Genomic DNA, 113,792 nt, shown 5'->3' with positions numbered 1-113,792 from the left:
GAACAGCGGGTGGCCGGGCTTGCGTTCGCGCCACCAGTCATAATGATCCTGCGGGTAGAGGTGGATCGCCTTGTCCCAGCCGCCATGATGCACGCGATCGGCCACCGCGTCGCCGGCGAACCCATCCCATCCGATGCGCACGGGCCCCTTGACCGGCTGTTTGGCGATGGCACTGTGATCGTCGCCGCGAAAGGGCATGGGCGTGCCGACGAGCAGCGCGTCGATGGTCATGAATGGCGTGGTCATCCGGCCTGCATGCCATGACGGCACGCAGGAAGCGATGTCCGATGTGGCGCAGCCGGCCCCTAGCCGGCGCTCAGTTCCGAGCCGAGCTTGAGTACTTCGCCGCCATTGTCGACATGGATCAGATAGGCGGGATTGTCCGGACTGCCGTTGCGGCGGATCTTCGACCCGTCAATCGTGCGCTCCACATGCCGTTCGAAACGCTCCGCCACCCGTCCCCGACCGACGCCCTGCCCCCAGTTCCACTTGACCCGTTTTCCCTTGCGGAAGCTCTCGGTCATCTGGGCATCCTCTCCTTGCTTGGGCACATGCTACGCCGGCCGGTTCCTCACCATGCCAAGCCAAAATTCCCAAGGGCTTGTGCGGTTCCCTTGGGTTTTCAATTCTATTGGGCTAAGGGGCGGCGATGGATGCAACCGGCCTTCGCGTCGCGCTCTTCAGCGGCAATTATAATTATGTGCGGGATGGCGCGAACCAGGCGCTGAACCGCTTCGTGGCCTATCTGCTGCGCCAGGGCGCGACGGTGCGCGTCTATTCGCCCACCGTCGACAAGCCCGCCTTCGAGCCCACAGGCGACCTTGTGAGCGCGCCGTCCTTCGCGGTGCCGGGCCGCCGCGAATATCGCGTGCCCTATCGCCTGTCGGGCGAACTGCGCCGCGACCTCAAGAGCTTCCGGCCCAATCTGGTCCATGTGTCGAGCCCCGATCCGCTGGGGCACCGCGCGGTCAGCTGGGCGCGGACCCATGGCCTGCCGACCGTCGCGTCGGTGCACACGCGCTTCGAAACCTATCCGCGCTATTATGGCCTCGCCTTTCTGGAGCCGCTGATCGAATCGATGCTGCGGCGCTTCTACCGCCGCTGCGACGCGATCGTGGCGCCGTCCGAATCCATGGCCCAGTTGCTGCGCGAACAGCGGATGAGCTATGATGTCGGCATCTGGACGCGCGGCATCGATCGCGAGATTTTCTGCCCGGCGCGCCGCGACCTGGCCTGGCGCCGGTCGCTGGGGATCGGCGACGAGGTGCCAGTGATCGGCTTCATCGGCCGGCTGGTGATGGAGAAGGGGCTGGACGTCTTTTCCGACACGATCGACCAGCTCGCCCAGCGCCAGGTGGCGCACAAGGTGCTGGTGGTGGGCGAAGGCCCGGCGCGCGAATGGTTCGAAAATCGCTTGCCCGGCGCAGTCTTCACCGGTTTCCAGAAGGGCGCGGACCTGGGCCGCGCGGTCGCCAGCATGGACATGCTGTTCAATCCGTCGATTACCGAAACCTTCGGCAATGTGACCTTGGAGGCGATGGCGTGCGGCCTGCCCACGGTGGCGGCGCGCGCGACCGGCAGCGAGAGCCTGGTCACCGAAGGCGTCACCGGACGGCTGATCCGCCCGGGCGCGATCGGCGCCTTTACCGACGCCTTGCAATATTATTGCGAAAATCCGGCCGCACGGGCCGCCGCGGGCCGGGCGGCGCAGTTGCGCGCCGAGCGTAATGGATGGGACCAGGTGAACCAGGCGCTGGTCGACACCTATCTGCGCGTCATCCGCCAGCGCGCGCAGGGGCTGGCCCCGCGTTCCAGCCCTGTTCCCTGATCGGCCAAGCCCTCCTATATCGGTGTCGATGGCCGACCTGTTCGCTTCGCAAGATGATCCCGCCGCCGATGAGGCGCGCGACACTGCCCCCCTGGCCGACCGGCTGCGCCCGCGCACATTGGCCGACGTCGTCGGGCAGGAGCATCTGACCGGTGCGGACGGCGCGATCGGCCGGATGGTCGCGGCCGGGCGCCTGTCCTCCATCATCTTCTGGGGACCGCCGGGCACCGGCAAGACGACGATATCGCGGCTGCTCGCCGATGCGGTGGGCATGCGGTTCGAGCCGATCTCGGCGGTGTTTTCGGGTGTCGCCGACCTCAAGAAGGTGTTCGCGGCGGCCAAGGACCATGCGCGCCAGGGCGCGAAGACCCTGCTCTTCGTGGATGAGATCCATCGCTTCAACCGGGCGCAGCAGGACAGTTTTCTGCCCTTTGTCGAGGATGGCACGGTCACGCTGGTCGGCGCGACGACCGAAAATCCCAGCTTCGAACTGAATGCCGCGCTCCTGTCGCGGGCGCAGGTGCTGATCCTGCGGCGGCTGGATGCGGCGGCGCTGGAGCAGTTGCTGGATCGCGCGGAAATGTTGATGGAGCGACCGCTCCCGCTCGATCCGGCGGCGCGCGAGGCGCTGCTGGCGAGCGCGGATGGCGACGGCCGCTTTCTGCTCAACCAGGTCGAGACGCTCTACGCCATCGACATTCCGCAGCCGCTCGACCCCGCCGGCCTGTCGGCGCTGCTGCATCGCCGCTTCGCCGTCTACGACAAGGATCGGGAGGGGCATTATAATCTCATCTCCGCCCTGCATAAGTCGCTGCGCGGATCCGATCCGCAGGCGGCGCTCTATTATCTGGCGCGGATGCTGACCGCGGGCGAAGAGCCGCTCTATGTGCTGCGCCGGCTGGTGCGCTTTGCGACCGAGGACATTGGCCTCGCCGACCCGCAGGCGGTGGTCCAGTGCCTGGCGGCCAAGGATGCCTATGATTTCCTGGGCAGTCCGGAAGGCGAACTGGCGATCGTCCAGGCCTGCCTCTATTGCGCGACCGCGCCCAAATCCAATGCGGCCTACAAGGCGATGAAGGCGTCCTTCCGCTCCGCGCGAGAGACCGGGTCGCTGATGCCGCCGATGAACATCGTCAACGCGCCGACCAAGCTGATGAAGCAGGTCGGCTATGGCCAGAATTACCAATATGACCATGACAGCGCCGAAGGTTTTTCCGGCGCCAACTACTGGCCCGACGAGATGAGCCCGCAGGATTTCTACGCCCCGACCGATCGCGGATTCGAAGCGCGGATCGCCGAGCGCATGGCTTATTGGGAGAGGTTGCGGGCGGAGCGCGGCGAAGAGTGACGCCGCACTTCGAGCGGTTCGCCGCGATCGACTGGTCGGGCGCGAAAGGCGTGCGGCACAAGGGCATTGCGGTTGCGCTGTGCGAAGAAGGGGACGCTGTCCCGCGCCTGATCGCTGCGCCCGACGGCATCTGGTCGCGGCGGCAGGTGGCGGATTGGCTGGTCGCCGCCGCGGCGCAGGCCCCGACCCTGTTCGGGTTCGACTTCAGCTTCGCCCCGCCCTTCGTCACGCGGCGCGCCTATCTGCCCGGCGATCCCGTGCCGGAGGAGGCTCCGGCCTTCTGGGCCTATGTCGACGCGATGTGCGACGATGTCGATCTGGGCGCGGCCAGCCTGCTGGAGAGCGCGCACCGACGTCATTTTTATTTCGGCAAGGCGGATGGCGTCAAAGCCGCCTTCCTGCATCATCGCATATGCGAAGAGCGATACAATGCCGGCGGGGGCGGCAAGCTGTCCACCGTCTATGACGCGATCGGCGCGGCGCAGGTCGCCAAGGCGAGCTTCGCGGGCATGCGGATCCTGCATCATGTTCGGAATCATGTGCCGATCTGGCCATTCGACCCCTGCCCGGCCGCCGGATCGCTGGTGGTGGAGATCTACACCAGCATCGCCGCGCGCGCGGCCGGTCGGCCCAAGGGACGATCGAAAATGCGAGACCCGCAGGCGCTGAACGCCGCGCTGGTCCTGCTCGGTTCAGCGCCGCATGCAGGCGCGATGCCCGACGATCATGGGGCCGACGCCATCGTCACAGCGGCCTGGATGCGCAATGCCGCGCGGGATCCGCACCTGTGGAGCCCCGCAATGCTGACGCCGGAAATAGCGCGCACTGAGGGCTGGACCTTCGGCATCGTCTGATAGTAAGGGCGTCCGACCCAGACGGTGCGCCGGCTTAGCACAGCGGTAGTGCAGCGGTTTTGTAAACCGAAGGTCGGGGGTTCGATCCCCTCAGCCGGCACCATGGGCCGTCCCTCCATTTCATGCGATCCCAAACGCAAAATGGGGGCCGGCATTGCTGCCGGTCCCCACTTCCGTCAGGTCTGCGATCCGCGTCTCGTTGAAGAGATGCGATCATCGGCCTGGCGAACCCGTCCGTCAGCCTTCAGGGCGAAGGCGATGGCCAGGATGTGCGCCGGTCGTTGGCCAAGGGCCGCCTGCCGGTGCTGGTCGCTTGTTCCATTACCCGACGTTCACTTTCGCGCGCACTCGGTAACGGCCTTCAGCGGCCGGTCCGTCGAATGGGGTTGTCCCTCCGGAGAAGGGCATCGTCGTCCGACGAACATCGAACGAACATATGGCTGATTTCTCACCCATTTTCAGGATCCGGATCGCTCCGCTTCCCTCGTCTCGACCAGCAGATGGTCTCACCGCCCCCGAGTCGCGCAAAGCGAAATCGGTCAGTTTGCTGACAGTCCGCCGCTCAAAGCTGTGGATTATTGTGGACAAGTGCGCCGCCTCATGCGCCGGGCGGCGACCAGTCGGGCGGCGCGAGCGTGAAGCCGGAAAATTCGAAGGCGGGCGTAACCGTGCAGCTGAGCAGCGTCCAGCCGCCCAGCGGCTCGGCCGCCTGCCAATGATCCGCCGGCACCAGCGCCTGAGGCAGATGGCCCTTCGCGACGTCGGCGCTCAGCAGCAGGTCATGGGCGGGCCCCTCCCGCGACGCGATCGACAGGCGCAGCGGGGCGCCGGCGTGCCAGAACCACTGTTCATCCGCGTCGACCCGATGCCAGTGCGAGCGCTGCCCCGCCTCCAGCAGGAAGAGGATCGCCGTTCCGGCCGCGCGTTTCCCTTTAGGCGCAGCGGCGCGCCACGTTTCCCGATACCAGCCGCCTTCGGGATGCGGCGCCAGGTCCAGAGCGGCGATCAGCGCCCGTCCATCCCGCTCATCGTCGCTGCGCATCGCTTTGCCTCAAATTTAATGGCTCGGGAAACAGAGACTTGGCCCGTTGCCGCAGGTTAATGCAACTTCGATCAATAGGAAGGGGTTCAAGCGTCAAACTACGCCAACGGAGGAGATATTCATGCGTAAAGCTCTAATGGCCCTGGCCCCCGTGTCGCTGGCCGTTCCCGTGTCGATGGCCGTGCCAACGGATGGCGCGCAGGCCCGCAAACATTATCGCTACAAGGAATGGCGTGGCCGCGACGGCCGCACCTATTGCCGCAAGTCGGATGGCACCACTGGCCTGATCATCGGCGGCGTGGGCGGCGCGCTGGTCGGTCGCGCGATCGACACCCATGGCGACCGGGCGACCGGCACCATTCTGGGCGCGGCCGGCGGTGCGCTGCTGGGCAAGGAAATCGACAGCAAGCGTCGCTGCCGCTGATCGTAGGGCTGCTGCCAGCGTCGCGCTGGCAGCAGACATGAAAAAGGGACGGCATCCTGCGCGGACGCCGTCCCTTTTTGTTTGGGAGCGTGGTCTTAGTTGGAAGCGGCGCCGCGCGCGTCTTCCACCCGGAAGTCGACCTTCTGGCCACCCGACACGCCCGACACCTTGCCATTCTTGACCGCCAGGTTGAAGGCGACCGAGTCGGGGTAGCGGCGGCCGGAAATCAGCTTGCCGGTCTTGGTGTCCTTCACTTCGTAGACATAGGTATAGCCTTCGTGAGTGAAGCGCTGCTTGGCGGTGTCTTCAGCCTGGGCAGCGGTGGCGGCGATGGCGCTCAGGGCGCCGGCAACAATGAACTTGGACAGCATTCGCATGGGTTTTCTCCTTGTGAATGCCGATCAAACACCTCTGCAATATCTTATCGTTCAGTTGCCCGCAGGATATGCTGCAGTGCGGCATGGGCTCAATCGCAAAAGGCGACGACCCGGTTGCACCTGACGCAATCGCCCCGTCGCGGCTACCTCAAGCCTTTGACATCGCCACGATATGGTCGAACTGCGCCTTGGTCAGCGGACAGACCGAGAGGCGCGGCTGGCGTAAAATCGCCATGTCGGCCAGCGCCGGATCAGCCTTCATCGCCTTCAATGTCACGGGCCTGGCGAGCTTTTCCTTCGGCGCGACATGGACGGCGATCCATTTGCCCGAATCGTCGGTGCTGTCGCGCGCGGCCTCCGCGACGATGGTCATGATGCCGACCGCCGCCAGCCCGATATTGCTGTGATAGAAGAAGGCGAGGTCGCCCTTGCGCATGGCCTTCATATGGCCTTGCGCCGCATGGTTGCGCACGCCGTCCCACTCCGCCTGCCCCTTGGCGACGAGATCGTCATAGGAGAAGACATCGGGTTCCGATTTCATGAGCCAATAATGCATTTTGCCTCCTTGCAACAGCGGCCCGGCGCGATCAAGGATGCGGCCATGCAGGGCCGCCCCCATAGGATGGGACGATGCCCACCGGTTATTCTGGAGATTGAGACGTGTCGCAAACGGTGCTGGAGCAAGTGCCTGTCCTGTCCATGGCGGAACTGTCGAAGGCGGACTTCGCCCAGGCGTTCGGCGAATCCTTTCAGCGCTTCGGCTTCGCCATGGTGCGCGACCATGGCATGGACCAGGCGTTGATCGATGAAGGCTGGGCGCTCGCCCGCCGCTTCTTCGACCAGCCCGAGGCCGTGAAGCAGCGCTACGACGCCAAGCCCAATGGCGGCCAGCGCGGCTATACCGCGTTCGGCACCGAAATCGCCAAGGGCGCGAGCGAGAATGACCTCAAGGAATTCTGGCATGTCGGTCGCGATCTGCCCGCGGGCGATCCGCTGGCCCAGACCATGCCGCCCAATGTCTGGCCGGCCGAAATGCCCGAGTTCCAGCCCGTGTTCTCCAGCCTCTATCGCGAGTTCGACCGCGTCGGCGCGGAATTGCTGTCCGCCATCGCCCTGTATCTGGGCCTGCCCGAGCGCTGGTTCGACGGGCCGATCGAGAATGGCAATTCGATCCTGCGCCTGCTCCACTATCCGCCGGTCTCGCCGGAAGCGCCGGGCATCCGCGCGGGCGCGCATGAGGACATCAACCTCATCACCCTGCTGCTGGGCGCGGAGGAAGGCGGGTTGGAGCTCAAGGACCGCAATGGCAACTGGCTGCCCGTCGTGCCGCCGCCGGGCGCGCTGGCGATCAATGTCGGCGACATGCTGCAGCGGCTGACCAACCATGTGCTGCCGTCGACCAGCCATCGCGTGGTCAACCCCCCGCCGCATCGGCGCGGCCATTCGCGCTATTCCATGCCCTTCTTCCTGCATCTGCGCCCGGACTTCATGATCGACGCGCTGCCCCAGTGCGTGACCGAGGACAATCCCCGCCGCGACCCGCCGATCAGCGCGCACGACTATCTGACCGAGCGGCTGATCGAGATCGGGCTGATCAAGAAGGGATGATGACGCGCCCCTGCGCAAGCGGGAGCCCGGAACCGAAGGGCGCAGCGTCGCCCCCTGGGCTCCTGCATTTGCAGGAGCATCGGCTGCGGCGAAATTACTTGCGGCCGCGGCCCAGCGTGATGCCGATTTCCTCGCCCCGTTCGCTCAGCGCCAGCTTGACGATCTTCACCTCGACATGGCTGACCTTGTCGTCCTGCAGGAAGATGGTGTCGATGATATGGTCGGCCACCGCCTCGATCAGCGTGAAATGCACGCCCTCGGGCAAGGCGGTCGAGGCCGCATGTTTGAGGTCCATATAGTTTTTGGACTGGCTGAGCGGCGTAGCGGGCTCGTAATGGTCGGCGATTCGCAGGCGCGCGCGGATCGAAATGCGCAGCGGCTGAGGGAGATGCGTCTCCTCCGAATAGATGCCGGTCAGCACGTCCACGTGCAGGTTGTTGACCTCCAGCGTCAGAAAATCGTCAAATCCAGTGTGCATGGCTCGCCAACTACGGGCCCGGACCTGCAGCCAGGCTGGGGCTATTTTGTCTTTCATTTTGCGGGGCGGACGCTAAAGCCCCCGCTTCCGGCGCTGCCCCATGCGCCATTGATGGCGGATCGGCAAGACGTGTCTCACATTATCCCCCTCGACACCGTGCCGCAGGCGGCGATCGAAGCGCTGCTGGACGCAGCGTTCGGGCCGGATCGCCATGGCCGCACCGCCTATCGCATTCGCGAGGGCATGGCCTGGCTTCCCGACCTTTCTGTCGCCGTGACGGGCGATGACGGCGCGCTGATCGGGTCGCTGCAAAGCTGGCCCGTGGCGCTGACCGGCGTGGGCGGCGGGCAGACCCCGCTCATCATGATCGGGCCGGTCGCGGTGGCGCCGGCGCATCAGAAGGACGGGCATGGCCGGGCGATGATGGACGCGGTCATCGCGACCGCGCGCGCGCGCGCGACCGAGCCGCTGATGATGATCGGCGATCCGGAATATTATGGCCGCTTCTGGGGCTTTTCCGCCCAGGGCACTGATGGGTGGGACGCGCCCGGTCCGTTCGAGAAGCGCCGCCTGCTCGCGCTATCGGTCGACGGCCGTCCCGTGGGCGGCGAAGGCATGCTGACGCCACGGATCGCGGTCGCCGCCTGATTTCCCCCTTTGCGTTCGGCCCGGTGGGCTCCTATCTCGGCGCCATGCCGATGGAGCCGCTCCCCGATCTCGCCACCCTGTCCCTGCCCGACATCGCCCGGCTGCTGGCCGAAAAAAAGCTGCCGCCGGTCGAACAGTGGAACCCCGATCATTGCGGCGACAGCGAGATGCGGATCGCGCGGGACGGCACCTGGTATCATCAGGGTTCGCCGATCGGTCGCGAGGCGATGGTGCGCCTGTTTTCCACCATCCTGCGGCGCGAGCCCGATGGCAGCCATGTGCTGGTGACCCCGGTCGAGAAGCTGGACATCGCGGTCGAGGATGCGCCGTTCGTCGCGGTGGAGCTGAAGAGCGAGGGCGAAGGCCCGGCCCGCGCCCTCGCCTTTCGCCTGAACACCGGCGATCTGATCGCGGCCGGCCCCAACCATGGCCTGACGCTGCGCGAGACGGCGGAGGGCCCCCATCCCTATCTGCATGTGCGCGGCGGCATGGAGGCGCTGATCACGCGCGCCGTCTATTATGAGCTGATGAACCTGGCGCTGGAGGAGGAAGGCGGGGATCGCGTCGGGCTGTGGAGCAACGGCGCGTTCTTCCCGCTGGACGGCGCGCCATGACGCTGGCGCAGCGGCTGCGCGCCGCGCTGGAGGAAGGGCATCGCCGCGCGGACCTCATCCCGCTGTCCGAAGTGCGAGACCCCCGCATCCGGAGCGATATTCCGCTCGCGCCAGCCGCGGTGCTGGTGGCGATCACCGACCGCGCCGAACCCGGCCTCATCCTGACCGAGCGGTCGACGGCGCTGCGCAAACATGCCGGGCAGATCGCCTTTCCCGGCGGTCGGGTCGATCCCACCGACGCAGACGAAATCGCCGGCGCGCTGCGCGAGGCGCAGGAGGAAATTGCGCTGCCGCCCGCGCAGGTCGAACTGGTGGGCATTTCGGATCGCTATCACACCTTCACCGGCTTCGATATCGTGCCGGTGCTGGGCGTCATCCCGCCGGACCTGCCACTGCGCGCGCAGGAAAGCGAGGTCGCATCCTGGTTCGAAGTGCCGCTCGCCTACGCGCTCGACCCGGCGAACCGCGTGCGGCGCGAAGTGGAATTTGCCGGCGCGCTCCATCATTATTACGAGATCTTCTGGGAAGAACGCCGCATATGGGGCATAACCGCCGCCATTCTCGCCAATCTTTCGCGCAGGCTGGGCCATGACCATATCGCTGCCTGACGCTGACTGGCGCGCGCGCCCCGGCCTTGACGGGTTGCTCGCGGCGCTGGGCGCGGCGGATGGACTGGCGCGCTATGTCGGGGGGGCGGTGCGCGACGGGTTGCTGGGCCTGCCGGTCAACGACCTCGACATCGCGACGTCGATCGCGCCGCGCGACGTGGTCGATCGGTTGAAGAAGGCGGGCATCAAGGCGGTGCCGACCGGCATCGACCATGGCACCATCACCGCCGTGCTGCCCGACGGCCCAGTCGAGATCACGACCTTGCGGCGTGACGTCAGCACCGATGGCCGGCGCGCGACCATCGCCTACACCGAAGACTGGCGCGAGGATGCGGCGCGGCGCGACTTCACCATCAACGCCCTTTATGCCGATCCGCTGACCGGCGCGATCAGCGACTATTTCGGCGGCATCGCCGATCTGGAGGCGCGCCGGCTGCGCTTCATCGGCGACGCGGCAGCGCGGATCGCCGAGGATCATTTGCGCATCCTGCGCTATTTCCGCTTCCTCGCCCGCTATGGCGACAACGAACTGGACAGCAGCGCCTATGACGCCTGCGTGACTGCGGCCAACAGCCTGATGGCCCTGTCGCGCGAGCGGATCGCCGACGAGATGCTGAAATTGCTGGGCGTCGCCGCCCCCGTGCCGGCGCTGCGGCTGATGATCGAGGGCGGCATATTGCGCCCGGTCCTGCCCGAAGTGACGATGGCGGGCGTCGATCGGGTGGAAGGGCTGATCGCGCGGGAAGCGCAGGCGGGCGAGCCGGTGTCGGCGCTGCGCCGGCTGGCGGCGCTGCTGCCGCCCGACGCGTCCCTGGCGGACCAGGTCGGCGCACGCCTGAAGCTGTCGAACAAGGCGCGCAAGCGGCTGGTCGTGGCGCTGGAGGCGGACGGGGGGCAGGATCAGCCGCGCGCCCTTGCTTACCGCATCGGTGTGGAAGGGGCGGTCGACCGGCTGCTGCTCGATCCGGAGCAGCCGCTGACGGCGATCGCCACGCTGGACGGATGGAGCCCGCCCACCCTGCCGGTCGGCGGCGGCGCCCTGATCGAGCGCGGCCTGACGCCGGGTCCAGATGTCGCCAAGGCGCTGCAGCAGTTGCAGCGGCAATGGGTGGAGGAGGATTTCCCAGATGCCGAGCGTGTCGGCGAAATCGCCGATCAGATCGTCTCGAAATTCCAGCGCGCGCGCCAATAGTCGAAAGCGTCGGCTTCGTTCATCGGCTTGGCGAAATAATAGCCCTGCCCCTGCCAACAGCCCAGATTCTGGAGTTGCAGCGCCAGCGCCTGATTCTCGATGCCTTCCGCCGTGACCTTGAGGTTGAGCGATTCGGCCAGCGACAGGATCGTGCGGACGATCACCGCCTTGTCGCGATCCTCCAGCATGGAGGACACGAAGCTGCGGTCGATCTTCAATATGTCGATCGGCAGCGTGTGCAGGCTGGCGAGGTTGGAAAAACCAGTCCCGAAATCGTCCATGGCGATGGACATGTCGAGATCCTTGAGCGCGAACAACCATTTGCGCGCCTTGTCGGGATCGGCGACGATGGCGCTTTCGGTCAGTTCCGCGGTCATGCGCTTTCCGGCGATCCCGGCGTAGCGCAGCGCTTCCTCGAACATGGATTCCACGTCATCCCGCGCGATCTGAATGGCGGACAGGTTGACGTTGACGCTGACCGGCAGCGGCTGGCCATATTTCGCGTCCCAACGCGCCATGGCCTGCGCCGCTTCATATGCGGCCCAGCGCCCTAGCGAGGTGATGAGCCCGCTTTCCTCGGCGACGGCGATGAATTCGGTGGGCGGAACATTGCCCAGTTCCGCGTCATTCCAGCGCGCGAGCGCCTCAAACCCCGTAATCTCGCCGGTCTGCAGATGAATGAGCGGCTGATAGGCGAGCGACAGCCCGCCCTGGGACAGCGCGTCGCGCAAGCGGCTTTCGATCGAGAAGCGGCGCTGCGCTTCCTTGAGCACGCCATTGCGGTAGATCTCGACCTTGCCGCTGCGCTTGGCGATCTTCACCGCCGCCTGCGCCTTGCGGACGACATCGTCGGGATCCTCGTCCAGGCTGAGCGAGAGGGCGCAGCCGATCGCGCAGTCGACGCGGATTTGCAGGCCGCTCAGGCGGATCGGCGATCCCAGCGCCTCCTGGATCCTCTGAACGATATGCAGAGCGTCCGACAAGCCGTTGTTCAAGCGCGCGAAAATGGCAAAGTCATTGCCGCCGATCCGCGCCAGCACATCGCCCTGCCGCAGGCTCGATTTCAGTCGCTTGGCCACCGTGATCAGCAATTCATCGCCCGCCATCGGCCCCAGCGATTCGTTCACGCGGCTGAAGCGGCTGAGGTCGATGGCGATGATCCCGAATTGGGCATTGTCGGACCAGGCGCCGTTCTTGAGCCGATCGTCTATTTCCTCCCCGAAACCCGTGCGATTCGGCAGCGCCGTGAGACCGTCGGACAGCAACTCACGACGCAGATTCTTCTCGATCGTACGCTCGTTGGTGCGATCTGTGGCGGTGAAGAGGTAGAGCGGCCGGCCGGTCTCGTCCGGCGGCAAGCGGCCGATGGTGCACATATGATATTCGGGGCCGAGCTTGCCTTCGCGCCGGGTCTCGAAAAAACAGGTATTGGCCCCCGATTCGATATAGGCCCGGATGCGATCTATCCAGAAGGATTCCGCGAGCGCCGCGCCGGGTTTGAGCCGATGCATGCGGATGCCCTCACTGAACCGCGCATTGCTCGCGACGATTGAGATTTCGCCGTCCTTGAACGTCAGGACAGCGGCCGATTGGGGCAGCGCAGCAAGCAGCGCCGCAATCTGATCGCCCGCCGCGGATGGCACGCCGTCGCCCTCACAACTTGTATCGCTGTGAGCCATAGCAGCCGGCAGGGGACGCACGGACGTGGATTCCATAAGTCCCCGCTAGGCCAAAGCGGTAAATTTTCTGGAAACGGGTTCTGATTACTCGGTCAAAAGCGATTATCGCGCGGGAAGCCGTTGGGCGGCATGCGTCCGGCCGCCCCGCGCGCGACTTTCCACGGCGTCATGTCGGCTTCGTTGCGCGTGCGACCCGAATCGCCGCCCATGGTCCAGCTGAGGCCATCGGACAGGCGGAATGCGATAGCGTCGGACAGGCCGCCGTCGCGATAGCGTTGCAGCTGCACGCCCTGCCCGCGCGCCATGCGCGGCATCTCGCTGATCGCGAAAACCAGCAATTTGCGATTTTCGCCAATGACCGCGATGCTGTCAGCATCGGGCGCGACCGGATGCACGACCGCGAGCCGAGCGCCCGCCCGGACATTGACGACCTGCTTGCCCTTGCGGGTTTCGGCCATGATGTCGGCCGTCGCCGCCAGGAACCCGCGCCCATCGGAGGATGCGAGCAGCAATTCCCCCCCAGGCCGCGCCGGCAGCAGCGAAACGATTGCGCCTTCATTGTCCATGTCCACCAGCGATCGCACCGGATCGCCAAAGCCGCGCCCGCCCGGCAGCTTGTCGGACGCGAGGGTGAAGACGCGGCCGGTCGATGTCGCCAGCAGCAGCTTGTCGGTGGTATAGGCGTGGAAGGCGAATTGCGGGCCATCGCCTTCCTTGAACTTGAGCGTGTCGGCGGCCGCCAGATCGCGATGGCCGCTCATCGCGCGGATCCAGCCGCGTTCCGACAGGATCACCGTGATCGGCTCGCGCTCGATCATCGCTTCCAACGGAATTTCGCGCGCGGGCGCTGCTTCCTCCACCAGCGTGCGGCGGCGGCCGAGATCGGTGTCCGGGCCGTAGCGCTTGCGCAGCGCGGCGAGGTCCTTCTTCAGCCGGGCGCGCTGGCGAGCGGGGCTCTCGACCAGCTTTTCCAGCTCGTCGCGTTCCTTCAGCAACGCGTCATGCTCGCGCCGCAGCTCCATTTCCTCCAGCTTGCGCAAGCTGCGCAGGCGCATGTTGAGGATCGCTTCGGCCTGGCGGTCGGTGAGGGCGAACTCGGCCATCATCACCTCCTTGGGCTCGTCCTCTGTGCGGATGATCTCGATCACTCGGTCCAGGTTGAGATAGGCGATGATATAGCCGTCGAGCAGCTCGACCCGCGCCGCGATCTTGTCCAGCCGGTGCCGGGCGCGACGAACCAGCACGTCGATCTGGTGCCTCAACCATTCGATCAGCAGCGGCTTCAGGCCCAGCACACGCGGCGTGTGAGTGGCGTCGAGCACGTTCAGGTTGAGCGGAAAGCGACTTTCCAGATCGGTAAGGCGGAACAGGCTGTCCATCAGCAGCTGCTCGTCGACGGTGCGCGCGCGCGGTTCGATGACGATGCGGATCTCCGCGTCGCTTTCGTCGCGCACATCGGCCAGGATTGGCAGCTTCTTGTCGTTGATCAGGTTCGCGATCTGCTCGATCAGCTTGGATTTCTGGACCTGATAGGGAATTTCGGTGACGACCGCGACCCAGCTGCCCCGCCCGCCATCCTCCTTGTGCCAGCGCGCGCGCGTGCGGAACGCGCCGCGCCCGGTGGCATAGGCTTCGGCGATGATCGATGGGCTGTCGACCAGCACGCCGCCGGTGGGGAAGTCGGGGCCGCGCACGATGTCCATCAGCGCCGCATGGTCGGCATCGGGATCGTCGATCAGCAAATTTGCGGCGTCGATCAGCTCGGCGACATTATGCGGCGGGATGCTGGTCGCCATGCCGACGGCGATGCCGCTCGCGCCATTGGCGAGCAGGTTGGGGAAAAGGCCGGGGAAAACCTCCGGCTCCTCATCCTCGCCATTATAGGTGGGGCGAAATTCGACGGTGCCTTCGTCCAGGCCCGCCATCAGGTCGGCGGCGGCCTGGGTCAGGCGCGCTTCAGTATAGCGCATCGCCGCGGCATTATCGCCGTCGATATTGCCGAAATTGCCCTGCCCGTCGACCAGCGGCGTGCGCAGCGAAAAATCCTGCGCCAGCCGCACCATCGCGTCATAGACCGACGCGTCGCCATGCGGGTGATATTTGCCGATGACGTCGCCGACCACGCGCGCGCATTTCTTGTAGGCGGTGGTGTTGCGCGCCGGATTGGCCGACAGCACGTCCGCGCTCGCCCCGCCCGGCTCCATCCTGAGCAGGCGCATCGCCCAGAGCAGCCGGCGATGCACCGGCTTCAGCCCATCGCGCAGATCCGGCAGCGACCGCGCCGTGATGGTGGACAAGGCATAGACCAGATAGCGCTGCGAGAGCGCTTCGTCGAACGGATGGTCCTTGATGGCGTCGAACGGGTCGCGAAAATCGGTCATTGCCTGTGGGATAGCAAAGCGAGCACGAAACGGAAACGGATTTGCTCGCGCTGCGTGACGCGCCAATCCGCCGATCAGCGCGGAAAAAACCGCTCCTCAGGATCAGCAGCGATCTCGCTGGCGATATCCGCCATGATCCAGTCGCGAAAGGCCTTGATCTTGGCCGTGTTGCGGGCGTGCGGCGGGTAAACAATCCAATAGCTGGCGCAATCGCGAACATAGGATGGCACCGCTTCCACCAACAGGCCTGATTCGACTTCCGCCTTCCAGAAGAAATGGGTGAGGATGGCGACGCCCTGCCCTGCGACGGCCGCACGCCCCTCCATCACCTGGCTGTCGAGCGCGATGGCCGGCGGGCCGGCCGCGCCGCCCGCCTCCACCCCCATCGCCCGCAGCCAGTCGTGCCACCACTGGTCGTCGGGCGAGAGGCGCGGCAGAGCGAGGAGCGCGGCTGCGTCCGCGATCGGGCCATGCCGCGCCAGCCACTCAGGGCCGCACATCGGCACAAGGCGGCTGTGGGTAAGAAGCTTTGCCTCCAGCCCCGGCCACACGCCCCGACCGCCGCGGATCGCCACGTCGACGCCATCGCGAGCAAGATCGACCACGGCATCGTTCGCCTGGATACGCACGGCGAGGTCAGGGTGCCGCATTTGAAAGTCGCCGATGCGCGGCGCAAGCCAGAGATGCGCGAAACTGTTGGTGCAGCTTATGGTCAGCACACTGGCATGATCCTGGCGCAGCGCGGCGAAGCCCTGACGCATCTGGTCGAAGGCGCGGATGATCACCGGCGCGATGTCCCGCCCCTTGTCCGTCAGCGCGACGCGGCGGCCGTTGCGCTGGAACAGGCTGAGGCCGAGCCGCTCCTCCAGCAATTTGACCTGATAGCTGACCGCCGCCTGGGTCATGCCCAGTTCCTGCGCCGCGGCGGTGAAATTTTCCAGCCGGGCGGCCGCTTCGAAGACGCGGACAGCGGACAGGGGCGGCAGGCTCTGCATGTGCGATGGATAAGCTGCCCTTATAGACGATGTCCATGCATTTGTTGGCGGGCGCGCCCGGAATGGGGGTAAAGCAACGACGCGGGCAGGATGCTCGCGACTTGCTGAGCATAAGGACCAAAGTCATGCGCGATCATTATGACGCCCGGCTGTGGAATGACGGCCATGAAGAGTTGCGCACCAGCGTGGATCGACTGTTGCGCCGGATCATGCAGGCCTTCCATGTCCTGCATCGCATCCACTGGGCAGCCCCCTGGACCGACCAACGGGGGCCCTGCGGCGGATAGGCGGGAAAAAGCCGTGCAAGAGGGGTTGCGGTTTCAGGGGAAGACGCCACTTTGCGCCCGTGCCTGATTCTGCCCCCTCCCCCACCGCACCCGATCTTCCCACCCCGCCGCTGAGCCTGCTGGAGGGCGCGGCGCTGTTCCTGGATTTCGACGGAACGCTGGCGCCGATCGCCGATACGCCCTGCGGCGTCGATGTCGACGACGACCTGATCGCCACGCTGCTGCGGCTGCGCGACGCGCTGGCGGGTCGGTTGGCGATCGTCAGCGGTCGGTCGGTGGCGACGCTGCGCGATCTGGGCTTCACCGATTTCCTGATCGCCGGCACGCATGGGCTGGAATTCGCCGCGCCCGGCGCCACGGTCGACGCGCCGGCCCGGTTGCCCGCGATCGACGCGGTCGAGCAGGCATTCAACGCCTTCGTCGCGGACAAGCCGGGCATGCTGGTCGAGCGCAAGTCGATCAGCGTCGGTCTGCATTTCCGCGGCGCGCCGCAATGGGGCGACGACGCGCGCGACCTCGCCACCGCGCTTGCGGCGGAGCATGACCTGGCGGTGCAGCCGGGCAAGATGCTGTTCGAACTGCGGCCGGGCGGCGCCGACAAGGGCAGCGCGGTGCGCCGGTTGATGACGCAGCCGCCCATGGCCGGTGGCGTGCCGGTCTTCATCGGCGACGATGTGACGGACGAGGAAGGCTTCGCCGCCGCCGCTGAGCAGGGTGGCGCTGGCATATTGGTCGGCACGCCGCGAACCACTTTTGCCGCCTTCGGATTGGAACAGGTTGCCGCCGTCAGGCATTATCTGGGCGAAGGGGCTGCCCGGCTCGGCTGAACGGCGGCCCATTGGCTTGGCTGCTAAGGGGGCAGAAACATCAGCAACAGCATTGGCGAAACGCACGCAACCGGCAACGAGCAGACGCTCGACCTCTGGCCCATCGGCAACTGCCAGGCGTCCGCGCTGATCGACCGCGCGGGTCGGATGGTCTGGGCCTGCGTCCCCCGAGTGGATGGCGACCCGGTCTTTTCCGCCCTGCTCGATCATCAAGGCTGGGAGGATCCGGAGGCGCGGGGCTTTTGGGCAATCGAGCTGGAAAATGTCGTCGCAGTCGAACAACATTATATCCGCAACACGCCCATACTGGTGACGCGCCAGCGCGACGCGCAGGGCAATGCGATCGAAACCTATGATTTCTGCCCGCGCCATCGGCACAAGGGGCGGATGTACCGGCCGGTCGCTTTCGTGCGGATCGTGCGTCCGGTGGCGGGCAGCCCGCGCATTCGCGTGCGGCTGCGCCCGACGACCAGCTGGAACGCGGAAAAGGTGCCGGTCAGCTACGGCTCCAACCATATCCGCATGGTCCTGTCCTATATGGCGATGCGCGTGTCGACCAATGCGCCGATCGGCCTGATCAGCCAGGAAAGCTGGTTCCGGCTGGAAGCGGACATGCATTTCTTCATGGGACCGGACGAAGGCTTTTCCGACGCGCTGCGTCCGGCGATCGAGCGGATGCTGGACGATACCATCCTGGAATGGCAGATCTGGGTGCGCGGGCTCGCCATCCCGGCCGAATGGCAGGAAGCGGTCATTCGCTCCGCCATTACTCTGAAGCTTTGCCAGCATGAGGAAACCGGCGCGATCGTCGCGGCGCTTACCACGTCGATTCCCGAACATGCCGACAGCGGCCGCAACTGGGACTATCGCTACTGCTGGATCCGCGACGCTTATTATACGGTCGAGGCGCTGAACCGGCTGGGCGCGCTCGACGTGCTGGAATCCTATCTCGTCTATCTGCGCAATATCGTCGATGGCGCCCGGGGCGGGCATATCCAGCCGCTTTACGATGTGCGCGGCAATGCGACGCTGACCGAATGGGAAGCGGAAAGCCTGCCGGGCTATCGCGGCATGGGACCGGTGCGCGTGGGCAACGCCGCCTATGAACAGATCCAGCATGACGCCTATGGCCAGATCGTGCTGTCGTCGGTGCAGGGCTTCATCGACCAGCGGTTGCTGCGCATGGCCGGCCATGCCGATTTCGAGGCGCTGGAGGCGGTGGGCGAGCGCGCCTGGCAGGTCTATGACCAGCCGGACGCCGGCCTGTGGGAATTGCGCACGCGCGCTCATGTCCACAGCTATAGCGCGGTCATGTGCTGGGCGGCGTGCGATCGCCTGGCCCATGCGGCCAGTGCGCTGGGCCTCGACATGCGGGAGGCCTATTGGCAAAATCGCGCGGAAACGATGAAGGCGCGCATCCTGGAGGCGGCGTGGCGCACCGACAGCCACGCCATTTCCGCCAATTTCGAAGATGATTCGCGCGACGCATCCCTGCTGCAGTTGCTCGACCTGCGCTTCCTGACCGCCGAGGACCCCAAGTTCATCGGCACGCTCGCAGCGCTCGAAGCGGACCTGCGGCGCGGCAACAACATGCTGCGCTATAGCGCGCCGGATGATTTCGGCGAGCCGGTGACGGCGTTCAACGTCTGCACCTTCTGGCTGATCGAGGCGCTGCACCGCACCGGCCGCACCGCCGAAGCGCGCGAACTGTTCGAGGAAATGCTGTCCCGCCGCACCGCCGCGGGCCTCTTGTCGGAAGATATCGACCCCGTCACCGGGGAATTATGGGGCAATTATCCCCAAACCTACTCATTGGTCGGCATCATCAACTGCGCCGTCTTGCTGAGCAAACCGTGGAGCGCGATGCGATGAGCCGCCTGATCATCATTTCCAACCGGGTCAGTCGTCCCAGCAAGACCGGCAATCAGGGCGGGCTGGCTGTCGCCCTGTCCCAGGCGCTGCGCGAAAGCCGCGGCATCTGGGTCGGCTGGTCGGGCGAAGTGACGGACAATTTCACCGGCCATATCGGCTTTGCCGAATATGATGGGGTCAAGACCGCGACGATCGACCTGGAAGAACAGGATGTCGACGAATATTATAATGGCTACGCCAACAAGACGCTGTGGCCGCTCTTCCATTTTCGCATCGACCTGGCAGAATACGCGCGCGATTTCGAAGGCGGCTATAATCGCGTCAACAAGCGGTTCGCGGAGACTGCGAGTCCGCTGATCGAGCCCGACGACATCATCTGGGTCCATGACTATCACATGATCCCGCTTGGGCAGATGCTGCGCGATCGCGGGCTCAAGAACCGGATGGGATTCTTCCTGCACATCCCCTGGCCGCCCACGCGCCTGCTGGTGTCGCTGCCGCACCACACCAAGCTGGTAAGCTCGCTCTTCGCCTATGACGTGGTGGGCTTCCACACTGAGGAGTGGCTCGAATCCTTCCGCCACTATGTGGAAAAGGAAATGGGCGGCAAGGTCGATGGCGACTTCGTTACCGTGGGCGATCGCACGATCCAGGCGATCGCCTGCCCGATCGGCATCAATGCGCAGGAATTCGCCGACGCGGCCGTCAGCGAAGCGGCCAGCGACATGCATGCGCAGGTCCGCGCCTCGCTGCAGGATCGATCGCTGATCGTCGGTGTCGATCGACTGGACTATAGCAAGGGGCTGGAGGAGCGGTTCAACGGCTTCTCGCGATTCCTGAAAGACCATCCCGAACATCATCGCCAGGTCGTGCTGACCCAGATCGCGCCGCCGTCGCGCGGCGAAGTGGAAAGCTACCAGCAGATTCGCGCCACGCTGGATTCGCTCGCCGGGCGGATCAACGGCGAATATAGCGATGTCGACTGGACGCCGATCCGCTACGTCAACCAGGGCTATCCCCGCGACAAGCTGGCCGGCATCTACCGTGCGGCGCGGATCGGGCTGGTGACGCCGCTGCGCGACGGCATGAACCTGGTGGCGAAGGAATATGTCGCGGCGCAGGATCCGGAGGACCCCGGCGTGCTGGTGCTGTCGCGCTTCGCGGGCGCGGCGGTCCAGCTGCGCGACGCGCTCCTTATCAACCCCTATAGCAGCGAGGAAATGTCCGACGCGATCAACCGCGCGCTGGCGATGCCGCTGGATGAGCGCAAGCGGCGCTGGCGAGCGATGATGGATAGCGTCGAGCAGCAGGATGTCAGCTGGTGGCGGCAGACCTTCACCGATCGGCTGACCGCTGCCGAGCGGCCGGAAGAGGTGGCGGACGACGCCACGACCGCAGAGCCGGGCGCCAAAGCCCCCGCGGCCAGTTGAGCCCGCGCTCACTGCCGGCTAGGCGTTGGCGATGCAGCGGCACGATGACGAACGGGCGAGCGGCCTCTGGCCGGCGATACAGGCGCGATTGGGCGTGATCATCGGCACCGTGGGGCTGGTCGCCTGGCTGGCGCTGCTGTGGTTCATGTTCGGCGACGTGCTCTAGCATCTGGCGCGCGCCGCCCCGCCAATTGCACCAGGGCGGACTTTGTTCTAAAGGCCTGCGCGAGCAGCCCCGGCACCCGCTGATCCTTTCCGATTCGCGTTTGCCGGGGCGCATTGTTTTTGAAAAAAGGTCAGGAACGCGCATGGCCCGTCGCCGCCAGATTTACGAAGGCAAGGCTAAGATCCTCTATGAAGGCCCGGAGCCCGGCACGATCATCCAATATTTCAAGGATGACGCCACCGCCTTCAACGCGCAGAAAAAGGGCACAATTTCCGGCAAGGGCGTGCTCAACAACCGGATTTCCGAGCATATCTTCACCCTGCTCGGCCAGATCGGCGTGCCTACCCATTTCATCCGCCGCCTCAACATGCGCGAGCAGCTGATCCGCCAGGTCGAGATCGTGCCGATCGAGGTCGTGGTGCGCAATGTCGCGGCCGGGTCGCTCTCCAAGAAGCTGGGGATCGAGGAAGGCACGCAACTGCCCCGCACGCTGATCGAATATTGCTACAAGGACGACGCGCTGGGCGACCCGCTGGTGTCCGAAGAGCATATCGCCTGCTTCGGCTGGGCGACGCAGGATGAAATGCACGACATCGCCGACATGGCGATCCGCGTGAACGATTTCCTGTGCGGCCTGTTCGCCGGCATCGGCATCCGCCTGATCGACTTCAAGCTGGAATTCGGCCGCCTGTATGACGGCGATTACAGCCGCATCATCCTGGCCGACGAAATCAGCCCCGACGGCTGTCGCCTGTGGGACATGGCGACCAATGAGAAGCTGGACAAGGACCGGTTCCGCCGCGACCTGGGCGGCGAAGTGGAAGCCTATCAGGAAGTGGCGCGGCGGCTGGGCCTGTTGCCCGAGGGGCTGGACACCACCGTCCTCGACCTCGATACCCATCGCAAGAAGCGCGAGAAGGAATAAGCGGCCTTGTTCCTGCGACGGCAGTAGCGCAGCTGAAGGTTGGCCTGGACTTGCGGGGGCGGCACTGCGGTCCGCTCCCGCAGGAGAGGCTCAGCCCATGATGGCGTCCGCCACCAGCTTGAGGCCGAGCAGGATCATCAGCACGTAGATCAGCGTGTAAAAGCGGGCGGCGTCCACGCGCCGCACCAGCGCGACGCCCGCGAAGGTCGAGACGATCGCCACCGGGGCGAGCAGCGCGGTCGCGGTGAGATTGTTGGCCGTGAACTGCCCCAGCGCGGCATAGGCCGGCACCTTCATCCAGTTCATCGCCGCAAAGGCGAAGGCGGTGGTGCCCACCAGCATGTCGCGCGACAGCTTCTTGGGCAGCACCCACATCTGGAAAGGCGGCGACCCGGCATGGGCGATCTGGCTGGTGAAGCCGCTGGCGATGCCGAACAGGAAGCCGACCCAGGCCGGCGAATTGGAGGGCAAGGTCACGGCCTTGCCGCGCTCGACCCAAAGCCGCTGCAATCCGAACAGCACCGAAATTGCGCCCAGCACGCCCAGCACCGCCACTTCCGACACTTGGGCCGCGAACAGCCAGCCCAGCGCGATGCCGACGGCGGCGCCGGGCAGCATCACCTTCAAAATGCCCCCGTCCCAGCTGCGGCGATAGGCCCAGACGCTGACCGCGTCCTGCAGGATCAGGATCGGCAGCAGGATCGCCGCACCGCGTATGGGATCGACACCCAGCGCCATGATCGGCATGGCGAGGGCGCCCACGCCGGCGAACCCGCCCTTCGCCAGACCGGAAATGACGACGGCGATGATCGCGCAGAGGATGTAGAGCGGATCGAGCGTCATGCCGCCTACTCAGCCGCGCAGGAAGCCGGCATTCGCCTGTGCCGTAGCGGCGGCCCGCATCCCCCGAAACCGCGGCTCAGTTCATCGCCAGGATCATGTTCCGCACTTGCGGATAGACCTGCTTTTCCCATTTGCTGCCGGAAAAGACGCCATAATGGCCAACGCCGGGCTGAAGATGATGGCGCTTGAGATGCGGGCGCAGGCCCGTGCACAGCGCGTGCGCGGCGGACGTCTGCCCCACGGCGCAGACATCGTCCCGTTCGCCTTCGACCGTCAGCAGCGCCGTCTTGCGGATCGCGCCCGGATTGATCGGGCGACCGCGCACGGTCAGCTGGCCCTTGGACAGCAAGGTCCGCTGGAACACCATGTCGACGGTTTCCAGGTAAAATTCCTTCGTCATGTCGAGCACGGCGAAATATTCCTGGTAGAAGCTCTTGATCTTGTCCGCGCCGCCTTCATTGCCATCGGCCAGCAGCTGGTAGAGCTCGCGATGCTGGGCCCCATGGCGCTCCATGTTCATCGACATGAAAGCCGACAGCTGAAGGAAGCCCGGATAGACTTCCCGGCCGCGCCCGGCATAGCGGAAGGGCACGACGGAGATCAGATTCTCCTCGAACCATTTGATCGGCTTTTCATTGGCAAGGTCGTTGACCACCGTCGGCGCGGCATTGGGATCGATCGGCCCGCCCATCAGCGTCATCGACCGCGGCGTCGCCTTGTCCTGATCCTCCGACATCAGCGACACCGCCGCCATCGCGGGCACGCAGGGCTGGCACACCGAAACGAGATGCGCGCCCTCCCCCAGTTCCTGCAGGAAGCGGATCACATAGTCGACATAGTCGTCGAAACCGAACCGCCCTGCCGACAGCGGCACGTCCCGCGCATTTTTCCAGTCGGTGATGTAGACATCATGGTCGCGCAGCAATGTTGCGACCGTGCTGCGCAGCAGGGTGGAGAAATGGCCCGACATGGGCGCGACCACCAGCACGCGCGGCTGTTCCACCTCCACTTCGTCCTTGGCGAAATGGAGCAGGTCGCCGAACGGCAGCTCCAGCGCGATTTCCTCGCGCACAGCCACTTCGGCATTGCCGCTCTGCACGGTGCGGATGTCATAGGCAGGGCGCTTGTGGGTCAGCTTCGCGCCCTGGAACACGTCCATCAACGCAAACATGCGGCGCGGCATCGCCCAGTCCGCCATCGGCCCCATCGTATGGCGCAGGCTCAGCGCCCATTCAGCGCCCAGCCGCGCGGGGGCCAGCATGTCGTTCCAGGCCTGATAACCACTGTAGAGCATCCGCATGACGTAAATTATGCCTTATACTGAACCTGAGACCCGAATCGGTTCCTTGATGAAACGCTATACAGGCAATTTCTGTTGCGCTGCATCATCATAAATGTGAGCTAAAGGAACAGAGCGAGAGGGAAGTCATGGCCAACGCGCAACTCACTCTTTCTAGCCGCAATTATTCTTCCTGGTCTTTGCGGGGATGGCTGCTTTGTCGTCTGGCGGGGCTCGCCGTCAGCGAAAAAATGATCGCGCTCGACGATCCGGACAATCGCGCGGAGTTGCTGCTGCTCTCGCCATCGGTGCTGGTGCCGCGCCTGACGCATGAAGGGGCGAGCGTGTGGGACACGCTGGCGATCGCGGAATATCTCCACGAGCTGTATCCGCAGGCCGGCATGTATCCCGCCGATCGCATCGTCCGCGCCCATTGCCGGTCGGTGTCGGGGGAAATCCATTCGGGTTTCGCCAATCTGCGCTCGGCCCTGCCGATGAACCTGAAGGTGCGGCACGACCGCTTCCCGGTCTTCCCCGGCGCACGCCCCGATATCGAGCGGGTCGAGACGATCTGGTCGGAATGTTTGGACAGCTACGGCGGCCCGTGGCTGTTCGGCGCGTCGCCGACCGTCGCCGACGCCATGTTCGCGCCAGTGGTGCAGCGCTTTTTGACCTACGCCGTCGCGGTGAGCCCGACATCGGCCGCCTATTGCGAAACGGTCAACAGCTGGCCGCTGATGCGCGAATGGATCAACGCCGCGCGGCGCGAGCCCGACGAGATGATCGAGCTGGAAACCGAATTCTAGAAACCCTTCCCCCTGCGCGGGCACGGGGTTAAGGCAGGCGACATGACTGTTCGCACCCTGCTCCTGGCCCTGAGCCTCGCCGCCGCCCCGATCCTCCCCGCCGCCCTCCAGGCCCAGACGATCGCGCCCGACCAGCTGGAAAGCTCGGTCCGCACGCTGGCGTCCGACCTGTTTCAGGGACGCGCGCCCGGCACCATCGGCGAGGAACGGACGATCGGCTATCTGGTCGGCCGGTTCCAGGCGCTGGGGCTGGAGCCCGGCGGCCCCGACGGCCAATGGGTGCAGACCGTGCCGCTGCTCCACACGCGGCTGGGCACGCCCACGCAGCTGGCCGTGACGCAAGGCGGCGCAACGACGCCCTGGACCTTCGGCGAGAATGTCTATGTCTCGACATTGCAGCCCAGGGACATAGTCGGCATCGACAAGGCGCCGATGGTGTTCGTCGGCTATGGCGTCTCCGCGCCTGAACGCGGCTGGGACGATTTCAAGGGCGTGGACCTCAAGGGCAAGGTCGCCGTCTTCCTGGTCAACGATCCCGATTTCGAGGCGGCGAAGGGCGAGGACGCGGCCGGCAAGTTCGGCGGCAAGACCATGACCTATTATGGCCGCTGGACGTATAAGTTCGAGGAGGCGGCGCGACGCGGCGCGATCGGCGCGCTGATCGTGCATGACACGCCGGGTGCGGGCTATGGCTGGAACGTGGTGAAAAGCCCGGGCGGCGAGAATTACGACTTGGTGCGACCCGCCGACAGGCTGACCAGCCTGCAATTGCAGGGCTGGATCGCGGGCGACGCGGCCAGGGCATTGTTCGCCGGCGCGGGCCAGGATTTGGCGGCCTTGTGCAAACAGGCGCGGTCAGCGGCGTTCAAGCCGGTCGAGTTGAAGGGCGCGACCTTCTCCGCCAGCTTTCCCGTGACGCAGGAAGTGGTGCAGAGCGCCAATGTCCTGGCCCGCATTCCCGGCGCCAAACGCCCCGACGAAACGATCATGTACGGCGCGCACTGGGACGCCTATGGCAAGGGCGAGCCCGATGCGCAGGGCCGCATCTACCGCGCCGGCGCCAATGACGACGCGCTGGGCATCGCCGCGATGTTCGAGATCGCCAGCGCGTTCAAGGCCGCGCCGGCGCCCGACCGGTCGATCCTGTTCGCCGCCTGGACGGCCGAGGAGCGGGGCTTGCTGGGCTCCGAACATTATGCGCTGAACCCGGTCTACCCGCTCGACAAGACGGTCGCGAACCTCACCATCGACATATTGCAGACCGCCGGCAAGGCCAAGGACGTGATCCTGGTCGGCAAGGGGCAAGGCACGCTGGAGGACGATCTCGCCCGCTTCGCCGCGCGGCAGGGCCGCGTCGTCACGCAGGAAAGCCTGCCCGAACGCGGGCTGTTCTACCGCGCGGACCATTTTTCCATGGCGAAGCGCGGCGTCCCCGTGCTGCTGATGATGGGCATTGCCGGCGCGTCGGACCTGGTGGAGGGCGGCCGGACCGCCGGGCAGGCCTGGGTCGATGCCTATACAGGCAAATGCTATCATCAGGCGTGCGACGCGGTGGACGACAGCTGGGACCTGGAAGGCGCGGCGCAGGACGTCGACCTGATGCTGGACATCGGCCGCGACCTCGCCACGTCCACGCGCTGGCCGGAATGGAAGCCGGGGTCCGAGTTCAAGGCGATCCGCGACAAGAGCGTTGGGGCCAGGCAGTAAGCCGGCCCCCTGCCGGTTCAGCTCAGCCGATAGAGCGCGGCGCCATGCGGCGGCAGGTCGGCGGCGACGCGCTTCGCCTGTGACCCCAGCGCCCTGCCGGCCCACAGGTCGCGCACGGCGACGGGTCGGCTGAGGCCGAGCGCGTCGAGACCGATGCCGACCTCGCGCGCCTTGTCGCCGGTGTTGAACAGCGCCAGATACCGGCCGCCACCGTCCTCCGCCACGGCGGACCAGATGCGCATGCCATCCTCGATGAAATGCGGGCGGTTGTCGCGGCTGGCCTGATTGACCGCGATCACCTCGCGGTTGGTGAGCAGCGCCAGCGTCGCGGCGTCGAGATGGCGCAGGTCTCCACCCATGATGAGCGGCGAGCGCGCGATCGCCCACAGCGTCATCAGCGTGCGCTGCTCATCGGGGGTGAAGCGCGTATCCCGTTCGCCCAGCGCCAGCCGGCCGAGCGGCAGCATGTCGGCGTCTGGCCAGCTTCCGGGTCCCCGCCAGGGCGTCCAGTTTTCCAGGCGCGTGAACTGCGCCTCCAGCATCGGCCATTCGTCCCAGAAATCATCGGAGATGCGCCACATCTGCGCATGGTTGCGGACATGATCGCCCCGGATCACCGGCGTTTCGCCAGGGGAGAGGCTGAGGATGATGGGACGGCCGGTCGCCTGTATCGCCTTGTGCGCCGCCTCGATCTCCGCGGCGTGCGCGTCATAGGGGCGGCTCATATCGTCCATCTTGACGAAATCGACGCCCCAGTCGGCATAGAGGCGGAAGATGCTGTCATAATAGGCCTGCGCGCCGGGCCGGGCCATGTCCACGCCATACATGTCCGAGTTCCATGAACAGATGCTGGTCCGGTCGGCGATGTCGGCGGCGCGAAGACCGGTGCCCAGGATCGGCAGGTTCGCTTCCACCGCCGCGCGCGGGATGCCGCGCATGACGTGGATGCCGAATTTGAGTCCCAGCGCATGCACCGCCTGCGCCAGCGGCGCGAAGCCCTGGCCGCCTGCGCTGGAGGGGAAGCGATTGGGCGCGGGGATCATCCGGCCATGAGCATCCATCGCGGGCCGGGGCTTGGCATTATAGGTATAGCTCGACGCTTCGGGCTCATACCATTGGATGTCGACGGTGAAGATGTCATAGCCGAAGGGCAGCAGCTTGTCCGCCATGATGCGCGCGGTTTCGCGCGCCTGCGCTTCGGTGATGGTGGTGGCGAAGCTGTTCCAGCTGTTCCAGCCCATGGGCGGGCGCGGCGCCAGCACTGCCGCCTCCTCCCGCCCGCTTTGCGGAGCCGCGCGCGCCGCGCCAGCCGCCGCCAATCCCGCCACACCGCCAGCCACGCCGCCCGCCAGCAGCGTACGCCGGCTCGTCTCCAGATGCATCCTCTTCATTTGTCGGAGTAAACCGCAGCCAAGAGGAGAGATCAAGCGCTAAGCGCTTGGCGTGCCCTTACCGGCATGATTTAACCGCAAACCATGTTGATCCGCCTCACCCGCCTGGCCGTCGCGGCCGGACTGCTCGCCAGCACCGCCCTCTCCGCCCAGCAGCCCGCATCCGATCCGGTCGACGCCGTCGATCCCTTCATCGGGACCAGCGGCGAAGGCCATACTTTCCCCGGCGCGGTCGCGCCCTTCGGCATGGTGCAGCTGTCGCCGGACACGCATGTCGGCGCGGCGCGGGAAACCTATGACTGGGCGGCGGGCTATCGCCATGAGGACCCGGTGATATTGGGATTTTCCCACACGCATTTTTCGGGCGCGGGCCATAGCGACCTGGGCGATTTTCTGGTCATGCCGGTCAGCGGGGATGCGGTGCCGCTGCAGGCGGGCGACGCGACAACACCGGGCTTCCGCTCGCACAAGGCCGATGAGACGGCGAGGCCGGGCTATTACGCGGTGACGCTGACCGACCCCGGCGTGCGGGCTGAAATGACCGCGGGAACGCGCGTCGGCGTCCACCGCTACGCCTTCCCGGCCGGCAAGGCGGCGCATCTGCTGATCGACCTGCGCAGCATCATCTATGATTATCCCGGCAAAATTCTGTGGTCGTCAGTGCGGATCCGGCCCGATGGCACGATCACCGGATCGCGCGAGGTGCGCGGCTGGGCGAGCCCACGCCGCATTTTCTTCGCCATGCGCTTTTCCGCGCCGGTGACAGGCCACAAGCTCGTCAGCACGGAAGAGAATATCCTCTACAAGGGGTTCAAGGGGCCGGGCCGCGGCCCCGAAACGCTGGATTCCCTGTCCGGCCGCGCGCTGGTGGCGCAGTTCGATTTCGGCGCGCTGGGGAAACCGCTGGAGGTCAAGGTCGCGCTGTCGGGCGTGGACGAGGATGGCGCGATCGCGAACCTGGGCAGCGAGCCGGGGGATTTCGACGCGATCCGGGCCCGGACCCGCGCCGCCTGGAGCGGGGCGCTGGGCAGAGTGAAGATCGACGCGCCCAAGCCGATGCGGACCAATGTCTACACCGCCCTCTATCACAGCCTGATGGCGCCGAACGTGTGGAGCGATGCAGATGGACGCTGGCGCGGGCCGGACGATCAGGTCCATGCTGATGACAAGACCACCAAATATTCGACCTTCTCGCTATGGGACACGTTCCGCGCCGAACATCCATTGCTGACCCTGATCCAGCCGGAACAGCGCAACGCCGACTTCGTCAACTCGCTGCTACTCGGCCAGGTCATGAGTCCCTTTGGCATCCTTCCCGTCTGGCAGTTCGCCGGCAAGGAAACCTGGACGATGATCGGCTATCATGCCGTGCCGGTCATCGCCGATGCGTGCCTGAAAGGCATCAAGGGCATCGATTGCGCCGCAGCGCTCAGAACCATGGTCGCCAGCGCCGACTACGCCCCCTATGGCGGCCTTGGCGACTATATGAAGCTGGGCTATGTGCCGATCGATCGCGAACCGGAAGCCGCGTCCAAGACGGTCGAATATGCCTATGACGACTGGACCATTGCGCGCCTCGCCAGGCAGCTGGGCGAAGCCGCCATCGCAGCGCGGTTCGAAAAGCGGGCGCAGAACTGGCGCAACAGCTTCGATCCCAAGACCGGATTCCTGCGCGCGCGCAAAGCCGATGGCAGCTTCCGCACGCCCTTCGACCCGACGGCGATCAACTATGGCAGCGACTATACGGAGGGCAATGCCTGGCAATATAGCTGGTTCATGCCGCACGATCAGGGCGGGCTATTCCGCCTGCTGGGCGGCGATGCCAAGGCCGTGGCCAAGCTCGACGCCATGTTCGACTATGACAACAGCAAGATCGACTATAGCCATGCCGAGGATATTGCCGGCCTCATCGGTCAATATATTCACGGCAACGAACCCAGCCACCATGTCGCCTATCTCTACAGCTATGCCGGCCGTCCCTGGCGCACGCAGGAGCGGCTGAAGCAGATCGTGGACAGCCAGTATAAGCCGACGCCCGATGGCCTGGCCGGCAATGACGATCTGGGCCAGATGTCCGCCTGGCTGGTGTTCACGGCGCTGGGCTTCTATCCCGTCGCGCCGGGCAGCAACGAATATGTGATCGGCCGCCCCTTCGTCGACCGGGCGGAGATGACGCTGCCGGGCGGAGCGCGTTTCACTATCGTTGCGGACGCGCTGTCCGACGCGAACCGCTATGTCGGCCGCGTCACACTGAACGGCAGGCCGCTGGAGCGCAGCACGATCACCGACGCGGAAATCCGCGCGGGCGGCGAACTGCGCTTCACCATGCAGGCGACGCCGAACATGTCATGGGCGACCAAGCCGGCCGCGCGGCCCTTCTCCACCACAGCCTATCCGCCTTGAGCGCTCAGCCTGCGGGCGAGCGCTGGGCATAGAGCGATTCGGCCAGATAGCCGCGCAGCATCGTGCGATCGATCGCCAGCTTGCTGTCCTTGCCGCCGGCGAGGCAGGACGACAGCGTCGGCATGGTCTGCTGCAAGGCGGACTTTTCCGCGGCGCTGCCGGGTTCGGCGCGCAGCATCGCGTCCGCCGCCGGCGCGTTGCGCGCAACGATACAATCGGCATAGGCTTGATAGGGCCATTTCTGCGCATCCGCTCGCGCGGTCAGCGGCGCGTTCGGCGTCGCCGCCGCCTCGATCGGCTTGGGATAGGCGCGCAAATAGAGTTGTTCGGCGATCGCCCCGCGCATCCAGTTGCCCTTCATCCGCAGCTTGCCCTGCTGCAGGCAGTTGGCGCGCCGCTTGGCTATGGCATTCAACAGAGCCTGCTCTTCGGAAGAAGCTGGAGCCAGCGCCAGCAGTTGCCTGGCCGTCGTCGGATCGCCCGCAACAACGCATTGTGCAAAGCGCTGCATCATCGCCACCGCCTGCGCGCGATCAGCCGGGGGAAGCATATCCCTGGTGCTGGATTCGGTACCCAGTCTGTCGGCGCTGTTCCGGGCTTGCGACGACGCCCGATAGGGCGCGCCATTTGCGGCTTCGGATTCCTGCTGCGCGCCTGCCGACTGAGCGGCGAGCATCATCATGGCGACCAAGGCTGCGGCTCGAATGATCATCGCGCGACTCCTCCATCCACCCCGCCGCAAGGCTGGCTAAAAATTTTCCTCCACGCAACAGCTTTCCAGCGCCTTGAGGGCGAGAAAAAGGGCCCCTCCCGCCGGGGAGAAGCCCTTTGCCATTCAACCCGTCGCCCGATCAGGCGGCGAGCTTGCGCAGCACATATTGCAGGATGCCGCCGTTCAGGAAATATTCCAGTTCGTTGACGGTATCGATGCGGCAAAGCGCGGTGAAGCTGAAGGTCGAACCGTCGGCGCGGGTCACCTTCACCTCGACATCCTGGCGGGGCTTGAGATCGGCGACACCTTCGATGGTGAAGCTGTCGTCGCCCTTGAGGCCCAGCGTCTCGCGGCTCTCGCCATTCTTGAACTGCAGCGGCAGCACGCCCATGCCGACCAGGTTCGAACGGTGAATGCGCTCGAAGCTTTCGACGATCACGGCGCGCACCCCCAGCAGGTTGGTGCCCTTGGCCGCCCAGTCGCGCGACGATCCGGTGCCATATTCCTTGCCGCCGATGACGACCAGCGGCGTGCCGTCGGCCTTGTGCTTCATCGCCGCGTCATAGATCGGCATGACTTCGCCCTTGTAGCTGGTCATGCCGCCTTCGACGCCGTCCAGCATCTGGTTCTTGATGCGGATATTGGCGAAGGTGCCGCGCATCATGACTTCGTGATGGCCGCGACGCGCGCCATAGCTGTTGAAGTCCGCCTTGCTGACCTGATGCTCCATCAGCCACTTGCCCGCCGGGCTGTCGACCTTGATCGAACCAGCCGGCGAGATGTGGTCAGTGGTGATCGAGTCGCCGAAAATGGCGAGCGGCATGGCGCCGACGATGTCGGTGACCGCTTCGGGGGTCATGGACATGCCCTCGAAATAGGGCGGGTTGGCGACATAGGTCGACCCGGCGCGCCACTGATAGGTGTCGGACCCCGTCACCTCGATCGCCTGCCAATGAGCGTCGCCCTTGTAGACATTGGCGTAGCGGGCCTGGAACATCTGGCGGTCCATGCAGCCGGCCATGACGGTCGCGACTTCGTCATTGCTGGGCCAAATGTCCTTCAGATAGACGGCCGCGCCATCCTTGCTGGTGCCGATCGGCGTGGTGATGAAGTCTTCGACCACCGTGCCCTTGAGCGCATAGGCGACGACCAGCGGCGGCGAAGCGAGGAAGTTGGCGCGCACGTCGGGCGACACGCGGCCTTCGAAATTGCGATTGCCGGAAATGACGGCAGCGGCAACCAGGCCATTGTCGTTGATCGCCTTGCTGATCGGTTCGGCGAGCGGGCCGGAGTTGCCGATGCAGGTGGTGCAGCCATAGCCGACCAGGTTGAAGCCGATCGCGTCGAGATGCGACTGGAGCCCCGCCTTTTCCAGATAGTCGGTGACAACCTGGCTGCCGGGCGCAAGGCTGGTCTTGACCCAAGGCTTGGGCTTCAGGCCCAGCTCGTTCGCCTTCTTGGCGACCAGGCCCGCAGCGACCAGGACGCCAGGGTTCGACGTGTTGGTGCAGCTGGTGATCGCGGCGATGGTGACGTCGCCGTCGCCAATGTCGAAATCCTTGCCTTCCACCGGAACGCGCTGCTGCGCCTTCTTGTAGGTCTTTTCCATGTCGGCGTTGAAGACGTCATCGACCTCGGGGAGCGACACGCGGTCCTGCGGGCGCTTGGGGCCGGCCAGGCTGGGGACGACCGTCGACAGGTCCAGCTCCAGCGTGTCGGTGAAGACCGGCTCGACCGACGGATCGATCCAGAAGCCCTGCTCCTTGGCATAGGCTTCGACCAGCGCAATATTCTCGTCCGTGCGGCCGGTAAGGCGCATATAGTCGAGCGTCTTGTCGTCGATGCCGAAGAAGCCGCAGGTGGCGCCATATTCGGGCGCCATGTTGGCGAGCGTGGCACGATCGGCGAGTGACAGGGTGGCAAGGCCCGGACCGAAATATTCGACGAAACGGCCAACCACGCCGCGCGCGCGCAGCATCTGGGTGCAGGTGAGAACCAGGTCGGTCGCGGTCACGCCTTCCTTCAGTTCACCGGTGAACTTGAAGCCCACGACTTCGGGGATCAGCATGGACACCGGCTGGCCCAGCATCGCGGCCTCCGCCTCGATGCCGCCCACACCCCAGCCCAGCACGCCCAGGCCATTGACCATGGTAGTGTGGCTGTCGGTGCCGACGCAGGTGTCCGGATAGGCGACGGTGACGCCGTCCGGCCCTTCGCTCGACCAGACAGCCTGCGCGATATTTTCCAGGTTCACCTGGTGGCAGATGCCGGTGCCCGGGGGCACGGCGTAGAAATTGGCCAGGCTCTTGCTGCCCCACTTCAGGAAGTCGTAGCGCTCCATGTTGCGCTGATATTCGATCTCGACATTCTGTTCGAACGCCTGGGGGGTGCCGAATTCGTCGACCATGACGCTATGGTCGATGACGAGGTGAACGGGAACCTGGGGGTTGATCTTGGCGGCATCGGCGCCCAGCGCGGTCATCGCGTCGCGCATCGCGGCCAGATCGACCACGCAGGGCACGCCGGTGAAATCCTGCATCAGCACGCGGGCGGGGCGATACTGGATTTCGCGCTGCGCCTGGCCGCGATCCTTCTGCCAGTCGACGATCGCCTGGATGTCATCGGTGGTGACGGTCACGCCATCTTCGAAGCGCAGCAGATTTTCCAGCAGCACCTTCATCGAGAAAGGCAGGCGCGAAACGTCTCCAAGCTTCGCAGCGGCCTTCTTGAAGGAATAATAGGCGATGTCCTTGCCGCCGACATTCATCATGTCGCGGGTGCCCAGCGTGTCCTGTCCGATGGCGGTCATAAGATGTGCGTCTCCTCGCGTGGCGCTCCGCCAGAGGATGACGCGATTCCACCAGAACCTCGCCGGACAGCGAACGGACTGGACGGCAGGGCCAGGGATGCGCCTCAACCGGTGGTCGAAGCAGGTATGTCCCGATGGTGCAGCGCCATACAGAAAGGGGCGGCGGTGTCAAATGGACAAAATAGCGGTTCTGCTGGCGAAAACGCGATTTTCCCTGCTAACGATTCGCAAGAGGAAACAACGGCTTTGGCCTGCGTTTGGCAGGGGATCATGAGGGGGAACACCACCATGCCGACGCTTGTTCCGGGATCCACCAACGACGCCGTCGCCGCGCTGCTCGTCTATCGCCCCGGTCGCGCCACGCCCTGCCCCGCCTGTGGCGAGCGGCAATGGCTGGTCGGGCGCGTGGTCGCGCAATGCGCCTGCTGCGACACGGCGCTGCCCATCGATCTTGCGCATCGCGGCTGGTCGGGCTCTCCCGGCCAGCGGATGGGACTGGAGCGCCTGCCGATCGCTTGACGGCGCCCTACCGGGCCTTTTCCTGTGCGATCCAGGCGTCGATCTGCTGCTCCAGCACCGTCAGCGGCACTGCGCCCTGGGCTAGGACCGCGTCATGGAAGCGGCGCAGGTCGAACCTAGGGCCCAGCGCCGCCTCCGCCTTCGTGCGCAACTCGCGGATCTTGATCTCCCCCAGCTTGTAGCCCAGCGCCTGGCCGGGCCAGCTGATATAGCGGTTCACTTCCGCGTCGATATTGGCGTCGGACAAGGCGCTGTTCGTCTTCATGAAGGCGACCGCTTTGGCCTTGTCCCATCCCTTGGCGTGAATTCCGGTGTCCACCACCAGCCGGCAGGCGCGCCACATTTCGTAGGACAGGCGCCCCATCATCTTTTCGGGCGTGTCATAAAGGCCCATTTCCTCGCCCAGGAACTCGGTGTAGAGCGCCCAGCCTTCGACATAGGCGGTGAAGCCGGCGAGATATTTGCGGAAGGGCGGCAGCGGCAATTCCTGCTGCAGGGCGATCTGGTTATGATGGCCCGGCACCGCTTCATGCGCGGTGAGCGCCGGCAATTCCCAGACGGGCCGCTGGTCCAGCTTCGATGTATTGACCCAATAGGTGCCCGAAATGCCGGACTCCGGCGCGCCGGGGCCGTAATAAGCGGTCGTCGTGCCTTCCGCTTCCGCCGCCGGAATGGGCTTGAGACCATAGGGCAGGCGCGGCAGCGTGCCGAAATAGCGCGGCAGCAGCCCGTCGATCGTCTTGGCCTGCCGCGCCGCGACGCGCAGCAGTTCCTCGGGCGTCTGGGCATAGTAGGAAGGATCGGTCCGCAGATGCTGGATATAGGCGGCGCGGCTGGGATAGCCGGCCTTCGCCGCGATCGCGTCCATGCGCTTGCCGATGCGCGCCACCTCGTCCAGCCCGATCTGGTGGATTTGGTCGGGCGTCAGGTCGGTGGTGGTGTGCGCCTTCACTCGGCTCGCATACCAGGCCGCGCCGCCGGGCAGCGACGATGCGCTGTCGCTCTTGCGGCAATGGGGCAGATAATTGGTCACGAACAGCTCGTGCCATTTGCGATATTCGGGGGTCAGCACGTCGCGGATCAGCGTCACCGCCCGCGCCTGCATCGCCGCCCAGTCGGCATCGCTGATGTCGCGCGGCTTGGCGCGCTTGAAGGGTTCGTAGAAGCGCGTCTCGCGCGGCTCGCCCGCCACGATGCCGCTGATCGTGCCGGCGTAATTCTGCAGCACCGAACAGGGTTGGACATAGCCGCCGGCGATCGCCTGGCGCGTGATCGCGAGCGCATCGCCATTCATCTTCGGATAGAGGGCGAGGCGCTTCAGATAGCTCTCATAATCGGCGCGATTATAGAAGGGCAGGCCATCGGCCATGCCCGAAAAACCCTGATGCCAGCCATAATAGGTGGTGAAGAGCATCAGCCGCTCGGCCGGATGCCGGTCGCCGTCGATATCGTCGCGCAGCATCCACAGCAGCACCTTGCGGTTGACCCGATCCGTGGCATCCAGCCCCTGTTCGGGCACCGCCTCCAGCCGGCGAACGAACTGCTTTTCCGCCGCGATCTGCGCGTCTCGGGCAGCCAGCGACATGTCGGAAATGCGATCATCATAGTCGCGCACGCCGCGCGCGGTCGCTTCGACCGGATGGGTCGACAGATACCAGTCCCAGTGATCCTCTATCACCCGCGCCAGTTGCGCCTGTGGCGTCGCGGCGGCAGGCGCCTGCGCGGCCAAGGGCGCGGCGGCGAGAAACACGGGCGTGAGGCTTAGGGATAGAATCTTGCGCATGGACGCAATGGTTCGCGCGCCCGTGACAATTTGGCAAGCCCACAATCGAGTGGACTTGGCTTTAAGGCGTCAGGCCGCTGCGACGCCGTCAGCTTCGACCACGCCGTCGCCGGCATAGATGCCGCGCACCCGCACCCGCTTTTCGACATGGTCGACAGGCACGCGGAGCAGCACGAGCCGATAGCTGCCGCCGCCATCGCGCTGGAGCAGGAAGCCGGCGGCGTCGCGCACCAGCCTGCCGGTTTCATCCACCCCAGCGCCGACTTCGGTCATCGCCGTCAGTCGATCGCGTCCTTGACGCCCTTGCCCGCCAGGATGCCGAGCACCAGGAAGACGACGAAGACCGCGAGCGCGATGAAGAAGAGGATCTTGGCGATGCCGACGAACGTGCCGGCCGCGCCGCCAAAGCCCAGCAGCGCCAGCACGGCGGCGATGACCAGGGAGATGATGGCCAGCTTGATCATGAGACAAGTCCTTGATGCAGGTGTGAGAATGCCTTCCCAACCCGCCATGCCCCGGCTTGTTCCGCCCGCGTAGCGGATGGCGCGGATGGCTAACGCCGCATTAGGGTTGAAAGTGCTGCATCGGGTTGAACCACAGCGCAGCCAGGACCGTTTCGGACCCGCATCACAAGGAGACGGTCATGAACAATCATGTCATCAGCAAGCTTGACGATCTCATCACCACGCTGATCGACAGCGTCAAGGGCTATGAACATAGCGCGGACAAGGCACAGTCCCCCGCCTTCGACACACTCTTCCGCGATCTGGCCGCCGAACGGCAATCGGCCGTCGCGCTGCTGCAGGAACGCAGCCGGGCGCTGGGCGGCAAGCCCAACGAATTTGGATCGGCCGCGGGCACTGTCCATCGCCGCATCGAGGATATCCATGTCGCGCTGGGTGGCGGCGACAAGGCCATCATCCAGGCGATCGACCGCGGCGAGGATTATCTGAACGAGGAATTCGAGAGCGTGTTGAACGACGAGGCGATCGACCCGGAAACCCAGGCAGTGGTCCGCCGCGCTCATGATTCGGTGCGTCACGGCCTGACCATGGTCGAACAGCTGAAGCAGCAGGTCGCCGCCGCCTGATCGTCAGACCCAGCCTTCCAGCACCTGGTTCGGCGGCCTGTGCCCGTCGACCCAGGTGCGGATATTGGCGATGACGCGCGCGCCGGTCGCGTGCCGCCCCTCGATCGTGGCCGATCCCATATGCGGCAGCAGCACGACGTTGGAGAGCGCCATCAGCCGCGGATCGACCGCCGGCTCGTGGGTGTAGACGTCCAGCCCCGCACCGGCGATGCGGCTTTCCTCCAGCGCGTTGATCAACGCGCCCTCGTCCATGATCTCGGCGCGGGACGTGTTGATGACATAGGCGTCGGGCCGCAGCAGCCCGATCCGCCGCGCGTCGACCAGCCCGCGGCTGTCGGCGTTGAGCGGGCAATGGATCGACAAAATGTCGCTTTCCGCCAGCAGCGCGTCAAGATCGCCCTGCCATTGCGCTTCCAGGTCCTGCTCCACTTCGAACGGCAGGCGATGACGATTGTGATAGGCGATCGACAGGCCAAAGGCGCGCGCGCGCCGCGCGACGGCGCGGCCGATACGGCCCATGCCGATGATGCCCAGCCGCTTGCCGCCGATCCGGTGCCCCAGCATGCCCGACGGGCTCCAGCCGCGCCAGCGCCCGGCGCGCACCAGCTTCTCGCCCTCGGCCAGGCGGCGCGGCACCGACAGGATCAGCGCCATCGTCATGTCGGCCGTATCCTCGGTCAGCACGCCGGGCGTGTTGGTGACGATGATCCCCTTCTGCCGCGCGGCGATCAGATCGATATGATCGACGCCGCTGCCGAAGCTGGCGATCAGCCGCAGCCGATCGGGCGCGCCCGCGATCAGCGCCGCGTCGATCTGGTCGGTGATGGTCGGGACCAGCACGTCGCATTCGGCCATGGCGCGGGCCATTGCCGCGCGATCCATCGGCGCATCGGCGACGTTGAAGCTGGCGTCGAACAATTCGGCCATGCGCGCTTCCACATCGGGCGGCAGGCGGCGCGTGACGATGACGCGCGGCTTGGCGGGACGCGGCGGAATCTTGCGCGGTTCTTGAGCCATGCGACGGGCGCTATTCCCCGGCACGATGCGGGTCAAGCGGATAAGCCGGCAAAGACCATAGGAAAGACTGTCGCAGCGCCGTCCGAGCGGTTATGGATCGGCCATGGGTGACAAGATTTGCGGGTTTCACATGAAGGGATATGCGTTCGGCCTGGCCCTGGTGGGAGCGGCGGTCGCGGCCGGCCCGGCCCGGGGCGCTCCGAGCAAGCCGACGCCTTATTGGGCTTCTATCGCGCATGATGAAGCGCGCATGCGCGTCGGCCCCAGCCTCGATTACCCGTCCAACTGGGTCTATCGCCGTCGCGACCTGCCGGTGAAGGTGGTGCAGGTGCTGGGCCTGTGGCGCAAGGTGCAGGACCCGGACGGCGCGCAGGGCTGGATGCATGTCCGCTTGCTGAGCGACACGCCCACGGCCATCGTCCGCTCGGCCGTCGCCCCGCTGCACGGTTCGCCCAGCGATAGCTCCGCCACGCTCTTCCGCGCAGAACGCGGCGTGGTTGGGCGCTTGGCGGACTGCTCCGGCCAATGGTGCGCCTTCGACGTCAAGGGCCGGCGCGGCTATGTGAAGACCAGCGACATCTGGGGCGCGACCGACTGATAGGGGCCGGCGCCGTCGACGCGCGCCGATAGCGCTGGGGAAAAGGCGGACGCGAAGCACCCCTTCTCCTCGACGATCACCACTCATAGGCCTTGGGCAGGCTGCCTTCGCTGGGGGTCGCATAGCGGTCGCGCAGGCGCGTCTGGCGATCAGTCATGGGCTGTTCGACGCCATCAATCCAGACCGCGACGGGGGCGGACGTCATTTCCAGTGGATCGCCGTCCCAGATCACCACGTCGCCCGCCTTGCCGGGCTGGAGCGAACCCAGCCGATCGCCCAGGCCCATCGCCTCGGCAGGCGCCAGGGTGATGGTGCGCAGCGCCTGCCCCCAGCTCAGCCCGGTCGCGCCCGGCACTTTCGTCAGCGCCACCATATTGCCGGCCTGCTGGGTCGCAACCCGCAATTGCAGCGCGTCGTCACCCGTCAACATGCCCATGGAGACGGACACGCCAGCCTTCACCATGCGCCCGACATTGCTCTGGGTCGCGGCCAGCTTTTCGAAGGCGGACGGCAGATCCTCCAGCCCCGCGGTGATGACCGGCACCTTGGCCGCCGCGATCTGCGGCGCGACCATCCAGCCTTCGGTCGCCCCTGCCAGGATCAGGCGAAGCGCCGGAAATTCCTGACGCAGCGACAGCACGGTCACTATGTCGCGCGCGCTTTCCACATGCACCATCAACGGCATGGCGCCGGTGACGACGGGCACGAGCGCTTCGGCATCGACGCGGTTGAGCAACGCGTCCCTGGAATTGCCATCGAAGCTCGCCGGCGCCCTGGCATAATCCTGCGCCTGGCGCAGCATCATCCGGAACGTCAGGATCATCGCCGCGCGGCTGCCGCCGGCTTCGGCCGCGCCCGCTTCGCCCATCTCGACATATGCGAAGGCGCGCGCCTTGGTGATCGGGCTCATGTCCGCGCCCAGGTCGATCACCGCGCCCTGCCCGCCGAAGATGCCGCTGGCCGCCGCCGGCGCCACGACCGCGCGGGTGACGCCGCCGGTGCGGCTGATGGCGATGGGATTGGCGAGCGGGTTGATCGCCGGCGCGACATCGATCGCCGCCGAAAAGGGCGAATTGGCGCTGATGTCGTTGGTTTCGGTGACTGCCGGCACTTCCGCCAGCCCGACGCGGGAAAAGCCCGAGACGAGGCCCGGCGTCACCCATTTGCCCGCCGCGTCGATGACCTTCGCGCCGGCCGGGACCGCGATGCCTGCGCCCGCCGCCACGACCTTGCCCGCGTCGATCACGACCGTGCCCCCGCGCACTGGCTCCGAACCGTCGCCGATCGCCAGCGTCGCGCCGGTGATGGCGATCGGCTGCGCCAGCGCGGGCATGGATGCGATCATCGCCAGCAACGCCGCGGCCATGCCGCCCGCCGAGCGGGAGAGAGGAAGCTTCGTCGTCATTTCACGTCTCCCGCGCCGATCTGGCCCAGTTCGAAATCGCTCACCGGCCGGCGCTTGGGGTCGAAGGCGTCATAGAGCAGCGCTCCGTCGATCCACACCTTTTCCGGGCGCGTATAGGTGCTGAACGGATTGCCGTTCCACAGCACGACGTCCGCCATCTTGCCAACCTTCAGGCTGCCGGTGCGGTCGGCGATGCCCATGGCCCGCGCTGGATTGATGGCGAGCCAGGTCCAGGCCACTTCATCACTGATGTCGATGCCCATGCGGCGCCCGGCGCCCAGCGCCTTGGCCGCTTCCTGATTGAGGCGCTGGATGCCGTCCTGGTCGTCGCTGTGGATGATGGCGCAGGCGCCCGCTCGGTGGACCAGCGGGATATTTTCCTTGATCCCGTCATAGGCTTCCATCTTGAAGCCGTACCAGTCGCCCCACAGCGCCGAACAGATGCCGTTTTCGCGCAGCAGGTCGGCGATCTTGTAGCTTTCCACCGCATGGTGGAAGGTCGACACCTTGTAGCCGAACTCCTTGCTCATATCGATGACGTTGGCCATCTCGTCGGCGCGGTAGCAATGATTGTGGACCATGATCTTGCCCTCCAGCACATCGGCCAGAGTTTCCATGCCAAGATCGCGGGTCTGCTCCTTCCCCGCGGCGCGCTTCTTCTGATATTCGCGCGCTTTGATCCAGGTCTGGCGGTTGACCGCCATATTGCCCATGCGGGTGCTGGGTTCGCGGCCCTTGCTGCCATAGACGCGCTTGGGATTTTCGCCGCACGCCATTTTGAGGCCCTGCGGCGCGTCGGGGAATTTCATCCCCTGCATCGTGCGCGCGGGCACATTCTTGAGCGTCACGCTGCGCCCGCCGAACAGATTGGCCGAACCGGGCAGGATCTGCAGCGTCGTCACGCCGCCATTGGCGAGCGCGCGGGAAAAGCCCGGGTCCTGCGGCCAGACGCTATGTTCGGCCCAGACATGCGGGGTCACGGGCGATGTCGCTTCATTGCCATCCGACAGCGCCTCCACGCTGGGCGATGGATAGTCGCCCAGGTGGCTGTGGATGTCGATGACGCCGGGCGTCACATATTTGCCCTGTGCGTCGATCACCACGACATCGGCGGGGATCGGCGTGTCGGGCCCGCCGACCGCGCTGACCTTGCCCTCCGACAGGAAGACCACGCCATTGTCGATGCGCCCGCCCTCCCCGTCGAAGATCGTCGCGCCGCGCAGCACCGTCGGCCGGCCGCCATAGGGGCGGTAGGTCGATGGATAGGGATTTTCGGGCTCTGCCGACGATCCCTGCGACGCGGGCGTTTCGTCCTTGTCCTTCCTGGCCGCGACAGGACCTGCGGTCCCCGCCAGCAGCGCTGCGATCAGCAGCAGCCTGCCCCCCTTGTTCATGCTTGGTCTTCCCCGTTCGATGAGATGCTATCGAGATGCATCATGCGCGTGACAAAGGGTGACAGCAGCAGCACCACGCCCCCCACGATCACCGCAAACCAGCCTATTTTCGTATAGACGTCAAGCACTTGCGTAACGTCGCCCGACTCGCCGCTGCCGGTGGCGCGGGCGATCAGGCCGGCGATGAAATTGCCTGCCGCCATCGCCAGAAACCAGGTGCCCATGACCAGCCCCACCATCGACGAAACGGACAGCCGCGTCATTGCCGACAGGCCCACCGGCGAGAAGCAGAGTTCGGCCATGGTATGGAACAGGTAGATCAGGAAGACGAACAGCACGGGCGTGAGATTCTCCCCCGCCATCGCCGCGCCCGCGACCAATATCAGGAAGCCCGCGCCGCACAGGATCAGGCCGATGCCGAACTTGGCGGGCGATGACGGCTCCAGCCGCCTCTGGTCCAGGATCGTCCACAGCCAGGCGAAAAGCGGCGCCAGCAGGATGATGAAGACCGAATTCACCGACTGGAACAGCGATGCCGGCACTTCCCAGCCCAGCATGACGCGATCGACATTGCGGTCGGTGAAGATGTTGAGCGACGATCCGGTCTGCTCGAACAGGCCCCAGAAAAGCGGGTTGAGCGCGATCAGGAACAGGGCGGCGAACATGCGGTCGCGATCGACCCGCCCCAGCGTGCCCAGCGTGTGCCACAGGATGTAGATCACCGTCAGCGCGGAAAAGCCGAGCAGCGCATAGCCCAGCAGTTCGGCATAGCGGATCACCAGCCAGATGGCGACGACGCCCAGCGCCGCGCCGACATAGATGGTCCATTCCTGGGTCAGGCCGGCGGCGGTGCGCTGGCGCAATTGCTGCGGCGCGGGCGGCTCGCCCTTGCCCAGCAGCCAGGGGCGCAGCCACACGAACATGACGAGGCCAAGCAGCATGCCCACGCCCGCCGCGCCGAAGCCCCAGCTCCAGCCCCACAGCTCGCCCAGCAATCCGCACACGATCGGCCCCAGCATCCCGCCCATGTTGATCCCCATGTAGAAGATGGAGAAGGCGGGATCGCGGCGATGATCGTCGCGGGGATACAGTTCGCCCACCAGGACGGAGATATTGGCCTTGAGGAAGCCGGTGCCCACGATAATGCTCGCCAGCGCCAGGTAGAAGCCGTTGAGGTAGAAAGGCTGCTGGCCGCCCGGCCCTTCGGTGATGGCTATAAGAAAATGGCCGATCGCGATAAAAATGCCGCCCGCCATGACCGCCTTGCGCGGGCCCAGGAACCGGTCGGCCAGGTAGCCGCCGATGACGGGCGTGATGTAAACCAGCGACGTATAGGCGCCGTAGAGAAGATAGGCCCTGTCTTCGCCGAAGAGGAAATGTTTGGTCAGGTAGAAAATCAGGATGGCGCGCATCCCGTAATAGGAAAAACGTTCCCACATTTCCGCGAAGAAGAGCAGGAACAGCCCGCGCGGATGGCCAAGCCAGGTCTTGCCCGCTTGCGCCGTCACCATGTCCGAGGTCGCCATCGAGGCCCCTTTTATTGCTTTATCATCATCGGCGCAGAAGCGCGCCGACCCCTATGCCACCCAGCCTAGAGCGGAAGGGATCGCCCTGTCAAAGCGCCCCCGCCCCTTGCGCCCCGCCGCCGCCCGCGCCATCTCTCCTGCCGATGTTCAACGATCGCTCCTCCCCGCTCGCCCTTCTCCAGACCCGCCGTTCCGGCAAGCCGCGCGACCTGATCGCGCCGGGGCCGGACGATGCGGAGTTGCGGACGATATTGGAGGTGGCGCTGCGCACCCCCGATCATGGCAAGCTCGCCCCTTGGCGCTTCGTCATCGTGCCGCAGGACAAGCGCGCCGCGCTTGCGGAGCTGCTGGAGCGCGCCTATCGCGCCGAAAAGCCGGACGCCGGGCGGCTCGAGATCGAATCGATGCACCAGTTCGCGCATCAGGCGCCGACCCTGATCGTCGCCCTCTCCTCCCCCGCGCCCGGCAGCAAGATACCGGTGTGGGAACAGCAATTGTCGGCCGGGGCGGCGATCATGAACCTGCTCCATGCCACCCATGCGCTGGGCTATGCCGGCGGATGGCTGACGGGCTGGCCCAGCTTCAACCGCGATGTCCGGGATGCCTTTGGCAGCGATAGCGAGACGATCGCCGGCTTCGTTTTCATCGGCACGCCGGCCAAGCCGCTGGATGAACGGCCCCGGCCAGAATATGACTCGGTCGTTTCCATCTGGGACAGATAATTGCTGGAAATTACACGTCAGCAAAATCTTCTGACTTGCCCTTGTGGCTGTATTATGGCACTGATGCACTATGGCTGAAGACTCAAAGCCCGTCTATCTCCGCCTGCGAGAGATCATTGCCGCGTCCATATTGGACGGAGACTATGGCGATGGCGACCTGCTCCCATCCGTCCGCGCCTTCGCCGCGGCGCAGGGAGCCAATCCGCTGACGGTGGCTAAGGCCTATCAGAGCTTCCAGGACGACGGGCTGGTGGTGGTGAAGCGCGGCGTCGGCATGTTCGTCGCCGACGGCGCCACGCGCCGCCTGCGCGAGGCCGAGCGCGAACGCTTCCTGGAAACGGTCTGGCCGCCCGTTGCCGCGCAGATGCGCCGGCTGGGCCTGCGGATCGACGATATGGATCTGGCCCAAGCCTGACGCGCGCTACGGCACGCGTTCTACAGCGCCCGTAACGCGTCGAGCGCTTCCTGCCGGCCGTTGAAGTCCCGCGCTGACGCGGCGCGATTAAGCGCCAGCCGCGCTTCGCCCTTTCGCCCCGCTGCCGCATAGGCCTGTCCCAGATGCATCTGCAGCGCCGGCGCCGACGGCGCGAGCGCCACCGCCTTTTCCAGCAGATCGACCGCCGCCGGCCCCGGCGCGTCGGTGCGCAGCAGCACCCAGCCCAGCATGTCGGCCGTTACCGGATTGCCGGGCATGAGCCGATAGCCTTGCCGCGCATAGGCGCGCGCGGCGGCGCGGTCGCCATTTTCCAGCGATACGCGCGCCAGCTGCGCCATCAGCAGCGCGTCATTGTCGCCCACCTGCGCCCGCACCGCGTGCAACAGCCGCCCCGCGGCGCGCCAGTCCTGCGCGTCGATCGCAAAGCCGGCCGCCAGCCGCAGCGCCTCCCGGTCGGCGGGATGCTGCGTCAGGAAAAGCTGCGTCACCTGCGCCGCGCGCGCGCCATTGCCCAGCCGGCTCCATGCGCTCGCCAGCCGCAACGCGGCGTCGCGATCGAACCGGATATTCGCCGCCGCTTCATAGGCGCGCACCGCCTCCCGCGCCTGACCCTGCGCCGCCAGCACATCCCCCAGGATCAGCCAGGCGGCCGGCGCGCCGGGATTGGCGCGCCCCAGCAGCCGCGCTCGTTCCAGCGCCTCGCCGCCCCGCCCCATGTTCAGCAAGGCGCGGATATAGGGGATGTTGTCGCGCGCGGTGGCGGGATCGGCCGGCGCCGCGCCGTTCGCCAGCGACGCATCGCGCGTGGTCGCGAAAATGTCGGCGGCGGGCCGCACCGGCCAGGCGGCGCGCGCCAGCATGTCGCTGGCCAGCGCCCGATCGCCCAGCGCCTCCTGCGCGCGCGCGGCCAGGGTCAGCACATAGGGATCGGCGTCCCGCTGCGCGACGATCGGCGCCAGCGTCGACGCCGCCGACGCATAGTCGCCATTGTCGTGAAAGGCGCGCCCCAGCAGCGTGCGCGCGATCCGGTTATGGGGCTGCGCATCGACCAAGGACGCCAGCGTCTCCGCCGCGAGCAGCGGATTGCCGTCCTGCAGATGCAGCACCCCGCGCAGCAGCTGCGTCGCAGGCTCTGCGTCGAGCCGCCCACCGGTGCGGTCCAGCAGCTTGCGGGCCAGGTCCCCCTGCCCCGCGCGCGCGGCCATCACCGCCTGCATCATCCAGGCGCGCGCATTGCCGGGGTCGATCGCCAGGATGCGGCGCGTCATCGCCAGCATCTGCGATGCCCGGCCCGCATCGGCCAGGGTCGCGGCATATTGCTCCAGCACCGGCACCCAGTCCGGATCGGCGGCCGTTGCCCGCTGGAACCAGGGCAGCGCGGCGGTCAGCCCATATTGGGCGCGCGTCAACTCGGCGCGCAGGCCCAGCGCGCGCGCATTGTCCGCATCCATCGCCACCGCGCGATCCGCCGCCGCAATGGCCCCGGCCTGATCGCCGATCGCCATGCGCAGCCGGCCCAGCTCCACCCAGTTGCGGACATCCCCGGCGTCCAGCGCCAGCGCGCGCTCCATTGCCAGCATCGCCGCGCGCGCATTCCCTTGCGCTAGCGTCGCCCGCGCGATGACGCGCGCCGCCGCCGCCGCGTCGCCTTGCGGCAGATCGACGGCCCGCGCCTCGCGCAGCGCTCCGATCAGGTCGCCCTGCAGGAACAGCGCCTGCGCCATCACGGCGCGCGTCGCCCCTGCTGCTTGCCCCAGCGCGCGGGCGCGCTCCGCCTCCGCCTGCGCGCCGGCGCCATCGCCCAGCTCGACCAGCACGCGCGCCTGCGCCGCGCGCGCCTCGGCATTGCGGGGATTGCCCTTGATCGCGTTCATCAGCTCGACTCGCGCGCTGCGCATATCGTCCTTCGCCAGCGCCGCCAGCCCGCGCTCCAGCGCGGCGCTGCCGTCGCGCTCATGCGCGCGCCATTGCCACAGCCCCGCCGCCGCCGCCAGCAGCAGGGCGATCAGTCCGGCGATCAGGAACAGGCGTGAACGCGCCATCGGGTCAGCCCTGCATCTGATATTGTTTCAGCAGGTCGTAAAGCGTCGGCCGGCTGATCCCCAGCATCCGCGCCGCGCCGGAAATATTGCCGTCGGTGCGCGCCATCGCCCGGCGGATGGCGCGGCGATCCGCCATCTCGCGCGCGGCCTTCAGGTTCACGGCCTCGCCATCGGCCGCGTCCTCGTCGAGGTCGAGATCGGCCGCGGTGATCAGCTTGCCGTCCGCCATGATCACCGCCCGCTTCATCCTGTTCTCCAGCTCGCGCACATTGCCAGGCCAGCTCCACGCGTCGAGCGCGGCGAGCGCATCGGGCGCCAGTCCCTTCACTTGCGGGTTCAGATCCTGCGCCAGGCGGTTGAGGAAATGCCGCGCCAGCAGCGCCGGGTCGCCCGGCCGGTCCTTTAACGGCGGGATGCGCACGACGATCTCCGCCAGGCGATAATAAAGATCCTCGCGAAACGCGCCGGACGCCGCCATTTCCTCCAGGTCGCGATGGCTGGCGCACACGATCCGCACGTCCGCGCTCGCCGGCGCATCGCTGTCCGCCGCGTCGATCCGGCGCTCCTGCAGGAACAGCAACAGCTTGGCCTGCATCGTCAGCGGCATGTCGCCGACCTCGTCCAGGAACAAGGTGCCGCCCCGCGCCTGCGCGATCCTGCCGCTCCCCGCCCGCGCGCCGCCGCCCGGCATGCCGCCGAACAGCTCCGCTTCCAGCAACGGCTCGGGAAGCGCCGCGCAATTGACGGTGACGAAGGGCGCGTCGCGCCGCGGGCTGGCGTCGTGAAGCCCTTCGGCGAGCAAGGCCTTGCCCGTGCCGCTGCCCCCCAGCAGCAGCACCGACACATCGGTATGGGCGACCCGCTCGATCGTGCGGGCGACCCGCGACATTTCCGGCGCACTCGTGATCAGCCGGCCCAGAACCTGCGCATCGGCGGGCGGGCTGTCGGCCAGCCGCGCATTTTCCTGCTCCAGCGCATGGACATGGAAGGCGCGGCGCACGATCAAGCCCAGTTCGTCGATGTCCACGGGCTTCTGGTAGAAGTCATAGGCGCCGCCGGCGATCGCCTCCAGCGCGCTGTCGCGCGCGCCATGGCCCGAAGCGACGATGATCTTGGTATCCGGCTTGATCCGCAGCATGTCGGCCAGCGTCGCGAAACCCTCGCTAGTGCCGTCGGGATCGGGCGGCAGGCCCAGGTCCAGCGTCACCACGTCGGGCGTTTCGGCGCGCAGCATCTCGATCGCTTCGTCCCGATCGCCCGCGATGAACAGCCGATAATCATCATAGGCCCAGCGCAATTGCCGCTGCAGGCCCGGATCATCCTCGACGATCAGCAATTTGGGGCGCGTGTCGCTCATCAGGCGGCCTCCTCATCGCTCGGGCATTGCCGCGCCGGCGTGGCGAGCGGCAGGCGCAGCGTGAAGCGGCTGCCGGCGCCGGGCTTGCTCTCCACCTCGATCCGCCCGCCCATCGCCTGGGCCAGCGTCCGCGCCTCATAGGCGCCCAGGCCAAAGCCGCCGGCCTTGCTGGAGGAAAAGGGCTTGAACAGCTCGCGCCGGATGAACTCGGCGCTCATGCCGCGCCCCTGGTCGACAATCTCCACCACCGCCTCCTGCCCCTGCGTCGACAGGCGCAGCATGACCGGGCTGCCGGCCGGGCTGGCGTCGATGGCGTTTTGCACCAGATGGACCAGTATCTGCTCGGTGCGCGCGGGATCGGCGAGCACCGGCGGCGCATCGCCCGCGACCGTCACAGGATGCTGGCGCGCGCGCATCTGCGCCACCTGCGCCAGCAGCGGGAGCAGCGGCATTGGCCGCGGCTCTTCCGCCCGGCCCTTGTTATGCTGCGACAGGCGCGCCAGCATCTCGTTCATCCGCCCGACCGATTCCTTCAGCGTCAGCACCATGTCGGCCCGGAAATCGGGATTGTCGGCATGTCGCTCGGCATTGCGCGCCAGCAGCGAGAGCTGGCTGACCAGATTCTTGACGTCGTGCATGATGAAGGCGAAGCGGCGGTTGAACTCGTCGAAACGCTGCGCGTCGGCCAGCGCCTGCTGGCCCTGCGCCTCGCTGATATGGCTGGCGGCCTGTCGCCCGGCGGCGCGCAGCATGTCGAAATCCTCCCAGTCGAGCCGCCGGTCGATCGGCGGCCGCGCCAGCAGGATCGCGCCGATCAGCCGGCCATAATGGATCAGCGGCGCCAGCACCCAGGCATCGCGATCATTCCTCACCCAGTCGGGCAGCGCCTCCACCTCGCCGGGCTTGCCCAGGTCGATGATCCATCCCTGCTCCAGCCGCGCCGCGACCGCGCCCGACAGCGTGGCTGCTTCCGGCAATTCGCCCGGCCAGCTCCATTGCGTCTCGAATGCCAGGCCGCCGGCATCGTCCCGCAGCAGCAGGATCGCGCCGGGCGACTGCGTGATGTCGGCCACGGCCTTCACGACGCGCTGGCCCAGCGGTGCGGGCTCCTCGCCCGGCCGGCCGATGGTTTCCCCAAAGCGCATCCATTCGGTGCGATAATCATAGCGATGCTGGAAGAAATGCTTGGCGACCTGCACGCGCCACAGCGCTTGCAGGCGCGGCGATGGCAACAGCACCAGCGCCGACACCGCAGCGAAGAACACCGCGCCGATCTCGATCAGCCGCGCATAGGGGCCGGCGATCATCTCGATCAGCACCGCCACCGCGACGATCAGCACGACGTAAAGGGCGATGGCGAAGGCCGACAGCGATTGCACCGTCAGCGTCCGCGACAGCTGAACGCGCCCGCCCAGATCCCGGCGCAGGCCGATCGCGATCACGCCGGCCAGCACCGCCATCAGCAGCCCGCGCAGGGCATAAAGCCCGGTCACGCGGGGCGGCGCGAAATAGCCGATCAGATAGAGCGTGAAATCATAGGTCCACATCGCCGCCAGCGCGCCCAGCAACAGCGCGACCCGGTCCCGCTCGCGCGCGGGCCAGGCGGTGTAGAGCTGATGCACCAGCAGCAGGCAGCCGATCGCCGTCATCATCCGCAGGATCAGCGTGCTGGTAATCAGCGCATCCTGCACATCGCGCGACAGCGACAATTGTCGCCAGCCAAGATCCGTGACCGTCTGGATCAGGACCAGCGCCGCGACCGCGGCATAGACGGCGACGACTGCGCCGATCGGCCCCTGCCGCCCCGCCGACGCGCGCCGCAGCATCACGAACATCGCCAGCAGCCAGGCCGCGTTGCGAATGCTTTCACCCAGCCCCGACAGCGGCTTGGACACGCCGCCGAACGACACATAGAGCGCCCAGGCAGACGTCAGCAGCAGCGCGGCGGACAAGGTGCGCAGTTCGGCCGCCTCCTGCCGCCGTCGCAGCAGGAATATGCCCAGCGCCGCGAACAGCACCGCCGCCAGTGCATGGCCCCAATCGCCGATGAATTGCAGCAAGACGGACATGGCCCCGCCCTTCAGCGCGCGCCGTCGGGCCAGAGAACGACCCGCACCGTCTGCAGCAGGATCAGCAGGTCCAAGAAGGGCGTGTAATTCTTGGCATAGTAGAGATCATATTCCAGCTTGTGGCGGGCATCCTCGATCGACGCGCCATAGGGATAGTTGATCTGCGCCCAGCCGGTGATGCCGGGCTTCACCATGTGCCGTTCGGCATAATAGCGCAGATGCTGTTCCAGATCCTCGACGAACTGGCGGCGTTCGGGCCGCGGCCCGACGAAGCTCATCTCGCCCTTCAGCACGGTCCAGGTCTGCGGCAGTTCGTCGATGCGCAGCTTGCGCAGCCAGTAGCCCAGGCGCGTGATGCGCGGATCGTCCTTTTCCGCCCAGACCGCCTGCCCGGCAACTTCGGCATCCTGCCGCATGGTGCGCAGCTTCACGATCCAGAATTCCTGGCCATATAGGCCCACGCGCTGCTGGCGGTAGAAGGCCGGCCCCTTGCTGTCGAGCTTCACCGCGATCGCGCCCAGGATGATGATCGGGCCGGTCAGGATCAGCAGGATCAGGCTGGCGACGATGTCGAACAGGCGCTTGGCGATGCTGGACAGGCGGCGACCAGCGGAAAAGCCGTCGGAAAAAATCAGCCAGCTGGGATTGACGCTGGCCAGGTCGACGCGGCCGGTTTCGCGCTCCAGGAAGCTGGACAGGTCGTTGACATGCACGCCGGTCGTCTTGATGCGCAGCAGGTCCGCCATCGGGACGGCGTTGCGCCGCTCTTCCAGCGCCAGCACTACCTCGCTCGCGTTCAGGCGCACGACGAAATCGGCCAGATTGTAGACGGCGTTGCGGTTGATCGCTTCGGCGATCACCTGCTCGCCATCATTCATGGCGATATAGCCGACCACCAGGAATCCAGATCCGCGACGGCGCTCCAGCTCGCGGATGCGGTTGGCGCGATTGCCCGCGCCCAGCACGACGAGCCGGCGCTTGAACGCCTCGCCGCCCAGCATCGACCCCAGCAGCAAGCGTATGAGCAGCAGCACGGCGACCGCCAGCCCCATGGCGTAAAGCGAATTGGAGCGCCACAGCGTGATGCCGGGCATCAGGAAATAAAGCACCGACAGGAAAATTACGCCCAACGACACCGCGACGAGCAGCCGCGCCAGCGCGAAACGGATCGACTGGAGCGATTCGGGGCCATAGACGCCTACCGCGATCATCGCAGTCTGGATCGACAGCGCGAAGCTCAAGAGCGGTGCCAGGCGCGACGTCAGTGGCTCCACATCCATACCGATCTGATGGGCGCGCAGCACCCATCCGCCCTCGGCCGCCGCCATCAGGAGCAGGAAGTCCAGCAGCCCCAGCAGCAGCACCGCGTGCGGCACATAATGTTTGAACAGCCTGATCATCGTTGCGCCTTGTCCAGCCATCACCAACAGCGGCCTGGCCCGTCGGACGCTCCTTACACCCTTTGTAAGGAAATCCGACGCTTGGGAACGGCTTGCACCAAAATCACCAAAAAATGCTGAATCGCGCGCATACACGCCTGCGCGCCGCCTTCGTCAGCGAGTCCGCTCCAGGTCATCGGCGGCGTTGCGCGCGGCATCGCCCATCGCCTGCACCGCATTGTCCGCAGACGCGGCGGCGTCGGTGACGGCATCGGCCTGCCGGTCCTGCCGCCGTTCATTGGTCAGATAGAAGAAACTGATTGCCAGGATCAGCGCGATGGCGACGAGCGCTAGGATCACGCCGCTATTGGATTGCGGCGGTTCTGGCGGGGGCGGTGACGGCGGATCGCGCATAGTCTCTCTCCTGCACGGAGAAGGACGCGATCCGGCCGAGCGGACGGGGTCAGTCGCCGGTGCCGCGTCCCTCGCCGCCGCGGCTCAGCCGATCGACATCGTCCATGATCTCGTCGAGCACGGCGCTGTCGGTCGTTTCCTGGGTGCGGCGGGATGGCAGGTCGCCATTCTCCAAAATCTGTTCCAGCGCGGCGCGGCCGCGCGCAACGCGGCTCTTGATCGTGCCAACGGCGACGCCGCAAATCTCCGCCGCTTCCTCATAGGCAAAGCCGCCCGCGCCCACCAGGATCAGCGCTTCGCGCTGCGGCTGGGGCAGCTGCAGCAGGGCCCGCTGCATGTCGCTTAGCTCGACATGCTTGTCCTGCCCGGCCGGCGCCGCGAGGATCCGATCGGCGGTCAGGTCGTCCCAATCGCCGCGGAAGCGCGACCGGCGCATCTGCGAGAGATAATGGTTGCGCAGGATAATGAAGGTCCAGGCGCGCATGTTGGTGCCAGCCTGGAAACGGGCACGAGCGGCCCATGCCTTCAGCAGCGTTTCCTGCACCAGATCGTCCGCCACGTCGCGATTGCCCGAAAGCGACCGCCCAAAGGCGCGCAGGTGCGGAATGACCGCAGTCAATTCCCGCTTGAAATCCGTATCCGACAGCGCAGCCCGCTCTTCCGATCCGGCAATGTCCTCATTCATGGGAACGACCCCCTTGCTGGCCGCCGCTCCTGTCGCCTGAACCGACATCGTCAAAGCCATAATGCGCCCATATCCTAACTTCTCAGTCTCTCAAGCCCAATCGCGAACCGATGTGTTACATCCACAGGACCAGCAACATCACGATCACGGCCAGCGCCAGCGATATGCCGAGCACATAGCGCACGACATTTTCGGTCGAACCGCCGCGCGCCTTGTCCGTCGCGACATGTTTTTCCTGATCGACCATGATCTCTCTCCCGATCGTTACGCTTCATTAACGCGACGTTCGACCGGGAGTTCCGTTGCCATGCAAAGGAAGGCGCAGGCCTGTGACGATCAGGCCGGCGCAGTGGCCTGATCGAAGAACAGGGCCTGCGAAATCGCCGCCTTGACGGTCGACCGCTGGAACGGCTTGGTGATGAGGAAGGTCGGTTCGGGCCGCTCGCCGGTCAGCAGCCGCTCGGGGAAGGCGGTGATGAAGATCACGGGCACGGAAATTTCGGACAGGATGTCCTTGACCGCATCAATGCCGCTCGAATCGTCAGCCAGCTGGATGTCGGCCAGCACCAGGCCGGGACGTTCAGCCATGGCTTCACGCACCGCATCCTCGCGCGTCACCGCGATCGCCGTCACTTCATGGCCCAGGTCGCGCACGATCGTCTCGATGTCCATCGCGATGATCGGCTCGTCCTCGATGATGAGCACCTTGGCGCGGGTCTGCGCCTCAATCTCGGTCAGCGCTTCTTCGACCAGCGCCTCGACATCGGACGGCTCCATGCCGATCAGATAGGCGACATCGTCAACGGTGAAGCCTTCCAGCGCGGTCAGCAGCAGCGCCTGGCGCGGCAGAGGGGTCAGCCGCGCGAGCCGGGCCTGCGCGATGGCTTCGCGGCCATCGCCGCCGGCGAAGGGCTCATCCTCCAGGTGCGAGGAGGACCAGATGGCATGGAAAGTGCGATAGAGGCCCAGGCGCGGATCGACATCAGACGGGAATTCCTCGGGGGCGGCGACGATCGCTTCCAGCGTGGCGCGCACATAGGCGTCACCATGCGTCTGGCTGCCGGTCAGCGCGCGTGCATAGCGACGCAGAAACGGAAGATGGGGGTGCAGTTTCTGTCCAAGCGACATCGTCAATTCTTCTCCCTGCCCGAAATCAGGCGTCGTGAACCCGGCCCCGAAAGGCGATTGGAAGGGAGGATGGAATGTCCATGCCGCATTGGCAAGCCCGCCCCCCGCTTCATCATGCCAAAACCGGCAGCGTCAAAAAAACGCCTTGGGGTCCGGAACCATCCACACGCGGATTTGTTTCGCAGCCACATGGTTTTTTCGACGATATCGTGATTTTCGCTTCGGTAGGGCGGGACGACGAATTGACGTGCCGCTTCTTTCCCGCAAATACGGGCGGACTGGCGTGACAGAGATTGCTTCAGAGGGGCAGATTTTGGTTTCTTCAACGACGGAAAAACGGTCGGCCGGCACCAGTGAGGGTAGCACCGGCGCGCCTTCGCCCGAAAAGGGACGCGGCGGCGGGCGGAAGGAACAGAATCAAGTCTCTCAAGCCTTGCGCACCGTCTATCAACGCGCCGTCGACGAAGACATTCCTTCGGAAATGCTGGACCTGCTGAGCAAATTGGACTGACTGTGTCATGATCGGGGGCAGCCATCCTCCGGCAGCCCAATCGCTGACCGCTTTCCTATTCCGTTTTTTCGGCTCGACCGGCGTCAAGATGTTCCTCATTCTGACGCTGGCGTTGCTGCCGCTCGGACTCATCGCGCTCGTCGCCTCGCTCCAGGCGATCGAGACCGCCGACCTGGAAAAGGAAGCGCTACTGCGGGTCGCCGTCAGCCAGAGCGCGCGCAAGCTGACCGCGGATCTGGAATCCGACCGCACCGCCCTGCAGCTCACCGTCAACAATCTGGCGGCCACCCCGTCGGACACCAGCATTTGCGACCGGCTGAACCTGTTCCTTGCCAAGAATGATCGCGACGGGGGCCGATACGCGATCTACGACCGGGCAGGCCGCGCCTTATGCGCATCCAACCCCGATTTTGCGCCCATCGTGCCGCCGCAGGAGCGCTTTGGCGGACCCACGGCGCAGTTGCTGGACGGCGCGCCCTATTTGCTGACCCGGGTGCGCAGCCACGATGACCAGTTGGTGGGCCTTATTTACTATTCGCGCGCGCATCTGGAAAGCGCCGCCGATCCCGCAACGGCTCTGCAAAATCGCCGGCTCAGCCTGCATGAAGGGCATCGACGCCTCGACCTCAGCCGGGCGCGCCCCTTCCCCGTCGGCACCGTCGGTCTCACGAGCCTGTCCGCCCCGCTCGAACCGCCCAATATCGTGCTCACCATGACCGTGCGCGATCCGCCCGAGACGCTGGCGCGCACCTTGTCGCTGTTCCTGCCGCTGGTCATGTGGTTCGCCGCCGCCGCGATCGGCTGGTTCGTCGTCAACCGCCTGCTCATCCGCCCGCTGGTGCTGCTGCGTCGCACCGTCGCGGCCTATCATCCCGGCGAAGTGCTGGAGCCGATGCGCCGGGTGCGGACCCCCGCGCGCGAGATCATCGCGCTGGGCGAAACCTTCCGCGAGATCAGCGAGGATGTCGCCACTCATGAAGCGGAAATGGCCGAGGGCCTGGAAACCCAGCGCAAACTGACGCGCGAGGTGCATCACCGGGTCAAGAACAACCTGCAGATCATCGCCAGCCTCATCAACCTCCATGCCCGCTCCGCGCATGAGCCCGAGGCGGTGGAGGCCTATGCCTCGATCCAGCGCCGGGTCGACGCGCTCTCCGTCGTCCACCGCAATCATTTCGCCGAGCTGGAGGAAAATCGCGGCGTCGGCGTGCGCGCGCTGATCAGCGAATTGTCCGCCAGCCTGCGCGGCACCGCGCCGGCCGAAGCGCGCCGCTTTGGGATCCAGATCGACTGCGACGACCTGCATATCAGTCAGGATGTCGCCGTGCCCATCGCCTTCCTCACGACCGAGCTGGTGGAACTGGCGATGCGCCTCGACCCGCGGGGGCGCATGCACATCTCGGTGCAGTGGCAGCAGGATGATCGCGCGCTGCTGGCGATCCAGTCGTCCGGGCTGCGGGAGTCGCCGACCATGAGCGCCTATCTGGACGATCGCTACGGCCGGGTGCTGACGGGCCTGTCCCGCCAGCTGCGCGCGCCGCTCGACCATGATGGCAAGGCGGGGCGCTACGCCATCGCCATTACCATCCTGCCCTGACGATCAGACGCGCCGGTAGTCGCGGCGGAAATCGGCGGCGAAGGTCGCGAAAGCGCCGGCGCTGATGGCGTCGCGGATCGCCTGCATCATCTGCTGGTAGAAATGGATATTATGCTGGGTCATCAGCATCGCGCCCAGCATTTCGCCCGCCTTCACCAGATGGTGCAGATAGGCGCGGCTCCAGGTCGCGCAGACCGGGCAGCCGCAGCGCGGATCGAGCGGCCCCAGATCCTCGTTGAACTTGGCGTTGCGGATGTTGAGCGGCCCGGCCCAGGTAAAGGCCTGGCCGTTGCGGCCCGACCGGGTCGGCAGCACGCAATCGAACATGTCGATGCCTCGCTCCACCGCGCCGACGATATCGTCGGGCTTGCCCACGCCCATCAGGTAGCGCGGCTTGTCGACCGGCAGCATGTCGGGTGCGAAATCGAGCGTGGCGAACATCGCCTCCTGCCCCTCGCCCACCGCGAGGCCCCCTACGGCATAGCCGTCAAAGCCGATCTCGATCAGCTTCTCGGCCGAAATGCGGCGCAGATTTTCATCCAGCGACCCCTGCTGGATGCCGAACAGCGCGGCGCGATCCGCATGTTCGCCGCCCGCATCGAACCCGTCGCGCGACCGCTTGGCCCAGCGCATCGATCGCTCCATCGACTGGGCCGCCTCGCCATGGGTGCAGCCATTCTTCGTGCACTCATCGAATGCCATCACGATGTCGCTGTCGAGCAGGCGCTGGATCTCCATGGACCGCTCGGGCGTCAGCATATGCTTGGACCCGTCGATATGGCTGGAAAAGGCGACGCCTTCCTCGCTCATCTTCGTGAGCGCGCTGAGGCTCATCACCTGATAGCCGCCGCTGTCGGTCAGGATCGGCCGGTCCCAGCCCATGAAGCCATGCAGCCCGCCCAGCCGCGCCATGCGCTCGGCGCCGGGGCGCAGCATCAGATGATAGGTGTTGCCCAGGATGATGTCGGCGCCGGTCGCGCGCACTTCGGCCGGGCGCATTGCCTTGACGGTCGCGGCGGTGCCCACCGGCATGAAGGCTGGCGTGCGGATTTCGCCGCGACGCATCTGGATCGCGCCGGTGCGCGCCTTGCCGTCGGTGGCGGCGATGGAGAAGGAAAAGCGGGGCTTCGTCATGCGCGGCGCTCTAGGATCGAATGGGCCGCGGCACAAGGATGGTGCGGGTCAGCCCGCCTTGCGCACGCCTTCGAACAGCAGCATCGCGTCGATATTGAACCCCTCGACCCGGCGATAGGGCCCGACGAAGCGCAGGCAGTCGGCTGACAGCCGCAGCGGCCATGGCGCGCCATTGCGGTCCTGCAGGGTCAGCGTCACAGCATCGGTAGGTTTACGCCGGTCGGTCATGGGCCTAGCGGTAAATGGTGAAGGTTAACAAAGCCCTGCCAGGTTCAGCTTAACGCACCGGGATCAACGCAGTTGCAGCATTTTTACCACAGCGGTTCCAAAAGCCGGCGCTTGAGGGCGACCCGCGCGCAACAGTTGCCGACAAAAATGGTTAAAGCCCTGTCAATCATGATGGCCTTGGCGGCATGATGGAGCCGAACCTGATCTGTTCATTCAGCATAGGAAAACGGGGCCGCAGATGATTGATTCGGGACGATTTACGCCGACACGAGACGAGGCCGAGCCCGTCTTTGAAGATCCGGTGACGGACGATGCTCTGCCGCCTGTCGAGAGCGCCGCTACGGAAAAGGGGCTTGCCCACGCCATCAGCCAGTCGACCCTGTTCGACCTGGGGCAGATCGACGTGCGTTGGGATGAGGAGCTTGCCACGCTCTGGGCGTTCATGACGCCGCATGAGCGCCCCAATTCGAATCTCGGCCTGATGCGCGACACCATGACTTGGCAGCGCGAAAGCCGCCGCGTGTTCGGCGAGAATGGCCCGCTCAAGTTCATGGTGCTCGGATCGCGCTTCCCCGGCGTGTTCAACCTGGGCGGCGACCTTGAGATGTTCGCCAACTGCATCCAGCGGCGCGACCGCGAAACGCTGCTCAAATATGGCGTCGCCTGCTGCGAGATCGTCGATCGCATCTGGCACTGCAACGACATGAACATCATCAATATCGGCCTGGCCCAGGGGGATGCGCTGGGCGGCGGGCTGGAAGCGCTGATGTGCTTCGACGTCATCATCGCCGAGCGACAGGCGCGCTTCGGCCTGCCCGAAGTGCTGTTCGGCCTGTTCCCCGGCATGGGCGCCTATTCCATCCTCCACCGCCGCGTCGGGCCCGTGCTGGCGCGCCAGATGCTGTCGGAGGGCCGCATCTACACGGCGCAGGAAATGTTCGACATGGGCATCGTCACCCAGGTGGTCAACACTGGCGAGGGCGAAGCGGCGACGGCGCAGTGGATTCGCGATCATAGCGCGCATCATTCTGGCTATGTCGGCATCAATCGCGCCGGGCGCCGCGTCCATCCGCTGACCCTTGCCGAACTGACCGACATCGTCGAGATGTGGACCGAAACCGCCCTGTCGCTGTCCGACCGCGACCTGCGCATGATGCGGCGCCTGGCCACCGCGCAGACGAAGCTGCGCTGACGACCAGCGGCGTCAGGCCCGACGACGGCGCGACGGAACCACTGGGTCGGGTCGCCCCGTCCCTTCCAGTGGCCCGGCCGCGATCATCTCGGCAATCTGCTCGGCCGGCACTGGCCGGCTGAACAGATAGCCCTGCACGTTGGTGAAGCCCGCTTCGCGCGCATGGCTCAACTGATCGGCGGTCTCGATCCCCTCCGCCACCGTATCCATCGACAGGTCGCGCGCCAGATTGCCGATGGCGCGCACGATCGCGCGATCCTCCGCATTCGCGCTCACACCCGCCATGAAGCTCTGGTCCACCTTCAGAGTGTCGAACCGGTAGGAGCGCAGATAGGAGAGCGAGGAATAGCCGGTGCCGAAATCATCCAGCGCCAGCCGCAGCCCGATGCGCTGCAATTCCCGCAGGATCGCATTGGTCTGGCCGCTATCGTCCAGAAAGATCGATTCGGTCACTTCCAGTTCCACTCGCCGCGCCGCGACGCCGGTTTCCAGCAGCGCGGCGATGACATTGCCCGACAGTTCAGGCGAACGCAGCGAGGCGGGCGAAATATTGACCGCAACACGGATATGCTCCGGCCAGGACGCGGCCACTTCGCACGCCCGCCGCAGCACCCAGCCGGTCATCGCCTCGATCAATCCGATATTCTCCGCGATCGGAATGAATTCCGACGGCGGGATCGGCCCCAGCACGGGATGCTCCCAGCGGAGCAGCGCCTCGCACGCCTCGATCTCGCCCGTGCCCAGGTCGACGATCGGCTGGAACAGCAATCGAAGCTCGTCCTCCGCCAGAGCGCGCCGCAGCCCGCTCTCGATCTCGTGCAGCCGGTTGAACCGCTCCTTGAGCGACCAGTTGAAGCTCGCCGACCGATTGCGCCCATCGCCCTTGGCCTCGTACAGCGCCAGGTCGGCATGCTGCATCAATTCTTCCATGTCGCGGCCATCCTGCGGCGCCACGGCATAGCCAACCGACGCCGTGACCTGCAGATGGTTCTCGCCCAGCTCAAATCCGTGGGCAAAGTAGGTCACGATTTCCTGCGCAATGCCGGCCGCCGTCACCCGGTCCGTATCGGGACAGACGATGACGAATTCATCACCGCCGAACCGCGCGATGCAGCCGCGATCCTGCACCACATCGGTCAGCCGCTCGGCCACAGCCCGCAACAGCTGGTCGCCCACCATATGACCCAGGCTGTCGTTGATCTCCTTGAACCGGTCGAGGTCAATCCACAGGATCGCCACAGCATCGTTGCGCTTGCGGTTGGCCTGGAAAATCTCGCGCAGGCGCGTCTGCATCGCCATGCGGTTTTCCAGGCCTGTCAGGCTGTCGAACCGGGCCAGGCGCTCGAACTTCTCGGCCAGCATCGACTTGTCGCGCTGGCCGATCAGCGCCTGAACGACGATGCGGTGCGTGGTGGAACTGATTTCAGCCAGGCCCATCACCATCATCACCATCGCCACCGACAGCACGCGATAGCCGGTCGATCCTTCGAGCCACAGCCCCAGAGCCGTTGGCAGCAGGGTCAGGCAAACCTGCCCGATGGCGATCTGCACCCGCCCTGCGTTGCGCCCGGAAATGCCGCCGGCATAGCCGGTCGCCATCGACACCGTCAGCATGTGAATGACACTGTTGCCTGATCCGATCAGCGACACGAACGCCATCAGCCCCAGCAGCCCGGCATAGACCCAGGCGCCCAGTTCATAGGCCAGTTCCCAGCCGCGCGACGCAACGGCGGTGCCATGCACCAGCTGGCGATGGAAGAAGATCGCCGACACGACCCGCAAGGTGGCGACGAGGCAGAGAGCGGCCACAACCGCATGCATCGCCAGCCCGTCCGACAGGCTGGCGACGACCAGACCGACCGCAACGCCGGTGATGGCGCCGATGGTCAGCGAAGCGGGCGATGCGTACAGCGATTCAATCAGGCTGGTGCGGACGTCGGCATCCTGCGACCGCCGTCTTGCGCGTCGTTCCAGCAAAGTTTTCAAAACGCGCAAAATGGCGGGTCTCCAATTTGCGCCGCTTTTCGCATTTTCCCTTTATTTTTTGGTTAACCGCTCATCCAATCTGAAGGCGGAAACAAAATATGGATCAAGCGCGTCGACGGTCAGCCGATCATCATCAGGCTGGCGTTGCCGCCCGCTGCCGTCGTGTTGATCGACGTCGAAACCTCCTCCAGCAGCCAGTCAAGGCAATAGCCATGGCCATGATCGTCGGCATGAACCGGCACGATCGGGCCCGGCATGTCCGCGACGCATTGCGCCGTCGCCGCGATCTTGGCCGCGTCGCCCTCGACCAGCGCCGCGGCGAAGGGGCCGTGCGCATCGGCCGTGAAGCAGGCGGCGACCTCCGCCGGCAGTCCCGGCGGCAGGGTCATGCCCTGGATCGCGCCGCAATTGCCGGTCGCCAGCACCGCCGCCATCTGGCGAAACAGCCCCTGCCGCGTCGCCGGCCGCATCAGGATCAGCCCGCGCGGATGCAGCGCATAAAGGTTGCGCTCGCCCACCGGGCCGGGCAGCGCCAGTTCGACGCCCAGCGCCGACGCGTCGCCGGTGCGCCGCGCCTCGGCCGCCGCCTCGCCATCGCCCTGCTGGTCCAGCCAGTCGGCAAAGCCATGGAGCGGCGAGCGCAAATGGCTGACCCGCGCGGCAAAGACCGGCGGCGTGCTCGCCAGTCGCCCCAGATAAAGCGGCCCGCCCGCCTTGGGGCCCGTCCCCGACAGACCGCGCCCGCCAAAGGGCTGCACCCCGACGATCGCGCCGATGACGTTGCGGTTCACATAGATGTTGCCGACCTTCACCCGGCTGGTCACGCGGGCGATCGTCTCGTCCAGCCGCGTATGCAGGCCAAAGGTCAGGCCATAGCCAGTGGCGTTGATCTGATCGACCAGCGCGTCCAGCCCGTCGCGACGGAAGCGCAGGACATGCAGCACCGGTCCGAAGATTTCGCGGTCCAGGTCGGCGATGCTGTCGATCTCGATGATGGTCGGCGGCACGAAGGTGCCATGCGCCGCTTCGTGCGGCAGCACGCTCTGCTCGACCGGCCGGCCGATCGCGCGCATCCTCGCAATATGAGCCTCGATGCCCTCGCGCGCCTCGGCGGTGATGACCGGACCGATATCGACCTTCAGCGCGTCGGTGCGGCCGATCCGCAACTCGGCGAGCGCGCCCTTCAGCATCGTCAGCGTCCGGTCGGCGACATCCTCCTGCAGGCACAGGATGCGCAGCGCCGAACAGCGCTGCCCGGCGCTGTCGAAAGCGGACGCGATGACGTCCGCCACCACCTGTTCGGCCAGCGCCGAACTGTCGACGATCATCGCATTCTGTCCGCCCGTCTCGGCGATCAGCGGGATCGGCCGGCCGGTGCGCGACAGGCGCGTGGCGAGTTGGCGCTGGATCAGCCGCGCCACCTCGGTCGATCCGGTGAACATCACCGCCGCCGTTTCCGGCGCTCCGACCAGCGCCGCGCCGATGCGGCCATCGCCGGGCAGCAATTGCAGCGCGTCGGCGGGCACGCCCGCTTCGTGCAGCAGCCGCACCGCCTCGGCCGCGATCAGCGGTGTTTCCTCGGCGGGCTTGGCCAGCACCGGATTGCCCGCGACCAGCGCCGCGGCCACCTGGCCCGTGAAGATCGCCAGCGGGAAATTCCACGGGCTGATGCACACCACCGGCCCCAGCGCCTGCTGCTGATGGCCAAAGGTCGTGCGCGCCTGCTGCGCATAATAGCGCAGGAAGTCGATCGCCTCGCGCACTTCGGCGATGGCGTTGGGCAGCGACTTGCCCGCTTCGCGCACGATCAGGCCCAGCAGGATCGGCATCCGCGCCTGCATCGCGTCGGCCGCAGCGTCCAGCATCGCGGCGCGTTCGGCGACCGGGCAGTTGGGCCAGCGCGATTCCGCCGCGCGGATCGCCGCAGCGCGCGCTTCCTCGGCGCTCGCTTCGGTGACGCGGCCGACGACGTCGCGATGGTCGGCGGGGTTGAACACGGTGCGCGCGGGGCCGGACGCGCTTTCGGGGGCTGCGGTCCAGCGTATCGCCGCGCTCTCGCGCAGCGCGTCGCCCAGCCGGGCGAGCACAGCTTCGTCGCTCAGGTCCAGACCGTCCGAATTGCGCCGGTCGGGATAGAGGTCGGCCGGCAGTGCGATCAGGTCATGCCGCGCGCCGGGATGCGGCATCGCCGTCACCATATCGACCGGATCGGCGATCATCTCCTCGATCGACACGGCCGGGTCGGCGATCCGGTTGACGAAACTGCTGTTCGCGCCATTTTCCAGCAGGCGGCGCACCAGATAGGCCAGCAACGTCTCATGCGTGCCGACCGGCGCATAGATGCGGCACGGCCGGTTCAGCTTCTCCGCGCCCACCACCTGCTCGTACAGTGGCTCGCCCATGCCGTGCAGGCACTGGAACTCATAATCGCCAATCGCGAAATCCGGCCCAGCGAGATGATAGATGCTGCTCAGCGTCTGGGCATTATGCGTGGCGAATTGCGGGAAGACGCGGTCGCGCGCCGCCAGCAGCTTGCGGGCGCAGGCGATATAGGCGACGTCGGTATGCAGCTTGCGGGTATAGACGGGGAAATCGGGCAGGCCCTCGACCTGCGCGCGCTTGATCTCGGCATCCCAATAGGCGCCCTTGACCAGCCGCACCATGATGCGCCGGTCGCTCCGCCGCGCCAGGTCGATGATCCAGTCGATGACGAAGGGGCAGCGCTTGCCATAGCCCTGCACTACGAAGCCCAGGCCGTTCCAGCCGGCAAGCTCCGGATCGGTCGCCAGGCTTTCCAGTAGGTCAAGCGACAATTCCAGCCGGTCGGCTTCCTCGGCATCAATGTTGAAGCCGATGTCGTAGCGCTTGGACAGCAGCGCCAGTTGCTTCACGGCGGGCAGCAATTCGCCCATCACCCGGTCCGCCTGCGCGCGGACATAGCGCGGGTGCAGCGCCGACAGCTTGATCGAAATGCCCGGCCCCGCATAGATGCCCCGCCCGGCCGACGCCTTGCCGATGGCGTGGATCGCCCGCTCATAATCGGCATAATAGCGCCTGGCGTCGGCGGCCGTGGTCGCCGCCTCGCCCAGCATGTCATAGCTGTAGGCAAAGCCCTTGGCTTCCATCTCCCGCGCGCGCTTCAGCGCTTCCTGGATGGTTTCGCCGGTCACGAACTGCTCGCCCATCATGCGCATCGCCAGGTCGACGCCGCGCCGGATCACCGGCTCGCCCGCGCGCGCGACCAGCCGCGTCAGCGCCGCGCCCAGCCCGCGATCGTCGACGCTGCCGACCAGCTTTCCCGTCACCACCAGGCCCCAGGTCGCGGCATTGACGAACAGCGACTTCTCGCCGCCCAGATGCGATCCCCAGTCGCCATCGGCGATCTTGTCGCGGATCAGCGCATCGCGCGTGGCCGTGTCGGGAATGCGCAGCAGCGCCTCGGCCAGGCACATCAGCGCCACGCCCTCCTGGCTGGACAGCGCATATTCCTGCACCAGCCCCTCGACGCCGCTGCCCTTGCGATTGGCGCGCAGCGCGGTCACCAGCGTGCGCGTGGTGCCGGCGATGGCGGCGCGCGTCGCGGCGGGCAAAGTCGCCGCGGCGATCAGGGGCGCAAGCGCCTCCGCCTCGTCGCGGCGATAGGCGGCGGTGATCGCCTGGCGCAGCGGCGTCGGCTGGCGAATGGCGGGGGCGAACTGGGCGAAGGGCTGGTCGGTCATGGACGCAGAATAATCGCAAACGCCGGTTCGTTCCGCCCTAAGATCGGCTCAGATCAAGCCGAAGTGACTTATTGAAGCCGCCCTGCTAGGCGAAAGGCATGACAAACAAGCCTGCCTCAGTCGAAATGGATGAGTTCGATCGCCGCATCATCGCCGCGCTGGTGGAGGATGGCCGCATGACCGTCACCGATCTCGCCGCCGCCGTCGGCCTGTCCAAGACCCCCTGTCAGGTGCGACTGAAGCGGCTGCAGCAGGCTGGCGTCATCCGCGGTTTTCGCGCCATCGTCGATCCCGCCAAGCTCGGCCTCGACCATATCGCCTTCACCGAAGTGAAGCTGTCCGACACGCGCGAGGCGGCGCTGCGCGAATTCAACGCCGCCGTCCGCCGCATCCCGGAGGTCGAGGAATGCCATATGCTGGCCAGCAATTTCGACTATCTGCTCAAGGTCCGCACCGCCGACATCCGCCGCTACCGCATGGTGCTGGGCGAAAAGATCAGCGCCCTGCCCCATGTCGCCAGCACCTCCACCTTCGTGGCGATGGAAACGGTGATGGAGGCCGGGCACAGGCGCATCAGTCGAAAAGGCTGAGCGGAACCGCCTCCCCCATCGCCTTGTAACCCTTTGGGGAAGGATGCAGCGCATCGCCATCGTCATAAGCGGGCAGCAGCCGTTCGGGCCGCGCGGGATCGCGCATCACCCGGTCGAAATCCACCACCGCGTCGAAATGGCCCGGCGTCCTGATCCACGCGTTGACCGCCTGCCTGTCGGCTTCGTTGTCGGCATCGGCATGATAATAATCATTGCCGACCAAGGGCATGATCGTCCCGCCGATCACCTTGATCCCCTTGGCATGGGCGCGGGCGATGATCTGGCGGTAGGCGCCGATGATGCGCGCGACATGGGCAGCATGGTCCGCCTTGCTGACGGGCGCGTCGCGCGTCAGCGTGCCCAGGTCGTTGATCCCTTCCAGCAAGATCATGTGCGTCACCCCCGGTTGCGCCAGCACGTCGCGGTCCAGCCGCGCCAGCGCATTGGGGCCCAGCCCAGCGTTCAGCAGGCGGTTGCCGCCTATTCCCTGGTTGACGATGGCGATGCCGCGCCGGGCGGGATCGGCCTGCAACCGCTCGGCCAGCACATCGGTCCAGCGGTCATTGCCGTTGGTGGTCGATCCCTTGCCGTCGGTGATGGAATCGCCCAGCGCCACGATCAGCCTGACGGGCGCGCAGCGCTCCACTTCCAGCGCGGCAAGGTTGAACCAATGGTCGAAATGCGCCGCACCCGCCATCGCCGCATCGTCCAGATGGTCGCCCGCCATATGCCATGACGTGGCGCGCGATCCGGGATGGGACGTCTGTTCCGGCTCGCCATCATAGCGGATCGAGATCGCGATATTGTCCAGCGCCCTGGCCGGCATCGCCACCGGATCGGACAGATAGTCGGCTCCGGCGGGAATGATCACGTCCGCCTTGCCATCGAAGCGCAGCGGCACGCGCGTCGCAGGATCGATCGCGGGCGATCCCGCTCCCTTCGCTCGCGCGATGCTGGCGCCCGCGATCCGCAGCGGCGCGCCGCCGGCCAGGTTCGAAAGCCGCACCCGCAGGCGATCGCCGGCGACCGAGGGCCGCACGATCTGCCGCAGCGTCCGGTCGCGCAGCGTGCCCTCCGGCAGCGCCGCGTCGCCGGTCGGCTGAAATTGCGACGAAGCCCAACCCGAAACCCAGGCGGGGGAGCAGCCCTGCGCGTGCGCGGCGGGCGCGGCCATCATCAACAGCGGAAGGAGGAGAGCGGGCAAGCGGCGCATCATCAGCCTTTCAAAACAGAAGCTCGGACGGGACAAGGGCTGGCCCCATCCAGCCGAAAGAAAAAAGGGCCGGCATTGCGGCCGGCCCTGTCAGTTTTCCCTTGGGGAGGATCAGAAATTGGCCCGGATGCCGGCCAGGATGGTGCGGCCGGGATAATAGACCGAATAGGGGGCATTATCATATTCGAACAGCGTGCGGATCGGCTCGTTGGTCAGGTTGAGCGCATCCAGCGTCAGGCGCACGCCATCGTTGAGGAAGGGCAGCTGATAGCCGGCCGACAGGTCGAGCTGGCCCCGCGCCTTCGACCGCAGCGATGCGTTCTGGATGCCGTTCTGCGGCCGGTTGACCGCGATCGCATCGTCATTCCACACATAGTTCAGGCTGACCGACAGGCGGTCGTCTTCATAGAAGCCCTGAAGATTGTAGGAATATTTCGACACGCCCGTCGCCACCAGGCCAGACGAGGACGACTGGTCCAGATAGGTGCCGTTGGCCGAGAAGCCGAGGCCCTTCATCAGGAAGTCGAGCGGCTGGACCCAGGTGATTTCCAGACCCTTGATCTTCAGGTCCGACAGGTTGATCGGGCGGTTCACAGTGATCGGCAGCTGATCCACCGGGATTCCGGTCTGTAGAGACCGATCATTCAGCGCATTCTGCTGCGTCGGGATCAGGCTCGAGAACGGGATGTTCAGCGATCCGAAGGTGACTTCCTGCGACGTGGTGACGGTGAAGCCCTGGATATTCTTCATGAACAGCGACAGCCCGACATAGCCGATCCCGCCCGTATAGATTTCGCCGCCCAGGTCATAATTGTCCGACGTATAGGGCTTCAGGTCCGGATTGCCCGCGCTCGCCACAAGCGCCGAGGGATCGGAGAAAGTAATCCCCGGCAGAATGGCGCCAGCATCCGGCCGCGTCATCGTCCGCGACGCCGATGCGCGCAGCTTGATATTGTCCGCGACGTCGTAGGTCAGGTTGATCGACGGCAGGAAATTCTCGTAGGTGGACTGCGATGTGATGTCGATGATCTCCGTGCCGATCTGGCTCGGGCCAACCACTTCCTGGCGCGTGCGGGCATAGCGCATGCCCGTGTTGATATGCAGGTCGCGTCCCGCGATCGTGGTGACGCCGTTCAGTTCGAAATAGGCGCCCCATACTTCCTCGTCCATGTCACCGGTCGCGCCGCCCGTTACCGCGCCGCGCGCTTCGGGCGCGCTGTCGCGATAGCTTTCATAGTCGGTCGCATCCCGCAGCGCGCCGAAATCCGGCATGATGTAGCGCGTGAAGCCGATGTTGCCGCTCGCCAGGTGGCCGAAATTCTTGACCGATCCGGGCATCAGATATTGCGGGATCGCGCTGGTCGGGATCGACCCGGTGTCGCCGGTGCAGCCCGTGCCGCAGACCGACAGTTGGTAGGCCGGGCTGTTGTCATAGGCGCGGATGGTGCGCTGGGCCCGGTCATAGGCGGCGCCCACCTTCACGTTGAAGACGTCGTCGCCATAGGTGACGTCCAGATGGGCGCCCTTGGTCTCGGTCGTGCGACGCACGAGCGCGACATTCTGGCGGTACCATTCCCACAGGCCGTTATTGGGATCGTTGAGGTCGATATTCGTCGTGATCGACGGATAATCGCCCTGGCCCGTATTGTCATAATAGACATCGACGCCGGATTGAGGCGCGGTCTGGAACACCCAGCTCGGCTGTTCGCGGAAGAAGCGGCTCTTGGAATAGTTGGCGCTCAGATCGACCTTCAGCACATCGCTCGGCTGCCAGCTCAGGCTCGGGTTGATGTTCCAGAACTTGGTCGTCTGTTTGAACTGGCTCGCTTCCATGAAGAAGGAGCTGTTGGCGAAGGTGCCGCTGGTGACGACACCATTGTCGTCGACGGTCAGGTCGATCGGGATCATGCCCCCGGTGGACTGAGCGCTGGTACCGGGCCCGGAATTGCGCACCTGCCAGTTCATGATCAGGCGATCATAGTTGCGCTTCGACTTGGCCCAGATACCGTCCAGGGCGAAATGCAACTCGTCGCTCGGCCGCCATTCCAGCGACGCCAGTGCGGAGATGCGTGAACGATCCCCCTGCGTCAAAGCCTGACGGCCCAGGCGCGGGATGAGCGCGGTGCTGAGCTGGTCGCGCGTCAGGCCCGATGTGGCGACCACGTCGACCGGCTGGCCTGCGACCAGGCCATGGCCGGCATTATTGGGCACGATCGAGGCATAGCTGAAATTATTGCCGCCCGGATCGCCCGTGCCCAGATTGCCGTCGCTATAGCCCAGCGACTCGAAGCCATCGACGCGCGTCTTGGTCTTAACGCCAGCCACGCCAAGCAAAATGCCGAACGTGTCGGTGGTGTGGCTCGCGACGATCGCGCCGCGCGGGCTGATCTTGTCGTTGCTGTCGGTATATTGGCCCTGCGCGACGACCGTGACATGCGTGCCCGGCTTGTCGAACGGGCGCGCGTTGCGCAGATTGACCGTGCCGGCGATGCCGCCTTCCAGCGTGGAGGGCGACGGGCTCTTTGCCAGGTCGAGCCGGGTAAAGAGTTCCGACGGGAAGAAGTCCAGGTCGACTTCGCGATTGGCGCTGCCGCCATTGGTGCCGCCGTCGGACGCGACCTGCAGCTGCGATCCGTTCAGCAGCACGCGGGTGAAGCTCGGCCCCAGACCGCGGATCGCGACCTGCGTGCCTTCGCCATTGATGTCGCGGTTCAGGCGCACGCCGGGCATGCGGTTGAGCGTTTCGGCAAGGTTGGTCGCGGGCAGCTTGCCGATATCCTCGGCAAAGATGGAATCGCCGAACGCCACGGCATTCTTCTTGGCGTTCGTCGCGCTTTGCAGCGACCCGCGGATGCCGGTCACGACGATGTCGGCGACTTCATCCTGCGGCGCGGCGGCCGAGGTCTGCGGCGCAGCGTCCTGCTGCGCGAATGCGGTCTGCGCGCTCGCCAGCGATCCGATCGCCGAAGCGGCGAACAGGGCCGCGCGAATATGACGATGATGTGAAGACATGAACAATCCCCTCTCCTGAGCGCCGCCCCCGACTCTCCGGTGGGCTTGGCTGGTAGCGCTATCACTAGCCATTTCAATAAACCGCGCGGCGCGAATGTCAAGACATTGCAACCGCGCGGCTGGTAACGCTTATAACCTGCTCTCGGCCAAATCCATAAGCGCCGCCAGCGCTCCCCGAGACTCCAGCACTGCGAGCCAGCGCGTGAGCGCGTCTCGCAACGCGCCTTGCCCCGCCAGCGCCGGCGGCACGACCGGCTCGAACGCCAGCATCGCGTCGACTCGCGCTGGCGCGCTGTGCGCGCTGGCCAGCGCCGCCGCGATCTGCGGCGCCAGCGGATCGTCGACCTGATGCGCCAGTGCCTGATCGTCGCGCCCCGCCTGCCAGCGGATCCAGGCCGCCACCGCCAGCGACAGCGCGTCGATCCCCTGCCCCGCCTCCAACCGCGCCGCGATCGTCGCCAGCAATCGTTGCGGCAGCTTCTGCGAACCATCCATCGCTATCTGTCGGGTTCGGTGTCGCAATGTCGGATTGTCGAACCGCGCCATCAGGTCGCGGCGATAGGCGGCGACGTCCAGTTCGGCCGGCGGCGACAGGGTCGTCTCCGCCTCGTCCCACAGCCTGTCGACAAAGCGCCGCGCCTCCGGCAGCACCAACACTTCATCCACATGGTCGATCCCCGCCAGACCGCCCAGATAGGCGATCCCGCTATGCGCGCCATTGAGCAGCCGCAGCTTCGCCTCTTCCCAGGGGGCGACGGCGGCGGTGAGCTGAACCCCCGAGCCGAAGTCGGGCCGCGGCCCGCAAAACTGATCCTCGATCACCCATTGCAGGAAAGGCTCGGTCTTGACCATCGCCTGGTCCTCGACGCCCAGCAGAGCGCCGAGCGCCGCCACATCCTCCGCCGTCGTCGCCGGCACGATCCGGTCAACCATCGTTTCCGGGAAGGTGCCCCGCGCCCCGATCCATTCGGCCAGCGCCGGATCATGCCGCTGCGCCAGCGCCAGCACCGCGCCCCGCAGCCGCCGGCCATTATGCGGCAGATTGTCGCAGCTTATCGCCGTGAACGGCGGCAGCCCGGCGGCGCGCCGCCGCGCCAGCGCCGCCACCAGATAACCCGGGGCGGTCTGCGGCCTCTCCAGCGATGTCAGATCGGCGGCCAATTGCGGATCGCTTTCGTTGAGCGCGCCCGTCGCCGGGTCGAGCTTATAGCCCTTCTCGGTCACGGTCAGCGTGACGATATGCGTGTCCGGCGACGCCAGCGCCGCCAGCAGCGCTTCGGGCTCCTCCGGCGCCACGATCACCTGCTGCACCGCGCCGATCACCTGCGCCTGATCGGCCACGCCATCGCGCACCAGCATCGTATAGAGCCCATCCTGCGGCGCCATCTGGTCGCGCACGCCGGGCGATCGCAACGACGCGGCGACGATGCCCCAGCGCAGGTCGCCCGCATTCAGCGCCTGCTCGAACACCACCGCCTGATGCGCCCGGTGGAAGGCGCCGATGCCCAGATGCACGACGCCGCAGCGCACCGCCCCGCGGTCATAGCGCGGCCGCGCGACATCGGCCGGCAGCGTCGCCAGCGTGGCGGACGACAGGCGGCTCACAGCTTGTAGGCCACCTTGGCCAGATCATAGGCCAGCGCGCGCGCCACCTCGAACGCCTCATCCTCCTCCAGCCGATGTTCGGCGACAAGTTGCGCCAGCCAGCCGCAATCCATCCGCCGCGCGACATCGTGCCGCGCCGGGATCGACAGGAAGGCGCGGGTATCGTCGTTGAAGCCGACCGTATTGTAGAAACCCGCGGTTTCCGTGGCCCGCTCGCGAAAGCGCCGCATCCCTTCGGGACTGTCATGGAACCACCAAGGCGGCCCCAGCCGCAGCACCGAATAATGGCCGGCCAGCGGAGCCAGTTCGCGCGAATAGACATCCTCGTCCAGCGTGAAGAGGATCAGCGTCAGGCGCGGATCATTGCCATAAAGGTCGAGCAAGGGCTTGAGCGCCGCCACGAACTCGCCGGCGGTCGGTATGTCCGCGCCCTTGTCCTTGCCGAAACGCGCGCGCACCGCGTCATTATGATTGCGATGGACGCCAGGATGCAGCTGCATCACCATGCCGTCCTCGATCGACATGCGCGCCATCTGCACCAGCATATGGCCGCGGAACAGTTCCGCCTCTTGCGCGCTGACCGGGCCGCTCGTCACCCTGGCATAGAGCGCCTCGGCCTCGTCCGGCGACAGATTGGCGGTGAAGGCGCTTGGGTGGCCATGATCGGTCGATGTCGCGCCCGCGGCGCGAAAATCGGCGCGGCGCTTTTCATGCGCGCGCAGATAGCCGGCATAGCTCGCATCCTCGCCTGCCATGGCGCAGAAACGCTGCACATTGTCGATGAACTTGGGATCGTCGGGGTCCAGCACCGGGTCGGGGCGATAGGCGGTCACAACCTTGCCGCTCCAGCCGGACTCGCGGATCGCCCGATGATGGTCCAGCGGATCGAGCGGCCCCTCGGTCGTCGCGATCACCTCGATATTGTAGCGTTCGAACAGCGCGCGCGGGCGGAAGGCGTCGGTCTTCAGTGCAGCGTCGATCACGTCATAATAATGGTCGGCGGTCGCCGCCTCCAGCCGCACCTCGATGCCGAACGCCTCGGCAAAGACCCAGTCCAGCCACATGCGCGACGGCGTGCCGCGGAACAGGTGATAGCGTTCGGCAAAGCGCCGCCAGATCGCGCGCGGATCGTCTGCGGTGGCGCTGCCGTCGATTGTCGGGACGCCCAGTTCGTCCAGCCGCACACCCTGACTGTAGAGCATGCGGAACACATAATGATCGGGCACGATCAGCAGCTCCGCCGGATTGGCGAAGGGCTGATCATAGGCGAACCAGCGCGGATCGGTATGGCCGTGCGGGCTGACGATCGGCAGGTCCTTGACCGTGGCGTAGAGCCGGCGGGCGATGTCGCGCGTCGCGGGCTCTGACGGAAAAAGGCGATCGGGATGGAGACGCAGGGCTTTGGTCAAGATCATGCTCCTTGGTCGGCTGTGCCAGCGCTGGCAACGACCTGATAGCGCGGAATGATAAGATGAATAGTCAAAAGTGCGACCAGGTAGGCGCAGGAGGCGACGGCGAAGATCGGGCCGTAGCTGCCGATCGTCTCCAGGATCACGCCGGCGAACTTGGCCATCAGCATGCCGCCGATCGCGCCCGCAAGGCCACCCAGCCCCACCACTGATCCCGCCATCCAGCGCGGGAAGACATCGCCCGACAGGGCGTAGAGATTGGCGGAGAAGCCCTGATGCCCCGCGCAGGCCAGGCCGATCAGCGCCACCGCCACCCACATGGACGGCGCATGAGTCGCAAAGGCGATCGGCACGGCGCACAAGGCGGCCAGGAACATGGCCGATTTGCGCGCACGATTGACGCTCCAGCCGCGCCCCATGAAGCGCGAGGACGCCCAGCCGCCGGCCACCGAACCCACGTCCGCCAGCAGATAGACGGCGATCAGCGGCGGGCCGAAGTCCAGCATCTTGACGCCATATTGCTTGTTGAAGAAATCGGGCAGCCAGAAGAGGAAGGTCCACCACACCGGATCGATCAGGAAACGGCCGCTCATATAGGCCCAGGTCTGGCGGTGGCGGAACAGCGTCGCCCACCGCACCGGCCTCTGTTCCTCGACGGGATCGGTTTCGATCCAGGCCAGTTCTTCCGCCGACAGCCCCTTCTTCTCGCGCGGGCGGCGGTAGAAGCCGAGCCACGCCGCCAGCCACACCACCGTCAGCAGTCCGGTCAGGATGAAGGCCCAGCGCCAGCCCAGCGTCACCGCTATGATCGGCACCACCAGCGGCGTCAGGATCGCGCCGACATTGGACCCGGCGTTGAAGATGCCGATCGCCAGGGCGCGTTCCTTCTTGGGGAACCATTCATTGGTGGCGGCGATCGCAGCGGGAAATGTCCCCGCCTCGCCGATGGCCAGCGGAATGCGCGCCAGCAGCATCCCGGCGGTCGAGGTGAAGAAGATGTGCGCGACATGGCCGACGGTCCACAACGACACGGCAAGCGCATAGCCGGCCCGTGCCCCGATCTTGTCGATCAATCGGCCAAACGCGACATAGGCGATGCCATAGCCCGCCTGGAACCAGATGGCGAGGTCGGCATAGCCGCTCTCGCTCCAACCATAGCGCGCCTGCAGGTCCGGCTTGAGCGTCGGCAGCACCAGCCGGTCGATATAGCTCAGCACCACCGCCGCGAAGAGGAGGCCGCATACGATCCAGCGCACCTTTCCAGACGGCTTGGGGCCAAGCAGTTTTGGCCCGGGCGGCTTGTTCATCGCCTCTGCCATCCTCGTCACCAATTAAACATGGTGCCGTCTTCCAGCCGGTTCACCGGCAGGAAGGCGCGCTTATATTCATATTTCGCGGCCAGCTCCTCGTCGATGTCGATCCCCAGCCCCGGCTTGTCGCCCGGGTGCATCATGCCGTCCGCGAAGCTGTAGGCATGGGGAAAGACCGCGTCGGTCTCCTCGGTGTGGCGCATATATTCCTGGATGCCGAAATTGGGGACGCTGAGGTCGAAATGCAGCGCGGCGGCCATGCACACCGGCGACAGGTCGGTCGCGCCATGGCAGCCGGTGCGGACCTGATACAGGTCCGCCAGCGCCGCGATCCGGCGCAGATGCGTGATGCCGCCGGCATGGACGACAGTGGCGCGGATATAATCGATCAGTTGGTTCTGAATCAGGTCCTTGGCGTCCCAGATCGAATTGAAAATCTCGCCCACCGCCAGCGGCGCCGTCGTATGCTGGCGGATCAGGCGGAACGCTTCCTGATTTTCCGCCGGCGTCGCATCCTCCAGCCAGAAGGGTCGATAGGGCTCCAGATCCTTGCCCAGCCGCCCCGCCTCAATCGGCGTCAGGCGATGATGGATGTCGTGCAGCAGATGCACGTCCCAGCCCAGCGCCTCGCGCGCCGCCTTGAACAGCTCCGGCACCACGCGCAGATATTTGGACGTGTTCCAGACATTCTCCGTCGGCAGGTCGGCGTCGGCGGGCTCGTAGAAATATTTGTCCTTGGAGACGCCATAGGTGCTGGCCATGCCCGGCACGCCGCATTGCAGGCGGATCGCCTTATAGCCTTGCGCCTGATATTCCAGCGCGACCTTCACCGTATCCTCGATGCTGGTGCCGTTGGCATGGCCATAGACCATCACGCCCTCGCGGCTGGCGCCGCCCAGCAGCTGATAGACCGGCAGCCCCGCGATCTTGCCCTTGATGTCCCACAGCGCCATGTCGACCGCGGCGATCGCGGTCATGGTGACAGGCCCGCGCCGCCAATAGGCGCCCTTGTAGAGATATTGCCAGACATCCTCGATCCGGTGCGCGTCGCGGCCGATCAGGCAGGGGACGACATGGTCGGTCAGGTAGCTGGCCACCGCCAGCTCGCGTCCGTTGAGCGTGGCGTCGCCCAGCCCGTAAACGCCCTCGTCGGTGATGATCTTGAGCGTGACGAAATTGCGGCCGGGGCAGGTGACGATGACCTTGGTGTCAATGATCTTAGGCATATAGGCGTCCTGTTCAGATGATTTCGAGCGTAATTGTCTGGAGGTTCTCGCTGTCCGGGCCGACCATGATGTCGAACAGGCCGGGCTCGACCACTTCCTCCATGTCGAGGTTCCAGAGCGCGAAGGCATCGGGCTTGAGCGCGATCCGCACCGTCCGCGCTTCGCCCGGCGCCAGGGTGATGCGCTCGAACCCCTTCAATTCCTTGATCGGTCGGGTAACGCTGGCGGTCTGGTCGCGGACATAGAGCTGGATGACCTCGTCGCCCGCCCTGTCCCCGGCGTTGCGCACGTCGACTTCAACAGTGACGGCCCCACCCACGCCGATGCGTTGCGAGGAAAGTCGTGGCTTTCCAATATCGAACCGCGTGTAGCTCAGGCCATATCCAAAGGGGAAGAGCGGGGAAATCTCCTCGAACACATAGCCGCGCCGGGCGCTCGGCTTGCGATTGTAGAAGACCGGCACCTGCCCCGCATCGCGCGCCACGGTGACCGGCATCTTCGCGCCGGGATTAACGTCGCCGAACAGGATGTCGGCCATCGCCGTGCCGCCTTCCTGCCCCGGATACCAGCATTCCAGCAGCGCGTTGCAGCCCTCGACGACCGCCGGGTAGCTGGGCGGACGGCCATTGATGGCGCACACCACCACGGGCTTGCCGGTCGCCTTCATGGCGGCGAACAGGTCATTCTGCTCGCCGACCAGATCCAGGCTGGTGCGGTCCCCCAGATGGTTCTTGGCGAAACCCTCGCGGCTGGTCTGCTCGGTATCGCCGATCGCCAGCAGGATGATGTCGGCATCCTTCGCGAGCGCGACCGCCTCGGCGATCAGCTGGCGGTTCTTCGCCGGATCGGCCAGGAATACCTCGTCCACCGAGCGGTCCTCGCTCTGGGTGATGAAGACGCCCTGGGCATGGACCACCTCTGCCTTGCCGGCCAGCTTCGCCTTCACGCCGTCCAGCAGCGATACCGCCTGGCGCGGAATGGACGAATAGCCGCCCAGCCGCGCGATCGCGGCATTGGGCCCGATGACCGCGACGCGCCGGTGCGCCCCGGCGGCCAGCGGCAAGGTCCCGTCATTCTTCAGCAGCGCGATCGATCGATGCGCGGCCTTCAGTGCCAGCGCGCGCGCCTCCTCATTGCCGGTCACCGCATCCCAGTCCCGCCGCGGCCAAGGATTTTCGAACAGGCCCGCCCGGAACTTGAGCGTCAGCATCCGGGCGCAGGCGACATCGACCGCCTCGGCCGGCACCTTGCCCGCCCGCACCTGATCGACCAGCGTGCGATAGGCGATGCCGTCGGGCAGCTCGCAATCGACCCCGGCGCGCAATGCGGCCCGCGCCGTCGCTTCCAGGTCGGGCTGGACATGGTGGATGGTGTCGAGTTCGGGGACCGCGCCATAATCGCTCACCACCGCGCCGTCGAAATGCCATTCGCCGCGCAAAATGTCGCCCAGCAGCCATACATTCTGATGGCTCGGCACCCCGTCTATCTCATTATAGCTGGGCATGACGGCGGCGATGCCGGTGCGCTTGACCACCGCGCGGAAGGGCGGGAAGAAATTCTCGCGCAGCTCCCGCTCGCTGATTGGCGCGGGCGCGATATTCTCGCCGCTCTGCGGCTGGCCATGGCCGGTCATGTGCTTGAGCGTCGCCATCACCTTGTCGGGGCCGATCTGCCTGCTCTCGCCCTGCAGGCCCAGCACCGCCGCGACGCCCATTTCGCCGCACAGATAGGGATCCTCGCCGAACGTCTCCTCGATCCGGCCCCAGCGCGGATCGCGGGCGATGTCCACCACTGGCGACAGCGCCAGATGCACGCCCCGCGCCCGCACCTCGCGGGCGATTACCGACTGCACCTCGCGCATCAGGTCGCGATCGAAACTGCCGGCCATGCCAATCGCCATCGGGAACATGGTGGCGTCGGTCGCCATATAGCCGTGCAGCGACTCTTCGTGGAACAGCACCGGAATGCCGAGCCGCGTCTCCTCCACCGCCCATTTCTGCACCGCCTCGATGAAGGCGACGGTGTCCCTGGGCGTGCGCCAGCGCGCGCCGACCCCGCCCGCCTGCGTCGATCCATTTGGCGCGCCGCGCCGGTCGGACGGCCGCGTGATCTGACCAAAACCCTGCGGATAGGCCGCGCTCGCCTTGGCGGGCGAGAAGGTCAGATCGTCCATGATCTCCGCCTTGGTCGCCCATAGCGCGATGATCTGCCCGACCTTCTCCTCCAGCGTCATGCGCCCCAGCAGATCGCGCACGCGCAGGTCGATGGGCGCGCTCGCATCCTTGTAGAGCGGGCCGCCTTTCTTCGCCGCCACCGCTGGGGCAGCCGCGAGCAGCGACGTCGACGCCATCAGCCCCAGCGCCTGCCGACGCGCGAAACCGGCGCTCACGGCGTCACCGTCAGCGTCGTCGACTGAAGCGCGACCGAACTGTTTCCGGTCATGATCTCGAACGCGCCCGGTTCGACGACATGATGCATGCTATCATTCCACATCTTCAGGCTTTCGGAATCGATGGTGAAGCGGACCGTCCGCACTTCACCCGGTTTGAGAGTGACGCGCTGGAAGCCCTTCAATTCCTTGATCGGGCGAGTCACCGAACTCACCTTGTCGTGGATGTAGAGCTGGACCACCTCGTCGCCTTCCCGCGCGCCCGTGTTGCGGACGTCGACGGCGACGGTCGTGGTGCCGCCGGTGCCGATGCTGGCTTGTGACAGGCGCGGCGGCGACAGGGCGAAGCTGGTGTAGCTGAGGCCGAAGCCGAAGGGATAAAGCGGATCGGTCGTGTCGAACAGATAGCCCCGCCGCGCGCTCGGCTTCACATTGTAGAAGGACGGCAACTGCCCCGCCGATCGCGGCACCGTCACGGGCAGCTTGCCGCCCGGATTGACGTCGCCGAACAGAATGTCGGCCACGGCATGGCCGCCCTGCTCGCCCAGATACCAGCCTTCCAGCAGGGCGTTCGCCTGCTCGCTGATCTTCACCGTCGACGCCGGTCGGCCGTTGATCAGCACCACCGTGATCGGCTTGCCCAGCGCCTTCAGGGCATCGAACAAGTCCTGCTGCTCGCCGACCAGGTCCAGGCTCGGCCGGTCGCCCAGATGAGTGGGACCCCAGCCTTCGCGGCTCGACTGCTCGGTGTCGCCCAGCGTCAGGATGATGCGGTCCACGCCCTTCGCTGCCTCCACCGCCTGCGCGATCAGCCGGCGATTTTCGGCGGGATCGGCCTTTTCGACCTTGTCCGCCCACCAGTCGTCATCCTGCGTGATCTTCACGCCCTGTGCGAACACGATGGTCGCTCGGTCGCCGACCTTCGCCTTGATGCCCTCCAATATGGAGACCGCGTGCGGCGGTTGGCCATAATAGCCGCCCAGCCGCGCCACGGCCGCGCTCGGCCCGATGACCGCGATCGACCCTGTTGGCTTCAGCGGCAGCATCCCGTCATTCTTCAGCAGCGTGATCGATCGCTGCGCCGCCGTGCGCGCCAGCGCCCGCGCCTCGCTGTTGTTGGTGATCGCCTCCGCCTGCGCCGCATCGGCATAGGGATGTTCGAACAGCCCGGCGCGGAACTTCAGTTCCAGCATCCGGCGCACCGCCTTGTCGACCTGCGCCTCGCTGACCTTGCCCGCGCGCACCTGCGCGCCCAGCGTGGCGTAGGACAGCCCGTCGGGCAGGTCCGCGTCGACGCCCGCGTCCAGCGCGCGCCGGGCCGCTTCCTCCAGGCTGCCGGCGACATGATGGAGGCTCATCAACTGGTCGACACCCGAATAGTCCGACACCACCGCACCGCGGAATCCCCATTCCCCGCGCAGCACATCGCCCAGCAGCCAGCGGTTCATGTGGCTCGGCACGCCGTCAATCTCGTTATAGCTCGCCATCACCGCATTGATGCCGGTGCGCTTCACCACCTGCTCGAAAGGCGGGAAGAAATTCTCGCGCAGTTCGCGCTCCGACACCGGGGCCGGCCCCACATTGGTGCCGCTTTCGGGCTGGCCATGGCCGGTCAGATGCTTGAGCGTCGCGAACACCTTGCCGGGACGCAGATCGCGCGCCCGGCCGGCCCCCTGCAGCCCCTCGACCGCAGCGACACCCATCTCGCCGACCAGATAGGGATCCTCGCCATAGGTTTCCTCGATCCGACCCCAGCGCGGGTCGCGCGCAATGTCGACCACGGGAGACAGCACCATCGGCACGCCGCGCGCGCGGATCTCGCGAGCGATCACGCTGTTCACCTGCCGCACCAGCGCCGGGTCCCAGGAAGACGCCAGCGCGATCGACTGCGGAAAGCTGGTCGCGCCCACCGCCGCATAGCCGTGGAGCCCTTCTTCATGAAACAGGATCGGGATGCCCAGACGAGTCTGCGTCATCGCCCATTTCTGCAGCGCATTGACCAGCGCAACGGTCTGGCGCGGATCGCGCCCTCGCGCCACGCGCGGGCTGACCGCGCCTCTTGCGTCGGAGGGCCGAGTGAAATGCCCCAGGCCATGAGGGTAGCGCGCCGCCAGCTTCGCCACATCAAGTTGCAGCCGATCGTCGAAAATCTGGACCTTGCTTTCCCACACGGTGGTGATCTGCGCGATCTTCTCATCCAGCGTCATGCGCGCGATCAGGTCGTCGACGCGTGCCTCCACCGGCGCGGAGGCATCCTTGTAGAGCGGCCGCTGATCCTGCGTCGCGCGGGCTGGCTCCATGGGCGCGAACGGCGTCGCCATCCCGATCGCCAGCAAGGATGCAGCGCCCAAAATCTTGCAGCTACGGATCACCTGGCCCCTCTCCCCTTTTTCTCGCCCGACGCGCTTTTCGCTTGCGACGCGTCAGCTGATAACGCTACCATCGCGGCACAGACCGGGCTTGTCAATGCCGTTCCTGTCGGGGACAAGCCAAAGGACAAGGGGAGAGGGAAGAGTGATAGCGCGTCTGTTCTGCTATATGATGGCCATGGCCACGATGATGCTGGCGCTCCCCGCCCGGGCGGAGGATGGCTATGATCTCTGGCTTCGCTACGCGCCGGCGGATCAGGCCCGCGCCGCAGACATCAGCGCGCATGCGCGCGCCATCGCCTCAAAAACGAGCAGCCCGACGTTGCGCGCCGCTTCGCAGGAATTGCGGCGCGCCATCAAGCGCATGACCGGAACCGCGCCTGCCATGGCCGCGACCCCGACCGCTGGCGCGCTCTGGCTGGCGACACCCGACACAGCCCCCGACCTGCCTGTATCGTTGAAGGCGCTCGGCCCGGAAGGCTATGCCATTCGATCCATCGACCAAGGTGGGCAGCCCGTGACGCTGATCGCCGCCAACAGCGACATCGGGGTGCTGCACGGCGCCTTTCATTGGCTGCGCCTCGCCCAGACCGGGGCTGCGCTCGACCGGCTCGACATTCGCAGCGCGCCGCGCGTCGGCCTGCGCCTGCTCAACCATTGGGACAATCTGAATGGCACGGTGGAGCGCGGCTATGCCGGCATGTCGATCTGGGACTGGTGGCGCCTGCCCGATTATAAGGGGCCCCGCTACACCGATTATGCCCGCGCCAACGCCTCGATCGGGATCAACGGCACCGTCCTCAACAATGTGAATGCCAAGGCCGACAGCCTGACCGCACCCTATATCGCCAAGGCGGCCGCGCTGGCTGACATTTTCCGGCCCTACGGCATCCGCGTCTATCTGTCGGTCAAATGGACCGCGCCGATGGAGCTTAACGGCCTCAAGACCGCCGATCCGCTCGACCCGCAGGTCGCCGCCTGGTGGAAGGCGAAGGCGGATGAAATCTACCGCGCCATTCCCGATTTCGGCGGCTTCCTGGTCAAGGCGAACAGCGAAGGCCAGCCAGGCCCGCAGGATTATGACCGCACCCATGCCGATGGGGCCAACATGCTCGCCGCCGCGGTCAGGCCCCATGGCGGCATCGTCATGTGGCGCGCCTTCGTCTACGCCCATGACAATCCCGACGATCGCGCCAAACAGGCCTATGCCGACTTCAAGCCGCTGGACGGCCAGTTCGCCGACAATGTGCTGGTGCAGGTCAAGAATGGCGCGATCGACTTCCAGCCGCGCGAACCCTTCCACCCCCTCTTCGGCGCCATGCCGAAAACGCCGCTGATGATGGAGTTCCAGATCACCAAGGAATATCTGGGCCAATCGACGCATCTCACCTATCTCGGCCCCCTGTTCGAGGAAACGCTCAACGCCGACACCTATGCGAAAGGCAAGGGCTCGACTGTCGCCAAGGTGGTCGACGGATCGCTCGATGGCCATCGCCTGACCGGCATTGCGGGCGTCGCCAATATCGGCGTTGATCGCGACTGGAGCGGCTCCATTTTCAATCAGGCCGACTGGTATGCCTTTGGCCGCCTCGCCTGGGATCCCGACCTGGCGGCCGAGTCGATCGCGCGCGAATGGGCGGCGATGACCTTCTCGCCCGACTCCCGCCTGGTGCAGCCGGTGGTCGCGATGATGATGGGATCGCGCGAAGCCGCGGTCGATTACATGACCCCGCTCGGCCTTGCCCATGTCATGGGCACGGGCCACCATTATGGTCCCGCGCCCTGGGTATCGGACCTGGCGCGCCCGGAATGGAACCCGGTCTATTATCACAAGGCCGATGCCCGCGGCATCGGTTTCGACCGCACCAAAAGCGGCAGCAACGCCATCGCCCAATATGCGCCCGCTCTCGCGCGCCGGCTCGCCGACTCTGCCACCACGCCCGAAAGCGAGCTGCTCTGGTTCCACCATCTCCCCTGGGATTATCGCCTGAAATCGGGCGAGACGCTCTGGAACGGCCTCGTCCACCGCTATGACCGCGGCGTCGCCTATGTCGCCGACATGCAGCGGACCTGGAACAGCCTGCGCCCGCTCGTCGATCCGGAACGCTTCGCCCAGACGCAGGCTTTCCTCGCTATCCAGCATCGCGAGGCGCAATGGTGGCGCGACGCGAGCATCGCCTATTTCCAGTCGATCAATCACCTGCCCTTGCCCACCGGCGCCGCGCCGCCCGCGCACGATCTTGACTGGTACAAGGCGCAAAGCTTCCCCTACGCGCCGGGCCACAACTGATTTTTCGCTTCTATTCCTCGGGTGGTTGTCGTTACCAAGGCGTGACATGAAGTTTCCGGAAAGCCGCCGCCTTTGACCGACGCCCGAGCCCCCCGCCGCCAGCGCAACGCGCCCACCATCACCGACGTCGCGCGCCAGGCCGGCGTCTCGCCGATGACCGTGTCGCGCGTCATCAATGGCGAACAGGTGGTGCGGCCGGAAACGAGGGCGAAGGTCGAGGCCGCGATCGCGGCGCTCAACTATGCCCCCAGCGCCGCCGCGCGCACGCTGGCGGGCGGCGATGAAACCCGCATCGGCCTGCTCTACTCGAACCCCTCCTCCTCCTATCTCAGCGAATTTCTCGTCGGCAGCCTCGACCAGGCCAGCCGCAGCGGCGTCGACCTGGTGGTGGAGAAATGGGACGAGGAAACATCCATCGCCTCCGTCGTCGCGCATCTGGAGCGCGGCCGCATCAATGGCGTCATCCTGCCCCCGCCGCTCTGCGACCATGCGGACATGGTGCAGGCGCTCGACCAGGCGGGCATTCCGGCCGTGGCCGTGGCGACCGGTCGCGCGCCCTCGCAGCTCGCCGCCGTCAGCATCGACGATCGCCAGGCCGCCTATGAAATGACGCGCCACCTGATCGCGCTCGGCCATGCGCGCATCGGCTTCATCAAGGGCAATCCCAATCAGAGCGCCAGCGCCCGCCGTTTCGAAGGCTATGTCCAGGCGTTGGGCGAGGCCGGGCTGGCGGTGGAGGACGAACTCATCGCCCAGGGCTATTTCACTTATCGCTCCGGCCTGGACGCCGCCGAATCCATCCTGTCGCTGATCGACCCGCCGACCGCCATCTTCGCCAGCAATGACGACATGGCCGCCGCCACGGTGGCGATCGCGCATCGCACGGGCCTGGACGTTCCGGGCGATCTCACCGTCTGCGGCTTTGACGATACCTCGCTCGCCACCACCATCTGGCCCGAACTCACGACCATTCGCCAGCCGATCAGCGCGATGGCCCGCGCCGCCGTCGAAGTGCTGGTGCGCCAGCTCAAGACTCGCCGCACCCGCAGCGCCGACGCCGCCGAGCATCTGGTCCTGGACCACGCCCTCATCCGCCGCCAGTCCGACGCCGCCCCACGATCCCGCCCCCGGCACCGCACCGCGCCCTGATCGGCGTTCAAGGCCTGCGGTCGGCGCTCAGATGGCGCGTCAAGGCTATCACTCAGCCTTGAGCGCCGACGCTCCCGACAACAGGAGACGCTCCGCATGGAGAAGCTTCGAAATGGATGTGTCTCTAGAAAATAATGGTGGAGCCTAGCGGGATCGAACCGCTGACCTCCTGCATGCCATGCAGGCGCTCTCCCAGCTGAGCTAAGGCCCCATCCGATGCAGCGGTCGCCGCAGTCCCAGGGTCAGGCCATGTCCGGCGTCAACCGTCGGCCGATATATCGGTGCAACCCGGATCACATCCGCCCTACGCTGTCGCTTAGGGAGTTTTGCCGGTGAATGTCCCTTGGACTTACCGGCAAAACTGGTGGAGCCTAGCGGGATCGAACCGCTGACCTCCTGCATGCCATGCAGGCGCTCTCCCAGCTGAGCTAAGGCCCCGTCACCAGACCGAAGCGCCGTTTGGGTCCAGCGCTTCGGAGGTCGCTGCCTCTAGGGTCGTCCGACCCTATTGGCAAGCGGATTTTTCACTTAATTGTCGTCGTCGCCGTCGTCATTGCCGGCGTCGACGCCCAGGTCATCATCACCGCCCAGATCGACGTCATTATCCGGCGAATCGCCATCATCATCGACATCGATATCCAGATCCAGATCGTCGTCCGCCGCCTCGGTCTCGCCATCGGCGGTTTCCACCATCTTCTTGGGCGCTTCCTCATAAGGCAGCGGCTGCTTCGACTTCAGCACCGGTTCCGGTTCCCAGGCGGTGTTGCAGTTGATGCAGACAACCGGATCGTCCTTGCCCAGGTCATAGAAGCGAGTCGCGCATTTCGGGCAGGTCCGCTTCGTGCCCCATTCAGCCTTCACCATGTCCGGCCTGTTCCTTCTTCGATGCTCAAACAGAAATCATGCGGCGTGACAGCCAAGTCGCCCGCGAAACGTGGCGCGCCTTGCCATAGGCAAACCGCGCTGTCAAAAGCCCCACGCATTTTTTCGGTTCCATGACAAGGGGCATCCGTGACCCAGCCTGATGATCAACCCACCCCCACGACCTTCCGCGCTGCGCCGGCGCTGGCGGGCAGCGTCACCGTGCCCGGCGACAAGAGCATCTCCCACCGATCGTTGATGCTCTCGGCGCTGGCGGTGGGGGAAAGCCGGGTGGAAGGCCTGCTGGAGGGCGAGGATGTGCTCGCCACCGCGGCCGCGATGCGGGCAATGGGCGCGCAGATCGATCGCGACGCCGAAGGCATCTGGCATGTTCATGGCGTGGGCGTGGGCGGGCTGCTCCAGCCGGAGACGGCGCTGGACATGGGCAATAGCGGCACATCAACCCGCCTGCTGATGGGGCTGCTGGCCAGCCACGACCTGACCGCTACCTTCACGGGCGACGCAAGCCTCAGCAAGCGGCCCATGGCCCGGGTGACGGAGCCGCTGAGCCGCATGGGCGCCAGCTTCACGACCAGCCCGGGCGAGCGGCTGCCGCTCACCATGCGGGGCGCCTGCCCGGCCGTGCCGCTCGACTATCGCCTGCCGGTCGCATCGGCTCAGGTCAAATCCGCGATCCTGCTCGCCGGCCTCAATGCGCCGGGCATCACGCGCGTCGTCGAGCCCGTGCCCACGCGCGATCATAGCGAGCGGATGCTGCGGGGCTTCGGCGCGGATCTCAGCGTGGAAACCCAGCCCGACGGCACGCGCATCATCACGCTAGTCGGCGAAGCGGAACTCAAGCCGCAGCAGATCATCGTGCCGGGCGACCCCTCCTCCGCCGCTTTCCCGATGGTCGCCGCGCTGCTGGTGCCGGGATCACGTGTGACCATCGGCAATGTCGGCCTCAATGCGACCCGCGCCGGGTTGATCGACTTGCTGCGCGAGATGGGCGGGTCGATCGAGATCGTGAACGCCCGCGAGGTCGGCGGCGAGCCGGTGGGCGACCTGATCGTCAGCGCTTCGGCGCTCACAGGCGTCGAGCCTGATCCCGCCCGCGCGCCCAGCATGATCGATGAATATCCGGTCGCCTTCATTGCCGCCGCCCTCGCGCAAGGACGCAGCATCTTCCGCGGCCTGGAGGAGTTGCGGGTCAAGGAGTCGGACCGGATCACGACGATGACCAATGGCTTGCGAGCGATCGGCGTCACCGTCGAGGAACTGGACGATGGCATCATCATCGAAGGAAGCGGCGGCGCGCCGCTGACGGGCGGCGGTCCGATTGCGACGAAGCTCGACCACCGCATCGCGATGAGCTTCGCCGTCGCCGGCCTCGTGTCGCGCGAGGGCGTCACGATCGACGACATGCGCCCGGTGGCCACCAGCTTCCCGACCTTCGTGCCGCTGCTGCGCGATATTGGCGGGGTGCAATGATGTTCGATATGGCCAATGTCATCGGACTGATCGGCAGCGGGATCATGGTGGTCGCCTATGCGTACAGCAATATGGCCACTCGACTGAATTTCGTTCTGTTCAACCTGCTGAACCTCGTGGGATCGCTGTTCCTTATCTGGTCGCTCACGGTGCATTACAACATGGCGTCCATGGCGCTTGAAATTGTCTGGGCCGCCATCGCGCTGCTCGGCCTGTTCAAATCCCGGAGGACAAAATCATGATCATCGCCGTCGACGGGCCTGCCGCATCCGGCAAGGGCACCATCGCCAAGGCATTGGGGCGGCATTACGGCCTGCCCGTGCTCGACACCGGCCTGCTCTATCGCGCGGTCGGTCTGTCCGTGCTCAAGGCGGGCGGCGATCCGGACCATGAAGCGGACGCGCTCGCCGCCTGTCGCTTCGACGACGCGATCTTGGGCGACACGGCGCTGCGGAGCGAAGCCGTGGGCTCGCTGGCGTCGCGCGTCTCCGTCCATCAGGTCGTGCGCGACGCGCTGGTCCAGCGGCAGCGCGACTTTGCGACGCAGCCGGGCGGCGCCATTCTCGACGGGCGCGACATCGGCACGGTCATCGCGCCCGATGCCGACGCGAAAATATTCGTGACCGCCAGCGTCCATGTCCGCGCCGACCGCAGGTACAAGGATGCGCTCGCCCATGGCGGCCATCCCGACATGGACAGCCTGATCGCCGACATCCAGGCGCGCGACACGCGTGACATGAGTCGCGACCATGCCCCGCTGAAGCTGGCCGAGGGTGCGGACTTGCTCGACACGTCGGATTTGACTATAGAGAGCGCCGTCCAGCGAGCGATCGCGCTTGTGGACGCTCAGCTTGAAGGTCGCTCCTCCGGAGTGACTCGATAAGGCGCGCGGATAGTCCGGGCGCCCTTTTCGCTTTTCTCGCCTGCGCGTTCCTCGCCTCCGTTGCTGGATACTCTGCGGGTATTCGGCCCGTCGAGTGGTTTGGCCAAAGACCATCGGACACAACCGGTTGGCCAGCAATGACGAGTGAAGGACTAACCATGGCCTCTGTGGCATTCCCCTCGCGCGACGATTTCGCCGCGCTTCTCAATGATTCCCTCGGTGGCGAGGACGGCGGCTTCGAAGGCCGCGTCGTCAAGGGCACCGTTACCGCCATCGAAAACGACCTCGCCGTCATCGACGTCGGCCTGAAGTCGGAAGGCCGCGTGCCGCTGCGCGAATTCGCGATGCCGGGCCAGAAGGCTGATCTCAAGGTCGGTGACGAAGTCGAAGTCTATGTCGACCGCGTCGAAAACGCCCATGGCGAAGCCATGCTGTCGCGCGACCGCGCCCGCCGCGAAGCGGCCTGGGACAAGCTGGAAGCCGAATTCACCGAAAGCGCGCGCGTCGAAGGCGTCATCTTCGGTCGCGTCAAGGGCGGCTTCACCGTCGACCTCGACGGCGCCGTCGCATTCCTGCCCGGCAGCCAGGTCGACATCCGCCCCGTGCGCGACGTCACCCCGCTGATGGACATTCCGCAGCCCTTCCAGATCCTGAAGATGGATCGCCGCCGCGGCAACATCGTCGTGTCGCGCCGCGCCATCCTGGAAGAAACCCGCGCCGAACAGCGCAGCGGCCTCATCCAGACGCTGGCCGAAGGCCAGATCATCGAAGGCGTCGTCAAGAACATCACCGACTATGGTGCGTTCGTTGACCTGGGCGGCATCGACGGCCTGCTGCACGTCACCGACCTGTCGTACAAGCGGATCAACCACCCCAACGAGATGATCAACATCGGCGACACCGTCCGTGTCCAGATCATCCGCATCAACCGCGACACGCAGCGCATTTCGCTCGGCATGAAGCAGCTGGAAAGCGATCCGTGGGAAGGCGCCAGCGCCAAGTATCCGGTCGGCGCCAAGCTGTCGGGCCGCGTCACGAACATCACCGAATATGGTGCGTTCGTCGAGCTGGAGCCGGGCATCGAAGGTCTGGTCCACGTCAGCGAAATGTCCTGGACCAAGAAGAACGTCCACCCCGGCAAGATCGTCTCGACCAGCCAGGAAGTCGACGTCATCGTTCTGGAAGTCGATCCTGAAAAGCGCCGCATCAGCCTCGGCCTCAAGCAGGCCCAGTCCAACCCCTGGGACAGCTTCGCCGAGCGTCATCCCGTTGGTTCGACCGTCGAGGGCGAAGTCAAGAATGCGACCGAGTTCGGCCTGTTCATCGGGCTGGACGGCGACGTGGACGGCATGGTCCACATGTCGGACATCGCCTGGGGCATTTCGGGCGAAGACGCGCTGGCGCTGCACCGCAAGGGCGAGACGGTTCAGGCCGTCGTTCTCGACATCGACGTCGAGAAGGAGCGCATCAGCCTGGGCATGAAGCAGCTTGAACGTGGTGGTCCGGCTGCTGGCGGCACCACTGCTGCTGCCGCTGGCCTCAACAAGAACGCGATCGTCACCGTGACCGTTCTGGAAGTCCGCGACGGCGGTCTGGAAGTCCAGGCCGGCGAAGACGGCGCCACCGGCTTCATCAAGCGCAGCGATCTGGGCCGCGACCGCGACGAACAGCGTCCGGAGCGCTTCCAGATCGGCCAGAAGTTCGACGCCATGGTCACCGGTTTCGACCGCGCCAAGAAGCCGACCTTCTCGGTCAAGGCGATGCAGATCGCCGAAGAGAAGCAGGCTGTGGCACAATATGGCTCGTCCGACAGCGGCGCGTCGCTGGGCGACATCCTGGGCGAAGCGCTCAAGGCCAAGAACGAAGGCTGATCCCTTCAGAAGACTTTGGCGAAAGGCCCGTCGGACCCCTGGTTCGGCGGGCCTTTCCCGTTCTGACACAGGCGAAACGATCCTGCGGCTGCCGATTGTCAACGCGTTACAAAAACAGTATGAAATAGGCAGGGGAACAGCAGAGAGGCGCTGGAGAACCAATGATCCGATCGGAATTGATCCAGAAACTGGCCGAAGAAAATCCGGGGCTGACCGTGCCGGAGGTCGAGCGGATCGTCGACCTGTTCTTCAAGGAGATTGTCGATCGGCTTGCGTCGGGCGGTCGCGTCGAATTGCGTGGCTTCGGCGCCTTCACGACGCGCGCACGCGATGCGCGGACGGGGCGCAATCCGCGTACCGGCGAACAAGTGCCGGTGTCGGCCAAGCGCGTCCCCTATTTCAAGCCGGGCAAGGAAATGCGCGAGCGGTTGAACAGCGGCAGCGAGGCCTGACTGTTCTCACGCCTGTCGCTTGACCTGATCGCCGCGCGGGCTATGGCCGGTACAGCGCGGACGTGGCGAAATCGGTAGACGCAGCGGACTTAAAATCCGCCTTCCCCTGGAATTGCGGGTTCAAGTCCCGCCGTCCGCACCAGCAGTAGACGGGCCTCCGCCTCCCCAGCCGCGCCACATCCAATTGCGCTTTTTTCCATTTCGATACTGGCCTTTCACAGCGCCAGCCGCGATGATGGCGGCATGACAGGCGCAATCGATCCCGACAGCTTCAGTGACTCCCTGGTAATTTTGGGGGCTGCAGGCCTTGTCATTCCCGGTTTCGCCCGCTTCCGGATCAGCCCGGTCATCGGCTTCATCCTGGTGGGGCTCGCGGTCGGGCCCGCGGGCCTCGGCTCCCTGGTCGATCGGTATCCCTGGCTCTATCATGTCACCATATCGGACCGCGCGGCGATCGAGCCTTTTGCGGGCTTGGGCATCATCCTGCTGCTCTTCTCCATCGGACTTGAGCTCAGTATCAAGCGCTTGTGGTCGATGCGCACCCAGGTGTTCGGGGTAGGTGCCGCCGAACTGATCGGCAGCGGCCTGCTCATCGCGTCGGGCCTGTATCTGCTGGGTCAGCCCGCGGCCGGCGCGATTGGCCTGGGTCTGGCGCTCGCCCTATCCTCTACAGCTGTGGTGCTGCCGATGGTCGGCACGCAAAGCGCCGTGGGCCGCGCCGCTTTCTCGATGCTCCTGTTCGAAGACCTGGCGCTCGTCCCCATCATCTTCATGCTGGGGGCGCTGGCGCCCTCAGTGACGAGCGGCCCCGACGAGGCTTGGGGCGAACTGGCCGGCACCTTGCTCAAGGGCGGCATTACCGTCGGCGTCATGCTGATCATGGGCCGGATCACCCTGCCCCATATTTTCAGCCAGGCCGCGCGCACCAAGAGCCCGGAAGTGTTTCTGGCCGCCAGCCTGCTGGTCGTCATCATCTCCAGCATGGCGACGTCTATCGCCGGCCTGTCGCCGATAGTGGGCGCTCTGGTCGCGGGCCTGCTGATCGCCGAAACAGACTATCATGGCGAGGTCGAGGTTATCACCGCGCCGTTCAAGGGATTGGCCCTGGGCGTCTTCCTGATCACCGTGGGCATGAGTCTGGACCTGCGCGTCATCCTCGCCAATTGGCCCAGCCTGATGCTTGCCGTGGTCGGCGTCGTCTTGTGCAAGACGCTCGTGACCGCCGGGCTGCTCTACTTCTCCGGGGCGCGCAAAGGCGTGGCGTTGGAGGTCGGCGTGCTGATGTCCAGCCCGTCGGAAACAACGCTCATTGTGCTCTCCGCGGCAGCGACGGCGCAGCTCATCCTGCCCTCTACCGCCGCCTTCTGGCAGATCGTCACCGCCATCGGCCTCACCATCACGCCACTGCTCGCGCGGATCGGCCATGACATCGCCCGCCGACTGGAAATGGCGCTGGGCGAAGAGCGAGTCGAAACCGAACAGGAACAGACCGAAGCCGCCGCGGTCGTGATCGGCTTTGGACGGGTCGGGCGGATGGTGTGCGACCTTTTGCGCACGCACAGCCAGCGTTTCATCGTGGTGGAGTCCGATCCTGATGTGGTCGCGGAAGCCAGGCGGGCAGGCTATCCCATCCTGTTCGGAGACGTGGCGCGCACCGAAATGCTCGACCGGCTGCGCCTGGGCCATGCTCGCGCGCTCATTCTGACGATGGACGATCCCGTGCTGTCGGTGCGGGTCACGCAGCGCGTGCGCGGATGGGTGCCCGACCTGCCCATCATCGCCCGCGCGCGCGACACCGATCATGCGGCGCAACTCTACAAGGCCGGCGCGAGCGACGCCGTGCCGGAAACGCTGGAAAGCTCGCTGCAGCTGGCGGAAACCGCGCTGGTGGATTTGGGCGTGGCCATGGGGCCAGTGATCGCGTCGATCCACCAGACTCGCGAGGACTTGCGTGAGGGCATCAAGGACGCCGCACAGATGCAGACCGCGCCCAAGCTGCGCCGGCTCCGCGCCGACGAAGTGGGCTAGGCCCGCCGCTCATGAACCGGCCGGGGCTGGGCTGAAGATCGACCAGCCGGTGTGGCGCGCCAATTCCTCCAGCGCCAATGTCCCGAGATGGCTGTTGCCGCTGGCGTTGAGACCGGGAGACCACACCGCGATGGACGCGCGGCCCGGCACGATCGCCAGAATGCCGCCGCCCACGCCCGACTTGCCAGGCATGCCGACGCGAAAGGCGAAGTCGCCGGACGCGTCATAATGGCCGCAGGTCAGCATCAACGCGTTGATGCGGCGCGCCCGGCTTGGCGACACGACCCGTCCGCCGTCGGGGTGCCGCCCGTCCAGCATCAGATAGCGCCCGGCCAGCGCCAGTTGCCGACAGTTCATCTCGATCGCGCATTGGTGGAAATAGGCGCCAAGCACCAGGTCGACCGGATGACGGACATTGTCGAAGGCGCGCATATAATTGGCGAGCGCCATGTTGCGGAAGCCCGAGGCTGTTTCCGACGCCGCAACCGCCTCGTTGATGGCGATGTCCTCGTCTCCCGCCAGATAACGCAGGAAGCGCAGCATCTCGCCGATGGCGACACGGGGCTGATGTCCGCCCAGATTGATGTCGGTGACGACGATCGCCCCGGCATTGATGAAGGGATTGCGGGGGATGCCATGTTCATGTTCCAGCTGAACGATGGAGTTGAAGGCGGTGCCCGAAGGCTCCCGCCCGACCCGCTCCCATAGCTGGTCGCCGACCTTTCCGAGCGCCAGCGTGAGCGCAAACACCTTCGAAATCGACTGGATCGAAAAGCCGACTGCGCAGTCGCCGCCGGTGATCATGTCACCATTGGCGGTCGCAATCGCGATACCGAACTGGCCGGGATCAACCTTTGCCAGTTCGGGAATATAGCTGGCGACGCGGCCCCGGTCGTCGGCGCTGCCGATCGTGGCGGCAATGTCGCTCACTATGATCTCCAGATTCGCTGCCATGCCGCTCCCGTTTCGTCCTGCCCTGCCTCGCAAGGACCTTAAGCGGCAATGGCTGGCGGCAGAACAGGAATCAATCCGTGGCGATCGGCCGTTCGTGCGCGAGCAGCCATTGCTTGGCCTCGATCCCGCCGGCAAAGCCCGTCAGCATGCCGTTGCTCCCGACGACCCGATGACATGGCGTGACGATCGAAAGCGGATTGCGGCCATTGGCTGCACCCACCGCCCGGACGGCGCCCGGCCGATCTATGGCGCGGGCGATGTCGGCATAGCTGCGCGTCTCGCCGAAGGGGATCATATCGAGGGCTTTCCAGACGCCGCGCTGAAACGCGGTGCCGCGCGGAGCGAGCGGCAGGTCAAACCGTCGCAGCGCGCCTTCAAAATAGGCGTCGAGTTGCGCGCCGGTTTCCTTCAGCACCGGATGGTCGGGCGCGTCGACGCCATCCGGCAGGGGCACGCGCCCTGGCGGATCATCCGGCCAGAGCACCGCCATCAGGCCGTCGTCACAAGCGATCAGCGAGAGACGACCTAATGGGGACAAGTGAAAAGCGCGGAAGAGCGTCATGCCAAGCTCCATGGGACCCGTCCGACATAGCGCGATCGCAAAACCACGCCCTCCCGCGCCTTGCGCCCAAATTCTATTTCAGGCCGCCGCCCATGGCGCGATACAGCTCCACCATGTTCGTCGCACGGGTCAGTCGCGTGGCGAGGAGCGATTGCTCCGCGGTGTAGAGCGTGCGCTGCGAATCCAGCGTCGTGAGGAAACTGTCGACGCCGGCGCGAAAGCGTGCTTCCGACAACGTATAGGCGACGCGGGCCGAATCGCGCAGCGACGTCTGCGCCTCCATTTGCTGCGTCATCGTGCCGCGCCGCGCCAGCGCGTCGGCCACTTCGCGAAACCCGGTCTGGATGCTCTGCTCATAGGTCGCCAGCATGGCGTCATACGTCGCCCTGGCATATTGCAGATTGCCCTGGTTGCGGCCGAAATCGAAGATCGGCACGCTCGCTGTCGGCGAGACCGACCAGAAACTCGAGCCCGACCCGAACAAGTTCGAAAGACCCAGGCTGAGCGACCCGAAGGCCGTCGTCAGCGAGACGTTCGGGAAGAAGGCCGCACGCGCCGCGCCGATATTAGCGTTGGCGCCGCGCAGCTGATGCTCGGCCGAGGCGATGTCCGGCCGGCGCAGCAGAATGTCCGAGCTGACATTGGCCGGCAGATTCTCGATCGTCGCCCCGGCCTGCGGCAGGCTGTCGGGCAGATCGGCCGCCGGCACCGTTGTTCCGGCGAGCAGGTTCAGCGCATTCTGGTCCTGCGCCACCAGCGTCGTCGCTTCGGCAATGTCCGATCGCGCTTGGTCATAGCTGGTCTGCGCCTGGCGCACTTCCAGTTCGGAAGCGATGCCGCGTTCGAACCGCGCCTTGGTGAGCGCGAGCGTCTTGCCGAACGCGCCCTCCAGATCGCGCGCGATACGCAAACGCTCCTGATCCGCCGCCATGGTGAGCCAGGCGTTGGCGGTTTCCGCGATCAGGCTGGTCTGCGCCGCATTGCGGGTTTCCACGCTGGCGAAATATTGTTCCTGCGCGGCCCGGCTGAGATTGCGAATGCGGCCGAACAGATCAATTTCCCAGGCGGAGGTGCCGACCTGGGCCTGGTAAATGTCGGCCCGGCCGGATCCCGCCTGCGAAAAGGGCTGGTCCTGATAAGTCGCTGTGCCGCCCGCCGCCACAGTGGGCAGCAGGTCCGCACGCTGGACGCGATATTGCGCGCGCGCCTGCTCGACATTGGCCATGGCGATCCGCAGGTCGCGATTGTTCGACAGCGCGGTTTCGATCACGCGCGCCAGGCGCGGATCGGTGAAGAAATCGCGCCACGCCGTATCTGCGGGGACGATCGCCTGACCCTCCCCGCCTTCGGCATAGGCCGGGCCTTGCGGCGTCGACGTCGGCACGGGCATTTCCGGGCGCACATATTTGGGCGCCATGTCGCACGCGGCCAGCGCCAGCGAAAGGGTGACGGCGCCCAGCGCCTTGATGCTGCGCATATGTCAGGCCTCCTGCGGCGACGCGGGCCGGCCCGCATCATCCGCCGATTGATGATGATGATGTTCGCGGAACAGGCGCTTCACGACCGTGAAGAAGACCGGCACGAAGAAGATGGCAAGCACGGTGGCCGACAACATGCCGCCGACGACGGCCCAGCCGATCGCATTCTGCCCGCCGGCGCCCGCGCCTGTCGACATCGCCAGCGGCAGCACGCCGAAGATGAAGGCGAAGCTGGTCATCAGGATCGGCCGCAGACGCAGCTTGCCCGCTTCCAGCGCCGCCTGCGCGGGCGGCAAACCTTCGCGCATCTTCTCTTCGGCGAATTCGACGATCAGGATCGCGTTCTTTGCCGATACGCCGATGGTGGTGATGAGGCCGACCTGCAGATAGATATCATTGTTCAGCCCCGCCAAGGTCGCCGCGATAACGGCGCCCAGCACGCCAAGCGGCACGACAAGCATGACCGCGATCGGCACCGACCAGCTTTCGTACAGCGCCGCAAGGCAGAGGAAGACGATGAGCATGGACAGCGCATAGACATAGGGCGCCTGACCACCGGAAATCTGCTCCTCATAAGAGATGCCGTTCCAGCTGAAGCCGATACCGGCAGGCAGCTTGGCGGCATGTTCCGCCATGGCCTGCATCGCCGTGCCGCTAGACACGCCGGGTGCGGGCGATCCCTGGATGTTCATCGAGGGAACCCCGTTGAACCGCTCGAGCCGCGCGGGCCCCTGCACCCACTCGGTCGTGGCGAAGGCCGAAAGCGGCGCCATCTGACCGCTGCTGCCGCGAACATGATAGGCGCCGATGGCGTCGGGCGAGGTGCGGTAGGGCGCATCCGCCTGAACATAGACCCGCTTCACCCGGTCGCGATCGATGAAGTCGTTGACGTAGGAGCCGCCGAGATTTGTGCTGATCGTGTCGTTGACGTCAGCCTGGGCGATTCCCAATGCACCAGCCGCCGCCTGATCGACGTTCAGCTTGAGCTGCGGTGTATCCTCCAGGCCGTTGGGACGCACCTGCGCCAGGCGCTGGTCGCCCATCGCCATGCCCAGGAGCTGGTTGCGCGCGGCCAGCAGCTTCTCATGGCCCAGATTGCCCTGATCGAGCAGCTGGAAATCGAAGCCCGAGGCATTGCCCAGTTCCTGTACCGCCGGCGGCACGAAGGCGAAGGCCATGCCCGCGGAGATCTTCTGGAACGCCATATTGGCTCGTTGGGCAATGGCGGGAACGGCATTCTCGCTGCCTGAACGCTCGTCCCAATCCTTCATTCGGGTGAATACGATGCCGACATTCTGCCCCTGCCCTACGAAGCCGAAGCCCGCGATGGTGAAGACGGCCGCCACATTGTCCTTTTCATCGACCAGATAATGGTCGCGCATGCGCGCCAGCGTGCGCTCCGTTTCCTCCAGCGTGGTCCCGGCGGGGAGCGAAAGCTGCGCGATGATGATCCCCTGATCCTCGTCGGGCAAGAAGCCGGCAGGCAGGCGCAGGAAAATGAACGCCATGCCGACGACGATCAGCAGATAGAGCAGCATGGTGCGGCCCCAGCGGCGCTCCACCTTCTGCACACCCTGGCCATAACGCGTCACGCCCTTGTCGAAGGTGCGATTGAACCAGCCGAAGAACCGGCCAAAGATCGATCCGAACCGGCCCTTCCATTGGTCATGACCGTGCGAGGCAGGCTTCAGGATGGTGGCGCAGAGCGCAGGCGTCAGGATCAACGCCACCAGCACCGACAGGATCATCGACGACACGATGGTGATCGAAAACTGCCGGAAGATGACGCCGGTGGAGCCACCGAAGAAAGCCATGGGCAGGAACACTGCGGACAGAACCAGGCCGATGCCGATCAGCGCGCCGCTGATCTCGTCCATCGACTTCCTCGCCGCTTCCTTGGGACTGAGCCCCTCATCCTGGATCAAACGCTCGACATTCTCCACCACGACGATCGCATCATCGACCAGCAGGCCGATCGCCAGCACCATGCCGAACAAGGTCAGCGTGTTGATGGTGAAACCAGCGGCATAGAGGATGGCCAGCGTTCCCAGCAGCACCACCGGCACCGCGATCGTCGGGATCAGCGTCGCGCGCCAGTTCTGCAGGAAAATGAACATGACGACGAAGACGAGCAGGATCGCTTCGAACAGCGTATGGATCACCTGCTCGACCGACAATTCGACGAAGGTCGAATTGTCGACCGGGAAATCATATTTGACCCAGCTCGGGAAGTTGGCCGACAGCTGATCGACGCGATCCTTCACTGCCTCAACCGTGTCCAGCGCATTCGCCCCCGGTGCCAGCTTCACGCCGAAGCCGGATGCCGGCGAGCCGTTGAACTTGACTCCGAAGCCGTAATTTTCTGCGCCCAGTTCGACCCTCGCAACGTCGGACATCAGCACCACCGACCCGTCGCTGTTGCTGCGCAAGCGGATATTGCTGAACTCCTCGGGGGTGCGCAGACGCGATTGCGCGGTGACGGTGGCGTTCAGCGCCTGCCCCTTGGGCGACGGCGCGCCGCCAATCTGACCGGCGGATACCTGCGCGTTCTGCGCCTGGATGGCGGACTTCACATCACCGGTCGTGATCTGGAGATTGGCCATCTTGTAGGGATCGAGCCAGATGCGCATGGCATATTGCGACCCGAACAACTGGGTATCGCCGACCCCGGTGACGCGGCTGATCGGATCCTGGAGCGTCGAAGCGATGAAGTCGGCCGCGTCCTCCTGATCGTGAATGCCATCATCGGCATAGACCGCCATGATGAGCAGGAAGCTGGAGGTCGATTTCCCGACGCGCAGACCCTGTTGCTGCACTTCCTGGGGCAGCAGAGGCGTCGCCTGCGACAGCTTGTTCTGCACCTGCACCTGCGCGATGTCGGGATCGGTTCCCTGTTCGAAGGTCAGCGTGATGTTGAGATTGCCCGACCCGTCGCTGGTGGACGAGAAATAGCGCAGATTGTCGACACCCTTGAGCTGTTGCTCGATAATCTGCGTCGTCGTGCTTTCCAGCGTCTGGGCGTTGGCGCCCGGATAGGTGGTCTGGATCGTCACCGCAGGCGGCGCGATCTCCGGGAATTGCGCCACCGATAGCGAACGCAGCGCCAACAGGCCCGCCAGCATGATGACGATGGCGATGACCCATGCGAAGATGGGTCGGTCGATAAAGTAACGGGCCATGGCTTAGTTGGCCTCGCCCTGGGCGGCAGAAGCGCCGCCCGGTTTGGCCGTTGCCTGCGCGGCGTTGTTCGGCGCGGTCACCTGTTGCGGCGCGCCGGGGCGGACGACCGTGCCGGGCTTCAGGTTCACCAATCCCTCCACGATGAGCTTGTCGCCGGGCTTGAGGCCGCTGGTGACGATCCACTTGCCATCGACCGCACGATCGACTTCGACCTGCCGCATCTCGACCTTGTTGCCCTTGCCCACGACCATCGCCGTCGCGCGGCCACGCGCATCGCGACTGATACCGGGCTGCGGCGCCAGGATCGCTTCATTGCGCCGCCCTTCGACCAGCCGCGCCCGGACATACATGCCCGGCAGCAGCAGGCCTTCGGGATTGGGGAAAGTCGCGCGCAGCGTGACCGCGCCCGTATTGGGATCGACCGTCACTTCGGAAAATTGCAGCCTGCCCTCGATCGGATAGGTGCTGCCATTGGGAAGCAGCAGCTGGATGCGCGCACCTTCCGCCTCGCTCACGCCGCCCGTCTTCATCGCCTGCTTGAGGTTGATGATTTCGGCGGCCGACTGAGTCACGTCGACATAGACGGTGTCAGTCCGCTGGATCGTCGCCAGGGGATCGGCCTGGCCAGCCTGAACCAGCGCGCCTGCGGTAAAGAGCGATCGGCCGATATGACCGGAAATGGGCGCGCGAATGCGGGTGAAGCCGAGGTTGACCTGCGCAGCCTGAACCGCACCGCGTTGCGCCGCAACATCGGCCCGCGCCTGCTGGGCGGTCGCCACGGCATTGTCATATTCCTGTCGGCTTACCGCGTTGATGCCAACGAGATCCTTGTAACGCTGCGCCTGGAGGCTGGTAGAACCGATGGTTGCCTGCGCCCGCGCGAGCGAACCTTGCGCCTGCGCCAAAGCGGCGCGGTAAGGCGCATCCTCAATTTCGAACAACACCTGTCCCGCGCGGACGAAGCCGCCCTGGGGAAAGAGGCTGCGGCGGATCACGCCGCTGATCTGCGGACGGACTTCCGCTGTTTCCAGTGCGGCAACACGCCCCGGCAGCTCATTCACAAGCGGCACCGACTCGGTTTTGACCGTGACAACCCCAACCGCAGGGGGTGGCGGAGCCGGAGGCTGGCTTTCGCCGCATCCGCTCAGCGCCAAAGCCGACGCACACGCCAGCAGTCCGGTGAAAATCCCCTTTTGCATCGCCTGGATCCGTTTCGTTATGAACCTGAGATCAGAATGAACGTTCATTCCGCTTGCCGCGCAGGTAGTATCATGCCACAGAAACTTCAAGGCTCAAAAGGCCAATGGAGTTAGAAATGGTTGCAGTGCAGCATGAGAAGGGTGGCAGAGCGCGAATTATGGACGCCGCGCGCGCGCTGTTCGGCTCGAACGGGTTCCACCAGACGTCGATGGCGCAGCTTGCGACGTCCGCGCAAGTATCGGTCGGCCAGATCTACCGTTTGTTCAAGGGCAAGGAAGATGTGATCGAGGCCCTGGTTCAGGCCGATGCTGACGCCTGGACCGTGACAATGCAGGCCTTGCGCAAGCAGCTTGACGCCGGCGCCCTCACAATCGAACAGACGTTTGAACAGATGTTGCTGCACACCACCGAGGAAAAGGACGAAGCACTCTCGTTCGACATACTGGCCGAAGCCTTTCGCAACGACGCCGTGCGGCAAACGATCGGCGAGTTATGTGCGGGATTCCGCACAACCCTGCGGGAGTTTGCGTGCGTCGCCAATCGCGATCTGACGGGCGAGGCGCTGGATGCGGCAGAGGAGATGCTGCTTGCCTGCATGTTCGGGTTCGGCCATCGCAGCTTGTCCAGACCCCGACTGAGCGCCCCCGTCGCCGCGCATCGCGCCGCGCAGATGATCGTCGCCGGCCTCAAGGCCGTACGCTGAAGCGCATGGAAGCGCGCGCTCGCCAACGGATCTCTTTCCCTATTTCGCGGCCACGCCTTCCGGCAACACGACCGTCGACCAGCTTTTGCCCGGCACCAGATATTTGGCCGCCAGAGCCTGCAACTGGGCGGGGGTGACGCTCAGCATGTCCTTGGCCATGGTCTGCATTGCCTGGACATAGCGAGGATCATGCGTGGCGCCCTCCATCTGGCTCATCCAGAAGGCGTTGCCGGTGCTCGCGCGCATCAGCAATTGCTGCATCGGCGCGACGGCGCGCTGCAGTTCGTCGGCGCTGACGGGGTTCCGGGCAAGGTCGTCCGCGGTAGCCTTGACCACGTCGTAGAAATAATTGACGCGGTCGGGCCGCACTTGACTGGTCACCAGGATGTAGCCGCCGCTTTCATAGGAAAATGGCCAGTTATTCTGGACGCTCGGCGAATAGGCCGCGCCTTCGGTCGATCGCAGCTTTTCGAACAATCGGTCGTTGAAGATCTGCGTCAGGATTTCCAGCTGCCGCGCTTCCTGCTGTAAGGCAAATCCCCCCGCAGTCGGCCAAGCCATCACGGCGGCGGCCTGACTCTTGTCGCCCTGGTGCCGCAGGATCACCGGCTTTTCGACATGGGCCGGGAAGCGCATCACCTTGTTCGCCGCCGGCACCGGCGCGTCCTGCCGGGCGGGCAGCGCACCAAAGGTAGCGGCGACGGCCTTTATCGCATCATCCGCCTGCACATGGCCAAAAATCTGGATCTCGATCGGCCCCGACGCCAGCACCGGCGCCCAGGTGGCGCGAAACGCCTCGGGCGTCAGCCCTTCAATTTCGGCGCGCGATGGGGTGCGATAGCGCACATCCTTGTCGTGCAGCAGCCAGTTAAGGTCCCGGCCCAGCACGGAATCGGGGGCTCGCGACATGGCGTCATAGGCGACGATCGCGCCCGTCTTGACGCGGCCGATCGGCGCAGGGTCCCAGCCTGGCGCCGCCAGCTTGGTGGCGAACAGCCGCAACTGGTCCTTGTAATCCGCCGGCCGCGTGACCGCCTGCAGTTCAAAGGCGTCGTCGTCGATGGAAAATTCCATGCCCATGCGGCGGCCGATGGTCAGTTCGTCCAGTTCCCGCTGCCCCAGCTTGCCGATGCCGCTCGCCACCAGCGCGTAACCGCCGGCCCAGCTGGGCACGGGCTTGTCGGGGGAAAAGGCCTGCTGCCCATGGCCGAAGCGGACGTTGATCCGCACCTTTTCAGGCTCCGCATCATTGGCGAAGAGGGTCAGCTTGACCCCGTTGGAGAAGCTGATCGTTTCCATGCCCGGCAGACCCACCGCGGCGCGGGACACCACCGTACCCGGCGCGCCGAGCTTGGGCAGGTCATCCATCGTCACTGGCTTGTCGGACAGGCGCGCATTCGTCGCCGCCTTGACCGGCGCCGCGACAGCGGCCGCAAGTCGCTGGTCCAACCCCGGCTCGACCTTGCTGGTCACCAGCATCGCCCGAAATACGCCGGCCGAAAAAAGCCGGCGCGTCGAATCCAGTATCTTCTGCGGCGTCATGGCGGGCTTGCCGGCGCGGAAAATCTCCACCGCAGCCTGCGGACTGACCGTCGTTTCGCGAATATCGACCGCGCTTACCAGATCGGTCGCTTGCTTGGCGCCCGCCTCTGTCGAGGCATTTTCCACCTGGATCGCCAGCGCCGTGTCCATCTGCGCATATTCGCGGTCGATCTCCGCCTGACTGGGCGGGGCCGCCTTGGCGTCTTCGACGATGGCGCGCACATCGTGCAGCGCTTTTTGCCAATCATCATTGCTGGGGATGATGGACAGGAACGTGCCATCGGCCGATCGGCTGACATCCTGCTGCTCGACGCTCGCCTGGAGGAAACTGCCCCCTGTCCGGGCCGCCTGTTCCAGCCGCCGGCTGACGATCTGCAGCGCCAGCATGTCGGTCAGCTTATCCTGATTGTAGACGATCGTATCGGCATGAGCCTTCCAGGGTCGCAGCCAAGCCATCGTCAGCCCGACCGGCACGCCGGGTTCGACGCACACGTTGGTCGCCGGCAGCTTGGGATCGGGCGCGCCAAAATCGGGAATGGCGGCGCCCTTGCCGGGCACTGCCCAGCTGGCGAAATTATCCTTGATCAACTGCTCCGCCAGCGCGGGATCAATGTCGCCGGAAATCGCGATCACGGCATTTTCCGGCCGATACCAGCGTTGGTGGAACGCCTCCATGCTGGCCGCCGTCGCCGCCTTCAGCGTCTCGACCGTGCCGATCGGCGCATGTTTCGCAAGCGGTTGGCCAGCGAAGAAATGCTGACGACTGGCGTCGGAAATGCGGCTCTGCGGCCCCTCGCCTTCCCGCTTTTCCGCCATCACCACCGCTCGCTCGGCATCAACGGCGCCGTCGATGATATTGGGATCGGCCATCATGCCCGCCAATATTTTCAGGCTTTCGCCCAATGTCGCCTGCGTCGCCTGCGGCAGGTCCAGCGCGTAAGTCGTGCCGGTCGGCGTCGTCTGCGCATTGCTGTCGCTGCCGAAGGTGACGCCCAGCCGCTGCCAGATCCGCTTCGATTCGCCGTCGGGCACATGGCGCGATCCGCGGAAGGTCAGATGCTCCATGTAGTGGGCATAGCCCTGCTCATCGTCCCGCTCCATCAGCGAGCCGACATCCATCCGCAGGCGAACGGATACCTGGCCCGGTGGCACGCCATTGCGCCGCACGGCGTAACGCAGCCCGTTGGGCAGGGTGCCGAACCGCCACGCGGCATCGATCGGCACGTCGCTATTTTCGTAAAGCCAGGGACGAAGCTGTGCCTTGCCGGCGCCCCGCTCCACCGGAGCGGCCGCCGGCTGCGCCTCGGCCGCCAAAGACTGCGGCGAGCCCGCCAGCAGCAGGGAAAGGGTGAGGAGCGAAGCAGCCGAACGGCGAGGGGGAAAACGCATAGGCAGCAGAGCCTAGCGTCCTTTTCCTGAACCGCTACTTACAATATCGCGGAAGGGAGGCGACGCACGCCACCTCTCCTCCCGCTATGCTCAGCGCACGCTGGTGCGCTGCACCGCGCCCTTGTGCGCGCCGACGCCGCCGCGCCGACGACGGCGGAAGGGCTTCTTGGCGCCTGCGCCATCACCTTCGCCGCGATGCGCCTTGTCGGGCGCGCCGCGCTGGGCCTTTTGCTGGTCCTGATAGCGCCGCTGCCCCTCGGCGCGCTTGGCCTGCTGCGCCGGGCTCTGGCTGGGCCCCTTGCGCTGCGGTGCGGGCTTGGGAAGATTGCGGACCGCTTCCAGGAAATTCTCGGGCAAGGGCACCACGTCGAGCTTGACGCGCGTGGCGCGCTCGATCGCCTTCAGATAAGGCCGCTCGTCATCCGCCACAAAGCTGATCGCGACGCCCTCGGCGCCCGCGCGCGCAGTGCGCCCAATACGGTGGACATATTGTTCGGGGACATTGGGGATTTCGAAATTGATGACATGGCTGACGCCCGACACGTCGATGCCGCGCGCGGCGATATCGGTCGCGACCAGCAGCTTGACCTTGCCCTGGCGGAAAGCCTGGAGCGCCGTCGTGCGCTGGCCCTGGCTCTTGTTGCCGTGAATGGCGAACGCATCGATGCCCGCCCCTTCCAAGAAACGCACGACGCGGTCGGCGCCATGCTTGGTCCGGGTGAAGATCAGCGCGCGATCGATCTCTTCCTGCTTCAGGACGATATGCAGCAGCGCCTGCTTTTCCGCCTGGTTGACGAAGGTCGCCTGCTGACGCACCCGTTCGGCGGTGGTCGATTGCGGCGCGACGCTGACCTTGACCGGATCCTTCAGGAACTGGCCGGCCAGCGCCTCGATCTCCTTGGGCATGGTCGCGGAGAAGAAGAGGTTCTGCCGATCGGTCGGCAGCAGCTTGGCGATGCGCTTCAACGGATGGATGAAGCCCATGTCCATCATCTGGTCGGCTTCATCGAGAACGAAGATTTCCGTGTCCTTGATGGTGAAGCAGCGCTGATCGATCAGGTCGAGCAGGCGCCCCGGCGTCGCAACGACGATGTCGACGCCGCCCGACAGCGCCTTGATCTGGCGATTGATCGGCACGCCGCCGAACACGGTTTCGACGCTCAGCTTCAGGAAGCGGCCATAGTCGCGAAAGCTCTGCGCGATCTGCGCGGCCAGTTCGCGCGTGGGCGACAGCACCAGCATGCGGCAGCCGCGCACGGGCGTGGGCTTGGGATGGCGCGCGAAATAGTCGAGGCTAGGCAGCGCGAATGCCGCGGTCTTGCCGGTGCCGGTCTGAGCGATGCCGCACAGGTCACTCCCTTCCAGCAGAACAGGGATCGCCTTTTGCTGGATGGGCGTCGGGTTGGCGTATTTCTTGGCGGCGAGCGCCTTCAGGATCGGCTCGGACAAGCCCAGATCGGTGAATTCCATGATAGTCTCACATGTCGGCCGGCGCCGGCTGTCCGTGACTGTCACAGAGAGGGCGCGAGGCGGGTTACGAAACGACCCGCGTGAAAAGGGAAGCCTCAAAGCTTGGCGCAGGCTTGTCATTGGCCGGTCCCTTCCCGCTCTTGCGGCTTCGGGGACGATCACGCTGCCAATCGCTGTGGGCCTGTGAGAGCCGGTTGCTGCGCCGCAGCGCATATGGCGACAAAGCGCGCCAAAAGCAAGCGGCCGCGACAAGCGCGGCCGCTAATTGTGGGTGGGGACGATCAGAGCGACACTTCGGCGTGCTTGCCCTTCATTTCCGACCGCACGTCGCCGCCGAACATCATCTTGAACACGCCCTTGATCGACAGGTCCGCGCGCCAGATTTCGGCGGTGTTGAGGTCAAAGCGCAGCATCAGCAGATTGGGATCGTTCCGGCCCTGCGGATACCAGGCTTCCACCTGTTTGGACCAGTAGCGATCGATGATCGCCGGGTCGGTCTCGGGCGTCAGCGTGCCGTCGATGCAGGCGAACAGATCATGGTCCTTCGCCGCGAACTGCGCCATGGCCGGACCGCCGGGCGCCAGTCGATTATCCTTGGCCGTGTAGAACCAGAAGCAGTGATTGGCCGACGGGTCGAGCTGCGCCGTCATCGGCAAGTGATGCTTCTGCGACCCCTGCAGCCCGACCATCAGGAAGGGGCTGGCCGACAGGTCCGCCCAGAACCGCTCGCGGATATCGGTTTCCGTGCTCATTTTCTCATCTCCTTGGCTTTTGCCTCAGTCAATCATCGGTCGCACTTGAAGTTCCGGACGGCTTGATCTTGCGCCGGCAAATCGCCACATGCGCGCCATGCTGATCGAGACCGAACTCACGCCGAACCCGGCCACCGTCAAATTCATGCCCGGCCGTGTGGTCATGGGCGCGGGCACCCGCGATTTCGCGTCTCCGGAGGATGCAGAAGCGTCGCCCCTGGCGAGCGCTCTCTTCACGCTGGGCGACGTCAAGGGCGTCTTCTTCGGCGGCGACTTCATCTCGGTCACGATTGGCGAGGGGTCGGACTGGCGCGACGTGAAGCCCGATGTGCTCGCCATCCTGCTCGATCATTTTTCGGCCGACATGCCGCTCTTCGCCGCTGGGTCCGCGGGCGGCATCCATGTGCCGGCCGAGGAAGAGACGTTCGCCGACGATCCGGAGGACGCCGAGATCGTGGAGCAGATCCGCGAGCTCATCGACACCCGCGTGCGCCCCGCCGTCGCCAATGACGGCGGCGACATCATCTACCGCGGCTTCGACAAGGGGACGGTCTATTTAAAGATGCAGGGCGCCTGCTCGGGCTGCCCCTCCTCGACCGCCACGCTCAAGAACGGGATCGAGCAGTTGCTCAAACATTATGTGCCCGAAGTGACGGAGGTTCGCGCGGTCTGAAGCGGCGCGACAATTTGGCAAATCGCGTCGGATCGACTAACCGCTAGGCGAATCCGCATCCGGCGGACGCTGCATGGGAGTCATCTTTGCGCCTGCTGGTGATCGACACTGCGACACAGGCCCTGTCCGTGGCGCTGCTGGAGGATGGCGCACCGATCGGGCAATTCCATGAAATTGTCGGCCGAGGTCATGCCGAAGCATTGCTGCCGGCGATCGCGGCCCTGCCCGACGGCGGCCGGGCGGACGCCATCGCCGTGGATGTGGGCCCGGGCAGCTTCACCGGCGTGCGCATCGGCATCGCCGCCGCGCGCGCCTTGGCGCTGGCCTGGGACATATCGCTGCACGGCTTCAGTGCGCCTTCGCTGATCGCGGCGCAGGCGGCGCGCGATCATGGACAAGGCCCTCTGATCGTCACCATCACCGGCGGTCATGGCGAACTTTTCTGGCAGTCCTTCACTGCCGATGGGCAGAGCGCGACGGACGAAATCCGCTCCACTCCGATCACCGAACTGGCGAGCCGGATCGACGCACCCGTCATCTACGGCACGGGCGCCGAAGCGCTCGTCACCGCGCGCGGCAGCGGCACCGCCGTCACCCTTTATCCCGACGCCAGCGTCTGGCCCTTGATCGCGGCTTTGCCCGGCTTGCCTCCCTCTCCCATCTACGGTCGGGGCGCCGACGCGAAAACAATGGCGGAGCGCGGCCTGTCATGATGCCCGGCCTCAACCTCGATCTGTTCGACACCGTCGATCGCAACGCGATGGCGGACGCGATGGAGGTGATGGTCGCCGCCTTCGACCCCGCCTTTGGCGAAGCCTGGACGTTGCCACAGCTCTCCGGCGTCATGACCTTGCCCGGCACCTGGCTGACGATCGCGCGGCTGGACGCCTCACCGCTCGGATTCGCGCTGGTCCGCTCGGTGCTCGACGAATGCGAATTGCTGTTGCTGGCGGTCGCGCCGCTTTGGCGTGGGCGAGGCGTGGGCGAAGCATTGCTGCGCGAGAGCCTGCGCACCGCGCGCCGTCGCGGCATTGTCACCATGAACCTGGAAGTCCGCGCGTCGAACAACGCGATCCAACTCTATGAGAAAATTGGCTTCGAATATGTCCATCGCCGCCCCGGTTACTATCGCGGCAATGATGGTCAATTATATGACGCGTTGAGTTTTCGCATAGACATGCGCAATTGACGCAATCGCCTATTGCGCAATTCTCTTGTCACGCCTAGGCGGTGCAGTGCCGCTCCTGAAAATATTCTGTCGGGCGGGTCGCATCACAATATAGCTTGGCAGGAAACAGGATAATGGACACCGAATCCGCTCAGAACGAACTGCTCATCACGCTGACCTCGGATATTGTTGCAGCGCATGTCTCCAACAATAGCGTTGCCGTCTCGGATGTGTCGACGCTGATCCAGAATGTTCATGCAGCTCTCGCCGCCCTCAACGAGCCGGTCGAAACGCCCGAAGCGCGGCCCGAACCGGCTGTGTCGGTGCGCGCGTCGATCAAGCCCGACTATATCGTCTGCCTGGAGGACGGTAAGAAGCTCAAGATGCTCAAGCGCCACCTGATGACTCATTATCAGATGACGCCGGAAGATTATCGCGCGAAATGGGGTCTGCCCGCCGACTATCCGATGGTCGCGCCCAATTATGCCGAACAGCGCCGCAACCTCGCCAAGAAGATTGGCCTTGGCACCAAGCGTCGTCGCACCCGCGGCAAATAATCGCGCATTATCCTCCTCGGGTCGACTGGAAAGGGGCGCATCGGCCGATGCGCCCCTTTCCTGCATGGGCAAAAGCCGCTAGGCTTTGTCCGACTTTTCGCATGAAGCCAGTAAGCGAGCCTGCATGAACCGCAAAATTGACGTCGAAGCCCTTTGCCACGAAAAGGGGCTGCGCATCACCGAACAGCGCCGGGTGATCGCCCAGGTTCTGAGCGACGCCACCGATCATCCCGACGTCGAGGAACTGCACAAGCGCTCCGCGGCCATCGATCCCGGCATTTCCATCGCGACCGTGTACCGCACCGTCCGCCTGTTCGAGGAAGCGGGCATCCTGGAGCGCCATGACTTCGGCGACGGCCGCGCCCGTTACGAAGCAGCGCCGGAATCGCATCACGACCATCTGATCGACGTCGAAACCGGCAATGTCATCGAGTTCGTCGATCCGGAACTGGAACAGCTGCAGAAGCAAATCGCCGAAAAGCTGGGCTTCCGGCTGGTCGATCACCGTATGGAGCTGTACGGCGTCGCCCTCGACCGCAAGAACTGACTATCTGGCGCCGCTGCGACGCGCGGGTAGGCTGGCGGCGCTGGCCGGCAGCCTGCTGCTGTGCCTCGTCCCGCATCTCGCCTGCCGCCTGCTTGGCCGGCGCTCGCCTTGGCCGCCTCGCTTTCTCGGACTCGCCGCGCGATCCGTAGGGGCGCGGGTGCGGGTGGAGGGGCGCCCGGCCGAGGGTGACATTTTCCTGCTCGCCAATCATGTCAGCTGGCTCGACATATTGGCGCTGGGGGGCGCGACCGGCGCTGCCTTCGTATCGCAGGATGGCGTCGCGCGCTGGCCCGTGGTCGGATGGCTCGCTGCGCAGAACAACACACTGTTCGTGTCGCGCGAGCGGCGCGGCGGCTTGTCACGGCAGATCGACGCCCTGCGCACAGCGATGCTGGGGCACCAGCCGGTCGCGCTTTTCCCCGAAGGGACGACCAGCGACGGCACGGGCCTGCTGCCCTTCAAGCCCACCTTGCTCGCCGTGCTGTTGCCGCCGCCGCGCCCGGTCCTGATCCAGCCCATCCATATCGACTATGGCTCCGCCGCGCCGGACATCGCATGGGTGGGCGAGGAACCCGCGCGCCACAATGTCATGCGCATCCTGGGCCGCAAGGGCGCGCTGCCGGTGACGATCCGCTTCCTTGCCCCCTTCGACCCTGCCGATTGCGCCGATCGCAAGGCCATCGCCGCGCTGGCGCGTGAAAGGATCGCTGAGAGCATCGCCGCGCATCAGCGCTCTTCCGCTCCCCCGCTGCCCCCTGTATAGCTGGCCTGCATGAATCGTAACGACACCCCGCAAAATTCGGCAAAGACTGCGCCAGCGACTTTCCACGTCAAATCCTTTGGCTGTCAGATGAACGTCTATGATGGCGAGCGCATGGCCGAAATGCTGGGCACGCAGGGCATGACCGCCGCCGCGGACGGCGCGGAGGCCGACCTCGTCATCCTCAACACCTGCCACATTCGCGAAAAGGCGGTGGACAAGGTCTATTCCGACATCGGCCGCCTGACGCGCGAGGATGGCAGCCGCCCGATGATCGCCGTCGCCGGCTGTGTCGCCCAGGCGGAGGGCGGCGAGATCCAGCGCCGCGCGCGCAATGTCGACATCGTCGTCGGGCCGCAGGCCTATCACCGCCTGCCCGACCTGATCGGCAAGGTCGGACGCGGCGAAGCGGCGGTCGACACCGACATGCCGCTCGCCTCCAAGTTCGGCGCGCTGCCCGCGCGCACGAAACAGGCGCGTCCCACCGCCTTCCTCACCATCATGGAAGGCTGCGACAAATTCTGCACCTATTGCGTGGTCCCCTATACGCGCGGCGCCGAAACCAGCCGGAGCTGGAGCGCCATCCTCGATGAGGCCAAGGCGCTGGTCGATGGCGGCGCGCGTGAGATCACGCTGCTCGGCCAGAATGTGAACGCCTGGACCGGCGAGGATGACAAGGGCCGGATGCAGGGCATGGATGGCCTGGTCCGCGAATTGGCGAAGATCACCGAGCTGCGCCGCATCCGTTACACCACTAGCCATCCCAACGACATGAGCGACGGCCTGATCGCCGCGCATGGCGAAATCGACAAGCTGATGCCGTTCCTCCATCTGCCGGTGCAGGCGGGCAACGACCGCATCCTCAAGGCGATGAACCGCAGCCACAGCGCCGACAGCTATCTGCGCATCATCGAGCGAGTGCGGCAGGCCCGGCCTGACGTCGCCCTGTCTGGCGACTTCATCGTCGGTTTCCCCGGCGAAACGGATGCGGAGTTCGAGGATACGCTGCGCATCGTCGAGCAAGTGCGCTATGCGCAATGCTATTCCTTCAAATATAGCCCGCGCCCGGGCACTCCTGCGGCCGACATGGATCATCAAATCCCCGCCGCGGTGATGGACGAACGGCTCGCGCGCCTGCAGGCGCTGCTCAACCGGCAGCAGGCGGACTTCAATGCGGCGACGGTCGGGCGCACGACCGACATCCTGCTCGAGCGCAAGGGGCGTCATCCCGGCCAGCTGATCGGCAAGTCGCCCTGGCTCCAATCCGTTGTCGTGACCGCCCCGGACCTCAGCATCGGCGACATGATCGACGTCGACATCATCAGCGCCGGCCCGAACAGCCTGGCCGGCGACTTAACCAGGAGGAAGGCCGCTTGATCTCAAAATCCGTCGATCCCGCAGAAGCGGGAGCCCGTTTCCCATCCGCTCCGCCAGCGTCGGGGCAAGGGTCAGGGTCGCTCGGAGGAACGAGCGGGACGGGCAGAGAGGGAGGTCGCTGAATGTCGAAAAAACCGCATCATCATGCGCGCGCCGATGCGGCCGAGCGCGCGCGGCTGGAAGTCACGTTCGATCGTCCGCACCTGCTTGGCGCCCTGTTCGGGCAATATGATCAAAATCTGGTCGCGATCGAAAATCGCCTTGGCGTCTACATCGCCGCGCGCGGCAACAAGCTGCAGATCGAGGGCGAGGCCGAAGCCGCCGCCCGCGCCCGCGACGTCATGACCGGCCTCTACAATCGCATCGTCGCGGGTCAGGAAATCGACGCCGGCGCGGTGGAGGCCGTCATCGCCATGTCGTCCGAACCCACATTGGATGGCATCATTCGCCATGACGTCGCCGAACCGCCCAAGGTGATGATCCGCACGCGCAAGAAGACGATCGTCCCCCGTTCGGCGACGCAGGTCACCTATATGGAGGCGCTCAACCGCAACGACATCATCTTCGCGCTGGGTCCGGCGGGCACAGGCAAGACCTATCTCGCCGTCGCCCAGGCGGTGAGCCAGCTCATCACCGGCAGCGTCGATCGCCTCATCCTGTCACGTCCGGCCGTGGAAGCGGGCGAGCGCCTCGGCTTCCTGCCCGGCGACATGAAGGACAAGGTCGATCCCTATCTGCGCCCGATCTACGACGCGCTTTACGATACGCTGCCCGCCGAACAGGTCGAGCGACGCATCGCGTCGGGCGAGATCGAAATCGCGCCGCTCGCCTTCATGCGCGGCCGTACGCTCGCCAACGCCTTCATCGTGCTGGACGAAGCGCAGAACACCACCATCGCCCAGATGAAGATGTTCCTCACGCGGTTCGGCGAAGGCAGTCGCATGGTGATCTGCGGCGATCCCAAGCAGGTCGACTTGCCGCAACCGGGCGTATCCGGCCTTGCCGACGCCGTGGCGCGGCTGGCAGGGGTGGAGGGCATCGCCATGGTGCCTTTCGGCGTCGGCGACGTGGTCCGCCACCCGGTGGTTGGTCGCATCGTCCAGGCCTATGAGGGCCCGGATGCCTGATCAGCGCTATAATGCATCCGCCCTCGGCGTGCCGCAACGGGAAGCCGGGCGGCGCAAGGCTGCGACGTCGCTCAACCCCTACCGAATGGCGGCATCATGATCGAAGTCGCCCTGTTGCATGAGGATGGCTGGCCTGGCGCCGACTGGGAACTGATCGCCCAGCGCGCGGTCAGCACGGCCATTGCGCACAGCCCCTATGCCGCCTTCGCCAGTGATGCGACCCTCTACGAGGTCGCGGTCAAGCTGACGTCGAATGAGGAAGTCCATGCCCTCAATCGCGCCTATCGCGACAAGGACAAGCCGACGAATGTCCTGTCCTTCCCGATGGTCCAGGACGATCTGCTGGAAGTCACCGCCAACACCGATGATGGTGAGGTGCTGCTGGGCGACATCGTTCTGGCAGAAGGCGTATGCGCCGCCGAAGCCGCCGAAAAGGGCATCAGCATCGCCGATCATGCCACGCATCTGATCGTTCACGGGACTTTTCATTTGCTCGGATATGACCATATGGACGACAATGAGGCCGAAGCTATGGAAGCGCTGGAGATCGCCGCGCTGGCGTCGCTGGGCTTGGCCGATCCCTATGGGGATCGCGAGGATATTTGATGGCGCTTTTTTCCAAGCTGGCCGGGTAGCGGGCGGACTTGAAACGGCGCTGAAACAGGGGACTAGGACGATCGATGGCTGAGGGCAGCCCCAAGGACGGCAACGCTTCGAAAGAGGCGGACAGTAGCAGCGAGGGCGGTTTATGGAGCGGCATCAAGTCGCTCCTGTTCGGCGAGAATGAGGAAACCAGCCTCCGCAAGGAGCTGGAGGAAGCACTCGACGAATATGACGAGGAAGAACAGGAAGATCACCCGCCGGTAAAGGGGGACCTGTCCGCAATCGAGCGGCAGATGCTGCGCAACTTGCTGCATTTTTCGGAGCATACGGTCGACGATGTCGCCGTACCCCGCTCCGACATTATCGCCATCGAGGAGAAGGCAAGTTTCGCCGATCTTGCGGCGCTGTTCGCCGAAGCCGGCCACAGCCGCATTCCCGTCTATCGCGAAAATCTCGATACGATCGTGGGCATGATCCACATTCGCGACGCCTTCGCCATCATGGCGGGCAAGGCGCCGGTGCCCGATACGCTCGCACCATTGATCCGCCAACCCCTCTATGTGCCCGAAAGCATGGGCGCACTCGACCTGCTCGCCGAAATGCGCGCCAAGCGCACCCACCTCGCGATCGTCCTTGACGAATATTCCGGCACCGAGGGTTTGTTGACCTTCGAGGATCTGGTCGAGGAGATTGTCGGCGACGTCGAGGACGAACATGACGATGCGCCCGAAGCGATGCTGGTGCCGCTGGACGAGGGGCTGTGGGATGCCGACGCGCGCGCAGAACTGGACGATGTCGCGCGGGACATTGACGCGCGGCTTGGTGACGTCGAGGAAGATGTCGACACGCTGGGCGGCCTCGCTTTCGTGCTCGCCGGTCGCGTTCCCGAAGTGGGCGAGATATTGGAGCATCCCGAAAGCGGCTGGAAACTGGAAGTCACCGCCAGCGACAGCCGCCGCGTCAGCCGCCTGCGGCTCCATCCCCCCGTGGAGCAGGTTGCCGAAGCGGAATAGCGCGGCCGCACGGCAACGTCCCGGCGGCGAAGATCGGTCGCCGGGCCACAGTCGCGAAATGTTAAGCCGGTCGGGCTAAGCCGTTGGCGATGCGGAACGAGAGACAGAGATTTTCAGGCCCGTCGCGCGCCGACATGCTGTTGGCGACGCCGTGGAGCGGCCTGGAACGGCTGCTCTTCGCCGCCATCTGCACAGCGACCCTCTTCTTCGCGCTCGTCACGCCACCCTTTCAGGCGCCCGACGAAAACCAACATTATATGAAGGCGCTGAGCCTGACCGAAGACAAGTTGCTGACCGAGCAGCGGGGCGCCGCGATCGGCGCCGAACTGCCGCGCGCCGCCCTGGCCATCCATGCGGAGGACTTCCCGACCGACGTTCCGCCGCGTCCTCGCCAATTCCACGCGGAGCAATTGGCAAGGAGCGCCGCCGCCGATGCTGTACGTCCGGGCCGCGCCTTCGCCGATTTTCCCAATGTCGCTAGCTACGCGCCGAGTCTCTACGCCCCCGGTGCGGCCGGCCTGGCGGTGGGCGGCGTCGTTGGCCTGCCGGCGCTCGGCAGCTTCTATCTTGGTCGCCTGGTCAATGCGCTCGCCGGCCTGGCGCTGCTGCTGGCTGCCCTGCGCCTGCTGCCCTTGGGCCGCAATGCCTTGCTGGCGACCGCCTTGCTGCCGACTTTCGTCTATCAGACGGGATCGCTGTCGCCTGACGCCGTCATCAATGGCCTCGGCTTTCTGGGTTTGGCGCTCGCGCTGCGCACCGCGTTCATGCGTCCAGCGCCCCTGTCGTCGGCGGCGCTGCTCGTGACTGGCCCGCTGCTGGCGCTGTGCAAGGGCGTCTATCTGCCGCTGATGGCCGCAGGGGTGCGCTGGCGGGGCCTCCGCGACGCGCGTCTATGGCTGATCCTGGGCGCGATGACGCTGGGCGTGGTCGCATTCATCGGCTGGATGCACTATTCGGGCGGCAGCCAGGCGCTCTACCATATCCAGTCGCGCAAGACCGGCGAGACGATGATGACCGCGCCGCTGCGCGATCAACTGGCCGTCATCCTGGCCGACCCTGTCTCCTTCATCCGCATCCTCGCCACCAGCGTGATCGAGCGCGCGCCGGTCTACGCGCTTCAGATCGTCGGCCGCTTCGGCTGGAACGCGATCCTGCTGCCGTTGCTTGCCTACCCTCTCGCGTTGCTGATGCTGGGCGCGGGTATCGCCTGCGGGTCGGGCGCGCGCTTCGGCATCGGTCAGCGCCTCTGGTGGCTCGCCATCGCCGCAGGAGTCGCGCTGCTCATTGAAACCGCCATGTATCTGACCGGCACGCCGCTGGGCGCCGATTATATCCAGGGAACGCAGGGCCGCTATTTCCTGCCCGTCCTGCCGCTTGTCCTGCTGGCGCTGTCGCCGGCGCGCGGCGTGGCCGGGGCGCAGCGGCTGCTGGCCTGCGCCGCCATCCCACTATTGCTGATCGCGGCCGCGTGCGTGCTCGACAGTTTCTGGATCCATGGCTTCGTCACCGCCGACGGCATGCCGCCTCATGACAGCATCACCCGCGCGCTGCTCCTCCCCTCCCCGCGCTGGTAGCCACACCGCGCAGAAAGCCAGCCAGCCCAGCCCCTCGATCCAGCCAGCCAGCACGTCGCTTGGCCAATGCACGCCCAGCCAGACACGGCTGATGCCGATCAGCAGGATCATCGTCGCGGCCAGGGTGTGCGCGACGCGCCCGCCCGCCAGCAGCGCCAGCGCGCCAAAGAACATCATATTGCCCGCCGCATGGCCGCTCGGAAAGCTGTAGCTGTGGACGATGTCCAGATGCGGCAGCAGGTCGGGACGCGGCGCGGCATAGATTTGCTTCAGCCCCAGGTTCAGCAATGTGCCGCCCGCCATCATCCCCGCCAGCCACGCGGCCGAGCGGCGATGCCCCGCCCATAGCAGCGGCGCCAGAACCAGCGCCAGCAGCGTGATGCGCCCCAATGTGCCGCCGATCGCCGACGCCAGCCGCATCACCATCGTCACCGTTCCGCCCGGGCCGGTTTCGCGCCCCTCGCCCGCCAGCGTCATCAATCCGACATTGACGCCCTCAAGCCAGCCTGCCCGCTGCGCCAGCGCGATCAGCAGCACGCAAAAAAGCGCGAGAGACAAAGCCCCCGCGCCCTTCGCCAGTGATATCCGCCGATCAGATATGGAGCGCGCGCCCATAAGCGGCCAGCACGCTTTCGTGCATCGATTCCGAAATGGTCGGATGCGGGAAAACCGTGTGCATCAGTTCCGCCTCGGTGGTCTCCAGCGTCTTGCCGATGGTGTAGCCCTGGATCATCTCGGTCACTTCCGCGCCGATCATGTGGGCGCCCAGCAATTCCCCGGTCTTGGCGTCGAACACGGTCTTGGTGAAGCCTTCCGCCTCGCCCAGCGCGATCGCCTTGCCATTGCCGATGAAGGGGAACATGCCGACCTTCACGTCATAGCCCGCTTCCTTCGCCTTGGCTTCGGTGAGGCCGACGCTGGCGATCTGCGGATGGCAATAGGTGCAGCCCGGGATGTTGCGCGCATCCATGGCGTGGGGATGCTTGCCGGCGATGGCTTCGGCGGCGATCACGCCCTCATGGCTCGCCTTGTGCGCCAGCCACGGCGGCGCGGTGATGTCGCCGATCGCCCACAGCCCCTCGACATTGGTGCGGCACATCTCGTCGGTCTTGAGGAAGCCGCGATCGTCCACCGCGACGCCCAGTTCCTTCAGGCCGATGTCGGCGGTATTGGGAACGATGCCGATGGCGACGATCATATGGCTGAACTCGGCGGCGCTTTCCTTGCCGGCCTTGTCCTTGAGCTTGGCCGACACGCCCTTGTCCGTGACCTTGATGTCGCTGACGCCCGCGCCGGTCATGATGGTCATGCCCTGCTTCTTGAGCGCCTTTTCCAGGAAGGCGGATACGTCCGCATCCTCCACCGGCACGATGCGGTCCATCATCTCGACGACCGTAACGTCCGCGCCCATGTCATTGTAGAAGCTGGCGAATTCGATGCCGATCGCGCCGGAACCGATGACCAGCAGCTTGGTCGGCATTTCCGGCGGGGTCATCGCGTGGCGGTAGGTCCACACCCGCTTGCCATCGGCCGGCGTGCCAGGCAGGTCGC

The 113,792-nt window shown here is 65.7% G+C and carries 98 protein-coding genes, 4 tRNA genes and 1 pseudogene (2 of these 103 running past the window's edge); 49 read left to right on the top strand and 54 right to left on the bottom strand.

The features are described from left to right. A protein-coding gene (locus ACGGKE_RS01605; RefSeq protein WP_394439486.1) for an MOSC domain-containing protein crosses the window boundary here: on the bottom strand, positions 1 to 246 show its start. The gene continues 414 nt to the left of window position 1, outside the view; only the first 246 of its 660 coding nucleotides appear in the window; the start codon lies at positions 244 to 246; the stop codon falls past the left edge of the window. A gap of 59 nt (positions 247 to 305) precedes the next feature. After that, positions 306 to 524, bottom strand: a complete 219-nt coding sequence (locus ACGGKE_RS01600; protein WP_228166890.1) for a DUF2945 domain-containing protein — start codon at positions 522 to 524, stop codon at positions 306 to 308. 125 nt (positions 525 to 649) lie between these two features. Here ACGGKE_RS01600 and ACGGKE_RS01595 point away from each other — a divergent pair, with 125 nt between their 5' ends. The 4 genes from ACGGKE_RS01595 to ACGGKE_RS01580 all read left to right on the top strand — a co-directional run bounded on the left by ACGGKE_RS01595 (position 650) and on the right by ACGGKE_RS01580 (position 4,133). Continuing rightward, positions 650 to 1,828 carry a glycosyltransferase family 4 protein gene (locus ACGGKE_RS01595; RefSeq protein ID WP_394439483.1) on the top strand — a complete coding sequence of 393 codons (1,179 nt, stop codon included), beginning with the start codon at positions 650 to 652 and terminating at the stop codon, positions 1,826 to 1,828. A 28-nt stretch (positions 1,829 to 1,856) separates the two neighbouring features. Then, a complete protein-coding gene (locus ACGGKE_RS01590) occupies positions 1,857 to 3,176 on the top strand; it encodes a replication-associated recombination protein A (protein ID WP_394439481.1) in 1,320 nt (439 codons plus the stop codon). Further along, positions 3,173 to 4,030, top strand: coding sequence for a hypothetical protein (locus ACGGKE_RS01585; RefSeq protein WP_394439479.1), 858 nt, complete (start codon positions 3,173 to 3,175; stop codon positions 4,028 to 4,030). Before ACGGKE_RS01590 ends, ACGGKE_RS01585 begins: the two co-directional genes overlap by 4 nt. Positions 4,031 to 4,058: 28 nt before the next feature. Further along, positions 4,059 to 4,133: transfer RNA gene (locus ACGGKE_RS01580), tRNA-Thr, on the top strand. A 495-nt stretch (positions 4,134 to 4,628) separates the two neighbouring features. Here ACGGKE_RS01580 and ACGGKE_RS01575 read toward each other — a convergent pair. Continuing rightward, a complete protein-coding gene (locus ACGGKE_RS01575; protein ID WP_394439477.1) occupies positions 4,629 to 5,072 on the bottom strand; it encodes a cupin domain-containing protein in 444 nt (147 codons plus the stop codon). A 121-nt stretch (positions 5,073 to 5,193) separates the two neighbouring features. On the opposite strand from ACGGKE_RS01575, the gene ACGGKE_RS01570 reads away from it, so the two are divergent. Next, positions 5,194 to 5,496, top strand: a complete 303-nt coding sequence (locus ACGGKE_RS01570; RefSeq protein ID WP_394439475.1) for a glycine zipper 2TM domain-containing protein — start codon at positions 5,194 to 5,196, stop codon at positions 5,494 to 5,496. 95 nt (positions 5,497 to 5,591) lie between these two features. On the opposite strand, the gene ACGGKE_RS01565 is transcribed toward ACGGKE_RS01570, so the two are convergent. Both ACGGKE_RS01565 and ACGGKE_RS01560 read right to left on the bottom strand, forming a co-directional pair. Continuing rightward, positions 5,592 to 5,867 (bottom strand): hypothetical protein, encoded by a 276-nt coding sequence (locus ACGGKE_RS01565; protein ID WP_228167064.1) that lies wholly within the window; start codon positions 5,865 to 5,867, stop codon positions 5,592 to 5,594. Positions 5,868 to 6,021: 154 nt separating this feature from the next. Beyond that, positions 6,022 to 6,429 carry an EVE domain-containing protein gene (locus ACGGKE_RS01560; RefSeq protein ID WP_394439473.1) on the bottom strand — a complete coding sequence of 136 codons (408 nt, stop codon included), beginning with the start codon at positions 6,427 to 6,429 and terminating at the stop codon, positions 6,022 to 6,024. Positions 6,430 to 6,533: 104 nt separating this feature from the next. Here ACGGKE_RS01560 and ACGGKE_RS01555 point away from each other — a divergent pair, with 104 nt between their 5' ends. Beyond that, entirely contained in the window at positions 6,534 to 7,481 is a 948-nt protein-coding gene (locus ACGGKE_RS01555) for an isopenicillin N synthase family dioxygenase (RefSeq protein WP_394439471.1), read from the top strand. A 94-nt stretch (positions 7,482 to 7,575) separates the two neighbouring features. Here the strand turns inward: ACGGKE_RS01555 and ACGGKE_RS01550 are convergent, their stop codons facing one another. Continuing rightward, the gene (locus ACGGKE_RS01550) at positions 7,576 to 7,959 is read right to left on the bottom strand and encodes a dihydroneopterin aldolase (RefSeq protein ID WP_394439469.1); all 384 of its coding nucleotides are present in this window, start codon (positions 7,957 to 7,959) and stop codon (positions 7,576 to 7,578) included. 111 nt (positions 7,960 to 8,070) lie between these two features. On the opposite strand from ACGGKE_RS01550, the gene ACGGKE_RS01545 reads away from it, so the two are divergent. From ACGGKE_RS01545 to ACGGKE_RS01530, 4 genes are read left to right on the top strand one after another with little or no spacing between them, the layout of a single operon-like run. Next, positions 8,071 to 8,607, top strand: a complete 537-nt coding sequence (locus tag ACGGKE_RS01545) for a GNAT family N-acetyltransferase (protein ID WP_394439467.1) — start codon at positions 8,071 to 8,073, stop codon at positions 8,605 to 8,607. Between the two features lie 44 nt (positions 8,608 to 8,651). Next, a complete protein-coding gene (locus ACGGKE_RS01540) occupies positions 8,652 to 9,221 on the top strand; it encodes a DUF1285 domain-containing protein (RefSeq protein WP_394439465.1) in 570 nt (189 codons plus the stop codon). Further along, complete coding sequence (locus tag ACGGKE_RS01535; RefSeq protein ID WP_394439463.1) at positions 9,218 to 9,829, top strand: CoA pyrophosphatase; 612 nt, start codon at positions 9,218 to 9,220, stop codon at positions 9,827 to 9,829. Before ACGGKE_RS01540 ends, ACGGKE_RS01535 begins: the two co-directional genes overlap by 4 nt. Beyond that, positions 9,810 to 11,021 (top strand): CCA tRNA nucleotidyltransferase, encoded by a 1,212-nt coding sequence (locus ACGGKE_RS01530; RefSeq protein WP_394439462.1) that lies wholly within the window; start codon positions 9,810 to 9,812, stop codon positions 11,019 to 11,021. Before ACGGKE_RS01535 ends, ACGGKE_RS01530 begins: the two co-directional genes overlap by 20 nt. Here ACGGKE_RS01530 and ACGGKE_RS01525 read toward each other — a convergent pair. The 3 genes from ACGGKE_RS01525 to gcvA all read right to left on the bottom strand — a co-directional run bounded on the left by ACGGKE_RS01525 (position 10,985) and on the right by gcvA (position 16,076). Then, positions 10,985 to 12,664 carry a putative bifunctional diguanylate cyclase/phosphodiesterase gene (locus tag ACGGKE_RS01525; RefSeq protein ID WP_394439460.1) on the bottom strand — a complete coding sequence of 560 codons (1,680 nt, stop codon included), beginning with the start codon at positions 12,662 to 12,664 and terminating at the stop codon, positions 10,985 to 10,987. The two genes, ACGGKE_RS01530 and ACGGKE_RS01525, sit on opposite strands and share 37 nt — an antisense overlap. Before the next feature lie 128 nt (positions 12,665 to 12,792). Further along, positions 12,793 to 15,081 carry a DNA topoisomerase IV subunit A gene (gene parC / locus ACGGKE_RS01520; RefSeq protein WP_394439458.1) on the bottom strand — a complete coding sequence of 763 codons (2,289 nt, stop codon included), beginning with the start codon at positions 15,079 to 15,081 and terminating at the stop codon, positions 12,793 to 12,795. A 74-nt stretch (positions 15,082 to 15,155) separates the two neighbouring features. Next, positions 15,156 to 16,076, bottom strand: coding sequence for a transcriptional regulator GcvA (gene gcvA / locus ACGGKE_RS01515; RefSeq protein WP_394439456.1), 921 nt, complete (start codon positions 16,074 to 16,076; stop codon positions 15,156 to 15,158). 125 nt (positions 16,077 to 16,201) lie between these two features. Between gcvA and ACGGKE_RS01510 the strand changes: the two genes are divergently transcribed. From ACGGKE_RS01510 to purC, 6 genes are all read left to right on the top strand, one after another. Then, a complete protein-coding gene (locus ACGGKE_RS01510; protein ID WP_394439455.1) occupies positions 16,202 to 16,363 on the top strand; it encodes a hypothetical protein in 162 nt (53 codons plus the stop codon). 59 nt (positions 16,364 to 16,422) lie between these two features. Continuing rightward, positions 16,423 to 17,190 carry a trehalose-phosphatase gene (gene otsB, locus ACGGKE_RS01505; RefSeq protein WP_394439454.1) on the top strand — a complete coding sequence of 256 codons (768 nt, stop codon included), beginning with the start codon at positions 16,423 to 16,425 and terminating at the stop codon, positions 17,188 to 17,190. A gap of 102 nt (positions 17,191 to 17,292) precedes the next feature. Continuing rightward, complete coding sequence (locus ACGGKE_RS01500) at positions 17,293 to 19,062, top strand: glycoside hydrolase family 15 protein (RefSeq protein ID WP_394441670.1); 1,770 nt, start codon at positions 17,293 to 17,295, stop codon at positions 19,060 to 19,062. Further along, positions 19,059 to 20,492 (top strand): alpha,alpha-trehalose-phosphate synthase (UDP-forming), encoded by a 1,434-nt coding sequence (gene otsA / locus ACGGKE_RS01495; RefSeq protein ID WP_394439453.1) that lies wholly within the window; start codon positions 19,059 to 19,061, stop codon positions 20,490 to 20,492. Before ACGGKE_RS01500 ends, otsA begins: the two co-directional genes overlap by 4 nt. A gap of 31 nt (positions 20,493 to 20,523) precedes the next feature. Then, entirely contained in the window at positions 20,524 to 20,658 is a 135-nt protein-coding gene (locus ACGGKE_RS01490) for a hypothetical protein (protein ID WP_394439451.1), read from the top strand. Between the two features lie 142 nt (positions 20,659 to 20,800). Continuing rightward, positions 20,801 to 21,583 (top strand): phosphoribosylaminoimidazolesuccinocarboxamide synthase, encoded by a 783-nt coding sequence (gene purC / locus ACGGKE_RS01485; RefSeq protein WP_228166910.1) that lies wholly within the window; start codon positions 20,801 to 20,803, stop codon positions 21,581 to 21,583. A gap of 90 nt (positions 21,584 to 21,673) precedes the next feature. Here the strand turns inward: purC and ACGGKE_RS01480 are convergent, their stop codons facing one another. Continuing rightward, entirely contained in the window at positions 21,674 to 22,426 is a 753-nt protein-coding gene (locus ACGGKE_RS01480) for a sulfite exporter TauE/SafE family protein (protein ID WP_394439450.1), read from the bottom strand. A gap of 76 nt (positions 22,427 to 22,502) precedes the next feature. Continuing rightward, positions 22,503 to 23,726, bottom strand: a complete 1,224-nt coding sequence (locus ACGGKE_RS01475; RefSeq protein ID WP_394439449.1) for a polyhydroxyalkanoate depolymerase — start codon at positions 23,724 to 23,726, stop codon at positions 22,503 to 22,505. Between the two features lie 128 nt (positions 23,727 to 23,854). Here ACGGKE_RS01475 and ACGGKE_RS01470 point away from each other — a divergent pair, with 128 nt between their 5' ends. Next, positions 23,855 to 24,511, top strand: a complete 657-nt coding sequence (locus ACGGKE_RS01470) for a glutathione S-transferase (RefSeq protein WP_394439448.1) — start codon at positions 23,855 to 23,857, stop codon at positions 24,509 to 24,511. Between the two features lie 42 nt (positions 24,512 to 24,553). Further along, on the top strand, positions 24,554 to 26,218 hold the full coding sequence (locus ACGGKE_RS01465; protein ID WP_394439447.1) for a M28 family metallopeptidase: 1,665 nt from the start codon (positions 24,554 to 24,556) through the stop codon (positions 26,216 to 26,218). Between the two features lie 17 nt (positions 26,219 to 26,235). Here ACGGKE_RS01465 and ACGGKE_RS01460 read toward each other — a convergent pair whose 3' ends face one another. Next, entirely contained in the window at positions 26,236 to 27,600 is a 1,365-nt protein-coding gene (locus ACGGKE_RS01460) for a glycoside hydrolase family 27 protein (RefSeq protein ID WP_394441667.1), read from the bottom strand. Between the two features lie 93 nt (positions 27,601 to 27,693). Between ACGGKE_RS01460 and ACGGKE_RS01455 the strand changes: the two genes are divergently transcribed. Beyond that, positions 27,694 to 30,012: a GH92 family glycosyl hydrolase gene (locus ACGGKE_RS01455; RefSeq protein WP_394439445.1), complete on the top strand. Its 2,319-nt coding sequence runs from the start codon at positions 27,694 to 27,696 to the stop codon at positions 30,010 to 30,012. Positions 30,013 to 30,016: 4 nt separating this feature from the next. Here the strand turns inward: ACGGKE_RS01455 and ACGGKE_RS01450 are convergent, their stop codons facing one another. Continuing rightward, the gene (locus tag ACGGKE_RS01450; RefSeq protein WP_394439444.1) at positions 30,017 to 30,724 is read right to left on the bottom strand and encodes a hypothetical protein; all 708 of its coding nucleotides are present in this window, start codon (positions 30,722 to 30,724) and stop codon (positions 30,017 to 30,019) included. A gap of 139 nt (positions 30,725 to 30,863) precedes the next feature. Next, on the bottom strand, positions 30,864 to 33,533 hold the full coding sequence (gene acnA, locus ACGGKE_RS01445) for an aconitate hydratase AcnA (protein WP_394439442.1): 2,670 nt from the start codon (positions 33,531 to 33,533) through the stop codon (positions 30,864 to 30,866). Between the two features lie 288 nt (positions 33,534 to 33,821). On the opposite strand from acnA, the gene ACGGKE_RS01440 reads away from it, so the two are divergent. Then, positions 33,822 to 34,052, top strand: a complete 231-nt coding sequence (locus tag ACGGKE_RS01440; RefSeq protein ID WP_394439440.1) for a hypothetical protein — start codon at positions 33,822 to 33,824, stop codon at positions 34,050 to 34,052. Positions 34,053 to 34,059: 7 nt separating this feature from the next. Here the strand turns inward: ACGGKE_RS01440 and ACGGKE_RS01435 are convergent, their stop codons facing one another. The 3 genes from ACGGKE_RS01435 to ACGGKE_RS01425 form a co-directional block, all read right to left on the bottom strand. After that, positions 34,060 to 35,835, bottom strand: coding sequence for a DUF885 domain-containing protein (locus ACGGKE_RS01435; RefSeq protein ID WP_394439438.1), 1,776 nt, complete (start codon positions 35,833 to 35,835; stop codon positions 34,060 to 34,062). Between the two features lie 69 nt (positions 35,836 to 35,904). Beyond that, positions 35,905 to 36,108 (bottom strand): DUF5818 domain-containing protein, encoded by a 204-nt coding sequence (locus ACGGKE_RS01430; RefSeq protein WP_394439436.1) that lies wholly within the window; start codon positions 36,106 to 36,108, stop codon positions 35,905 to 35,907. 5 nt (positions 36,109 to 36,113) lie between these two features. Continuing rightward, positions 36,114 to 36,299, bottom strand: a complete 186-nt coding sequence (locus tag ACGGKE_RS01425) for a DUF1328 domain-containing protein (RefSeq protein WP_009821964.1) — start codon at positions 36,297 to 36,299, stop codon at positions 36,114 to 36,116. Between the two features lie 179 nt (positions 36,300 to 36,478). Between ACGGKE_RS01425 and ACGGKE_RS01420 the strand changes: the two genes are divergently transcribed. After that, on the top strand, positions 36,479 to 36,925 hold the full coding sequence (locus tag ACGGKE_RS01420; protein ID WP_394439433.1) for a PA2169 family four-helix-bundle protein: 447 nt from the start codon (positions 36,479 to 36,481) through the stop codon (positions 36,923 to 36,925). Positions 36,926 to 36,928: 3 nt separating this feature from the next. Here the strand turns inward: ACGGKE_RS01420 and ACGGKE_RS01415 are convergent, their stop codons facing one another. After that, positions 36,929 to 37,942: a 2-hydroxyacid dehydrogenase gene (locus tag ACGGKE_RS01415; protein WP_394439431.1), complete on the bottom strand. Its 1,014-nt coding sequence runs from the start codon at positions 37,940 to 37,942 to the stop codon at positions 36,929 to 36,931. A gap of 103 nt (positions 37,943 to 38,045) precedes the next feature. Here ACGGKE_RS01415 and ACGGKE_RS01410 point away from each other — a divergent pair, with 103 nt between their 5' ends. Next, a complete protein-coding gene (locus ACGGKE_RS01410; protein WP_394439429.1) occupies positions 38,046 to 38,540 on the top strand; it encodes an SH3 domain-containing protein in 495 nt (164 codons plus the stop codon). A 76-nt stretch (positions 38,541 to 38,616) separates the two neighbouring features. Here ACGGKE_RS01410 and ACGGKE_RS01405 read toward each other — a convergent pair whose 3' ends face one another. Genes ACGGKE_RS01405 through ACGGKE_RS01395 form a run of 3 tightly spaced genes read right to left on the bottom strand, consistent with a single transcriptional unit; the run spans position 38,617 to position 42,865 of the window. Further along, positions 38,617 to 39,945, bottom strand: coding sequence for an amidohydrolase family protein (locus ACGGKE_RS01405; RefSeq protein ID WP_394439427.1), 1,329 nt, complete (start codon positions 39,943 to 39,945; stop codon positions 38,617 to 38,619). Then, the gene (locus ACGGKE_RS01400; RefSeq protein ID WP_394439425.1) at positions 39,942 to 41,339 is read right to left on the bottom strand and encodes an amidohydrolase; all 1,398 of its coding nucleotides are present in this window, start codon (positions 41,337 to 41,339) and stop codon (positions 39,942 to 39,944) included. Before ACGGKE_RS01400 ends, ACGGKE_RS01405 begins: the two co-directional genes overlap by 4 nt. Beyond that, positions 41,336 to 42,865, bottom strand: coding sequence for a peptide MFS transporter (locus tag ACGGKE_RS01395; RefSeq protein WP_394439423.1), 1,530 nt, complete (start codon positions 42,863 to 42,865; stop codon positions 41,336 to 41,338). Before ACGGKE_RS01395 ends, ACGGKE_RS01400 begins: the two co-directional genes overlap by 4 nt. Before the next feature lie 143 nt (positions 42,866 to 43,008). Between ACGGKE_RS01395 and ACGGKE_RS01390 the strand changes: the two genes are divergently transcribed. Both ACGGKE_RS01390 and ACGGKE_RS01385 read left to right on the top strand, forming a co-directional pair. After that, complete coding sequence (locus ACGGKE_RS01390; protein ID WP_394439421.1) at positions 43,009 to 43,587, top strand: nitroreductase; 579 nt, start codon at positions 43,009 to 43,011, stop codon at positions 43,585 to 43,587. Between the two features lie 70 nt (positions 43,588 to 43,657). Beyond that, on the top strand, positions 43,658 to 44,002 hold the full coding sequence (locus tag ACGGKE_RS01385; protein ID WP_394439419.1) for a GntR family transcriptional regulator: 345 nt from the start codon (positions 43,658 to 43,660) through the stop codon (positions 44,000 to 44,002). 20 nt (positions 44,003 to 44,022) lie between these two features. Here ACGGKE_RS01385 and ACGGKE_RS01380 read toward each other — a convergent pair whose 3' ends face one another. From ACGGKE_RS01380 to ACGGKE_RS01345, 8 genes are all read right to left on the bottom strand, one after another. Beyond that, positions 44,023 to 46,065 (bottom strand): tetratricopeptide repeat protein, encoded by a 2,043-nt coding sequence (locus tag ACGGKE_RS01380; protein WP_394439417.1) that lies wholly within the window; start codon positions 46,063 to 46,065, stop codon positions 44,023 to 44,025. A 4-nt stretch (positions 46,066 to 46,069) separates the two neighbouring features. Continuing rightward, positions 46,070 to 47,422, bottom strand: a complete 1,353-nt coding sequence (gene prsR, locus ACGGKE_RS01375; protein WP_394439415.1) for a PEP-CTERM-box response regulator transcription factor — start codon at positions 47,420 to 47,422, stop codon at positions 46,070 to 46,072. Then, positions 47,422 to 49,491, bottom strand: a complete 2,070-nt coding sequence (gene prsK, locus ACGGKE_RS01370) for an XrtA/PEP-CTERM system histidine kinase PrsK (RefSeq protein WP_394439413.1) — start codon at positions 49,489 to 49,491, stop codon at positions 47,422 to 47,424. The genes prsR and prsK overlap by 1 nt, the downstream gene beginning before the upstream one ends. Positions 49,492 to 49,502: 11 nt before the next feature. Next, on the bottom strand, positions 49,503 to 50,891 hold the full coding sequence (locus tag ACGGKE_RS01365; protein ID WP_394439411.1) for a TIGR03013 family XrtA/PEP-CTERM system glycosyltransferase: 1,389 nt from the start codon (positions 50,889 to 50,891) through the stop codon (positions 49,503 to 49,505). 153 nt (positions 50,892 to 51,044) lie between these two features. Next, positions 51,045 to 51,284 (bottom strand): hypothetical protein, encoded by a 240-nt coding sequence (locus ACGGKE_RS01360; RefSeq protein ID WP_317515798.1) that lies wholly within the window; start codon positions 51,282 to 51,284, stop codon positions 51,045 to 51,047. 49 nt (positions 51,285 to 51,333) lie between these two features. Next, positions 51,334 to 51,969 (bottom strand): sigma-70 family RNA polymerase sigma factor, encoded by a 636-nt coding sequence (locus tag ACGGKE_RS01355; protein ID WP_394441662.1) that lies wholly within the window; start codon positions 51,967 to 51,969, stop codon positions 51,334 to 51,336. Between the two features lie 115 nt (positions 51,970 to 52,084). After that, positions 52,085 to 52,216: a hypothetical protein gene (locus ACGGKE_RS01350; protein ID WP_266102825.1), complete on the bottom strand. Its 132-nt coding sequence runs from the start codon at positions 52,214 to 52,216 to the stop codon at positions 52,085 to 52,087. 89 nt (positions 52,217 to 52,305) lie between these two features. Continuing rightward, positions 52,306 to 53,097 (bottom strand): response regulator, encoded by a 792-nt coding sequence (locus ACGGKE_RS01345; RefSeq protein WP_394441658.1) that lies wholly within the window; start codon positions 53,095 to 53,097, stop codon positions 52,306 to 52,308. A 34-nt stretch (positions 53,098 to 53,131) separates the two neighbouring features. On the opposite strand from ACGGKE_RS01345, the gene ACGGKE_RS01340 reads away from it, so the two are divergent. Both ACGGKE_RS01340 and ACGGKE_RS01335 read left to right on the top strand, forming a co-directional pair. Beyond that, a complete protein-coding gene (locus ACGGKE_RS01340) occupies positions 53,132 to 53,608 on the top strand; it encodes a NepR family anti-sigma factor (RefSeq protein ID WP_394439408.1) in 477 nt (158 codons plus the stop codon). An 88-nt stretch (positions 53,609 to 53,696) separates the two neighbouring features. Beyond that, positions 53,697 to 55,205 carry a sensor histidine kinase gene (locus tag ACGGKE_RS01335; protein WP_394441655.1) on the top strand — a complete coding sequence of 503 codons (1,509 nt, stop codon included), beginning with the start codon at positions 53,697 to 53,699 and terminating at the stop codon, positions 55,203 to 55,205. A 3-nt stretch (positions 55,206 to 55,208) separates the two neighbouring features. On the opposite strand, the gene tgt is transcribed toward ACGGKE_RS01335, so the two are convergent. Together tgt and ACGGKE_RS01325 are read right to left on the bottom strand one after the other, a co-directional pair. Continuing rightward, the gene (gene tgt / locus ACGGKE_RS01330) at positions 55,209 to 56,339 is read right to left on the bottom strand and encodes a tRNA guanosine(34) transglycosylase Tgt (RefSeq protein ID WP_394439406.1); all 1,131 of its coding nucleotides are present in this window, start codon (positions 56,337 to 56,339) and stop codon (positions 55,209 to 55,211) included. A gap of 48 nt (positions 56,340 to 56,387) precedes the next feature. Continuing rightward, positions 56,388 to 56,567, bottom strand: coding sequence for a hypothetical protein (locus tag ACGGKE_RS01325; protein WP_394439404.1), 180 nt, complete (start codon positions 56,565 to 56,567; stop codon positions 56,388 to 56,390). A 238-nt stretch (positions 56,568 to 56,805) separates the two neighbouring features. On the opposite strand from ACGGKE_RS01325, the gene ACGGKE_RS01320 reads away from it, so the two are divergent. Then, positions 56,806 to 57,759: a crotonase/enoyl-CoA hydratase family protein gene (locus ACGGKE_RS01320; protein WP_394439402.1), complete on the top strand. Its 954-nt coding sequence runs from the start codon at positions 56,806 to 56,808 to the stop codon at positions 57,757 to 57,759. A 12-nt stretch (positions 57,760 to 57,771) separates the two neighbouring features. On the opposite strand, the gene ACGGKE_RS01315 is transcribed toward ACGGKE_RS01320, so the two are convergent. Together ACGGKE_RS01315 and putA are read right to left on the bottom strand one after the other, a co-directional pair. After that, a complete protein-coding gene (locus ACGGKE_RS01315; protein ID WP_394439400.1) occupies positions 57,772 to 59,754 on the bottom strand; it encodes a putative bifunctional diguanylate cyclase/phosphodiesterase in 1,983 nt (660 codons plus the stop codon). Positions 59,755 to 59,864: 110 nt separating this feature from the next. Next, on the bottom strand, positions 59,865 to 63,464 hold the full coding sequence (putA, locus tag ACGGKE_RS01310) for a trifunctional transcriptional regulator/proline dehydrogenase/L-glutamate gamma-semialdehyde dehydrogenase (protein ID WP_394439398.1): 3,600 nt from the start codon (positions 63,462 to 63,464) through the stop codon (positions 59,865 to 59,867). A gap of 98 nt (positions 63,465 to 63,562) precedes the next feature. Here putA and ACGGKE_RS01305 point away from each other — a divergent pair, with 98 nt between their 5' ends. Continuing rightward, positions 63,563 to 64,054 carry an Lrp/AsnC family transcriptional regulator gene (locus tag ACGGKE_RS01305; protein WP_394439395.1) on the top strand — a complete coding sequence of 164 codons (492 nt, stop codon included), beginning with the start codon at positions 63,563 to 63,565 and terminating at the stop codon, positions 64,052 to 64,054. Here the strand turns inward: ACGGKE_RS01305 and ACGGKE_RS01300 are convergent. The 8 genes from ACGGKE_RS01300 to ACGGKE_RS01265 all read right to left on the bottom strand — a co-directional run bounded on the left by ACGGKE_RS01300 (position 64,038) and on the right by ACGGKE_RS01265 (position 78,539). Continuing rightward, a complete protein-coding gene (locus tag ACGGKE_RS01300; protein ID WP_394439393.1) occupies positions 64,038 to 65,270 on the bottom strand; it encodes an SGNH/GDSL hydrolase family protein in 1,233 nt (410 codons plus the stop codon). The two genes, ACGGKE_RS01305 and ACGGKE_RS01300, sit on opposite strands and share 17 nt — an antisense overlap. Positions 65,271 to 65,378: 108 nt before the next feature. After that, positions 65,379 to 68,279 (bottom strand): TonB-dependent receptor, encoded by a 2,901-nt coding sequence (locus ACGGKE_RS01295; protein ID WP_394439391.1) that lies wholly within the window; start codon positions 68,277 to 68,279, stop codon positions 65,379 to 65,381. Positions 68,280 to 68,408: 129 nt separating this feature from the next. Beyond that, positions 68,409 to 69,884, bottom strand: a complete 1,476-nt coding sequence (locus ACGGKE_RS01290) for a mannitol dehydrogenase family protein (RefSeq protein ID WP_394439389.1) — start codon at positions 69,882 to 69,884, stop codon at positions 68,409 to 68,411. Further along, on the bottom strand, positions 69,881 to 71,299 hold the full coding sequence (uxaC, locus tag ACGGKE_RS01285; RefSeq protein ID WP_394439387.1) for a glucuronate isomerase: 1,419 nt from the start codon (positions 71,297 to 71,299) through the stop codon (positions 69,881 to 69,883). Before uxaC ends, ACGGKE_RS01290 begins: the two co-directional genes overlap by 4 nt. Then, positions 71,296 to 72,600 carry an MFS transporter gene (locus tag ACGGKE_RS01280; protein WP_394439385.1) on the bottom strand — a complete coding sequence of 435 codons (1,305 nt, stop codon included), beginning with the start codon at positions 72,598 to 72,600 and terminating at the stop codon, positions 71,296 to 71,298. The genes uxaC and ACGGKE_RS01280 overlap by 4 nt, the downstream gene beginning before the upstream one ends. Positions 72,601 to 72,617: 17 nt before the next feature. Continuing rightward, a complete protein-coding gene (gene manD, locus ACGGKE_RS01275) occupies positions 72,618 to 73,829 on the bottom strand; it encodes a D-mannonate dehydratase ManD (RefSeq protein WP_394439383.1) in 1,212 nt (403 codons plus the stop codon). Between the two features lie 13 nt (positions 73,830 to 73,842). Then, on the bottom strand, positions 73,843 to 76,179 hold the full coding sequence (locus tag ACGGKE_RS01270) for a glycoside hydrolase family 3 N-terminal domain-containing protein (protein ID WP_394441652.1): 2,337 nt from the start codon (positions 76,177 to 76,179) through the stop codon (positions 73,843 to 73,845). Between the two features lie 35 nt (positions 76,180 to 76,214). After that, positions 76,215 to 78,539, bottom strand: coding sequence for a glycoside hydrolase family 3 N-terminal domain-containing protein (locus ACGGKE_RS01265; protein ID WP_394441649.1), 2,325 nt, complete (start codon positions 78,537 to 78,539; stop codon positions 76,215 to 76,217). A gap of 226 nt (positions 78,540 to 78,765) precedes the next feature. Here ACGGKE_RS01265 and ACGGKE_RS01260 point away from each other — a divergent pair, with 226 nt between their 5' ends. Both ACGGKE_RS01260 and ACGGKE_RS01255 read left to right on the top strand, forming a co-directional pair. Beyond that, positions 78,766 to 80,877, top strand: a complete 2,112-nt coding sequence (locus tag ACGGKE_RS01260; RefSeq protein ID WP_394439381.1) for an alpha-glucuronidase family glycosyl hydrolase — start codon at positions 78,766 to 78,768, stop codon at positions 80,875 to 80,877. A 72-nt stretch (positions 80,878 to 80,949) separates the two neighbouring features. Then, positions 80,950 to 82,026 (top strand): LacI family DNA-binding transcriptional regulator, encoded by a 1,077-nt coding sequence (locus ACGGKE_RS01255; protein WP_394439379.1) that lies wholly within the window; start codon positions 80,950 to 80,952, stop codon positions 82,024 to 82,026. 135 nt (positions 82,027 to 82,161) lie between these two features. On the opposite strand, the gene ACGGKE_RS01250 is transcribed toward ACGGKE_RS01255, so the two are convergent. The 3 genes from ACGGKE_RS01250 to ACGGKE_RS01240 form a co-directional block, all read right to left on the bottom strand. Further along, positions 82,162 to 82,237, bottom strand: a tRNA-Ala gene (locus tag ACGGKE_RS01250). 151 nt (positions 82,238 to 82,388) lie between these two features. Next, a tRNA-Ala gene (locus ACGGKE_RS01245) sits at positions 82,389 to 82,464 on the bottom strand. 90 nt (positions 82,465 to 82,554) lie between these two features. Next, positions 82,555 to 82,890, bottom strand: a complete 336-nt coding sequence (locus ACGGKE_RS01240; RefSeq protein WP_228166243.1) for a TIGR02300 family protein — start codon at positions 82,888 to 82,890, stop codon at positions 82,555 to 82,557. Positions 82,891 to 83,037: 147 nt separating this feature from the next. Here ACGGKE_RS01240 and aroA point away from each other — a divergent pair, with 147 nt between their 5' ends. From aroA to ACGGKE_RS01205, 7 genes are all read left to right on the top strand, one after another. Next, a complete protein-coding gene (aroA, locus tag ACGGKE_RS01235) occupies positions 83,038 to 84,378 on the top strand; it encodes a 3-phosphoshikimate 1-carboxyvinyltransferase (protein ID WP_394439377.1) in 1,341 nt (446 codons plus the stop codon). Then, positions 84,375 to 84,620 (top strand): hypothetical protein, encoded by a 246-nt coding sequence (locus ACGGKE_RS01230; RefSeq protein ID WP_394439375.1) that lies wholly within the window; start codon positions 84,375 to 84,377, stop codon positions 84,618 to 84,620. The genes aroA and ACGGKE_RS01230 overlap by 4 nt, the downstream gene beginning before the upstream one ends. Further along, entirely contained in the window at positions 84,617 to 85,261 is a 645-nt protein-coding gene (gene cmk / locus ACGGKE_RS01225) for a (d)CMP kinase (RefSeq protein WP_394439373.1), read from the top strand. Before ACGGKE_RS01230 ends, cmk begins: the two co-directional genes overlap by 4 nt. Before the next feature lie 158 nt (positions 85,262 to 85,419). Beyond that, positions 85,420 to 87,132: a 30S ribosomal protein S1 gene (gene rpsA, locus ACGGKE_RS01220; RefSeq protein ID WP_394439371.1), complete on the top strand. Its 1,713-nt coding sequence runs from the start codon at positions 85,420 to 85,422 to the stop codon at positions 87,130 to 87,132. Positions 87,133 to 87,293: 161 nt separating this feature from the next. Beyond that, complete coding sequence (locus ACGGKE_RS01215) at positions 87,294 to 87,584, top strand: integration host factor subunit beta (protein WP_228166238.1); 291 nt, start codon at positions 87,294 to 87,296, stop codon at positions 87,582 to 87,584. 56 nt (positions 87,585 to 87,640) lie between these two features. Further along, positions 87,641 to 87,726: transfer RNA gene (locus ACGGKE_RS01210), tRNA-Leu, on the top strand. Positions 87,727 to 87,827: 101 nt separating this feature from the next. Continuing rightward, a complete protein-coding gene (locus tag ACGGKE_RS01205) occupies positions 87,828 to 89,612 on the top strand; it encodes a cation:proton antiporter (RefSeq protein WP_394439368.1) in 1,785 nt (594 codons plus the stop codon). Between the two features lie 9 nt (positions 89,613 to 89,621). Here ACGGKE_RS01205 and ACGGKE_RS01200 read toward each other — a convergent pair whose 3' ends face one another. The 5 genes from ACGGKE_RS01200 to ACGGKE_RS01180 form a co-directional block, all read right to left on the bottom strand. Beyond that, positions 89,622 to 90,566: a glutaminase gene (locus ACGGKE_RS01200; RefSeq protein ID WP_394439366.1), complete on the bottom strand. Its 945-nt coding sequence runs from the start codon at positions 90,564 to 90,566 to the stop codon at positions 89,622 to 89,624. A gap of 70 nt (positions 90,567 to 90,636) precedes the next feature. Beyond that, positions 90,637 to 91,128 (bottom strand): methylated-DNA--[protein]-cysteine S-methyltransferase, encoded by a 492-nt coding sequence (locus ACGGKE_RS01195; protein WP_394439364.1) that lies wholly within the window; start codon positions 91,126 to 91,128, stop codon positions 90,637 to 90,639. Between the two features lie 73 nt (positions 91,129 to 91,201). Further along, a complete protein-coding gene (locus tag ACGGKE_RS01190) occupies positions 91,202 to 92,605 on the bottom strand; it encodes an efflux transporter outer membrane subunit (protein WP_394439362.1) in 1,404 nt (467 codons plus the stop codon). 3 nt (positions 92,606 to 92,608) lie between these two features. Continuing rightward, complete coding sequence (locus ACGGKE_RS01185; RefSeq protein WP_394439360.1) at positions 92,609 to 95,785, bottom strand: efflux RND transporter permease subunit; 3,177 nt, start codon at positions 95,783 to 95,785, stop codon at positions 92,609 to 92,611. A gap of 3 nt (positions 95,786 to 95,788) precedes the next feature. Further along, positions 95,789 to 96,985: an efflux RND transporter periplasmic adaptor subunit gene (locus ACGGKE_RS01180; protein ID WP_394439358.1), complete on the bottom strand. Its 1,197-nt coding sequence runs from the start codon at positions 96,983 to 96,985 to the stop codon at positions 95,789 to 95,791. Positions 96,986 to 97,101: 116 nt separating this feature from the next. Here ACGGKE_RS01180 and ACGGKE_RS01175 point away from each other — a divergent pair, with 116 nt between their 5' ends. After that, on the top strand, positions 97,102 to 97,689 hold the full coding sequence (locus ACGGKE_RS01175) for a TetR/AcrR family transcriptional regulator (protein WP_394439357.1): 588 nt from the start codon (positions 97,102 to 97,104) through the stop codon (positions 97,687 to 97,689). A 39-nt stretch (positions 97,690 to 97,728) separates the two neighbouring features. On the opposite strand, the gene ACGGKE_RS01170 is transcribed toward ACGGKE_RS01175, so the two are convergent. The 3 genes from ACGGKE_RS01170 to ACGGKE_RS01160 all read right to left on the bottom strand — a co-directional run bounded on the left by ACGGKE_RS01170 (position 97,729) and on the right by ACGGKE_RS01160 (position 102,842). Then, on the bottom strand, positions 97,729 to 100,620 hold the full coding sequence (locus ACGGKE_RS01170) for a M16 family metallopeptidase (RefSeq protein WP_394439356.1): 2,892 nt from the start codon (positions 100,618 to 100,620) through the stop codon (positions 97,729 to 97,731). Between the two features lie 90 nt (positions 100,621 to 100,710). Further along, complete coding sequence (locus ACGGKE_RS01165; protein ID WP_394439354.1) at positions 100,711 to 102,090, bottom strand: DEAD/DEAH box helicase; 1,380 nt, start codon at positions 102,088 to 102,090, stop codon at positions 100,711 to 100,713. Between the two features lie 281 nt (positions 102,091 to 102,371). After that, positions 102,372 to 102,842: a pyridoxamine 5'-phosphate oxidase family protein gene (locus ACGGKE_RS01160; protein ID WP_394439352.1), complete on the bottom strand. Its 471-nt coding sequence runs from the start codon at positions 102,840 to 102,842 to the stop codon at positions 102,372 to 102,374. Between the two features lie 97 nt (positions 102,843 to 102,939). On the opposite strand from ACGGKE_RS01160, the gene ACGGKE_RS01155 reads away from it, so the two are divergent. From ACGGKE_RS01155 to ACGGKE_RS01105, 11 genes are all read left to right on the top strand, one after another. After that, positions 102,940 to 103,515: a NifU family protein gene (locus ACGGKE_RS01155; RefSeq protein WP_394439350.1), complete on the top strand. Its 576-nt coding sequence runs from the start codon at positions 102,940 to 102,942 to the stop codon at positions 103,513 to 103,515. A gap of 86 nt (positions 103,516 to 103,601) precedes the next feature. Next, positions 103,602 to 104,228: a tRNA (adenosine(37)-N6)-threonylcarbamoyltransferase complex dimerization subunit type 1 TsaB gene (tsaB, locus tag ACGGKE_RS01150; RefSeq protein WP_394439348.1), complete on the top strand. Its 627-nt coding sequence runs from the start codon at positions 103,602 to 103,604 to the stop codon at positions 104,226 to 104,228. After that, positions 104,225 to 104,704, top strand: a complete 480-nt coding sequence (locus ACGGKE_RS01145; RefSeq protein ID WP_394439346.1) for a GNAT family N-acetyltransferase — start codon at positions 104,225 to 104,227, stop codon at positions 104,702 to 104,704. Before tsaB ends, ACGGKE_RS01145 begins: the two co-directional genes overlap by 4 nt. 113 nt (positions 104,705 to 104,817) lie before the next feature. Further along, positions 104,818 to 105,240 carry a MucR family transcriptional regulator gene (locus tag ACGGKE_RS01140; protein ID WP_394439345.1) on the top strand — a complete coding sequence of 141 codons (423 nt, stop codon included), beginning with the start codon at positions 104,818 to 104,820 and terminating at the stop codon, positions 105,238 to 105,240. Between the two features lie 124 nt (positions 105,241 to 105,364). Continuing rightward, entirely contained in the window at positions 105,365 to 105,787 is a 423-nt protein-coding gene (locus ACGGKE_RS01135; RefSeq protein WP_017184208.1) for a Fur family transcriptional regulator, read from the top strand. Between the two features lie 4 nt (positions 105,788 to 105,791). Next, positions 105,792 to 106,550 (top strand): lysophospholipid acyltransferase family protein, encoded by a 759-nt coding sequence (locus tag ACGGKE_RS01130; protein ID WP_394441646.1) that lies wholly within the window; start codon positions 105,792 to 105,794, stop codon positions 106,548 to 106,550. A gap of 9 nt (positions 106,551 to 106,559) precedes the next feature. After that, complete coding sequence (miaB, locus tag ACGGKE_RS01125; RefSeq protein WP_394439343.1) at positions 106,560 to 107,924, top strand: tRNA (N6-isopentenyl adenosine(37)-C2)-methylthiotransferase MiaB; 1,365 nt, start codon at positions 106,560 to 106,562, stop codon at positions 107,922 to 107,924. Between the two features lie 122 nt (positions 107,925 to 108,046). After that, positions 108,047 to 109,051 carry a PhoH family protein gene (locus tag ACGGKE_RS01120; RefSeq protein ID WP_394439341.1) on the top strand — a complete coding sequence of 335 codons (1,005 nt, stop codon included), beginning with the start codon at positions 108,047 to 108,049 and terminating at the stop codon, positions 109,049 to 109,051. A 96-nt stretch (positions 109,052 to 109,147) separates the two neighbouring features. Further along, positions 109,148 to 109,657, top strand: a complete 510-nt coding sequence (gene ybeY / locus ACGGKE_RS01115; RefSeq protein ID WP_394439339.1) for an rRNA maturation RNase YbeY — start codon at positions 109,148 to 109,150, stop codon at positions 109,655 to 109,657. 74 nt (positions 109,658 to 109,731) lie between these two features. Then, positions 109,732 to 110,667 carry a hemolysin family protein gene (locus ACGGKE_RS01110; protein ID WP_394439337.1) on the top strand — a complete coding sequence of 312 codons (936 nt, stop codon included), beginning with the start codon at positions 109,732 to 109,734 and terminating at the stop codon, positions 110,665 to 110,667. Positions 110,668 to 110,756: 89 nt separating this feature from the next. Further along, on the top strand, positions 110,757 to 112,241 hold the full coding sequence (locus ACGGKE_RS01105; protein WP_394439335.1) for a DUF2142 domain-containing protein: 1,485 nt from the start codon (positions 110,757 to 110,759) through the stop codon (positions 112,239 to 112,241). A 48-nt stretch (positions 112,242 to 112,289) separates the two neighbouring features. On the opposite strand, the pseudogene ACGGKE_RS01100 reads toward ACGGKE_RS01105, so the two are convergent. Continuing rightward, positions 112,290 to 112,544 (bottom strand): annotated as a pseudogene (locus ACGGKE_RS01100) (phosphatase PAP2 family protein); the annotation flags it as partial. Between the two features lie 289 nt (positions 112,545 to 112,833). Next, a protein-coding gene (gene lpdA / locus ACGGKE_RS01095) for a dihydrolipoyl dehydrogenase (RefSeq protein ID WP_394439333.1) crosses the window boundary here: on the bottom strand, positions 112,834 to 113,792 show its 3' portion. 439 nt of this gene lie beyond the right edge of the window; only the last 959 of its 1,398 coding nucleotides appear in the window; the start codon falls outside the window, past its right edge — the gene reads right to left on this strand; it ends in the stop codon at positions 112,834 to 112,836.

Source organism: Sphingobium naphthae, assembly GCF_043589935.1.
Taxonomy (GTDB): Bacteria; Pseudomonadota; Alphaproteobacteria; order Sphingomonadales; family Sphingomonadaceae; genus Sphingobium; species Sphingobium naphthae_A.
This window is presented reverse-complemented; position numbering and strand designations above follow the sequence as displayed.

Bases quoted from the DNA above. Each gene is read 5' to 3' on its own strand.
- ACGGKE_RS01600 (WP_228166890.1), bottom strand. From the start codon at position 524: ATGACCGAGAGCTTCCGCAAGGGAAAACGGGTCAAGTGGAACTGGGGG.
- ACGGKE_RS01595 (WP_394439483.1), top strand. From the start codon at position 650: ATGGATGCAACCGGCCTTCGCGTCGCGCTCTTCAGCGGCAATTATAAT.
- ACGGKE_RS01590 (WP_394439481.1), top strand. From the start codon at position 1,857: ATGGCCGACCTGTTCGCTTCGCAAGATGATCCCGCCGCCGATGAGGCG.
- ACGGKE_RS01575 (WP_394439477.1), bottom strand. From the start codon at position 5,072: ATGCGCAGCGACGATGAGCGGGATGGACGGGCGCTGATCGCCGCTCTG.
- ACGGKE_RS01570 (WP_394439475.1), top strand. From the start codon at position 5,194: ATGCGTAAAGCTCTAATGGCCCTGGCCCCCGTGTCGCTGGCCGTTCCC.
- ACGGKE_RS01565 (WP_228167064.1), bottom strand. From the start codon at position 5,867: ATGCTGTCCAAGTTCATTGTTGCCGGCGCCCTGAGCGCCATCGCCGCC.
- ACGGKE_RS01560 (WP_394439473.1), bottom strand. From the start codon at position 6,429: ATGCATTATTGGCTCATGAAATCGGAACCCGATGTCTTCTCCTATGAC.
- ACGGKE_RS01550 (WP_394439469.1), bottom strand. From the start codon at position 7,959: ATGCACACTGGATTTGACGATTTTCTGACGCTGGAGGTCAACAACCTG.
- ACGGKE_RS01545 (WP_394439467.1), top strand. From the start codon at position 8,071: ATGGCGGATCGGCAAGACGTGTCTCACATTATCCCCCTCGACACCGTG.
- ACGGKE_RS01540 (WP_394439465.1), top strand. From the start codon at position 8,652: ATGCCGATGGAGCCGCTCCCCGATCTCGCCACCCTGTCCCTGCCCGAC.
- ACGGKE_RS01535 (WP_394439463.1), top strand. From the start codon at position 9,218: ATGACGCTGGCGCAGCGGCTGCGCGCCGCGCTGGAGGAAGGGCATCGC.
- ACGGKE_RS01530 (WP_394439462.1), top strand. From the start codon at position 9,810: ATGACCATATCGCTGCCTGACGCTGACTGGCGCGCGCGCCCCGGCCTT.
- parC (WP_394439458.1), bottom strand. From the start codon at position 15,081: ATGACCGATTTTCGCGACCCGTTCGACGCCATCAAGGACCATCCGTTC.
- gcvA (WP_394439456.1), bottom strand. From the start codon at position 16,076: ATGCAGAGCCTGCCGCCCCTGTCCGCTGTCCGCGTCTTCGAAGCGGCC.
- ACGGKE_RS01510 (WP_394439455.1), top strand. From the start codon at position 16,202: ATGCGCGATCATTATGACGCCCGGCTGTGGAATGACGGCCATGAAGAG.
- otsA (WP_394439453.1), top strand. From the start codon at position 19,059: ATGAGCCGCCTGATCATCATTTCCAACCGGGTCAGTCGTCCCAGCAAG.
- ACGGKE_RS01490 (WP_394439451.1), top strand. From the start codon at position 20,524: ATGCAGCGGCACGATGACGAACGGGCGAGCGGCCTCTGGCCGGCGATA.
- purC (WP_228166910.1), top strand. From the start codon at position 20,801: ATGGCCCGTCGCCGCCAGATTTACGAAGGCAAGGCTAAGATCCTCTAT.
- ACGGKE_RS01480 (WP_394439450.1), bottom strand. From the start codon at position 22,426: ATGACGCTCGATCCGCTCTACATCCTCTGCGCGATCATCGCCGTCGTC.
- ACGGKE_RS01475 (WP_394439449.1), bottom strand. From the start codon at position 23,726: ATGCGGATGCTCTACAGTGGTTATCAGGCCTGGAACGACATGCTGGCC.
- ACGGKE_RS01470 (WP_394439448.1), top strand. From the start codon at position 23,855: ATGGCCAACGCGCAACTCACTCTTTCTAGCCGCAATTATTCTTCCTGG.
- ACGGKE_RS01465 (WP_394439447.1), top strand. From the start codon at position 24,554: ATGACTGTTCGCACCCTGCTCCTGGCCCTGAGCCTCGCCGCCGCCCCG.
- ACGGKE_RS01460 (WP_394441667.1), bottom strand. From the start codon at position 27,600: ATGCATCTGGAGACGAGCCGGCGTACGCTGCTGGCGGGCGGCGTGGCT.
- ACGGKE_RS01455 (WP_394439445.1), top strand. From the start codon at position 27,694: ATGTTGATCCGCCTCACCCGCCTGGCCGTCGCGGCCGGACTGCTCGCC.
- ACGGKE_RS01450 (WP_394439444.1), bottom strand. From the start codon at position 30,724: ATGATCATTCGAGCCGCAGCCTTGGTCGCCATGATGATGCTCGCCGCT.
- acnA (WP_394439442.1), bottom strand. From the start codon at position 33,533: ATGACCGCCATCGGACAGGACACGCTGGGCACCCGCGACATGATGAAT.
- ACGGKE_RS01440 (WP_394439440.1), top strand. From the start codon at position 33,822: ATGCCGACGCTTGTTCCGGGATCCACCAACGACGCCGTCGCCGCGCTG.
- ACGGKE_RS01435 (WP_394439438.1), bottom strand. From the start codon at position 35,835: ATGCGCAAGATTCTATCCCTAAGCCTCACGCCCGTGTTTCTCGCCGCC.
- ACGGKE_RS01430 (WP_394439436.1), bottom strand. From the start codon at position 36,108: ATGACCGAAGTCGGCGCTGGGGTGGATGAAACCGGCAGGCTGGTGCGC.
- ACGGKE_RS01425 (WP_009821964.1), bottom strand. From the start codon at position 36,299: ATGATCAAGCTGGCCATCATCTCCCTGGTCATCGCCGCCGTGCTGGCG.
- ACGGKE_RS01420 (WP_394439433.1), top strand. From the start codon at position 36,479: ATGAACAATCATGTCATCAGCAAGCTTGACGATCTCATCACCACGCTG.
- ACGGKE_RS01415 (WP_394439431.1), bottom strand. From the start codon at position 37,942: ATGGCTCAAGAACCGCGCAAGATTCCGCCGCGTCCCGCCAAGCCGCGC.
- ACGGKE_RS01410 (WP_394439429.1), top strand. From the start codon at position 38,046: ATGGGTGACAAGATTTGCGGGTTTCACATGAAGGGATATGCGTTCGGC.
- ACGGKE_RS01405 (WP_394439427.1), bottom strand. From the start codon at position 39,945: ATGACGACGAAGCTTCCTCTCTCCCGCTCGGCGGGCGGCATGGCCGCG.
- ACGGKE_RS01400 (WP_394439425.1), bottom strand. From the start codon at position 41,339: ATGAACAAGGGGGGCAGGCTGCTGCTGATCGCAGCGCTGCTGGCGGGG.
- ACGGKE_RS01395 (WP_394439423.1), bottom strand. From the start codon at position 42,865: ATGGCGACCTCGGACATGGTGACGGCGCAAGCGGGCAAGACCTGGCTT.
- ACGGKE_RS01390 (WP_394439421.1), top strand. From the start codon at position 43,009: ATGTTCAACGATCGCTCCTCCCCGCTCGCCCTTCTCCAGACCCGCCGT.
- ACGGKE_RS01385 (WP_394439419.1), top strand. From the start codon at position 43,658: ATGGCTGAAGACTCAAAGCCCGTCTATCTCCGCCTGCGAGAGATCATT.
- ACGGKE_RS01380 (WP_394439417.1), bottom strand. From the start codon at position 46,065: ATGGCGCGTTCACGCCTGTTCCTGATCGCCGGACTGATCGCCCTGCTG.
- prsR (WP_394439415.1), bottom strand. From the start codon at position 47,422: ATGAGCGACACGCGCCCCAAATTGCTGATCGTCGAGGATGATCCGGGC.
- prsK (WP_394439413.1), bottom strand. From the start codon at position 49,491: ATGTCCGTCTTGCTGCAATTCATCGGCGATTGGGGCCATGCACTGGCG.
- ACGGKE_RS01365 (WP_394439411.1), bottom strand. From the start codon at position 50,891: ATGATCAGGCTGTTCAAACATTATGTGCCGCACGCGGTGCTGCTGCTG.
- ACGGKE_RS01360 (WP_317515798.1), bottom strand. From the start codon at position 51,284: ATGCGCGATCCGCCGTCACCGCCCCCGCCAGAACCGCCGCAATCCAAT.
- ACGGKE_RS01355 (WP_394441662.1), bottom strand. From the start codon at position 51,969: ATGAATGAGGACATTGCCGGATCGGAAGAGCGGGCTGCGCTGTCGGAT.
- ACGGKE_RS01350 (WP_266102825.1), bottom strand. From the start codon at position 52,216: ATGGTCGATCAGGAAAAACATGTCGCGACGGACAAGGCGCGCGGCGGT.
- ACGGKE_RS01345 (WP_394441658.1), bottom strand. From the start codon at position 53,097: ATGTCGCTTGGACAGAAACTGCACCCCCATCTTCCGTTTCTGCGTCGC.
- ACGGKE_RS01335 (WP_394441655.1), top strand. From the start codon at position 53,697: ATGTTCCTCATTCTGACGCTGGCGTTGCTGCCGCTCGGACTCATCGCG.
- tgt (WP_394439406.1), bottom strand. From the start codon at position 56,339: ATGACGAAGCCCCGCTTTTCCTTCTCCATCGCCGCCACCGACGGCAAG.
- ACGGKE_RS01325 (WP_394439404.1), bottom strand. From the start codon at position 56,567: ATGACCGACCGGCGTAAACCTACCGATGCTGTGACGCTGACCCTGCAG.
- ACGGKE_RS01320 (WP_394439402.1), top strand. From the start codon at position 56,806: ATGATTGATTCGGGACGATTTACGCCGACACGAGACGAGGCCGAGCCC.
- putA (WP_394439398.1), bottom strand. From the start codon at position 63,464: ATGACCGACCAGCCCTTCGCCCAGTTCGCCCCCGCCATTCGCCAGCCG.
- ACGGKE_RS01305 (WP_394439395.1), top strand. From the start codon at position 63,563: ATGACAAACAAGCCTGCCTCAGTCGAAATGGATGAGTTCGATCGCCGC.
- ACGGKE_RS01300 (WP_394439393.1), bottom strand. From the start codon at position 65,270: ATGATGCGCCGCTTGCCCGCTCTCCTCCTTCCGCTGTTGATGATGGCC.
- ACGGKE_RS01295 (WP_394439391.1), bottom strand. From the start codon at position 68,279: ATGTCTTCACATCATCGTCATATTCGCGCGGCCCTGTTCGCCGCTTCG.
- uxaC (WP_394439387.1), bottom strand. From the start codon at position 71,299: ATGATCTTGACCAAAGCCCTGCGTCTCCATCCCGATCGCCTTTTTCCG.
- ACGGKE_RS01280 (WP_394439385.1), bottom strand. From the start codon at position 72,600: ATGAACAAGCCGCCCGGGCCAAAACTGCTTGGCCCCAAGCCGTCTGGA.
- manD (WP_394439383.1), bottom strand. From the start codon at position 73,829: ATGCCTAAGATCATTGACACCAAGGTCATCGTCACCTGCCCCGGCCGC.
- ACGGKE_RS01270 (WP_394441652.1), bottom strand. From the start codon at position 76,179: ATGGCGTCGACGTCGCTGCTCGCGGCTGCCCCAGCGGTGGCGGCGAAG.
- ACGGKE_RS01265 (WP_394441649.1), bottom strand. From the start codon at position 78,539: ATGGCGACGCCGTTCGCGCCCATGGAGCCAGCCCGCGCGACGCAGGAT.
- ACGGKE_RS01260 (WP_394439381.1), top strand. From the start codon at position 78,766: ATGGCCACGATGATGCTGGCGCTCCCCGCCCGGGCGGAGGATGGCTAT.
- ACGGKE_RS01240 (WP_228166243.1), bottom strand. From the start codon at position 82,890: ATGGTGAAGGCTGAATGGGGCACGAAGCGGACCTGCCCGAAATGCGCG.
- ACGGKE_RS01230 (WP_394439375.1), top strand. From the start codon at position 84,375: ATGATGTTCGATATGGCCAATGTCATCGGACTGATCGGCAGCGGGATC.
- cmk (WP_394439373.1), top strand. From the start codon at position 84,617: ATGATCATCGCCGTCGACGGGCCTGCCGCATCCGGCAAGGGCACCATC.
- rpsA (WP_394439371.1), top strand. From the start codon at position 85,420: ATGGCCTCTGTGGCATTCCCCTCGCGCGACGATTTCGCCGCGCTTCTC.
- ACGGKE_RS01215 (WP_228166238.1), top strand. From the start codon at position 87,294: ATGATCCGATCGGAATTGATCCAGAAACTGGCCGAAGAAAATCCGGGG.
- ACGGKE_RS01205 (WP_394439368.1), top strand. From the start codon at position 87,828: ATGACAGGCGCAATCGATCCCGACAGCTTCAGTGACTCCCTGGTAATT.
- ACGGKE_RS01200 (WP_394439366.1), bottom strand. From the start codon at position 90,566: ATGGCAGCGAATCTGGAGATCATAGTGAGCGACATTGCCGCCACGATC.
- ACGGKE_RS01195 (WP_394439364.1), bottom strand. From the start codon at position 91,128: ATGACGCTCTTCCGCGCTTTTCACTTGTCCCCATTAGGTCGTCTCTCG.
- ACGGKE_RS01190 (WP_394439362.1), bottom strand. From the start codon at position 92,605: ATGCGCAGCATCAAGGCGCTGGGCGCCGTCACCCTTTCGCTGGCGCTG.
- ACGGKE_RS01185 (WP_394439360.1), bottom strand. From the start codon at position 95,785: ATGGCCCGTTACTTTATCGACCGACCCATCTTCGCATGGGTCATCGCC.
- ACGGKE_RS01180 (WP_394439358.1), bottom strand. From the start codon at position 96,985: ATGCAAAAGGGGATTTTCACCGGACTGCTGGCGTGTGCGTCGGCTTTG.
- ACGGKE_RS01175 (WP_394439357.1), top strand. From the start codon at position 97,102: ATGGTTGCAGTGCAGCATGAGAAGGGTGGCAGAGCGCGAATTATGGAC.
- ACGGKE_RS01170 (WP_394439356.1), bottom strand. From the start codon at position 100,620: ATGCGTTTTCCCCCTCGCCGTTCGGCTGCTTCGCTCCTCACCCTTTCC.
- ACGGKE_RS01165 (WP_394439354.1), bottom strand. From the start codon at position 102,090: ATGGAATTCACCGATCTGGGCTTGTCCGAGCCGATCCTGAAGGCGCTC.
- ACGGKE_RS01160 (WP_394439352.1), bottom strand. From the start codon at position 102,842: ATGAGCACGGAAACCGATATCCGCGAGCGGTTCTGGGCGGACCTGTCG.
- ACGGKE_RS01155 (WP_394439350.1), top strand. From the start codon at position 102,940: ATGCTGATCGAGACCGAACTCACGCCGAACCCGGCCACCGTCAAATTC.
- ACGGKE_RS01145 (WP_394439346.1), top strand. From the start codon at position 104,225: ATGATGCCCGGCCTCAACCTCGATCTGTTCGACACCGTCGATCGCAAC.
- ACGGKE_RS01140 (WP_394439345.1), top strand. From the start codon at position 104,818: ATGGACACCGAATCCGCTCAGAACGAACTGCTCATCACGCTGACCTCG.
- ACGGKE_RS01135 (WP_017184208.1), top strand. From the start codon at position 105,365: ATGAACCGCAAAATTGACGTCGAAGCCCTTTGCCACGAAAAGGGGCTG.
- miaB (WP_394439343.1), top strand. From the start codon at position 106,560: ATGAATCGTAACGACACCCCGCAAAATTCGGCAAAGACTGCGCCAGCG.
- ACGGKE_RS01120 (WP_394439341.1), top strand. From the start codon at position 108,047: ATGTCGAAAAAACCGCATCATCATGCGCGCGCCGATGCGGCCGAGCGC.
- ybeY (WP_394439339.1), top strand. From the start codon at position 109,148: ATGATCGAAGTCGCCCTGTTGCATGAGGATGGCTGGCCTGGCGCCGAC.
- ACGGKE_RS01110 (WP_394439337.1), top strand. From the start codon at position 109,732: ATGGCTGAGGGCAGCCCCAAGGACGGCAACGCTTCGAAAGAGGCGGAC.
- ACGGKE_RS01105 (WP_394439335.1), top strand. From the start codon at position 110,757: ATGCGGAACGAGAGACAGAGATTTTCAGGCCCGTCGCGCGCCGACATG.